The following is a 114,127-nucleotide window of genomic DNA, read 5'->3' as shown; positions in this document are numbered from 1 at the left end:
CCCCGCAGACGCATTTCCCGAGGCCTTCCTAAAATGAACTCCCGCAAGCTGCAGCCCCCTAACCAGAAACACCTACAATAACCACCTGAAATCCAACGCTGGTCGCGCTTGTACCCGCAAGCCCCGGCGATGAGAGGTATGCAATGGCTCACGCTTTCCTGAAAGGCCTGGTCGCGATTCTGCTGGCGGGAGCCACGAGCCTGGCGGCTGCGGATGAGCCCGCGATCCGGGTGGTCACCGAAGAGCTTCCCCCGTACAACATGTCCGAGAACGGAGGCGTGACGGGGCTGAGCACGGAGATCGTGCGGACAGTCATGAAAGGCGTGGGGGCCTCTGCGAACATCGAGGTCCTGCCTTGGGCACGGGCCTATGACCTGGCGCTGCACACCGAAAACGTGCTGATCTACTCCATCGCCAGGACGGCCGAGCGCGAGCCTCTGTTCAAATGGGTCGGCGCCATCGCACCGACGCGATGGTACCTCTTCAGCCTGTCGGATCGCCCGATTCAGTTGACGTCCCTGGACGATGCCCGCCGCTATCACATCGCAACCGTCAACCAGGACGTCGGCGAGCAATACCTGATCGCCCATGGATTCGAGGTGGGCAAGGAGTTGCAGTCCAGCAGCATGTACGAGAACAACTACCGCAAGCTTAAAGTGGATCACGTCGAGCTGTGGATTTCCAACGAGTTGAACGCCATCAACCTGATGCGCAAGAACGGTGACGATCCCGACACCACCATGGTGCGCTCATTGCCCCTGCCTGAACTGTCGAGTGAGAACGGGCTGTACATGGCGTTCAGCCCGGGCACGCCGGACGAAACGGTGAACCGCTTCAAGGCCGAGCTTGAAAGGATCCGGCGCGACGGTACCTATGCAGCCATCCTCGACAAATGGCTCAAGGGTGCCGGGCCTGCGCATTGACTCGGCCCCTGTCGCGCAGCCAGGCCACCGAGTCCTCGGGCGACATCGGTTTGGCGATCAGATAGCCCTGCACCAGCACGCAGCCCAACCTTCTCAAGACTTCAAGTTCTTGCGCGGTTTCCACGCCTTCGCTCACACACTCCAGGCCCATGTCGGCGCTCAGCGCCAGCAGCGACTTGACGATCTTGTAGCTGGCCGGATTGCTCTGAATGTTGGTAATGAATGAGCGGTCGATCTTGAGCTTGGTCAGCGCCAGCCCGTGCAACTGACTGAGGCTGGAATAGCCGGTGCCGAAGTCATCCAGCGAGATGCCGCAGCCCAGGGTGCGAAAGGTCTGGACAGCCCACTGGGCCTGCTCGATGTCCTGAATCACGGCTGTCTCGGTGATCTCGAAATCAATGCGAGCCGGATCGATTCCGCTTTCCTCGATCAGCCTGACGAGGGTGCGCACCGCTTCCCTGGAGCCGCAATCATGGGCCGACAGGTTGAACGCCAGGCGCACATCGTGCGGCCATGCCATCGCCCCGGCCAGGGCCTTCCTGAGCAAGGGCACGGTCAAGCGGTTGATCAGCCCCAGACGTTCAGCGACGGGTATGAATTGACCGGGGGCCACCGGGCCGAGCTGAGGGCTCGTCCAGCGAGCCAAGGCTTCGAACGCCACCGTGTTGCCCGAGCGGATGTCGAGAATCGGCTGGTAGACGACACTGAATTCCTGCGCCACATCGGCCTTGCGCAACCCCTGCTCCGTGCGGATATCGCGGTTCAGGTCCAGGTAGTGGGCCGCCGAAAACTGGCAGATGCTGCCCGGCCCTTCGCGCTTGCTCTGGTACAGCGCGTAGTCGGCGAACTCGTAGGCCTGGGTGGCATCGCTGGCCATGTCCGGGTAGATCACAAAGCCCAACGAGGCACTGATGGACACCTGAATGTCACCGATGCTGAAGGGCTCTTGGAGTAACGTCTGGATGTCATTCCCCAGCGCGGCCAACACGTCCTGTGACGCATCTTTTTTCAGCAGGCCGAACTCGTCGCCGCCCAGACGCGCCATGTGCAGGCCGTCGCTTTCGTAGCCCATCAGGCGCTGCCCCACCTGAAACAGCAGCTTGTCACCGACGCTGTGGCCATAGAGATCGTTGACCGGCTTGAAGCCGTCGAGATCGATGAGGCCTACGGCAAAACGTGACTGCTCCTCGGAGGCACTGGCCAGATGATCGTCCAGCAAAGCGAAAAACTGCCGACGGTTCGGCAGTCCGGTGAGGCTGTCCTGATTGGCCAGCCGTTCATTGTCGGCGCTGAGTTTCTCGGTATGGGCCTGGATGTTCACCAGCCGGGTGAAATCCTTGTAATGGTCTTGAAGCACCCAGATCATTGCGGCAGACACCAGCAGTACGTTGACTGCCATCGCCATGTAAACGTAAGTGCCGGTGGACACGAAAAAGCCGATGAAGGCGATGTTGACCACGGCCGTGGTGATCAGGGCGGCGGAACGCAGGTGCATCATGCAGAAGATGCAGGCGATCACGGTGATCGCCATGTAGAACGCAATGTGCGAACGGGAGTAGGCATCGCCGTAGGGATACAGCGCCAACGCCCAGGCCGTGAAGCCAAACGCCAGGAACACCGCCAGCCGATTGGTGCGGGTGAGGGTCTGCAGGATGGCGTCAGGGTGGGCCGGCACACCGCGCTTGCGCCACCACAGCATGGCCCGCAGGCTACCGACCCCGGTCAGAAGCGCAGGCAGGTACACCGCGAGCCAGCGCGGGGCCAGATGCACGTGGGTGAAGGCCAAGGCGATGGTGTTCACCAGCAGGATGACGTACATCACCGGCAGTTGCCGGGACAGTGCAACGTACTGCGCATTCAGCAGTTTTGCGTTGTCACGGTCCACGGAAAACAGTGCCCTGAACCGCGAGAAAAGGTTGTCTCTCATTGATCGGGAAGTCCCGCAGCGTTCACAACCGTTACCATTTCAACTTTCCACCGGTTCTATCGACGTTGTTCAGGATCATTCCTGTGTACTCGGCTTGCCTGCCCATTTCTGAAGACCGTTCGTAAGTAAGGCGCAGACATGATGTTCAACACGTTTTTCAAGGCCGCTGGATGAATGGAAAGATTCGAAGTTCGCACTCGAGCGGATTGATTTTTATCCGTTCTTGGCGCGTTACCGGAAGTCTGTAGGAGCGCGCTTGCCCGCGATGGCGGTGGGTCATTCGACATCGAGGCGTCTGGCCTGGCGCGTTCGCGGGCAAGCGCGCTCCTACGGGGATCGGTGGTCACGCCACCTGAGAACAACCCACACCCCGTAGCAGTCCGGCTTGCCGGCGACAGCGATCTTGAAAACGCCGACGCCGGCAAGCCGTGCTGCTACGGATGATCTGCACCGATCTTGTAGGAGCGCGCTTGCCCGCGATGGCGGTGGGTCATTCGACATCGAGGCGTGGGGTCACGCCTCGGAACGTCCGGAATTCAAGGCAGCCTGGATGCACGCGACAAGGGGTTGTTCGTCGAACGGCTTGGTCAGATACCCCGCAGCCCCGAGGCGTTGCGCCGCGAGCCTGGGCGCGGGCTCGGCGGAGGCTGTCATGAAGATCACCGGTATCTGGACGCCCTGCGCGATGAGGTGCTCGCACATGTTCAGGCCACTCATGCCCGGCATCTGTATGTCAGATATCAGGCAATCGGTGACTCCCATGAGTTCAGAGCAGAGGAAGTGTTCGGCGCTGTCGAACAACTGAATGGTGTACCCATACGAACGCAGCAGACTGCCGAGAGAGAGCCGAACATCATCATCATCGTCGACAATCGATATAATCGCAGGAGTGGGCAATTTACGTACCTTGCGTTGATAAGGTACAAGTCAAATGACTTCGCCTGCTCGCACAATACGCCTTCACATTTCCCGCTTAATCATACTTGCGTATAAATCAACGCTTGATGGCCAGGTTCAATGTCTCAGCCATGCGCACCAGTTCGGCGAAGGTCTTGGCTTGCATCTTTCGCATGACACTGGCCCGATGGATTTTCACGGTGATTTCACTCAGGCACACCTCACCTGCGATCTGCTTGTTCATCAATCCCGACGCTGCCAGCGCCATGATGCCCTGCTCCCGCACAGTCAGGCTCTGGTAGCGGCTGCGCAGGCCGGCCAGCCCTTTGTTGACCTCGCGCTGTTCCAGATCCTTGCTCAATGCCAAAGCGACGGCATCCAGCAGGTCCTGCTCGCGAAACGGCTTGGCCAGAAAATCGATCGCGCCGGCTTTCATCGCACGTACCGTCATGGCGATGTCGCCATGCCCGGTCATGAAGACGATTGGCACGGTTTCCTCTTTCCTGACCAGTTCATTCTGGAAATCCAGCCCGCTGACACCTTGAAGCCTCACGTCCAGAACCAGGCAACACGGCGCATCCGGCCGCTTGAAATCAAGAAAATCCGCCACTGACGCGAAGATTTCCACGCGCAGGCCGATTGAACGAAGCAAGCTGCTCAAGGACTCGCGCAGCAGTTGATCGTCATCGACAATGTAGACGATGGAGGCTGGGGTAGTCATTTCGCCAACGGCCTGAAGTGTGCCCACGGTTATCATTCCTTGTTCGTAAAGAGCCTGACGCCCGGAACGCGCAACGCCTCTGGGTGGTGCACCGCGGGTGCAGACCAGTTGTGCAGACATCACCCCTTACCCCCACTCACGCACTGTCTTCTGTCGCCGCGCCAGGCGAATGTACAGGCGACCTACTGTAAAAAGTTACTGCGCAGGTCGATAGGACATAAACCCCTGTATTTCAGCCATTTGTTCAGACACATACATTCGTGATCGCCGTCCGCAGCGTTGAACGAGAGGCCTACCCAAGGCCGGTTTTCACTGTAAAGTGAGCGTGCTGAATATCCTGTGCAAGCGCACTGTGACTGGCCGTCGTATCTGGAAAACCTATGGCAGAACAAATACCGTTGATTCCATTCAAATCGGTTGGGTGCGCTGAGTGTCGGAACCTCGATAACCTGGGTTTCAGCTTCACCATGGCGTTCCAGCCAATCTTCAATGTCAGGACAGGCTTGCCGTACGCCTACGAAGCCCTTGTTCGTGGGCTCAATGGCGAATCCGCTGCCAGCATCCTGGGACTGGTGAATGATCAAAACCGATACCGCTTTGATCAGGCGTGCCGGGTGCGAGCCATTGAGCTCGCGGCGGAACTGGGCCTCCCCGCGATCCCGGACTGCAAGCTCAGCATCAACTTCCTTCCCAATGCCGTGTACAGGGCCGAAACCTGCATTCGTGCAACACTGGAAGCTGCCCGCACGTTTGACTTCCCGGTTGAGCGCCTGATGTTCGAGGTCACCGAAGGGGAGCGAGTCGACGACCCTGATCACCTGAAATCCATCTTTCAGGAGTACGAGCGCCAGGGTTTCACGACCGCAATCGACGATTTTGGGTCAGGGTATTCCGGACTCAACTTCCTCGCGATGTTTCAGCCCAACGTTCTCAAGATCGACATGGCGCTGACACGCGGTATTGACCGGGATGGAGTACGGCGCGCCATTGTTGAAGGCATCGTACTGGTATCTGAGCGGCTGGGTATTACGGTCGTGGCCGAAGGCATCGAAACGCTTGAAGAACGAGACACGCTGCTGGCGTTGGGCGTCGATCTCATGCAGGGCTTTCTTTTTGCCAAACCCACAGTGGGCAAACTGTAGACAATGCCGCAGGCGTTGATCCCTGCATCTCGCCGCACCTGATCCAGGCCTCTGCACGCCCCGGTTCCGCCCTGCCCGTTGGCAAGCCGGCGGGCGCCCCTTTCGCACTCGTCGGCGCGGCCTGTAACCCGGTTGGCGAGTCGATGTCGATGTCAGACGCTCGGTCCGGTGATCTTTTTATTCTGAACCATACAGGGCTGAAGGACTCAGCTTAATGGACGGATGCGACATCAGAATCTCCCATGTTCGCCTGGATACTCCGGGTTCTGATCTCTCCCGCTGGGCGATGGTCCTGGAAGCTGATGACTCGACATCCTCAAATTTCCCCACCAAAGGAATGATCCATGACGTCCAAACTCTCAATCGCTGCTTTATCCATCACTCTATTCTGCGCGGTTTCAAGCGTTTCCTACGCGGCTGATGAACCTGGCGTGACGCTCAATCGCCCTGGAACCGGGGACAGGGAATACAAAGTGGGCGATCCCGTGCCCGACGAATATCAACGTGAAAGCATGGAAGTCAAAGACTGGAAAAGTCGGCACTTGAAGGCGCCCGCCGAGCACGAGCAATGGGTGCAAATCAACGGCAAATATGCCTTGATCAGTGTGCCGACGGGCACCATCAAGGAAATGGTCAACAAGTGATCGGGAGGCGTTCAGCCATATCGCCACCAAGCTTGGCAGTCGGCGCCGCATTCACGAAAAGCCCGTGCAGGGCACGGGCAACTTCCTGGCTCAAGCGCCACAGGATGCGGTCCTGCCTGCCTTGAATCAAAAGAACGCGTAGGTGTAGTTGAAGATCAGTCGGGTCTGGTTGGTGTCGACAATCGGACTGCCGCCGCCACGGTAGATGCCGTGGCGCAGGGTGGTCCCAAAGCCCTTCAACGGCCCGGATGGCACCACGTAATCGACGCGCATGTCAGTTTCCCACTCGTGGGTGTCAGGGCCGGTGCCATTGGCGGCCCTGGCGTCTTCACCACGCAGGTAGGCCACCGAGGTCTTCAGGCCCGGCACCCCGACGCTGGAGAAATCATAGGCGTACTGGGCCATGGTGGTGTTCTCGCCAGCGCGGGAGAAGTTGCCCACCACCGCGTCCGACCAGGAGTAGAACGACGCCCCGCCCTCCCCGTCGTTGCGCCCGCGACCATCGACCACGTTGGCCTGGTTAGCCCAGACGAAGCCGCCATCACTGGACACATGCTGGTAGCCCAGACTCAGGCTATGGCCATACAGGGTGTAGGTGAATGTGGCAATGCCGGTGTCGTTGTCCACCTCGCCCGGATTCTTCGCGTAGCCACCGTTGTTGTTGAAGCGGAAGCCGACATCGCCGTTGGCCCCGTCCGAGCGGCTTCTGAAATAGCGCAGGTCAGTCTTGAAGCTCTGGCTCTCGCTGATCGGCAGGACATGCTGCAGGCCGAAGAAATGCTGGGTGTAGAAGTCTTCAAGGTTGGCGTAGTAGTACTGCAGCGTGAGGTTTTTCGTAGCCTTCCAGTCACCACCAGCGAAGCGGAATTTGTTGCTGTCACGTGTAGCACCGGCTACCGACAGGCCCGAACTGTTAGTTGAGGCTCGGCCCCGAGCGCTCTCGATCTGCCCACCCGTGAGGGTGAGGTTGTCGATTTCCCTTGAGCTGAACATGAACCCACCGAACGTCTGCGGCAGCAGGCGGCTCTCGTTGGCGATCAGGATTGGCAGGTTCGGCGACAACGTGTTGCCGTAGCGCAGCTCGGTTTTCGAGAAACGCAGCTTGGCTGTGGCCCCCCCGGCACTCCACTCATGGGGCGCCGAACCATCGCTGTCGCTGGGGGTGAAGGTGTTGCTGTCCGGGTGGTGGCCCTTGCCGCCATCCAGGTGGATGCCGACCAGGCCCTGCAGGTCTAGACCGAAGCCTACGGTGCCCTCGGTGAAACCGGACAGGTAATCAACCTTGAACGCCTGCGCCCACTCGCGCTGGTCTTTGCCGCCTTCGTGGTTGTCGACGTTGTAATAATAGTTGCGCGCGTTGACCGTCAACTTGCTGTCTTCGATGAACCCTGCGTGAACCACCTGTGCAACCCCAAGGGCTGCGGTGGTCATCATCAGGCGCGCGGGGAATCTGTTTTTTCTGCTCATTGTCCTGCTCACTCTTGTTGTGTTGCGTGCAGCCGATACCGCCGGAATTATTGTTCGGGTTCTGCGCGATGGGCGCAGTGCCCAACCGGTCAGAGGCTGTGGCGGAGCAAGGCTAGAGCAGGCAGCGACCGGCAAATAGCGGGGCTGCGGACAAACAGTTTTTACATGCTGGGGGGTAATCGGCAGCGTAGACAGCAACAAGGCGGACAGCCGATCCCCATTGTTCAGCCTGCGGAAAACTCATTTCGGCGCCGGGGCGTATAAGCAAACGGTCGGTCTGGATAGAGTCCTGCCATCTCGATTTCCCCTATCTCCCGTCATTCGGGACCCCAGGAGTTTCCAATGGCAGACACCGCGCAAGACAATCAGCCCGCCGGCTATATGCCTGACAAGATATGGCAACCGAAGACCGAGTACGGCGGCCAATTCGCAAGCATCAACCGCCCTGACTCGGGCGCGCGATTCGACCAGCCGCTGCCAGTCGGCAAGCACCCGCTTCAGCTGTATTCCCAAGGCACCCCCAACGGGCAGAAGGTGACGATTCTGCTGGAGGAATTGCTGGCGCTGGGGCACACGGGCGCCGAGTACGATGCCTGGCTGATCGACATCTTCAAGGGCGATCAGTTTGGCAGCGGGTTCGTCGGCATCAACCCGAACTCGAAGATCCCGGCGCTGGTGGACCGTTCGATGAACCCTGCCCTGCCCGTCTTTGAAAGCGGCTCCATCCTCGTCTACCTGGCGGAGCGCTTCGGCGAGTTCCTGCCGACAGAGCCACGAGCACGGGCGCAGACCTTCAACTGGCTGATGTGGCAGATGGGCACCGCGCCTTTCGTGGGCGGCGGGCTGGGCCACTTCTACGCTTACGCGCCGATCAAGATCGAATACGCCATCGACCGCTACGCCATGGAAACCAAGCGCCAGTTGCACGTGCTGGACACCCATCTGGCAACGCGGGAATACCTGGCGGGCGATCAATACACCATCGCCGACATGGCGGTGTGGCCGTGGCATCCGGGCAGCCTGTTTGGCGTCTACAACACTCACCAGTACCTCGACGTCGAGCAGTACAGCCACCTGCTGCGCTGGTATCACGCCATTGCCGCACGCCCCGCCGTGGCCCGGGGCCGCATCGTTAATCGCACGTCCGATGCACCGGGAACCTTTCTGCGCGAGCGTCACGACGCGGCTGATTTCGTGCCGTTTTTCAAGTAGTCACTCCGGTGTGGCCGTGGTCAGTGCAGGGTGCTGGTGTTCGCGCACAGCTCGGCGATCCAGTCGACGAACACCCGCACCTTGGTCGAGAGGTGACGGTTTTCCGGGTACACGGCGTACAGCGGCAGCGGCTCGTTGGCCCAGTCGTCGAGCACGGTAACCAGACGGCCCTCCCGCACCCAGGGCGCCAGCAGGAAATCCGCCATCTGGATAATACCCAGTCCCGACAGGCCTGCTGCGGTGTAGGCATAGCTGTCGCTCAAGGCGACAGGGCTGGACAGGGCCAACTGCACACGCTCCTCATCCCGGGTGAAATACCAGTCGAACATCTTGCCGGTGCGCGCGGAGAAGTAATTCACGCAACGGTGCTGCGTCAGATCGTTGGGGTGCAGCGGGCGGCCATGGCGTTCCAGGTAGGCCGGCGAGGCACAGGTGGCGTAGTGCATCGTCCCGACAGGCCGGGCGATCAGGCGCGAATCGGCAAGCTGTCGGCCGCCGCGTATGGCGCAGTCCACGCCCTCTTCGACCAGGTCCACCGGGCGGTCGCTGCACCCCAGTTCCAGTTGAATGTCCGGATAGCGCTCGAAGAAATCCGGCAGCGCCGGGACAATCACTTCGCTGGCAAGGCCGGTCGGCACATCGACCCTCAAGCGCCCTGAAGGGCTCAGACGGCTTTGCGAGACGGCCTCTTCGGCGTCACGCACCTCGCGCAATATGCGCAGGCAGCGCTCGTGGAACGATGCGCCGTCGGCGGTGACGCTGACGTGGCGTGTCGTACGGTTCAGCAGCTTGACCGACAGTGACGCTTCCAGCGACTGAATGAGGGTGGTGACAGTCGCTTTCGGCAACTTCATGTTTTCCGCCGCGCGGGTGAACCCTCCCGTGTCCACGACCTGGACGAAGACTTCCATTGCCAGCAATTTGTTGATCAAGGTCCTGGCCCCTGGCCGTGGGTGAAAGCCCATCATAAAGGGCGACAGCGCAAAGGGGGTCGATTTTCAGGAGGCTGACCGCGACCCCGTAGCAGCCGGGCTTGCCCGCGGGTGGGCCTCAAGGTCGCCCCGCCGGCAAGCCGTGCTGCTACGGGACGGTGTAATCTGCCAGCATGCAGGCAATGAAAACGGGGAACCTCTCTCACTGGACGTTTTCAGAGCTTTGTTGCGAAGCGAGCGCACGGACCACCACGGCCACTGGAGCAACCCGATGTTTCACCTGATGTTCACCACCCCTTGCCTGTATGTGATCGTGCGGTTCATCTGGCCGATGCCCTGGCCGCTGGCAGCCCGGCTGGCCGGTGCGCTGTTGCTGCTGCTCGCCTCGCAATATCACCTGTATTCCCGGCTCTCGTCCGGCAGCGTGTTCGACCCGGAATTTCCCCGTGCGGTAGTGATCCTCTTCAACTGGGCGTTTGGCGCGATATTGCTCATCGCGGTGCTGCAGATCGTGCTGGACCTGGGCACGCTGTTGACGATGCTGGTTCGCCAGCGCTGGCTGACCATCCCTGCCACCCTGCGTTATGCCGCAGGCAGCGCCGCGCTGGTGCTGGCGGCCATAGGCGTGCATCAGGCGATGCGCGTGCCGCCGGTGAAGGACATCGAGGTCGCCATCAAGAACCTGCCCCCGCAGTTCGAGGGCTACAAGATGTTGCAACTCACCGACATGCACATCAGCCGGCTGTTCGACGAGCCGTGGGCGCGCGCGGTGGTCAAGCGCTCCAACGCGCTGGGGGTGGACCTGATCGTGGTCACCGGTGACCTGATTGACGGCCCGATCAGCGCCCGTACCCGCGACGTGGCGCCGCTGCACGACCTGTACGCCACCGACGGGGTGTTCGTGATCCCGGGCAACCATGAATACTTCTTCGATAACGAAGCCTGGATGCAGTACTTCGTGTCACTGGGCATGACGCGCCTGAACAACAGCCATGCGCTGATCGAACGGGGCGGCGCGCAGCTGATACTGGCCGGCGTGACGGACCTCAGTGCGCCACGGGCGGGGCTGCCCGGGCCGGACCTCAAACAAGCGCTGACCGGCGCCCCCGCCAACACGCCGATCATCCTGCTCGACCACCAGCCTCGCAACGCCCGGCAATCCGCTCGGCACGGCGTGGCGTTGCAGCTGTCGGGCCACACCCACGGCGGCATGATCCGCCCCCTCGCCCCGTTCATCGCCCGGGCCAACGAAGGCTTCGTGTCCGGGTTTTATGACGTCGACGGCATGCAGCTCTACGTCAACAACGGCACCGCCCTCTGGCCCGGATTCGCCTTGCGCCTGGGCGTCCCTTCGGAGTTGACGCGGATCACCCTCAAACGAGCCGTGGGCCCAGGCTGAAAAGTCGCAGCCTTCTCACTGCCAAAGATTGACAGCCGCAGGGAACGCTGGCTATAAATAGGGTGTTGTACGACGACAGACGATAAATCGTCCGTTCACCTCTAAAAATAAAAAATGAGTGTCGGTCACCACCATGAATTCGACTTCCTTGCTCATCTCCCCGAATGCCCTGCCCTGGGCCACTCATTTGCTACGTCAGCGTTATGCCATATCGGGTCCTCCCGAGAATCTGGTTGCCACCCCGCCGCACCGCACTTGTTAGACGTCTGACTCCAGAGCCTCGCGCTCCGGAGACGTACACGTGCACTCTCGTAAAACAGGCGAGAGACCATCACCCCTCCAAGAATAAAAGTGATGCCATGAACCCGAACGAATCCACCCATCCGCAAAGCCTCACCCGGGCGGCAACCCGGTCTGTCGGTAAATACCGCTGGACCATCTGCGCGCTGCTGTTTTTCGCCACCACGGTCAACTACCTGGATCGCCAGGTGCTCAGCCTGCTGGCGCCGGACCTGTCCACGGAGTTTGGCTGGAGCAACACCGACTACGCCAACATTGCCTCGGTGTTCCAGTTCGTCTATGCCATCGCGATGATCTTCGCCGGGCGCGTGGTCGACAAGATCGGCACCAAGACCGCGTACGTAGTGGCCATCGGCGTCTGGTCCACCGGCGCGGTCATGCATGCGTTCGCGGTGCCGTTGGGCCAGGGGATCGGCGCGATCACCACCGCCTTGGGCTTCGCGGCGATTCCGGTGTCCATTGCAGGTTTCATGCTGTCACGGGCAGTGCTGGCCATCGGTGAGGCGGGGAACTTCCCGATCGCGATCAAGGCCACGGCCGAGTACTTCCCGAAGAAAGAGCGCTCGTTCGCCACCGGGATCTTCAACTCCGGCGCCAACGTCGGCGCGATCGCAGCGCCCATCTGCGTGCCGCTGATCGCAGCGATGTGGGGTTGGGAATCGGCGTTCATCGTGATCGGCCTGCTGGGCTTCGTATGGCTCGGCTTCTGGGTGGCGATGTACGACAAACCGGATCAGCAGAAGCGTCTGACTGAAGATGAACTGGCCTACATCCGCAGCGACGAGGCCGAGCAGGTCAAGGCCGCTCCGGTGCCGGGCGCGCCTGCCAAGAAAGTCTCGTGGTTCAAGCTCCTGACCTACCGCCAGACCTGGGCCTTTGCCTTCGGCAAGTTCATGACCGACGGCGTGTGGTGGTTCTTCCTGTTCTGGCTGCCAACATACCTGTCTGCGCAATACGGCATGAAAGGCGCGGCCATCGTGATGCCCCTGTTCGTGCTGTACAGCATGACCATGGTCGGCAGCATCGGCGGCGGCTGGTTCCCGAGCTACTTCATGGCCCGCGGCGACAAGCCCTACGACGGCCGCATGAAAGCCATGTTCGTGATCGCCCTGTTCCCGCTGCTGGTGCTGCTGGCGCAACCTCTGGGCTACATCAGCTTCTGGGTGCCGGTGCTGCTGATCGGCATCGGCGCATCGGCACACCAGGCGTGGTCCTGCAACATCTTCACCACGGTTTCCGACATGTTCCCGCAGAAGACCGTGGCTTCCGTGGTCGGCATCGGTGGCATGGCGGGCGGCCTGGGCGGCGTGGTCATGACCAAGATCGGCGGCTGGGTGTTCGACTACTACAAGTCGATCAACGACATCCACACCGGCTACATGATCATGTTCGCGATCTGCGCCCTGGCGTACCTCGTCGCCTGGAGTGTGATGAAGGCCCTGGTGCCACGCCACAAGGAAATCACCGATCTCTGATCGGCCCTCTACAACCGGATTCTCACGGTCGCCCGTGGATACAGGCGGGGCGCATATCGCCCCGATTACAACAAAAAGGAAATATCGATGACCAGGTCCAGACTGCTGTTGGGTTTTGTATGTTTGTTTTCGGGCTATGTCGCCGCAGCACCGTCTGCGGACGAACAGGATGTCGCCAAGGCTGTCGATAAAATGACCCAGGCGATGCTGCACAAGGACACCAAGGCCCTGGCCGCCCTGACCTCGGACAAGGTCACCTATGGCCATTCCAGCGGCAAGATCCAGAACAAGGATGAGTTCATCGCCGACATCGAAACCGGCCGCAGCGGCTTCAAGACGCTGCAGATGCTCAACCAGAAAATCACCATGGACGGCGACGTCGCCCTGGTGCGCAACCACTTCTCCGCCCAGGCGGTGAACAGTGGCGTGGAAGTCCCGACCGAGATCGAGAACTTCCAGATCTGGCAGAAACAGAAAGGCCAGTGGCTGCTGATCGGCCGTCAGGCTTTCAAGTTCTGATCCAGTTGCAGCGGCCTGTCGGCGCGGGTGATCGTTGATCGCCACGCCGGCGGGCCAGGTGCTGGCGATCGATCCAGCTTTCATCAGTTCACCCCTGCCCGCCCGATCCCAAGGGCGCGACTCGAACCCCGATAAATCGCATTGAACCCGACAGATCCCGAGCGTTGTACTAGCCTCAAGATCCTCATGAAGGGAGTCACGCGATGAAAACATCTGTGTTCAACACGCTGCTGTGCTGCACCCTGCTGGTACTGGTCGGTTGCGCCAGTTCCCGGGTCGATCCGAGCCAGTACTCAGGTTTTCTAAAGGACTACAGCCGCCTCAAGCCGGCTGAAAGCGCCACTGGGGCGCCGGTAATGCGCTGGATCGATCCGGACATCAGGCCGGGACAATACAGCCGGGTGTACATCGAGCCGAGCCAGTTCTATCCCAAGCCCCAGCCCACGGCGGTGATCTCCGCGCAGACGCTGCAATCGATCACCCGCTACTTTGATGCCGCGCTCAAGCGCGAACTGGGCAAGGATCTGGCACTGGCGCAGGGTCCGGGGCCCGGCACCATCATCGTACGCCCGGCGATCACCGCAGTATCGACCCACAACGAAGGCCTGAAACCCTATGAGGTCGTCCCCATCGCGCTGGTGGCGGCGGCTGTGAACACGGCGTCCGGCGGGCGCGACCAGAGCGTCGACATCGCCACCGAAGCGGCGTTTCTGGATGCCGACAGCAACAGAGTGCTGGCCCAGGTGGTGCGCAAGGGTGCGGGCAAGCCGCTGGAAAACGACAAGACCCAACTGACCCTGGACGACGTCAAACCGGTGCTCGACGCCTGGGCCACCGACATGCGCCTGAGCTTCGAAAGACTCAAGGCCGGCAAATAGCGTCGCGGGATCTGTCGCATACACCGCCCCGCCGGCAAGCCGTGCTGCTACGAATGATCTCCACCGGCCCTGTAGGAGCGCGCTTGCCCGCGATGGCATCCGCAAGATCGCCTACGCCGGCAAGCCGTGCTGCTACGAATGATCTCCGCCGGCCCTGTAGGAGCGCGCTTGCCCGCGATGGCATCCGCAAGATCGCCTACGCCGGCAAGCCGGACTGCTACGAATGATCTCCACCGGCCCCGTAGGAGCGCGCTTGCCCGCGATGGCGTCCGCAAGATCGCCAACGCCGGCAAGCCGGACTGCTACGGGGTTACAGGCCAGTCGCAAACCCCGCGGACGTTTCACCCCGAACCCGCTATTTCAACCAGTTCTTCACCCGCGCCGAGTCTTCACGGCATCCGTGGGCAAACGCGGAGGTCAGCCATTCCCGGCGGCGTTCGTTGGGTTCGGACGACGACATCGCCAACCCGTAGTAGCTCTCGGCGCGGAACTCTTCAAGGCTCAGGTTCAAAGGGCGTGCGTTGTCCTGAACCCAGGCGATCGGGTCCTCGCCCGGCTGCAGGGCCGGCTTGTGCTTGGGATAGCAATAGGGGAACGTGGTTGGCAGCGGATAGTCCGCCTTATAGGGGTCGTCGCCCTGCACAACCGTCTCGAGAAGGGCCAGACGCTTGTTCAACTCATCGGTTGGCGGGTAGCTGAGGGCGCATTTGGCGTACTCCAGCGCGCCGGCTGTCAAACCCAGCGCCGCCGCCTGACCATACAGTGCGCACACCGCGTCCTTGCTGCCCAACGGTTTTTCGGCAAACAGCAACCTGGCCTTCAGATGAAAGGCAACCGCGTACCCCGCCGCAGCGGCGTTGTCCAGATGAGCCTTGAGTTGCTGGTGGCTTTCGGTCATCCGCGTGATGATCGCTTCGGCCTGCTGCTTGTCGGCGCCTTCCTGTTGCGAAAGCGCCATCAGCGCGTCTTTCTCGTCAACCAGATCGTCAAGGGCCTTCAACGCTGCGTGGTATTCACCGGTGGCTTGCGCACTCGGCGCGGCGGGCGCCGCGAAAGCCGACGTGGCGGCAAGGGACACCGCTAACACGGCGAGAGATCGGGGGATCATGCAAAGCTTCCTGTCATGCTGAACCTCAAGGATAGGTGCGGCTGCGCAGGACCGATGCCTGGCCAGGCCACCAGACGGTATCGTCCGCAACCGCAAAATCCTTAGGCCCTCACTGCCCTCAGCGCAGAAATTCCTCCGTGGAAACCACCTTCGCATAGCCAAACCGCAGCGCCGCCATGAACGCCGCATGGACCTGGACCGACGGCACGCTGACGCCGTTGAACTCCAGATCATGGGTCGCGCAGGCATCGTGGATGACGGTGGTCTTGAAGCCGAAATCGTCAGAGGCGCGGGTCACGGCGTCGATGCACATGTGGCTCATGTTGCCGATGACGGTCACGTTCTCGATCTCGCGAGCCTGCAGGATCGCCAACAGCCGGGTCTTGCGGTACGGATTCATGAAGTGCTTGAGAATCACCGTTTCGTCAGGCAGCGCCGCAGCCTTGGGATGCAGTTGCGCGCCTTCGCTGCCGGGTACGAAGAACGGCGCATCCGGGGACGGCGTTTCGTGACGGATATGGATGACCAGATCACCCTGCGCTCGCGCGGCGGCGATGATGCGCGCGGCGTTATCGGCCGCCGCCTGGACGTTTGCCAGCTGCCATTTGCCGCCGGGGAAGTAGTCATTCTGGATGTCGACGACGATCAGTGCAGTGTTGCTCATGGGAAACTCCGGGGAGAAAAGGTGGCTGCAGCTTCAATAGTCCGCAGAAGTAGCGGACCGAGGCGGTATCCGCCGTTGAATCCAGTATCGATCCCGCCAGAAATGTTGAGAATTCCCGGCTTGGGCAATTGACTGTTTCACCCGGAGAAATCAATCGTCGTTTTCTCAACACACTCTTACGGCACTGCGAATGATTCGGGCCACGAGCGCTTTCGTCTGGCAGTCGCTAGACTTCACCTTCGGTTTCAACCCAGGGTAAAAGGATCAGGCCATGCTGACCGAACTCAGTAGCTACCTCGACGCGTTCATTGCCACCGCCGACGAGGGCAGTTTTTCGGCGGCTGCCCGGCGGATGGGGCTGACGCCGGCGGCAGTCAGCAAGAGTGTCGGGCAACTGGAGGCGCGGGTCGGCGTGCGGCTGTTCCAGCGCAGCACCCGCAGCCTGGCGCTGACGTCCGATGGCGAACGCCTCTATGCCCAGGTGCGCCTGCCGTGGGGCGAGATCGGCGATGCCCTGACCGACCTGCGCCAGGGCGCGGGCAAGCCGGCGGGCACGCTGAAGGTGTCGTTGGCCTACACGGTCGGGCGCGAGTACTTCGTGCCGATGATGGATGAATTCGTGCGTCGCTACCCGGACGTGGTGCCCGATCTGCATTTCGATAACCGCCAGGTCGACCTGATCAACGAAGGTTTCGACGTGGCCATCGGTGGCGGCATCGAGTTGACCGACGCCCTGATCGCACGGGAACTGGCGCGGCTGCGCATCGTGCTGGTGGCCTCCCCGGCCTATCTGAAGGAGCATCCGGCGCCGGACCACCCACAGGAACTGACGCGCCATCGCGGGCTGTTGCGCCGGGTGCTGAGTTCCGGCCGACTGGCACCGTGGAAGCTGAAGAATCATGCCGGCGAGGAAGTGGTGGCCAGCGTGCGTCCGGTGATGATACTGGACGACCCTGAAGCCATGGCTCGCGCAGCCGCTACCGGCATGGGCATCGCCATGCTGCCGATTCCCCATGTATTGCCGTTGCTTGAGCGCGGCGACCTGGTGCGGATACTGCCCGACTGGTACGCCGACTCACTGCCGCTGTCGATCTACTACACCAGCCGCAAACTGGTACCCGCCAAGGTCCGGGTGTTCGTGGATTTCATCGTCGAAGGGTTTCGCGCCAGCGGTCACGTGGCCCGCTTCAACAAGTGGTGAATTTACAACCGTTGGTTGATGCTGAACCTGCCATCTGGCGACTACAGGTTTGGCCAGCAGCGGGTTAGCCTGTTGCCCAAATCCAGTCTTACCGGAAGCATCCCATGAAAAAGATCGGCTTTCTCAACTTCGGGCACTGGTCGACGTCCGCCCATTCCCAGGCCCGCTCCGCCGCTGATGTGCTGCTGCAATCGATCGACATGGCCGTCGCGGCTGAAGAACTGGGCGCGGACGGCGCGTTCTTTCGCGTCCACCACTTCGCCCGGCAACTGGCCTCACCCTTCCCGCTGCTGGCGGCGGTAGGCGCGAAAACCCGGCGCATCGAGATCGGCACCGGTGTGATCGACATGCGTTACGAGAACCCGCATTACATGGTCGAAGATGCAAGCGCTGCCGATCTGATCGCAGGCGGTCGCTTGCAACTGGGCATCAGTCGCGGCTCGGGGGAACAGGTCATCGAAGGCTGGCGGCATTTCGGGTATGCGCCCAATGAAGGCGAGACTCACGCCGACATGGCGCGCAGGCATACGGAAGTCTTTTATGAGTTGCTGCGCGGCAAGGGCTTTGCCCAGCCCAACCCACGGCCCATGTTCGCCAACCCACCAGGGCTGCTGCGCCTGGAGCCGCATTCCGAAGGCCTGCGGGACAGGATCTGGTGGGGCTCGGCATCCGACGCAACCGCCGTGTGGGCAGCGCAAATGGGCATGAACCTGCAGACATCCACTCTGAAGGTCGACGAAAGCGGCGAGCCCCTGCACATCCAGCAGGCCGAGCAGATCCGCCTGTATCGACAGGCCTGGAAAGAAGCCGGGCATACCCGCGAGCCGCGCGTGTCGGTGAGCCGCAGCATCTTTGCGATCACCAATGACATGGACCGCATGTACTTTGGCTCAAGCGACGAAAGCCAGGACACCATCGGCCTGCTGGACGGCCATATCCAGACCGTTTTCGGGCGTAATTACGCGGCCGAGCCGGATGTGCTGATCGAGGCGCTGGCCAGGGATGAGGCCATCGCGGCCGCCGACACCCTGCTGCTGACCGTGCCTAACCAGTTGGGGGTGGAATACTGCGCCCACGTGATCGAGTCGATCCTCAAGCATGTCGCGCCTGGGTTGGGATGGCGATAGCGGCCACAGGATCGCCGGTCACAAACCTCGCGTTCCATCCGCGCCATTGTAGGAGCGCGCTTGCCCGCGACGACGTCGGTAGATCCCACACACCTCCGACGCCCGACAGATCCCGTCGCGGGCAAGCGCGCTCCTACAGGTGGGAATCTGAACACCGCCCCCGTAGCAGTCCGGCTTGCCGGCGGGGGCGTGCGCAAGATCGCTGACGCCGGCAAGCCGGACTGCTACGCGGGATGCCCGCGGGATCTGAACTCGACCCGTGGGGCGCTAACTCTTGCTCTTGTTTTTCTTCTTGTTAAACGCCTTCAACCGCGCACTCGCGTTCTGCACCGCGGCCATTTTTTCCGGGCGTTTCATGCCGCGCCATTTGCGGATTTCCTCGCGGCTGCGTCCGCAACTCACGCACATCTCGCTGTTGAGCTGACACAGCGACACGCAGGGGTTTTCAATGTCCTTTGCCATGCCTGCCTCCCGCGCGCTGCCGTGAGTTCAGCCGAGCCACCCAGTCCCCACCGTGCTGGGCATTGCAGCGCTCTTCGGAATCGAATTCGACGTGGACAGCGATGGTCGAAACACTGATTCCGACATCATCGAACGCCGCTTGAGTCAGGGCCTGCATCCGTTGTTTGTCCTGGCTGGCGAGCGCGGCATTCATGCTCGCATCACTGTCGAACACCCAGGTCACCACCAGGCTGTCCGCCAGGCGCTCGTAATCCACGCGATGGGTGAGCCATTCAAAGCCCGCAATCTCGCTTTTTGCCGTTTCGCAGGCCCAGGTCAGTGCCCTCACCAGTTCGCGCTCGATACCGGCATGTTTTCGTTTCGATGAAGGCATCAGGCGACCCTGTATTCAACGGTAAGGTGAGTCACTTCATGCACTGGCTTGAGCGCGACACGCACGTCTTCGGCCGATTGCAGCGACGAACCCTGGACACTGACGATGGCGGCGCGAGCCGAAGGTCCTACTCGCCAGACATGCAAGTCAGTGATCCGCAGCGCCGGGTTGTGCTCCAGCAACTCGCGAATCTCCTCGGCCACGTGCTCATCGGTGCGGTCCAGCAAGACAGAAGCCGTGTCGCGCATCAAGGTCCACGCCCAGCGCGCGATGACCACCGCACCGACGATGCCCATGACTGGATCAAGCCAGACCCAGCCCAGGAACTTGCCCGCCAGCAACGCGACGATGGCCAGCACCGAGGTCACGGCGTCGGCCAGCACGTGCACGTACGCCGACCGGAAATTGTTGTCCTGCTCGTGGCTGTGCTCGTGATGATGTTCATGGGCGTGATCGTGCCCATGCTCGTGACTGTGTCCATGGCTGTGGCCGTGGCCCAAGAGCAAGGCGCTGACGACGTTCACAGCCAGGCCGACAACGGCAATCAGGGTGGCCGTCCCGAACTGCACCTGGGTGGGCTCGAACAGTCGCAGCACCGATTCGACACCAATCCCCAGGGAAATCAGACCCAGGATCAGCGCCGAGGCAAATCCGCCAAGATCCCCCACCTTGCCGGTGCCGAAGCTGTAGGCATTATCGGTCGAATGCCTGCGGGCGAAGGCATAGGCAGCGGCGGCAATTCCCAACGCTCCGGCATGGGTCGCCATGTGGAACCCGTCGGCCAGCAGCGCCATGGAGCCGGTGATGTATCCGGCCGCGATCTCACCCACCATCATGACCACTGTGAGAACCACCACCCACAGGGTGCGGCGGGCGTTTTCATCGTGCCCGGCCCCGAGAAAGTCGTGGCTATGGCTGTAATCGGCTGTGCTCATAGACACCTCACTTGGAGTAACGGCGAATGGCTTCAAGCAGCTCTTCGACGCCCTGAGCCCGCTCTTCATCGCTCAGGCCAGGTTTGGCGACGTGTTCGCGTGCGTGGTCTTCGATGATCTCGTCGAGCAACCCGTTGATGGCGCCACGGGTGGCCGCGACCAGATGCAGCGTCTTGGCGCAGTCGGCCCCACCCTCCAGCGCGCGCTCGATGGCCTGGACTTGCCCCGAGATGCGCCGAACGCGCTTGAGCAGATCGTCTCTTCCTGCCTTGGTGTGCGACATAGCATACCCCCCTACCCTATATAGGGCGGCATGATGCACTCAAGAATGGGTTGGCACAAGTGCCACCGAAACACTCCCGTAGCAGCACGGCTTGCCGGCGGGGGCGTTCTCAAGATCGCTCCCGCCGGCAAGCCGTGCTGCTACGGGTCAGTGGCCGGAGCCCTGGTGGCGTCAAGTCACCAGCCGATAATCCGCCGGCAACGGCCCGAATGCGTCGGTGTAGACCTCGCACAGCCAGTCGATGAACACCCGCACCCGTGGCGACAGATGCCGGTGGTGGGGATACATTGCCGACAGCGTCAGGCCCGGGCTCTGCCAGTCGCTGAGCACCTCCACCAGACGCCCCGCCTGCAGGTCCGCCTCCAGGTGGAAACGCGGCACCTGGATCAGGCCGCAACCCTGTAGCGCGCACACCACGTAGCTTTCGGCATCATTGACGGCCATCCAGCCGCCGAGGTGGAACTCGCGGATCTGGCCATCGATCAGCAATTCGAGTGGGTAATCCACCGCGCCGTTGCTGGCGAAGAATCTCACCGCCTGATGCCTAGCCAGATCCTCGGGTGTGCGTGGGGTGCCGGCACGCGCCAGGTATTCGGGGCTGGCGCAGATCACTTGGGGCATGACCGCCAGAGGCCGGGCGACCAGTGCCGAATCCTTGGGGGCGCCGGCGCGAATCACGCAATCCACGCCCTCGCGCACCAGATCCACCAGGCGGTCGCCGCCACTGACCGTCAGGTCTATACCCGGATAACGGCCGCGAAACTCATTGATCCTCGGCAGCACCACCCGGGTGGCGTGGGTGCCATGCATGTCCACCCGCAACACGCCCTGCGGACTGGCCGCCACATGGCGCAAGGAAGATTCAGCGTCGTCCAGTTCGCTGAGCACGAACACGCATCGCTCATAGAACGCCTGGCCATCGACCGTGGGCCTGACGTGGCGTGTGGTGCGTTCGAGCAGGCGGATCCCTAGCCTGGCCTCAAGCTCCTTAATCGCGTGGGTCGCCGTTGCCCGTGGGATGCCCAGCACCGCCGCCGCGCGGCTGAATGAGCTGAGTTCGACGATCCGGGTGAAGAGCTGCAGAGATTCGAAGCGGTCCATCGATTGTTGTCCGCAGTTGAATTGTGTTGGCAATTTAGCGGGATTTATCCGGCAGGCGCAAACAAGCAGAATCTTTTCCAAGGCAAACGCACCCATTTCAAACCGGAGAACCTCATGAACGATCAAACGCGCAAGACGGCCATTGTCACCGGTGGCTCCCGTGGCATCGGCAAGGCCATCGCCCTGCGTCTGGCCGCTGACGGCTTTGCGGTGGTCATCAGCTACAGCAGCAACGAAAGCAAGGCCCGGGGCACCCTTAGCGCCATTGAAGCTGCCGGCGGCAAGGCCATCGCGATCAAGGGCGATGTCGGCAATGTCCAGGACGTCGCCGCGCTGTTCGAGGGTGCCAAAAGCGCATTTGGCAGGATCGATGTGGTGGTCAACAGTGCTGGCATCATGAGCATGGCGCCAATCAGCGAAGCCAGCCTCGACGACTTCGACCGGATGATCGCCACCAACCTGCGCGGCGCCTTCCTGGTGCTGGGCCGGGCGGCGGCCGATGTGGAAAGCGGTGGTCGCATTATCGCCCTGACCACCAGCGTGATCGCCAAGTCATTCCCGTCCTACGGTCCTTACATCGCCTCCAAGGCGGGCGTCGAAGGCCTGGTGCACGTATTGGCCAACGAACTGCGCGGTCGGCAGATCACGGTCAACGCCGTGGCACCGGGACCGGTGGGCACCGAGCTGTTTCTGGAAGGCAAGAGCCAGGAGCAGGTCAACCACATCGCCAGCCTCGCGCCGCTGGAACGCCTGGGCACACCCGAAGACATCGCCGCGGCGGTGGCCTTCCTGGCCGGCCCGGACGGCGGCTGGATCAACTCGCAGGTATTGCGCGCCAATGGTGGGTTTGCCTGAACCGGCGCGGCTCAGGCCGTGACATCGTCAGCCAGCAAGGAAAGCACGAACCGGCGCTCGTTTGCCGTACTGTGATCGGCGTCGTCCGGAGCAGGCAGAAACCCGCAGCGGGCCAGGACCTTTTGCGAGCCCAGGTTCTGCTCATAGACGAAGGCCACCAGTTGCCCGAGCTGCCACCGGTTGCGCGCCTCGTGGATCAGGCGTTTCAAGGCAAAGGTGGCGAGCCCCTGCCCGGCCGCTTGCTGATCGATGCGATAACCCACTTCGGCGCAGCCAGCGGCCGTGTCGATGCTTTTGAGATTGGCCCGGCCGATGATGCGCTGATCGTTATCGAGGATCACCATAGGGTGCCAGTTTCCTGAGGCAAGGCCGCCGAGGCAGGACGCGATGTGTTCGGCAACGCCCTGCAACGAGTAGAACTCAGGCGCCCGTGGTTCGATGTGCGATTCGAACCATTGCCGGTTGCGCACTTCGAATTCGAGCAATGCCTGGGCATCGGTGTCTTGCAGTTCTCTGACCTTGAATGAATCCATTCACCTGTGTTCCTGATATGAACTGCCGTCATCCGGCACGAATCGCAAGACGCCGACCGTCTCGCTGCGTTTTTCGGAAGTCTGCTCATCGGACGGATGCTGAACGCCGTCACACACCACGACCTCGGCGAAGTCAAACGGGCTGACGCCTTCCAGGCACGCCGCATTGATGCCGAACTGTTCGGGGTTGGAGCGACGCTGGTGGTGGGTGTAGATGCCGCACTTCGAGCAGAAGTAGTGCTTCGCCGTCTTGGTGTGGAACTGGTAGAGCGTCAGTGCCTCGGCGCCTGCGGTGATCTGCAGATCCTGCAACCGCGCACTCACCACCACTGCCCCGCGCATCCGGCACAACGAGCAATCACAGCGGCGGGCGCTGTTCAGGCCGTCGCTGAGGCGCACATGGAAACGCACCGTACCGCAATGGCAACGGCCATCGAATTCGTTTTGATCAGCGTTCATGAATCGGGCCTCGTGAAAGGATGCATCGGCCGATCATAGCGGGATTTATGTCGTCCACGCGATCCGTAGCAGCACGGCTTGCCCGCGGGGGCGATCTTGCGGACGCCGTCGCGGGCAAGCGCGCTCCTACAGGGATCTTTTGTCGTTTGCACGATCCGTAGCAGTCCGGCTTGCCGGCGATAGCGATTTTGCGGGCGCCGTCGCGGGCAAGCGCGCTCCTACAGGGTTGCGGACACACATTCTGTGGGAGTGGGCTTGCCCACGAATGGGCCCGACTGCTGCGGTGTAGATTGATTACACCATGTATCAACTCAAGTGCCCCGGCTGCGGTTTATCGGGGTGGTCTTCCTGCCTACCATCGCTCCACCGTTTTTGACAGGAAGTACTTCAATGAAAATCCAATGGTTACGCAGCAGATCGGTACGCGGCGCACTGGCCCTGGCGGCTTGCGCACTGCTGGCAGGCCCCGCGCTGTCTGCAGGGTTGCCCACGGGCACATATGACTCGATTCGCAGTGAAGATGTGCAGTGGCAGAGCTTTCCCGCGTTTCCGGCGGCGGCGAAGCTTGCGGTGATCGTCGGCAATCCGACGCAGCCTGGGCCGTATGTGGTGAGGGTGAAGGTGCCCAACGGGGTGAAGCTGATGCCCCACACCCATCCCGAAGACCGGATCTACACGGTTATCTCCGGGGTGTTCTACATCGGCCAGGGCACGACGTTCGACCCTGAAAAACTGGTGGCGTACGGGCCTGGCAGCGTGGTGGTGCTGCCCGCCAATACTCCGCATTTTCATTGGGCAAGATCCGGTGAATACGTGACGCAGGTGTACGGCATCGGGCCATTGGGGATCGAGTATTTGAACCCAAAGGATGATCCTCGCCACAACCAGTAGCACGCCGACCGCAGCAGCACGGCTTGAGGGCGGGGGCTATCTTGCGGGCGCCGTCGCGGGCAAGCGCGCTCCTACAGGGATTGTCGTCTACACGATCCGTAGCAGCACGGCTTGCCGGCGGGGCGATCTACAGAACGCCCCCGGCCGGTCACCCCACCACCAACTGCTCCAACACCACTTCCAGCGGATGGCGCAGCTGTTTGTCGGCCATGCGTTTGACCTGGCTGCGGCAGGAATAACCGGTCGCCAAGGCCTCGTGCTCCTTGTCGATCTTGCCAGCCCAGGATTGCTCGAAGATGGTCTTCGACGTCTCCTGATTACGCGCCTCGTGGCCGTAGGTGCCGGACATCCCGCAGCAACCAGTGGCCTCGGTGGAAAGCTTGAGCCCCACCTTCGCGAACACCTTTTCCCACTGCGAGGTGCTGGCCGGAACGTTGGTTTTCTCGGTGCAGTGGGCCAGCAGGCGGAAGCTGCGAGGCGCAGCGTTGGCTTTGTCGGGCAGTGCATCGATCAGCCACTCCTGAGGCAGCAGCACGTTCGGGCTGCCCTCAAGGCCTGGCACTTTCTGGTATTCCTGGCGATAGACCAGGGTCATGGCCGGGTCCAGCCCCACCAGCGGCACGTCGCAATCGGCCAGGGCCTTGAGCTGCGTGGCGTTGCGGATCGCAGCCTTGGCGAACGCTCCCAGAAACCCTTGAACATGCAGCGGCTTGCCGTTGGCACTGTAGGGCGCCATGAACACGCGGTAGCCCAGTTGATGCGCCAGCTGAATGAAGGACGCCAACAGCGGCGTCTCGAAATACCGGGTGAAGGCGTCCTGCACCAGTACGATACTGCGCCCACGCTGCTCGGCAGTCAGCTCGCGCAGCGCCGGAACGCTGGCCACACCGACGTTGCAGCGGGTCAACGTCGATTGCAGGTTGTAGCGATGGATCAACGGGCTGTCGAGCATGCCGACATGGCGCTCCAGCAAGCCGCTGACCCACTTTGAACCCATCACCGCGTTGTACAGACCGGGCGCGTAGGCCATGTACGGGATGGTGAATTCCAGCGAGCCGATCAGGTAGTCCCGCAGCGGACGCTGATAGCGGCCGTGATAAAGCTCAAGGAACCGCGAACGGAATTCGGGCACGTTGACTTTGATCGGGCACTGCCCCGCGCAGGACTTGCACGCCAGGCAACCGGCCATGGCGTCGTAGACTTCATGGGAGAAATCGGCCTGGCCGCTGGCACGGGCCTGGTTGTTTCGCAGTCGCGCCGGCAGGCCCTTGAGCCATGACACCTTGCCCCGCGCCGCTTGCAGCACATCGATGTTCGCCGCGCCTTGCAGACGCAGCCACTCGCGGATCAGCGACGCGCGGCCCTTGGGCGAATGCTGGCGCTCGCGGGTCGCCTTCCACGACGGGCACATCGCATCGTTGGGGTCGAAGTTGTAGCAGGCGCCGTTGCCGTTGCAGTGCACGGCGCTGCCGAAACTCTGCCAGACGCGCTCGTCGATCTGCCGGTCAAGATCGCCACGCAGGGTGACTTCGTTGACCTTGAGCAAGCCCTGCTCGGCATCCGGCGGGGTGCAGATCTTGCCGGGGTTGAGCTGGTTGTGCGGGTCGAACGCGCCCTTGAGCGATTGCAGCGCAGGGTACAGTTCACCGAAGAACGCCGGCACGTATTCCGAGCGCAGGCCCTTGCCGTGCTCACCCCACAACAAGCCGCCGTAGCGCTGGGTCAGTTCGGCGACGGCATCGGAAATCGGCTTGACCAGCGCGGCCTGGGCCGGGTCTTTCATGTCCAGCGCGGGACGCACGTGCAGCACGCCGGCATCGACGTGGCCGAACATGCCGTAGGTCAGGCCGTAGCCGTCCAGCAGCGCGCGGAACTCGGCAATGTAGTCGGCCAGTTGCTCGGGCGGCACGGCGGTGTCTTCCACGAACGGCTGCGGACGGATCTCGCCTTCGACGTTGCCCAGCAGGCCCACCGACCGCTTGCGCATGGTGTAGACCTTGTTCACCGCCGCCGCACCTTCGGCCAGGGTGTGGCCCAGACGCTCGACGCCGGTGTCGCTGCGCAGATGCTCGATGAAGGCCGCAACCTTCGCGTTCACTTCTTCGACGTCATCGCCACTGAATTCCACCAGGTTGATGCCCAGGGTCGGACGCTCGGCATCGGCGGGGAAGTATTCGGCGACGCTGTGCCAGACGATGTCTTTCATCGCCAGCATCAGCACCCGCGAATCGACGGTTTCGATCGACAGCGGCTTGTGCGCCATCAGCGCGTTGGCGTCGCGCAGCGCATCCATGAAGCTTGAGTAGCGCACGTTGACCAGCACCGAATAGGTCGGAATCGGCAACACGTTGAGCTTGGCCTCGACCACGTAACCCAGCGAGCCTTCGGCACCGCACAGCACGCTGTTGAGGTTGAAGCGGCCCTGTTCGTCGCGCAGGTGCGCCAGGTCATAGCCGGTCAGGCAGCGGTTGAGCCTGGGGAAGATCTTCTCGATCAATTCACCCTGGGTTTCCTGAATGCCGCGGGCGGTACGATACACCTCGCCGACACGGCCAGGCTGCGCGCACGCTGCTTCAAGCTCGGCATCGGAAATCGGCTGGCTGTGCAGCCGTTCGCCGCCCAGCAGCACACTGTGCAGTTCGAGCACGTGGTCGCGGGTCTTGCCGTAGGTGCAACTGCCCTGCCCGCTGGCGTCGGTGTTGATCATGCCGCCGACGGTGGCGCGGTTGGAGGTCGAAAGCTCCGGCGCGAAGAACAGCCCGTGAGGCTTGAGCGCGGCGTTGAGCTGGTCCTTGACCACACCGGCCTGGACCCGCACCCAGCGTTCCTCGACGTTGATTTCGAGGATGGCGTTCATGTGCCGCGACAGATCGACCACGACGCCGTCAGTCAGGGACTGGCCGTTGGTGCCGGTGCCGCCGCCGCGCGGGGTCAGCTTGATCTGGCGAAAACGCGGCTCGGCCATCAGCGTGGCGATGCGCGCCACATCCTCGGCATCGACGGGAAACACGGCCGCCTGGGGCAGGCGCTGGTAGATCGAATTGTCGGTCGCCAGCACCGTGCGGGTGGCGTAGTCGGCGCTCAGCTGGCCGCGAAAACCGTTGGCGCGCAATGCGTCGAGAAAGTCCGGGTATTGCGCCGCAGGAACGGCGGTAGGCAGTTGGGCGATCATCGTGGGATGGCCTCTTGTCGGTCTGATCACGGAAAAAAGCAAAATACTTGTCGCCGGGGCATTAATCGGTCAGCCTCGGATCGTTATGATGCCAATGATCCTGCAGGCCCGCGCTCGGGACAAACGGATATTCCTGCCGCTATCGATGACTTTTCTGAATGAATTACCGCCATCTCACGCCGTCCATGTCTCTGTTGCTGGCTTTCGAGGCCGCTGCACGCCATGAAAGCTACACCCGCGCCGCTGTCGAGTTGTCCCTGACCCAGAGCGCGGTCAGCCGCCAGGTGCAGGCGCTGGAGCAGCAATTGGGCCTGACCCTGTTTCGCCGCGAAGGCCGCCAGGTGCAGCTCACAGATGTCGGCCGGCTGTATCAAAGAGAGATGAGCGACGCCCTTGGCCGCATTCGCAGCGCCACGCTGCAGGCCATGGCCTATCAGTCCGGCGGCGGTTCCCTGCGTCTGGCCACGCTGCCGACCTTCGGTTCCAAATGGCTGATGCCGCGCCTGCATGATTTCTACAAACGCCACCCCGGTATGCTGGTGCACATCAACTCGCGGATCGACGCCATCGACTTCGACACCAGTGGCATCGATGCGGCCATCGTGGTGGGCAACGCCGACCTGCCGGGGCTGGTCAGTCACCGACTGCACGCTGAAGAACTGGTGGTGGTCATCTCCCCACAGGCCGCCCTAGCCTATCGACACTGGGCGCCAGAGCAGATCGCCGAACAGATGCTGCTCAACGTCGCCAATAATCCCAACGTCTGGGCCGACTGGTTCAGCCACCATCGCCTGCCCCATCGGCTCATGCGTCTGGGGCCGAGTTTCGAGCTGACGTCACACTTGATCCAGGCGGTCAAAGCCGACATCGGCATCGGCCTGGTGCCGCGCATCCTTGTCACCGATGAATTGGCCAAGGGCGAGCTGATCAGTCTGGACCTGCCCTTCGCCAGCCAGCGCAGCTATTACCTGGCCTATCCACCCCGCAACGAAGGGCTGCCATCGCTGCAGGCATTTCGTGCCTGGCTGCTGGAACAGATCTGAGCACCCGACGGCGTTCTTCAAGGACAATCCGCTGTCCGCCAAAGCCATCTAACGACAGATACCGAAGCAAATGCTGTCGCGTTTTTTAGTTGCAACATAAACAAGTAACCGGGCGCGCGGACCCATTCAATTGAATGCGGCCACGCTAAAGCCCTCAACCTGCGACCTGCCGTCCGTCGGCAAGAAAAACTTTGAAACACCCTGCGAATGCAGGGCCTTTTCGTAGCCCTCATCACAAAACATTCATACTTTACGACTACCCCAGAGGCAGGACCGCTCAAACTCAAGGGCTGCAAACTTATTGAAATCGATAAACTTTTTTATAGCTCAGAAAGTTGCTTGCCAGCTTTCTGACGCCAAGAAATAACTAAATTAAAGTTTAAAATACTAGTGGCCTTTTCAAATTGTTTGTAACTACACTGTGTCAACTCTTGAACACACCCGGTATGTCCACCGATGAAACACACCACTTTACGGATGATGATGGTGCTTCCCCTGTGTCTGGCTGCCACGGCTTTTGCCGATACCGGCGTCAACACCTCCAAGTCCCTTTCCACCCACCGGACCCTGGGTCCGGTCGAAGTTGGCGGGCTTGTAGTCGGGCAGACGGTGACGCAAAACGGGCGTGCCTTTTATGACAGTTTTGCCGCGGCGTGGAATGAAAAGGACGAATCCGGACGCTTCAGTATCTCGGTCGTCGAACGCCCCACCGCACGTCTGGGCAGCCAGATCTTCATCAACTACGGCAACCGCCGGATGACCCAGTTGCAACTGCCGCCTAACCGCAGCCTGATCCCCGCACTGGGCGCAGACGTTGCCGCACAAGTGTTTCAAGCCATTCTGGATTATCAACTGGCGCAATTTTTCGGCGACCGGGACCTGGCCCGCGACGAGCTATGAAGGGAATTATCATGAACCGTCTATCTGTAGTACTCACGAGTCTGATGGCGTTTTCGGCAGTCTCGGTGCAGGCCAGCGAACTGGTCTACGTGCCGGTCAACCCATCGTTTGGCGGCAACCCGTTGAACGGTCCTGTGCTGCTCAACCAGGCGAACGCGCAGAACAGTTTCAAGGAACACTCGTCTTCCTCGGCGTCCTCGGCGAACAGCACGCTGAACCAATTCAACAGCATGTTGCAAAGTGCAATTCTGAGTCGTGTGTCGTCGGCGGTCACCTCAAGCATTGTTGGCACCGACGGAAAACTGACGCCAGGAGTTGTGGAAACTACGGACTTCACGATTTCCATCGTCAACTTGTCGCCGGGGCTTTTGCAAATTACAACAACCGACAAAACCACCGGCCAGACCACGTCGTTTCAGATCAACCAGTAAGTTCGCTCCAACTTAATAACGCTTTCGTTGTAATGCTCACTGTAAGACTTGTTGTGCCAAGTGCAATCAACTCGCAGGGCTCGTTCGCCTGCAACAAACCTAGCTGCCTAAAAACATCGTAAAAAGGAATTAACCATGCAAGCACGTAAATCCCTCCTCGCTCTCGCTGTATTGGCTTCGGTATCGGGCGCTGCCTTCGCTGGCAACGGCACTACCACCACCTACCAGAACGGTTCCGACAACGGCATCGTCGCGGAGCAAAGTGGCGCGATCAACTCCAACCTGAACGTGACCCAGAACGGCAGCAACAACAACGCAGGCACCCCCGCCACCAGCGGCGGTTGGTTCGGTTGGGGCAGCCAGCCTGCCAAACCGATCTACCAGGGTTCGAGCAACAGCAACCTGACCGTGCTGCAAACCAACTCCTACAACACCGCCGCTGCCCGTCAGACTGGCGGCGAGCAAAACCAGGGCACCATTAACCAGACTGGCGCAGCTGGCAACAGCAGCGCCAACCAGCAGTCGGCCACCCTGAACCAGGCTGGCAGCTACAACAACGGCACCATCACCCAGAACGCCAACAAAGGTCGCGATACCGCAGCCACCCTGAAACAGGACGGCACCGGCAACTCCGCCTGGGTGACTCAGGAAAACAACACCAAGTCCACCGCGACCGTCAGCCAGTTCAACAATAACAACCAGGCCTGGGTCACCCAGAAGAACAACGACCAAGCCACTGCCTCTCTGACTCAGCGCGGCAACAACAACGAAGGCACCATCAATCAGAACGACTCGTACAAAGTGACTGCGACCGTTACTCAGGATGGCGGCTACAACAAAGCCTGGGCCACCCAGCAGAGCAACACTCGTGACTCCAGCGCCACCATCAGCCAGAACGGCCAAGGCAACATCGGTAGCGTCACTCAAACCTGGGCCTGGAACTCGAACGCCGAGCTGACTCAGAAAGGTGGCAACAACAACACCGGCACCATCAACCAGAACGATGCCGACTACTCCAGGGCCTACCTGACCCAGACCGGCTCCAACAACGTTGGCACCCTCAACCAGGATCAGGCTGACCACAGCACCATCACCGCCACTCAGAGCGGCAACTACAACAGCATCGTTGCCAACCAGAACGGCCCACACGGCGGCAACCCTGGTGACAGCAACCTGAAAGCGACCATCATCCAGGACGGCACCAGCAACAAGGTCACCAGCAACCAGTCTGGCAAAGACAACGACGCTTACCTGACTCAGAACTCCGGCGGCTACAACGTCATCGACCTGAATCAGACCACTACCGCTTACAACAGCAAGGCCACTGTGGCCCAGTCCGGCAGCTACCTGACTGCCAACGTCACTCAGACCGGCGGCAGCAACAACACCGTTTCGATCACCCAGCACTAATCCAGGTCGTACCCGCCGGTTCGCCGGCGGGTTTTTTCGGAGCTATACCATGCGCGCCCGCACGCTTTCATTGATGATTATCGCTGCCGCAGTATTGAGTGGCTGTGCCACCTCTCGCCCGGCGGGCACCATTTCTCCGGCGACCATTTCGCCTCCAACGCAATCGACCCGCGACCTGGCCAACCTGCCCCCACCGGCAGGCGTGATCCCCGTGGCGGTGTACGGCATGCGTGACCAGACCGGCCAGTACAAACCTTCGCCGGACAGTTCTTTCTCCACGTCGGTGACTCAGGGCGCAGCGTCGCTTCTGGTCAGCGCGTTGCGCGATTCGCGCTGGTTCAAACCGGTCGAACGCGAAAACCTGCAGGACCTGCTGACCGAGCGCAAGATCGTCCGCGCCCTGGAGCAGCCGCAGGATCAGGCCCAGGGGCAACTGCCACCGCTGCGCCCGGCCAACATGATTGTCGAAGGCGCCATCGTCGCCTACGAAAGCAACGTGCGCACCGGCGGTTTCGGTGTGCGCTACCTGGGTATCGGCCCGTCGGATCTGTATCGCCAGGACCAGGTGACCATCAACCTGCGTGCAGTGGACATCCGCACCGGCGACATCATCCAGAGCGTCACCACCACCAAGACCGTGTTCTCGATCCAGCTCGATTTCGGCGTGTTCAAGTTCGTTTCCCTGCGTCACCTGCTGGAGGTCGAGACCGGCCTCTCGCGCAACGAACCGGTGCAGCAGTGCGTGCGTGAAGCCATCGAGGCCGGCCTGATCCACCTGATCGCCCAGGGCGCGCGGGATGGCAGCTGGAACCTGAAGAACCCGGAAGACCTGAAAAAACCACTGCTGGCCGGCTACCTGAAAGCGTATGACGAGCAAACCATGAGTACGCCCATGACCGCCGCCGAACAAAGCAAACTATCGGGGGAGACCCATGCACAGTAATAAAAGAACTGCGCTGATCGCTCTGACCACGGCGCTGCTGCTGGGCAGCGCCATCAGCCCCGCCGCCGACCTGATGCCCGAGGCCCGCTATTCAGGCATTGGCGTGAGCGGCAGCCGTGTGGACGTGAGTCAGATCGGCTCCAACAACCGCTCGCGTATCGACCAGGCCGGCCCCGGCCAGCGCCTGGTGCAGATCCAGAACGGCAATGCGAACACTGCCACGATCAACCAGAGTGGCGCCTACAATGCCGCAGCCGCCCAGCAGACGGGTTACAACAACTCGATCAGCCTGGATCAGGCCGGGCGCTTCAACCAGGCAGCCATTACCCAGGCCGGGACCAACAACCAGGCCAACGTCGTGCAGAGCGGTGCCTATAATCAGGCGTACATCGGCCAGTACGGCCAGGGCAACCAGGCCAACGTCAGCCAGAACGGCTTCGGCGGCACGGTCAATGTCCAGCAGTACGGCAACAACATGAATGCCACCGTGACTCAGAAGTGAAACCCATGATCGATTTGTCGCAACTGGTCGTAGCCATCGACACCCAGCGCCAGGGTGCCGCGGTGCTGATTCGCCCGCACATCGAAAACCCGACGCCGTTGACCTTGCGCTACCGCATGGCGGTCAGCCAGCGCAGTACGGCCGGGACATCGAGCATCAGCCAGTCGGGCGACATCCAGACCGGCGCCACCGCCTCTCTGGTACAACTGAGCATTCCTCCTGAAGCGGCCTGCCACATCCGCCTGGAGCTGTTCCAGGGCAGCGAGCTGGTCAAGACAGTCGAGAAAGACTGCGACAACCCGGCTAACTGATATCCCGCTGCCTGACCAGCCCTTCAAGCGTGAAGCGCGCCTGGGTCAGCACCACATCCCTGACCTGCTCCATTTCCTGCGGGCCGACTTCGGCCCACTTCAGCGCTTCGAGCAACTTGGGCTTCTGCACCCGGAAGGCCAGTCCCTGGGAGAACAGCGCCATGGAGTGGATCACCGTGCGCTCGTCTTCCACTGCGTAGCCGGAAAGCCCGGCGATCAGCAACCGAACCACCACACCAATACGCTTCTTGAAGCGGTCTTCGAAGGCCATCGACGCACTTTCCGGGCACAGGCCGGTTTGATGACGGTCCAGAAACGCCCGCCATGCAGTCGTCTGCGGGCTGTCCTGGATGGTCGACACCACGGCGCCGAGAATGCCTAGGGAGGCGTCGATCAGCGCCTGGTCCTTGAGTGGCGTCTGCGCCAGGGCCGCCTCCGCCGCTTCGACGCTGTCGCCCATCTTGCGCCACAGCAGCCTGATCAGGTGCTCGACGCACTCCAGGTACACGCCCTCCTTGCCGTCGAAGTAATACTGGATCGCCGGTGCATTGACCCCGGCCGCAGTGGCGATGTCGCGAGTCGAGGCGCCCTCGTAGCCACGCTCGCCAAAGACCGCCACGGCCGCTTCGACGATGCGCGCGCGGGTCTCTTCGCCGCGTTGATAACCACCCTCGGCGGCAGGTTTGTGTCGTGCCATGTCCAGCTCCCGTTCGGTACCCCGGCAAAATATACCAGTTGACAAAATTTGGCGAAAAAACGAATTTATACCGACTGATATAAATTCGGAGCATCCCGATGTCCGCCGCAACGCCTCCCCCTCCAGCCGTGCCACAGGCTGCGCCTGATGAAACCGTCAACGGCCAGCGCGGCAAAGCGCGGCGCATCCTGCTGGCGCTGGTCACGGTGGCGCTGGCCATCGCGCTGGCGTGGGCGGCCTGGTGGTGGTTGGCCGGACGCTTCATCGAAACCACTGACGACGCCTATCTGCAAGCGGACAGCATCAGCGTCGCGCCGAAGATCAGCGGTTACGTCGGCGAAGTGCTGGTGGCGGACAACCAGACGGTCAAACGCGGCGACGTCCTGGTGCGCCTCGACGCACGCAAATATCAGGCAGTCAGCGATGAAGCCTCGGCCACCATCGCGGCCCGCACCGCGGACCTGGCCAAGGCCCAGGCCGACCTGGTGCAACAGGACTCGGCCATCGCCGAAGCGCGCGCGCAATTGCAAGGTGCCGAGGCCGACGCCCGACATGCCCAGACCGAGGTCGCGCGCTATGCACCGCTGGCCCGCTCCGGCGCCGAGCCTGAAGAGCGTCTGGCGCAACTGAACAACCAGCTTGCCCAGGCCCGCAGCACGGTAGCCGCCAAACAAGCGGCGCTGCGCTCCAGCGAAACCCGCAACGGCACCCTGCAGGCCCAGCTCAAACAGGCCCAGGCGCAACTCGGGGTGGCCAAGGCCAGCGAGGCGCAGAGCCAGCTCGATGTCGATGACGCGGTGATTCGCAGCCCGCTGGATGGCCGCATCGCCGACCGTGGCGTGCGCGTCGGCCAGTACGTGCAGCCCGGCACCCGGCTGCTGACGGTAGTGCCGGTGGACGCCATCTACCTGACCGCCAATTACAAGGAAACCCAGATCGGCGACATGCGCTCCGGCCAGTCGGTCAGCGTGCAGGTCGATGCGCTGCCGGGCCGCGAGCTGCACGGTCACGTCGACAGTCTGGCCCCCGGTACCGGCGCGCAGTTCGCCCTGCTGCCGCCGTCCAATGCCACCGGCAACTTCACCAAGATCGTCCAGCGGGTGCCGGTGCGCATCGCTCTGGATGTGACCAACGACCTGCGTCCGGCGCTGGTTCCGGGGCTGTCGGCCACGGTCAAGGTGGACATCCGCTCGAACAAGGCAGACGCCGATCATGGCTGAGGCCCTGGCCGCCGGCAGCGAAGCCGGAGCACAGGCCAGCCAGCCGCGTAACGCCTCGCTGACCGATTGGATCGCCGTCGCCGCAGGTTCGCTCGGCGCATTGCTGGCGACCCTGGACATCTCGATCACCAACTCGGCGCTGCCGCAGATTCAGGGCCAGATCGGCGCCACCGGCACCGAGGGTACCTGGATCGCCACCGGCTACCTGATGTCGGAAATCGTCATGATCCCTCTCGCCGCCTGGCTGACGCGGGTCTTCGGCCTGCGCCGGTTCCTGGTGGGCACGGCGCTGATGTTCACCTTCTTCTCGATGTTCTGCGGATTGTCGTCGAGCCTCGGGGCGATGATCGCCGGGCGCATCGGCCAGGGCTTCGCTGGCGGTGCGATGATCCCGACCGCGCAGACCATCGTGCGCACGCGCCTGCCTGCCCATCAGTTGCCCATCGGCACCACGCTGTTCGGCATGACCGCGATTCTCGGGCCGCTGCTGGGGCCGGTGGTCGGTGGCTGGCTGACGGAAAACATCGACTGGCGCTGGTGCTTCTTCCTCAACCTGCCGATCAGCATCGCCCTCATCACCTTGCTGCTCACCGGGTTGCCCTCGGAGAAGATGAACCTGGAACGCTTCATCAAGGCCGACTGGGCGGGCATCGTCGGCCTGGCACTGGGGCTCAGTTCGCTGACCGTGGTACTGGAGGAAGGCCAGCGCGAGCACTGGTTCGATTCGCTGCTGATCATCTGGCTGAGCATCGCGACGCTGGTCGGTTTTTTCCTCATCGCTTTGGGCCAACTGCGCTCGGCCACGCCCATCGTGCGCCTGCAACTGGTGCTCAACCGCAGTTTTGGCAGCGTGCTGCTGATCGCCACGGCGGTGGGCGCGGGGCTCTATGGCACGGCGTATCTGGTGCCGCAGTTCCTCGGGATTCTCTCGGGGTACAACGCCGAACAGGCCGGTTCGATCATGCTGCTGTCGGGCATCCCGGCATTCGCGCTGATGCCGATCCTGCCCAAGATGCTGGGCCGCTACGACCTGCGCTACATGGTCGGCCTGGGTCTGTTGCTGTATTGGGCGAGCTGTTTCGTCGACACCGAACTGACCTCGCAGAGTGTCGGCCATGACTTCGTCCTGTCGCAGATCCTGCGAGGCTTCGGCCAGATTCTGGTGATGATGCCCCTCAGCCAGTTGTCCATGCGCTCGGTGGACGCCCGCGATGCCGGCGACGCCGCCGGGCTCTACAACATGTCGCGCAACCTGGGCGGCACCCTCGGGCTGGCCTTGCTCGGGGTGCTGATGGACCGGCGCAGCCACTTCCATGACGACGTGCTGCGCGAAGGCATCCTTGCCAACAGCCAGCTGGCACAGGACCAGATCGCCAGCCAGAGCGCCAGCTTCCTTGCGCAAACCGGCGATCCGTCCACCGCGCAGATGCAGGCTTTCGCGCAACTGGCCAGCGACATCGCGCAGCAGGCTTCGGTGCTGGCCTACAACGACGCCTTTTATGTGCTGGGGCTGGCGATGCTGGCGTGCCTGCCCCTGATCTTCATCCTGAAAACGCGCCCGGCGCAGGCAGGCCCACGACAATGATTTCCCGTTCGATTCCGCTGTTTCTGGCCGTTGGTCTGTTGTCCGCCTGCACCGTGGGGCCGGACTACCAGGGCGCGCCCGATGTGGCGCCCAAGACCTTGGCGGCCGGGCGCCTGCCACACGCCGATGATCCTGCCGTGCGCGAGCCCGGGGTCGCCCAGTGGTGGCAGTCATTGGGTGATCCGCTGCTTGATCAACTGGTCACGCAAGCCCTGCACAACAGCCCGGACATCGCCAGTGCCCAGGCCCGCTTGCGCCAGTCCCGCGCCAGCCTCAGCGGCTCGCGCGCCGCCGCGATGCCCAAAGTCACGGCCGATGCGGCGATGCTGAAACTGCGCTCTCCCGACACCTCCTTTCTGGGTGACAGTGGCGGTGGCGGCGGTCGCGGGCCCTTGACGCTGTACCTGGCCGGGTTTGACGCCAGTTGGGAGGCCGACCTGTTCGGCGGCACGCGCCGGGCGGTCGAGGCGGCGCAGGCGCAGTCCGAATCGACCGCGGCAAAACTGGCGGACACCCAGGTGCAACTGGCCGCCGAAGTGGTGCAGACCTACGTCGACCTGCGTGATCAGCAAACTCGCCTGGCGCTGGTGGACGCCAGTGTCGACATCGAACAGCAGGCGGTGGACCTGACCCAACAGCGTCGCAGCCGTGGCGTGGCTTCGCAGTTGCAACTGGAACAGGTGCTGACCCAGGCTGAAAACACTCGCGCCCAGCGTCTTCCGCTGCAGGCGTCGATCGTGCAGGCCGTCGATCAGTTGGGCCTGCTCTGCGGGCTGGAACCGGGTGAACTGGACGCTCGTCTGTCGTCTACCCAACCCCTGCCCGCCATGCCGCAGAAGGTGCCGTTTGCCGATCCGGCGGCGATCCTCAAGGCTCGCCCCGACATCCGCGCCGCCGAGCGTACACTTGCGTCGAGCAATGCACAGATCGGCGAGAAACAGGCGGACTGGTTTCCCAAACTGAGCCTTACCGGGGACTTGTCATTCTCGGCGGGCGATCCCGGCCATCTGGCGCGCAAGGACAACGGCACCTGGCTGTTGCTGCCGCGCCTGAGCTGGAACATTCTGGATTTTGGCCGAGTGGCGGCAAGTGTCGAAGGTGCGAAGGCCGGTCGCGATGAAGCGCTGGCCCAGTACAAGAGCGTGGTGCTCAGCGCCCTGCGCGACGCCGATGTGGCCTTGGTGCGCTACGGCCACCAGCGGGAAAACGTGGTGCTGCTGCGCAATGTCGAAGCCTCCGCCATCCGCGCCGCCGACCTGACCCGCCAACGCTACCGCGCCGGCACCGCCAGCACCCTGGACTGGCTCGACGCCGAACGCACCCGCTACCAGGCCCAGGAAAGCCGCATCTCAGGCGATGCAGAACTGCTCAAGGATTTCGCCTCCTTGCACAAATCCCTGGGCCTGGGCTGGACGTTATAGAAGCGCTTGCTCGCGATTCGCCGTTTCAGGCGATGGAGATGCATTGGATGTACCACCGCCTTCGCGGGCAAGCGCGCTCCTACGGTTTCGGTCAGAGACACGTTTGCTGCTTCACCTCGACCCCGTAGCAGCACGGCTTGCCGGCGTCGGCGGCACACCACATACACTGCAGGAGCGCGCTTGCCCGCGACTGGGCGTTTCAGCTGACAGAGATGTGTTGAATGTACCGTCCTCATCGCGAGCAAGCTCACTCCTACAGGTTCGTGGTGACCACCGAAGCTCGCCTGACACAGGTCCTGTAGGAGTGAGCTTGCTCGCGATTCGCCGTTTCAGGCAATGGAGATGCATTGGATGTACCACCGCCTTCGCGGGCAAGCGCGCTCCTACGGCTTCGGTCAGAGACACGCTTGGTGCTTCACCTCAACCCCGTAGCAGCACGGCTTGCCGGCGTCGGCGGCACACCACATACACTGCAGGAGCGCGCTTGCCCGCGACCGGGCGTGTCTGGCGATGAAGATGCCCGGCCGAAGTCAGCCCGCCAAGCCCGCTGCCTTCGCCCGCGCGGTGTGGAGTTTCTTGTAGCTGTCGACCAGCCGCTGATGCCGATCGAGCCCTTCAAGCTTCATGCTGGTCGGTGTCAGCCCATAGAAACGCACACTGCCATCCACCGAACCAATCGCCGCATCCATGCGTTCGTCACCAAACATGCGGCGGAAGTTGACCTCGTAGTCGGCCAGTTCCAGGTCGTCGTCCAGTTGCATTTCCAGCACCACGTTCACCGCCTGGTAAAACAGCCCGCGCTCGACGGTGTTGTCGTTGTACTGCAGGAACGCTTCCACCAGGTCCTTGGCCTTTTCATACTTCTGCAAGGCAAGGTAGATCAGCAGACGCAATTCCAGAATCGTCAACTGCCCCCACGGGGTGTTGTCGTCGAACTCGATGCCGATCAGCGTGGTGATGTCGGTGTAATCATCCAGCTCGCTGTCTTCCAGACCCTTGGCCAGCGTGCGCAGGCCGACCTTGCTCAGGTTGTGCAGGTTGAGGATATCGGCGCGGAAGGCCAGGGCCTTGTTAGTGTTGTCCCAGATCAGGTCCTCGACCGGGTAGATCTCCGAATAGTCCGGCACCAGGATCCGGCACGCCGTGGCGCCCAGGTCCTCGTACACGGCCATGTAGACCTCCTTGCCCAGGTCTTCGAGGATGCCGAACAGCGTCGCGGCTTCCTCGGCATTGGCCTCTTCGCCTTCGCTGGAGAAGTCCCACTCGACGAAATCGTAATCGGCCTTGGCGCTGAAGAACCGCCACGACACCACACCGCTGGAGTCGATGAAGTGTTCGACGAAGTTGTTCGGCTCGATCACCGCCTGACCTTCGAAGGTCGGCGCCGGCAGATCATTCAACCCCTCGAAACTGCGCCCTTGCAGCAACTCGGTCAGGCTGCGTTCAAGCGCCACTTCAAAACTTGGGTGGGCACCAAACGAGGCAAACACGCCGCCGGTGCGCGGGTTCATCAGGGTGACGCACATGACCGGGAACTCGCCGCCCAGCGACGCATCCTTGACCAGCACCGGGAAGCCCTGCTCTTCCAGACCCTTGATCCCGGCGAGGATGCCCGGGTACTTGGCGATCACCTCTTGGGGCACATCCGGCAGCGCGAGTTCGCCTTCGAGAATCTCGCGTTTGACCGCCCGCTCGAAAATCTCCGACAGGCATTGCACCTGCGCCTCGGCCAGGGTGTTGCCGGCGCTCATGCCGTTGCTCAGGAACAGGTTCTCGATCAGGTTGGACGGGAAGTACACCACTTCGCCATCGGACTGGCGCACGAACGGCAGCGACACGATGCCCCGCGAGGTATTGCCCGAGTTGGTGTCGTACAGGTGCGAGCCGCGCAGTTCACCGTCGCGGTTGTAGATGGCCAGGCAGTGCGGGTCGAGAATCTCTTCGGGCAGCGCATCGCCAGGGCCCGGCTTGAACCAGCGCTCGTTCGGGTAATGCACGAACTCGGCGTTGGCGATGTCCTCTCCCCAGAACTGGTCGTTGTAGAAGAAGTTGCAGTTGATGCGCTCGATGAACTCGCCCAGCGCCGAGGCCAGCGCGCTCTCCTTGGTCGAGCCCTTGCCGTTGGTGAAGCACATCGGCGAATGCGCGTCGCGGATATGCAGCGACCAGACATTGGGCACGATGTTGCGCCACGAGGCGATTTCGATCTTCATCCCAAGCTCGGCCAGGATGCCCGACATGTTGGCGATGGTCTGCTCCAGCGGCAGGTCCTTGCCCAGGATGTAAGTGCCTTCGGTCGCGGCCGACGCCGGCATCAGCAACGCCTGGGCGTCGGCGTCCAGATTCTCGACTTCCTCGATCACGAACTCGGGACCGGCCTGCACCACTTTCTTCACGGTGCAGCGGTCGATGGAGCGCAGGATGCCCTGACGGTCCTTTTCCGAGATGTCGGCAGGCAGTTCCACCTGAATCTTGAAGATCTGGCTGTAGCGGTTTTCCGGGTCGACAATGTTGTTCTGCGACAGGCGGATATTGTCCGTCGGGATATTGCGGGTGCTGCAGTACAACTTCACGAAATACGCGGCGCACAAGGCCGACGACGCCAGGAAGTAGTCGAACGGCCCCGGCGCCGAGCCGTCGCCCTTGTAGCGAATGGGCTGGTCGGCGATCACCGTGAAGTCGTCGAACTTGGCCTCAAGCCTTAAGTTGTCGAGAAAGTTGACCTTGATTTCCATGGGCAGCACCACAATAGCGAAAGCGAAATGGCCGCCATTATCCGGGTTTTGCGCGGGAAGTCTCGTGCTTTGAGGCCGGGGTGCCGATCGGTCGCCGGGCCGGGGGGAGAGTCATCTGCAACGGCTTTGAAAACGTGAAGAAACAAAAACCGGGCTTCAAGGTGAATTATTTTGCGTCTTTTTGTATCTGAACGGGAATAGCGTGCCACCAAAACAATGGCATCGACAGTTCTGAAACAGAGTGACCGGTATGAAATCAAAGAAAAAAGTCAGCCCCATCGGGTTGCAGGACATCACCATCGTCGACGACGCGAAGATGCGCAAGGCGATCACCGCAGCGGCCCTGGGCAACGCCATGGAGTGGTTCGACTTCGGCGTCTACGGCTTCGTCGCGTATGTACTGGGCAAGGTGTTCTTTCCCGGCGCCGACCCAAGCGTGCAGATGGTGGCGGCACTGGCGACCTTCTCGGTGCCGTTCCTGATCAGGCCGCTGGGCGGGCTGTTCTTCGGTGCCCTGGGCGACAAGTACGGGCGCCAGAAAGTGCTGGCGGCGACCATTATCATCATGTCCCTGAGCACCTTCGCCATCGGCCTGATTCCCTCATACGCCTCGATTGGCATCTGGGCGCCCATCCTGTTGCTGCTGGCCAAGATGGCCCAGGGCTTCTCGGTGGGCGGCGAGTACACCGGCGCGTCGATCTTCGTCGCCGAGTATGCACCCGACCGCAAGCGCGGCTTTCTCGGGAGTTGGCTGGATTTCGGCTCGATTGCCGGTTTCGTCCTCGGCGCGGGCCTGGTGGTGATGATTTCCACCTTCCTGGGTCAGGAGAAGTTCGAGGAATGGGGCTGGCGCCTGCCGTTCTTCCTCGCCCTGCCCCTGGGGATGCTCGGGCTGTACCTGCGTAACGCACTGGAAGAAACCCCGGCCTTTCAGCAGCACGTGGACAAGCTCGAACAGGGCGACCGCGAAGGCCTGTCCCATGGTCCGAAGGTCTCGTTCAAGGAAGTCGCGACCAAGCATTGGCGCAGCCTGATGACCTGTATCGGCATCGTGGTCGCGACCAACGTGACGTATTACATGCTGCTGACGTACATGCCCAGCTACCTGTCGCACAACCTGCATTACAGCGAAGACCGCGGGGTGCTGATCATCATCGCGATCATGGTCGGCATGCTGTTCGTGCAGCCTTTGATCGGTTTCATCAGCGACAAGATCGGCCGCAAGCCCTTCATCATTGTCGGCAGCGTTGCGCTGTTCATCCTGGCCATTCCGGCGTTCATGCTGATCAACAGCGGCAAGATCGGGGTGATCTTCGCAGGATTGCTGATTCTGGCAGTGGTGCTGAACTTCTTCATCGGCGTGATGGCGTCCACCCTGCCCGCGATGTTCCCCACGCACATCCGCTACAGCGCCCTGGCCAGCGCGTTCAACGTCTCGGTGCTGATTGCCGGCCTGACGCCCACCCTCGCCGCCTGGCTGGTGGAAAGCACCAACAACCTCTACATGCCGGCGTACTACCTGATGGTGGTCGCGGTGATTGGCCTGGTCACTGGGGTGACCATGAAGGAAACCGCCAACAAGCCGTTGCGCGGTGCAGCGCCTGCAGCCTCGGACCTCGAGGAAGCCAAGGAACTACTGCAAGAACACCACGACAATATCGAACAGAAGATCGAAGACATCGATACCCAGATCGCCGAGCTTGAGGCCAAGCGCAAGGAGCTGGTGCAGCAACACCCTCGCATCGATTGATGCTGAACCGCTGCCGCGCACAGAGGCGCGGCAGCGGGCACATCAGCCTGCCGCCACCACCGTGATTTCCACCAGCAGATCAGGCGCCGCCAGTCGCGATTCAACCGTGGCGCGGGCAGGTGCGTGGCCTTCCGGTGCCCAGGCGTCCCACACCTCGTTCATGCCGGCAAAGTTGGCGGCGATGTCCGACAGCCATACCTGAGCACTGAGAATGCGGGTCTTGTCCAGGCCGGCCTTGGCCAGATAGTTGTCGATTTTTTCCAGCACCTGCGCGGTCTGGCCTTTGATGTCCAGGCTGCGGTCGGTTGCCGTCTGCCCGCCCAGGAACGTGAAGCCGTTGCATTGCACGACGCGGCTCATGCGTTGGTTGGTTTCGATACGGGTGATTTCCAGCATGTGAACTCCTCAATGGTTGGTAATGGGTGCAGCGTGTTGATGGGTGGCCAGGGCGTCGGCACTGGTTGTCCTGGTGAAGCGGTCGATGGCGAAGGCCGCAAGCGAGAGGTCTGAATGCTCGCCGAGAATCTGTTGGGCCAGGCGCCTGCCGGTGCCGGGGCCCATCTGGAATCCGCTGCCGCAGAAGCCGAACGAGTAGCTCAATTTGCTCGCCTTGCGGCTGGCGCCGATCACCGGAAGATCGTCGGCGGTGAAGGCCTCGACCCCGGCCCACACACGGTTGACGCCCAGGTGCTTCAGGTGCGGGAACAGGTCGGTCACGGTGCGCGCGCTGGTGCTCAGACGGGTCATGTCGACCTCGCCATGGCGGGCCGGAAAATCCAGCGCGCCGATCAGCTTGCCGCCGATGACCACGGTGCCGTTGGCGAACTGCTTGAACGACAGCGCACGCCCGGTGGCTCCCAGGGTTGGCGCACAAAAGGGCGCGACCCGATGGGTGACCATCAGCATCAGCCCCTCGGGATGCGCAGGCACCGGCTCGCCCACTTGCGCCGCCAGCTCCTGCGCCCAGGCCCCGGCGGTAATCACCAAGTGCTCGGCGCTGAACACCGCGGCAGGCGTCACGACTTTCCACTGACTGCCGCTCTGTTCGATGTACTGCGCCCTGGTGCCTTCCAGCACCTGCACGCCGAGCTTTTCAGCGGCCAGACGAAACGCCGTCACGGTTCTGAACGGCAGTGCATAGCCGTCGTCCTTGACCCAGATGCCGCCCACCACATGACGAGCCACAGTGGGAATGATCTCGAACACCTGCTGCTGGTCGATCAGCACTTCATGATCGAAACCCAAAGCCTGAAGCTGCTGCACCCGGCGTCTGCACTCCTCCAGTTCGGCTGGGTTTTCGGCGAGTTTCAGTTGGCCGCTGGCGACGAAACCGCCGTCGTCGCCCAGCACGCTTCCAAGTTCGTGCCACAGCTCGCGGGACGACAGCGCCAGCGGGATTTCCGCCGTGTGCCGGCCCAGCGTGCGCACCCCTCCGGCGTTGACACCCGAGGCATGACGGGCGCAGTAATCGGCTTCCAGCACCGTCACCTTGACCCCGCGCAGCGCCAGGTGAAACGCGGTACTGAGGCCATGAATGCCGCCGCCGATCACCAGCACATCGCTTTGCCGAGGGCTCTGACTATTCACCGGCAAGCTCTCCCAGCGTGATCGGCTTGATCGGCGGGCGAATCCGGTAATAGCCGACTTCCGAGGCCGATACGCCGCGCGCCTTGGCAATGACTTCAGTGACCGTCAGGCCACACATGCGCCCCTGGCACGGCCCCATGCCGCAACGTCCGAAAGACTTGGCCTGGTTCGGCCCTGTGCAGCCCAGCGCCACGAACTGGCGCAGTTCGCCGGCCGTGACTTCTTCGCAGCGGCACACCATGACCTCGTCGGCGGGGATGCGATTGGCCTCCTTGGGCTGGTACAGCGCATCGAGAAACGGCCGGATGCGCAGGTTCGACTCAAGCCTTGCGCGAAGCGGCTCGGCGCGATAATCGCGCTGGGCGTCGCTGAGGGTGCCCAGTTGCCGGGCGATGCCCAATGCGGCCAGCTCGCCTTGCACCGCAGCCGCCTGGGCGCCGCCGATACCGGCGCCATCGCCTGCCACATAGATGCCGGGCACATCCAGCGCGCCCCAGGGGTCGACCTTGGGACTGAAGCACAATTGATCGGCGTCCCAGTGATGACTTGCGCGCAACGACTGGCTGAACTGGATGTTCGGCACCACACCCTGGTGCAGCAACACGCAACGAGTCGCCACCCGCTGAGCCTTGCCGCCGACGGTGAAGACCAGCGCGCGAGCGGCCTCCTCGCCTTCAATGGCCAGTTGCTCGGCGCCGGTGTAATGAGCGATGCCGGCGCTGCGCAGGCTGCGCATCAGGTCCAGCCCTTTGCGCAGGTAAGGCCAGGCGCGCAATGCGGCAAACAGGTGCCGCCGCGCACGCCAGTAGTCTTCGGGGCGGGTGGTGTCGACCAGTGCCTTGATCGGCACACCCGCGCGCAGGTATTGCCAGCCCAGCAGGTACAGCAACGGCCCGCAGCCGGTCAGCACCACCGGCTCGCTCGGCGCAAGGCCTGAGCTTTTCAGGAGGATCTGCGCCGCGCCCGCGGTCATCACACCTGGCAAGGTCCAGCCCGGAATCGGAAAGGGGCGCTCCATGGCGCCGGTGGCCAGCAGCACCGCCCTGGCCTGCAAGGTATGCAGGCGCCCGTCGCGCAGGTAGCTGACCTGATGATCGCGGGTCACTTGCCACACCGCCGCGCCCTTCTCGTACTGGACGCTGGACGCGGCCAGCGCTTGCGCCAACTCGTTGCCATGGGCGTAATCGGGACCGAGCATGTCGCGACGGCCCAGCGGCGCCAGGGTGATGCCCCGGTAAATCTGCCCGCCCGGGCTGCCCTGCTCGTCCAGCAACACCACTTGCAACCCGGAGCGGGCCAGCGCCACGGCGCCCGACATACCGGCGGCACCGGCCCCTACGACCACCGCATCGACATTGACCGGATTCATGGCTGCACCTCGAACGTCTCGACATCCACGGGCGCGAACATCAGGTCGCGAGCACCTTCCTGGGAGCGGATGCGCATGCCGTCGCTGACCTCGATCAGGCAACTCTGGCGATTGGGCACGCCATCGATCTCCACCAGGCATTCAAAGCACACGCCCATCATGCAATAGGGTGCGCGCGGGGACTCGCTGACCGGCGTGGCGCGAAACCGGCCGATCCCGGACATCAGCAATGCTGCTGCGACACTGGTGCCCGCCGGAACATTCAGGGGTTGTTCGTTGAAAGTCAGGCTCACGGTGCGTGTCGACCTGACCTCACTCATGACCGGTTGAAACAGCGGTTCAGTGCGCATGGGAAAACACCTTGTCAGTCAGGAAACGGTCGCCGGTAAACACCCCCAGCTCCTCGGGTTGCTCGCCGCCCATGATCCACGGCGCGATGCGCAGGGCGTGGGCGGCAGCCAGGGTCACGCCGCTGTGGCAGGTGACCACGAACGCCCCCGGATGCCGCGGCGACTGCTGGTAGATCGGAAAACCATCGGGGCTCATGACCCGCAGCGCGCCCCAGGCCCGCACCAGCCGCACCTGACTCAGCAGCGGGAAGGTCGAGACGCCGCGCCGGGCGATTTTCGCCAACACCTCGGTGGTGGTGCGGTCGTCGAACCCCACCTCCTCCATCGAGTCACCCAGTTGCACGGTGCCCTCGTCGGTCTGGCGCACATTGATGGTCGGGTAGTCGAGAAACGGCCGGACCCGCTCGCTGACCAGCACCTGCCCGCGGTTGGGCGCGACCGGCGCATGCAGTCCCACCTGTCGGGCCAGGCCCGGATTGCCAAGCCCCGCCGCCAGCACGATGCGTGGCGCGATGAAACGGCGCTGGCCAGCCGTGACGCAGAACTCGCCCGCCGCGCAATCGATACGATCCACCTGCACCCCACCGATCAGCCGCCCACCACGGGCCTGGGTCGATGCGTGCAACGCCCGCAGCAGTTTCAGCGGATTGACGTGGCCGTCCTGGGGCGTGTAGCTGGCGCCCACCACCGCCGGGCCGATCAGCGGCAGGCGGGCCTTGAGGTCTGCGGCGCCGAGCATCTGGAACGGGTAGTCGCCCAGCGCATCCTGCAGGGTTTGCAGGCGCGTCTGGCGCTCAAGCATTTCGTCATCGCTGAAGCACATGTGAAAGCCGCCCTGCTGCCTGAGCTGCACATCGACTCCGCCATCGGCCAGCAGCATCTGGGCAAACCCCGCCCAGCGCGCCGCAGACGACCGCGTCCAACGCGAATAGTCCGGCAGGTCGTGGCCTTTGCCCTGCACCCACACCAGCCCGAAATTGCCCCGCGAGGCACGGAAGGCATCGTCGCCCTGATCCAGGACCAGGGTGTCCGCCCCGCTGCGCGCCAGGCCATAGGCGACCGCCGTGCCGACCAGGCCGCCACCAATCACGATCACGTCCGCCTGGGTGACGCCGTTTGCATCCTGGCTCATTTGCCTTCTCCGATCAGTACCCGATCCAGCCCGACCAGTCGGTCCAATACCAGCATCAACAGCAGCGTGCCGAGGATCAGCACCGTGGACACTGCGGTGATCAAGGGGTCGATGGTCTGGGAAATCTGGTTGTACATCGCCACTGGCAACGTGGTGGTGCCCGGCGTGGCGACGAAAACGGTCATGGTCAGCTCATCGAAACTCTGGATGAACGCCAGCATCCAGCCACCGATCACACCGGTGCGGATGCGCGGCAACACCACCCGGTAAAAGGCTTTCCAGCGAGTGGCACCCAGCGACAGCGCGGCGTGCTCGATGTCGCGCTCAAGGCCGATGGTCGACGCCAGCGTCAGGCGCAGTGCATAGGGCAGCACCACGATCACATGGGTCAGGGTCAGGGCCCAGAGCGAGCCGCCGATGTGCGCCAGGGAGAAGAAGCGCAGGAAGGCGATGCCCAGCACCACCGACGGAATCATCAGCGGCGACAGCAGAAAGCCGGTCAGCGCGCCCCGCCCGGGAAAGTCGTAGCGACTGATCGCCAGCGCCGCAGGAATCGCCAGCAACGCGGCAATGGTGGCCGACGCCAGGCCCAGCTTGATCGACAGCATGAAGGCGTCGAGCATTTCCTGGTTTTCCAGCAACGCCCGGAACCAGCGCAGCGACAGGCCGTCGGTGGGCAACGAGAGATAGCCCTTGCTGGTGAACGCCATGACCATCACCACCACCAGCGGCGCAACGATGAAGGTGACGAAAGCAGCATGAAACAGCAGCGAGAAAAATCCGTTCTTGTGCATGGTCGTCTACTCGAAGACTTGCTTGAAGCGGCGCTCGGCCAGCTTGCTGCAACCCAGGATGATGACAAGGTTGGCCACCAGCAGAAGCATCGCGATGGCTGCGCCCAGGGGCCAGTTGAGGGTGCCGAGGAACTCGTCATAGGCTGCGGTGGCCACCACTTTCAGGCGCCGTCCGCCGATGATCGCCGGGGTGGCGAAGGCCGAGGCTGCGAGGGCGAACACGATGATCGACCCGGAGAGCACCCCCGGCATGATCTGCGGCAGGATGATCCGGCGAAACACCGTCAGCCTGGAGGCGCCCAGCGACAACCCGGCCCACTCGACCTGCAGGTCCAGGCGCTGCAAGGTCGCCCACACCGCAATCACCATGAACGGCACCAGCACGTGGGTCAGGGCGATGATCACGCCAACCTGGGTGAACAGCATCTTCACCGGTTGCTCGGTGATGCCCAGTGCCTGCAAGGCGTCGTTGATCAGGCCGTTATTGCCCAGCAGAATCGCCCAGCCAAGGGTGCGTACCACCACCGAAATCAGCAGCGGACCCAGCACCACCAGCAGGAACAACGAGCGCCAGCGCGGCGCCATTCGCGCGATGATGATGGTCTCGGGAATGCCCAGCAGCACGCACAGCACGGTGACCGCCAGCGCCATGCCGCCGGTGCGCAGGAAGATGTCGTGGAAGTAGCTGTCCTTGAACACCTCCAGGTAATTGCCCAGGCTGTAGGCCGGGATCACCCCTTCGGTGTCACTGAACAGGTTCAGTGACAGCACGGCGGTGAGCATCAGGGGCGCCAGCAGCAGCGCGATGAACACCAGCAGCGCCGGGCCGCTGAGAATCCAGGGCGCGGCGCCGACGTGTTCGGCGTCATACCTGGCCATGGGCGACCTCCCGATCCAGCAGCCGCAGGTCGTCATCGGACCAGTCCAGCCCGACCTCGCTGCCCTCCTCCGGTGGCGGCGTGCCGAGGTTGGGCTGGGTCATGTGCACCAGGCCCAGATGACTTTCCACGGCGATCAGCCACAGATTGCCGAGGAACACCCGCAGGCGGATGCGCCCGCTGACACGGCCACTGCCCGAGGCCGTCAGGCGGATCTTTTCCGGGCGGATGTAGACGTTGACGTCATTGCCCAGCGAGCGGTCCTCGTGGGGTACGTGCAGCAGGGTGTCGTGGACCTGCACATGGCAGCAGCGGGCATTGCGCAGTTGCACGGCGCCGGCAAAGGCGTTGGTCTTGCCCAGGAACGCCGAGGCGAACGGCGAATGGGGCCGTTCGTAGGCCTCGAACGGCGTGTCGATCTGCACGATGCGCCCCTTGTGCATCACGGCGATGCGGTCGCTCATGGTCATGGCCTCGACCTGATCGTGGGTCACCAGGATCGTGGTGATGCCCAGCTCGCGCTGGATCGAGCGCAGTTCGATGTGCATCTCTTCGCGCAGCTTGGCGTCCAGGTTGGACATGGGCTCATCGAGCAGCAACAGGTTGGGCCGGATCGCCAGTGCCCGGGCAATCGCCACCCGCTGACGCTGCCCGCCCGAGAGCGCCTTGGGGTAACGCTCCCCCAGCCCGCCCAGGCGCACCAGATCCAGTGCTTCATCGATGCGTTTCTTGCGTTCGGCCTTGGGCACGCCGCGCATTTCCAGGCCAAAACTGATGTTCTGCGCCACGGTCATGTGCGGAAACAGCGCATAGCTCTGAAAGACGATGCCCAGCCCGCGCTGCTCGGGACGTACGTGGGTGATGTCGCGCCCGTCGAGCACGATCCGCCCTTCGGTGGGCTGCACGAAACCGGCGATCGATTGCAGGGTGGTGGTCTTGCCGCAGCCGGAAGGCCCGAGCAGCGCGATGAACTCGCCGTGCCGGACTTCCAGGTTCAAACCGTCAATGGCCTTGAAACTGCCGTAGCTCTTGACGATGCCTTCGAGTGTGAGAAATGCCATTGGCGTGCCACGCAGGCCAGGCCTGCGTCTCCAGGATGGTTTTCGGAAGGATCGGGGATGCCGCTGTCTGCGTGACCTGAGATCAGCGCTCGACAGTACGATTCCAGCGGGTGGTCCACTCGCCACGCTGCTGGTTGATCGCGTCCCAGTCGACCTTGATCAGCGCATTGACCTTCTCGGGGCCGTAAGGCATGCGCGAGGCCACATCGGGCGGCAGCTTCACGGTCTGGTTGACCGGCGCGAAGCCGTTGGCCCGGGCCTGGATTTCCTGGACTTCAGGCGAAAGCACATACTGGATGAACGCCTGGGACAGCTCGGGCAGGGCATTGGGCGTGACGCCGCACGCCGCGATCTGCAAGGCGATGCCGCCTTCCTTGGGGTAGATGAATTTCAGCGGAAAGCCGGTGCCTTGCAGTGCCACGGCGCGGCCGCTGCCGTACACCGCCATGACCACATCGCCGTTCTGCATCATGCCGTCCATTTCCCCGGGCGCGGCCACCCAGGCCAGCACGTTGGGGCCGATTTCATCCTTGAGCGCCTTGAAGCCGGGGTCGATGTTCTTCTCGTCGCCGCCGCGCAGGCGGGCCATCTCGACCAGGGTGTGCAGGCCGTAGGTGTTGGTCACCGGGGGCATGCCCAGCAGCTGTTTGTAGCGCGGGTCGGTGAGGTTCTCCCAGGAGTCCGGGGCTGCCCAGCCGCGCTTCTTGAACGCCTCCTCGTTGTAGCCGATGCCAGTGGCGACCACGCCAATGCCGGTCGCCTCGGGGCTCAACCGCGCCAGGGGATAGAGGTCCTTGTACACCGGCGCATCGCTGAGCTTCTCGCACAGGCCAAGCTGCAGCGCCTGGTACATCGGGCCGTCATCCATCATCGCCACGTTGATCTGCTGGCGGCCTTTCTGGGCCTGTAACTTGGCCAGGGTTTCGGTCGAGTTGCCCGCCACGTACACCACTTTGACGTTGTGCTGCTTCTCGAAGGCGGGAATGACCTGGGTCTTGTACATCTGCTCGGTGGAACCACCGACACCGGCGACGTACAAGGTGGGTTCGGCCAGCGCCTGCTGGCTCGCAAGGCCCGCGAAGGTCACGGCAAGGGCGAGCGCGGCGCGCTGGAACGGACGAAACGGCGGTGTTGCTGGGGACGAGTTAAGGCTATTCACAGACTATCTCCGAAGTGCATGGGGCAGATCGAACAATGCGTCAGTTGCTTCAACCGAGGCTGAAGCCATGCATGCACGGTGCATGCATATCCGGGGGAATCCATCGCCCGGTGGCGCATCTTCATGTGCGCTATGGGGTGCAATTCGAGTATTGCGACAGGCGTCCCATATGGTCAAATACGGATATCCGGGTTAGTTATTCATATTTGATATGGAAGGCCAGATGAACCTCAGGCAGATCGAAGCGTTTCGAAGCGTCATGCGGTTGGGCTCGATGACCGCCGCAGCCGAGGCGTTGTACACCTCGCAGCCCAACGTCAGCCGCCTGATCGCACAACTGGAACTGAGCACCGGGCTTAGCCTGTTCAAACGCGCCGGGGTGCGGCTGATTCCGACCCAGGAAGGCCAGGCGTTCTTTCAGGAAGTGGAGCGTGCGTACGTCGGCATGGATTCGCTGAGGCTTTCGGCGAAGAACATTCGCAACCTGGGCACCGGCCGCCTGCGGGTCGCGGCAGTGCCTTCCACCGGCCTGAGCATGATTCCCCGGGCGCTGAAGGCCTTTACCGACTCACGCCCGGAACTGACGGTTTCACTGCACGTGAACTCCTCGCAGACTGTGGAGCAATGGGTCAAATCGCAATTCTGCGACATTGGCCTGGTGGTTCACCCAGGTGACGTCAGCAGTGATCAGAGCGAGTTGCTGGCGATGGTGCCTGCGGTCTGCGTACTCCCCGCCTCCCATCCTCTGGCCGGGCGCGAGCACATCACCTTCACTGATCTCGAAGGCGAAACCTTCGTTTCCCTGTGTCACGGCGACGGCACCCGCGCACTGGTGGACGGCCTGTTCGAACAGGCCGGCGTGGAACGGGTCATGGCCGTGGAGGCGCAATACAGTGCGATCAACTGCGAGATGGTGGCACTGGGCATGGGCATCACCCTGGCCCACCCACTGGTGGCCCGCGATTACCAGCATCGGGACATCGTGATACGGCCATTCAAGCCGGACATCCTGTTCCCCACCTACGTCATCTGGCCGGCCGCCCATGCACGGACCCGGCTGGCTGAAGAGTTTGTCGAGACGCTCAAGGACTTTTACGAAAATGTATTAGGTGTTTCTCGAGAACGTTAATAATCAACTGGGTAAAAGCCATACAAACAAAAACGCTGCGATCAACGCAGCGTTTTCATTTAACCGTTCGGACATCAATCAAACCGGACTTCATTATCCGTTCTGACGGCCATAACCCATGGTGGTGTATTCAAGGGTGTGAGTGGCGCCCTGGCTGTCAACGTAGACCATGCTCGACTTGACCAGACCATCGACTTTCTCTGGATCCTGCGCGGTGGTTACGCTGGAGACCTTGGCTACGTCCAGGCCTTTGTGGCGGTTGTACTGCTCGACCTGGGTCAGCGGGCGTGCGCTGTTCGAGGCGGCGGCGTTGTCAGCCAGTTCGTTGGCCGATGCGAAAACACTGAAAAACGAGAGGGCTGCGAAGGCGACATATTTCATTTTGGATCTCCAGTATCTGAGTAGTCTGCAAGTTGAGCAAAGCGTCTATTCGTTTGCTTCTGGCAGCGATTGTTGCGCGTTATCGTCGCGGCGATAAATATTTGCGGTCGATATGAAACATTGCCCATATCGATATAAGCGCGATTATTTCATTCCTGGAAATACAGTATTACTTTAACTAGCGATACAAAAGTTAAACTAACGTTATAGAAATTTCATATCACCCGTAGCAGCACGGCTTGCCGGCGGGAGCGGTGTATCAGTCAATTATAGGTGTCTGACACACCGCTCCCGCCGGCAAGCCGTGCTGCTACGGGGCGGAGTGCGCATGTGACAGGCCGGCTGCAGGCCCCGCCGCTTTCACCGCCGGATCGAATCGGGATGCTCGCCCTCGGCTCGCACCATCAACATGATTGCGTCGCGCTTTTCCAACAGATGGTGCCGCAGGATGTCGCTCAACCGCTTGCCGTCGCGAGCCTGCAAGGCGGTGATCATCTCTTCATGATCGTGCAACGCCCGCTCCCACTTCGGCGCCTGCTGGTTGGACAGGTATCGCAGCGCCTGAATGCGTCGGTTCAGCGACAGGTAGACCTGACGCAACGCGGTATTGCGCGCAGCCAGGTTGATCATGTCGTGGATGGCGCGGTTGCGCTGGTAGTAGCCGGGCAAGTCGTTCTGGTTCTTGCTCACCACCATGGCGTAATGCAGCGCCTTGATGTCTTCCAGTTCCTGGGGGGTGATGCGCTCGCAGGCCAGCTCCCCGGCGAATGCTTCGATACCGCTCATCAGTTCGAAGGTCTCGCGAATTTCCATCTCCGACATGCGCGAAACGCTCGCGCCACGGTTGGGGTTGATGTCGATCAGGCCTTCTACTGCCAGCACTTTCAGCGCTTCACGCAACGGCGTGCGGGAAATCCCAAGGGTTTCGCACAGCTCGCGCTCATTGAGCTTGGTCCCGGGCGGCAGCACGCCTTCGGTGATGAAGCTGCGCAGGTGCTCGACCACAATGTCATGAAGGCGCTGACGCTCGACCTTGAGCGACAGGCGCGGGTCGGGGGTGGCGCCCGACGGCTCGAAATTTTGCATGCAAGATTCCTCTACTGCATCACGAAAAGCTGGCTTCAGGGCGTTTCTTATACTTAAAGCGGGCCATTTGCAGCTGATATTAGCTCAAAGTCGTCCATTGACGTAGCTCAGCGAGGTGCTAGCGTATTTTGAATTCAAAATACAAAAACAAGAGGAGACACCCATGCTGAAACTCGACTTCCACCCTGCCGGCCGCCACTTCCTGCAAATTCCAGGGCCCAGCCCGGTGCCGGATCGCATCCTGCGCGCCATGAGCTACCCTACCATCGATCACCGCGGCCCCGAGTTCGGCGAGCTGGGCCTGAAGGTTCTCGATGGCATCAAGAAGATCTTCAAGACCCAACACCCGGTTGTCATCTACCCCGCCTCCGGCACCGGCGCCTGGGAAGCGGCGCTGTGCAACACCATGAGCGCGGGCGATGAAGTGCTGATGTTCGAAACCGGCCACTTCGCCACGCTGTGGCAGAAAATGGCGCTGAGCCTTGGCCTCAAGCCGCAGTTCATTGGCAAGCCGGGCATCGAAGGCTGGCGCGGCGGGGTCGATGCGGGGATGGTCGAAGCGCACCTGCGCGCCGACAGCGGCCACCGCATCAAGGCAGTGTGCGTGGTGCACAACGAAACCAGCACCGGCGTGACCTCCGACATCGCCTCGGTGCGCCGGGCCATCGATGCCGCCGGGCACCCGGCGCTGCTGTTGGTGGACACCATCTCGGGCCTCGCCTCGGCGGACTATCGCCATGACGAATGGGGCGTCGATGTCACGGTTTCAGGCTCGCAGAAAGGCCTGATGCTGCCGCCGGGCATCAGCTTCAACGCCCTCTCTCCCAAGGCCCTTCAAGCCAGCAAGAGCGCCGATCTGCCCCGCAGTTTCTGGGCCTGGGAAGAAATCGTCGAGATGAACAAGACCGGTTACTGGCCTTACACCCCCAACACCAACCTGTTGTATGGCCTGTCCGAGGCGCTGGACATGATCCTGGGCGAAGGCCTGGACAACGTGTTCGCCCGCCATAACCGCCTGGCCCACGCCTGCCGCTCGGCGGTCAATGCGTGGGGGCTTGAGATCCAGTGCGCAGACCCTGCCGTGTACAGCCCGGTGCTGACCGGCGTGATGACGCCCGAAGGCATCGATGCCGACCAGGTGCGCAAGCTGATCTACGAGCGCTTCGACATGTCCCTGGGCACCGGCCTTGGCAAGCTCAAGGGGCGCATGTTCCGCATCGGTCACCTGGGCGACTGCAACGATCTGACATTGATGGCTACGCTCACCGGTTGCGAGATGGGCCTGCAGATGGCCGGGGTGAAACTGCAATCGAGCGGCGTGCTGGCCGCCATGGACTACCTGGGAGGCCAATCGGTGCCGTTGCGCCGCGACTGATCGCCCTGACGGGCGCTTGCGAGCTTTTCCGCAGCGCCCCCGCAGCACTTTCTCACTATCCCGAATCAACGCGCCGCCATGGCGCGAACAACAAGAAACTGGAGATAGAACATGAAGTCTTTACGTCTGCGCCCCACCACGGTGGTGCTCATCATGCTGTGCGCCATGTACTTCATCACCTACCTGGACCGCGTCAACGTCAGTACCGCCGCGGTCGGATTCGGTAAGGAATTCAACCTGACCAAGACCGAAATCGGCCTGGTCTTCTCTGCTTTTGCCTATCCCTACCTGGTCTTCCAGATCATCGGCGGCTGGGTCAGCGACCGCTTCGGCGCCAAGCGCACGCTGGTGGTATGCGGGATCATCTGGGCCGGCGCGACGGTGCTGACCGGCCTGGTCGGCGGTTTTGTCTCGCTGATCATCGCCCGTCTGCTGCTGGGCCTGGGTGAAGGCGCAACCTTCCCGGCGGCAACCGCGGCGATGTCGCGCTGGGTGCCCAAGGATCAACGCGGTTTCGCCCAGGGCATCACCCACGCCTTTGCTCGCCTGGGGAACGCGCTGGCGCCGGCAGCGATGGTCGCGGTGATGGCAGCCTACGGCTGGCGAGAGTCTTTCTACGTGTGCGCGGGGATCAGTTTTGTCTGGGTGATGCTGTGGATGCTGGTGTTCACCGAACAGCCCAAGGACCACCCGCGCATCTCTCGCCAGGAACTGGACGTGCTGCCGCCGCCCAAGCCCAAGAGCAATATCGCGCTGCCGTGGGGCCGGCTGTTCAAGCGCATGGCACCGGTGACCATCGTGTACTTCTGCTATGGCTGGACCCTCTGGCTGTTGTTGAGCTGGGTGCCGATGTATTTCATGAACATGGGGCTGGACCTGAAGAACACGGCGATCTTCTCCTCGCTGGTGTTTTTTGGCGGGGTGGTGGGCGACACCCTGGGCGGGATCGTCAGCGACCGCATCTACAAGCGCACCGGCGATCTGAACCGCGCCCGCAGCCGCATGGTCGCGATCTGCCTGACCTGCACCCTGGCGGCGCTGGTGCCGCTGATGTTTACCCATGACATGTATGTGTCGCTGGGCTGCCTGGCGGTGGCGTTCTTCTTTTCTGAAATGACGATTGGTCCGATGTGGGCGATCCCGATGGACATCGCCCCTGATCATTGCGGCACGGCCAGCGGCATGATGAACACCGGTTCAGCCATGGCGGCGATCATCAGCCCTGTGGCGGCGGGTTTGCTGATCGACAAGTTCGCGAACTGGCAGTTGCCGTTCATGGTGAGCATTGGCTTGCTGGCGATCGGCGTGGTGCTGTCGTTCTGGATGAAACCGCAGAAGCGCTTCGAGTACGGCCAGCCTGCGGCTGCGGCGGTTGAGGCGACAGGGTCTGCGGTGGTCAGCAAGTAGCGGCACAATTTGCCCGCGTCGGCGTCCTCAAGATCGCTCCCGCGGGCAAGCCCGGCTGCTACGGGACAGGGGGGCTCGCTGGATTTGGTTTCACATCAAACCCGTAGCAGCACGGCTTGCCGGCGGGGGCGTCTTCATGATCGCCATCGCCGGCAAGCCGGACTGCTACGGGGCCAGGGTGATCGCAAATTCCGGGGTGCAGCCCAAAACCTGTGGGAGCCAGGCGCCGATCACAGGCTCACGTGGTCATTGACCTTCCTTGACCCCATATTCGCGATACACCGGCTTCCAGAAATTCGCCTCGACTGCCTCGCGCAACGCCTCGTCGGACATCTCCTGGGCCACCCCGCCTGCCTGGGCGGCCTTGCCTACGGCAAACGCGATCTTCTTGCTCACCGCCTGCACATCACGCAACGGCGGCAGCATCTGCCCTGCCGCTGCACTCTCGGCCAGCGCCTGGGCCGAAGCCATCAACATGCCTTCGGTCACCCGTGTCGCCTTGCTCGCGATGGCGCCCAGGCCGATGCCGGGGAAGATGTAGGAGTTGTTGCACTGGGCAATCGGGAATTTCTTGTCAAACAGCTCGACCGGCAGGAACGGGCTGCCCGTCGCCACCAGCGCCTTGCCCTCGGTCCATTGCAGGATGTCCTTGGGGTGCGCCTCGATCTGCGAGGTCGGGTTGGACAGCGGCATGATGATGGGCTGCGCACAGTGCGCGTACATGGTCTCCACGATCTCCTGGGTGAACAGCCCCGACTTGCCCGACACCCCGATCAGCACCGTTGGCTTGAGGTTACTGACCACCTCCTGCAACACCGGCCAGTCCCCGCTGAACTGCCAATGCGCCAGCGACTCGGTCGGGTGCGACAGACGTTCCTGGAAGTCATAGAGCCCGGTCTGCTTGTCCGTCAGCAGCCCCTTGCTGTTGAGCAGATACACTTGCCGACGCGCCTGCGCCTCGCTCACGCCCTCCAGCTGCATGGCCGAGATGATCTGCTCGGCAATGCCGCACCCGGCAGAACCTGCGCCGACGAAGGCGATGGTCTGCTCCGACAGGCGCTGCCCTTTCATCTTGCACGCGGCCAGCAGGGTGCCCACAGTGACCGCCGCCGTGCCCTGGATGTCGTCGTTGAAGCAGCACAACTGATCACGGTAACGCGCCAGCAACGGCATGGCGTTGCTCAGGGCGAAGTCTTCGAATTGCAGGATCACCCCCGGCCAGCGCCGCTTGACCCCATCGACGAACGCCTGGAGGAAACTCTCGTATTCCGCGCCGCGCACTCGCTCCTGGCGACGACCGAAATACACAGGGTCCGCCAGCAACGCCGGATTGTTGGTGCCCACATCCAGCACCACCGGCAGCGTATAGGCCGGGCTGATGCCGCCACAGGCGGTGTAGAGCGACAGCTTGCCGATGGGAATGCCCATGCCGCCAACGCCCTGATCGCCCAGGCCCAGGATGCGCTCGCAGTCACTGACCACGATGACCTTGACGTTGTTCTTGGTGACGTTGCCGAGGATTTCGTCGATACGCGCCTGGTCGCCGATGCCGATGAACAGGCCGCGATGGCTGCGGTAGATCCGGGCGAATTCCTGGCAGGCCTTGCCGACGGTGGGGGTGTAGATGATTGGCAGCATCTCGTCGACATGATCGTCGACGACGCGATAGAACAGGGTTTCGTTGAAGTCCTGCACCGAGCGCAGGAACACATGCTTCTCAAGGTCGGTGCCACAGGCCTTGAACTGCTGGTAGGTGCGCTCGGCCTGTTGTTCGATGGTTTCAACCTGATCGGGCAGCAAGCCGGTCAGGTGCAGGATTTCACGTTCACGGAGGCTGAAGGCCGTGCCCTTGTTGAGCAGCGGCGTGCCCAGCAGAGTCGGGCCCTTGAATCGGGGGTACAGGGGACGATCGGACGAAGCAGACATCATTACCTCCAGTGCATGTTTTTGTATTTTGAATTCAATATACACCGATGAATCGCAATGCCAAGCTCGGGGCATAAAGCTTCTGGAGATGGGAGTTTAGACACGGACGGCCGTTCGTGGCTGAGCGTTTGCTCGATGGCTGGGCCGGACTAGACTGGCAGTTTCGAGAAACAGGAGACAGCCATGGAAACCGTGAAGGGCGGATGCCTGTGTGGCGATGTGCGGATCACGGCCGTCGGCCGCCCCTGGCGTGTGGGGTTGTGTCACTGCCTGGACTGTAGAAAGCACACCGGCTCGCTGTTCGAGATTTCGGCGATATTCCCGCAAGACGCAGTGACCATCGAAGGCCAGACACGGGACTACGCCGGCCGCTACTTTTGCCCGCGCTGCGGCTCGCCGGTGTTCGGCCGCAACGGCGATGAAGTGGAATTGAACCTGGGAGCGCTGGACGCTCCCGATCAATTCATCCCCACTTACGAACTCTGGACCGAACGACGCGAAGCCTGGCTGCCGCCCTTTGCCCTGGCCAGACACTATCGTCACAACCGGGAAGGCAAGGGCCGCACAGAACCGTGAGACATCAGCGGATAGTGGGCACCACACAACCCCGTAGCAGTCCGGCTTGCCGGCGTCGGCGATCCCACATTCCGGGTGTAACGAAAACCTGTGGGAGCGGGCTTGCCCGCGAATGCGTCAGGCCTGACGTCACGAGGGTGCTTGACCCACCGCCTTCGTCCGAATGCGGCCCAGACCAAGCCCGCTCCCACAGATCCAGACCAGACGAGGGTCACAGGTTCGCCGGCAAGCCGGACTGCTACGGGGATGTGAAGCACCTACTTGACCAGGCGCTTTTCCTTGGACGGCCGGTAGCCGAAATAGGAGCTGTAGCATTTGCTGAAATGGCTGGGCGAGACGAATCCGCAGGCCACCAGCACCTCGACCTGTGACAGTTCGGTGTGCTGCAGCAGGCGCCGGGCCTCGGTGATGCGCAACTCCAGGTAATAGCGTTGCGGCGTGGTGCCCAGTTGCTCTTTGAACAGGCGCTCGATCTGCCGTCGCGAGCGCCCGGCGTAGACCGCCAACTGGTCCATCTCCAGCGGCTCTTCGAGGTTGGCGTCCATCAGCTTGACCACTTCCTTGAGCGGCGCGCTGACCGAGATATGCCGGCTCGGCTTGATCCGCCGATAGCGCGATTCCTCGAACGACAGGATGTCTTCGATGCCCTCGACCAGCGCCTTGTCGTGCAGCTCCTTGATCCATTCCAGCGCCATGTGGAAAGCACCGGCGGGGCTGGACGCCGTGAGCCGGTCGCGGTCCACCACGAAGGCCTCGCTGGTGACGTGGGTGACCTTGGAGATTTCCGCCAGCGCCGGGCGATGCTCGGGGTGAATCGCGCAGCGGTAGCCTTCGAGCAACCCCGCCTCCCCCAGAAACCAGGCGCCGTTCCACAGGCCTGCCAGGGTGATGCCCAGTTCCGCTGCGGTCACCAGCAGGTTGCTCAACTCGGCATTGGCTTTGAGTTCAGTGCGATAGCCGCCGCAGATCACCAGAAGGTCCAGGTCCTTGAGCGCGGGGGCATCAAGGCGCGCGTCCGGGCGAATGACCAGCCCCAGGTCGCTGACGACTTCGCCTTCCTGCAAGCCGAAGGTCTTCGAGGAAAACAGCCTGGGCCGCAGCAGGTTGGCCGTGACAATGGTGTCCAGCGCCTGGGTGAAGGCTGGCAATGAAAAGTGTTCCAGCAACAGAAACCCTGCCCGGGTGTGGGAGCAAGGCTCTTTGCGGCTGTCGTCCAGGTAGCGGAGGTTCTTGCCTTTCATGCCCCCGCTGAACTCTCGTCTTTCGCTCAACGTCTGCCCCGCCCCGTGTTGCCAAACTGCTGTCTGATGCTCTTCACTTATTATTCTCGTACAACCTGCACTGAAAGATCGCCTGCCCGGATTCGCGACCTTTCCTGCCTACGCCAGCTGAAAGCCATGGGCAAGCGGGTCCCGGTCATCGACGAACAGGGTGTTGTGGCCTGTTACATGGGCCCAGCCGGTGATGCCGGGCTTCATGCCGTCAAAAATACCGACTTTGGCCGCAGACTCAACTTTTCCTTCGTAGACCGTGCCAATCAGGCTCTCGTGGCGGTAAGTATCACCCACCTTCAGGCGCCCCTTGCTGAACAACTGGGCCATGCGCGCCGAGGTTCCGGTGCCGCCGGGCGAGCGGTCGATGGCCTTGTCGCCGTAGAACACCGCGCAGCGGCCATCGGCCTGTTCGCTGCGGGGTTTGTCGCACCAGATGACATGGTGCACTCCGCTGATGGCCGGGTTCTCCGGGTGCACGGGGTGGCTGACATCGGCCAGCGCTGCGCGCAACTTCACGCTCATTGCGACGATGTCGGCGCTGGTCTGCCCCTCGAACCCCGGCCAGTTCGCTTGCGGCTCGACCACGGCGTAAAAGTTGCCGCCATAGGCGATGTCCACCGTCAGCGCGCCCACACCGGGCACCTGGACGAGCACATCGGCGCTGTGCAGATAGCTGGCCACATTGAGCAGCTTGACCGACTCGACCTTGTCGCCATTCATGCGGTACTCGACATCGACCCTGCCCGCCGGTGCTTCGATGGCCAGGCGGCCTGGCACCCTGGGTGTTATCAGGCCTTCCTGGATCACCACCGTGGACAGGCCAATGGTGCCCGCGCCGCACATCGGCAGGCATCCGCTGACCTCGATGAACAGCGCGCCGAAGTCGCAATCCTCGCGCACCGACGGGTAGATGATGACGCCGGACATGATGTCGTGGCCCCGAGGCTCGAACATCAGCGCCTTGCGCACCCAGTCATGGTCGCGCACGAAGATATCGCGTCGCTCGGCCATGGACACCGAAGGCAACAGCGGCCCGCCACCTGCAACCACCCGCACCGGGTTGCCGCAGGCATGGGAATCGATACAGAAAAAACTGCGTCTCATAATGTCGTCCTTACACCATCTTGTTTGGAGCGTGACGCTGCAATGCGCCCCGTGACAGCCGGTCCAGCAACAGGGCGATGGCGACAATCGCCAGCCCCGCGCGCAGGCCCAGGCCCATTTCCATACGTGACAGCCCCCGGGTGACTTCAGCCCCAAGGCCGCCCGCCCCCACAAGTCCCGCCAGTACCACCATGGCCAGCGACATCAGGATGCATTGGTTCAGGCCCACCAGCAGCGTCGGTGCGGCGGTCGGCAGTTCGATCTTGAACAGAATGTCCCGGGGCGAGGCACCGGACGCCTGCCCCAGTTCCAGCAAATCCTTGGGCAACTGTTTGAAGGCCAGGGTGGTCAGGCGCAGCATCGGCGGGATGCCGTAGACGATGGTGGCGATGATCGCCGGGACCCGGCCCAGGCTGAACAGGATCACAGCCGGAATCAGGTACACCCACGGCGGCACGGTCTGCATGATGTTGAGGATCGGCGCGAACGCCTCGTCGACGCGCTTGATTCGCGCCGCCAGCACACCCAGCGGAAAGGCGATCATCACCGAAATCAGCACCGCCACCGACACCAGCGCGATGGTCTGCATGGACGCGGTCCACAGCCCCGAGAACAGGCAGAACGCCAACATCAGGGCCGCAAACACCGCCACCCGCTTGGTCGCGAAGAAGAAGGCGGCGACGAAGACGATGGCGATCAGCACATAGGGATGGGGCGCCAGCAGTGCGCGCTCCACCACGCCCAACACAGCTTCGACCACCTGGCTGATGAGCACGAACAGCCCGTGAAGGTTGGCGTTGAGCCAGTCCACGGCGGGGGCGAGGATTTCGCCCGGGGAAAAACGGAAATCCGCGACACTCATTGGCTTTCTCCCATACGCGACCGGGCGGCACTCTGGGCCAGGCGGTCGAGGATCATGGTCAGGATGACGATGGCGATGGCGGCGTTGATCGACTTGGCGATATCCAGCGTGCGCACGGCGCCGTAGATCGATTCACCCAGCCCGCCGGAGCCGACGATGCCGGCAATCACCACCATGCCAAAGGCCATCATCAGGCTCTGGTTGACCCCGGCCATGATGCTGGGCATGGCGAACGGCAGGCGGATCTTGAAGAACATCTGCAAGGGCGTCACACCGCTGGCTTCGCCCAGCTCGATGAAGTGCCGGGGCGTCATGCGAATGCCCAGCGACGTCAGGCGCAGCGCCGGGGGCAGCGCGACGATGAAGGTCGCCAGCAATGCGGTGGCCGGACCGTAGCCGAGCAACGCGATGGCGGGCAGCAGGTAGATGTAGGGCGGCATGGTCTGCACCAGGTCCAGGCACGGGTCGACGATCCGGTCGAACGCCGGCGCCAGCCCCGCCACCACGCCCAGGGGAATCGCGACCACCAGCGCCAACAGCGTTGCGGTGAGCACCAGCGCCAGGGTGCTGACCGTCTCGGGCCACAGGCCGATCAGCGCGCAGAACACCAGCGCAAGGCCTGCGATGATCGCGAACCGGGCGCCGATGGCGCGCCAGCCGATCAGCGCGATGATGAGCGCCAGTATGTAGTACGGCGGCAGCGCGAGGCACCACAAGACACCCTTGTAGACCCCGGAAAGCACCGCGTTGGCGGCATCGAACAGCACCTCGCCGTGATCCGAAAGCCACGACAGCCCCGAGTCGATGGCCTCATCGAACTGGCTGGAAAAGTCGGGAGTGTTCATGCCGAAGTCTCCAGTACGGTGGGCGCACCAGCCGCCGCGAATTCGTTGGGAATGCCCTGCACGCCGCGCAGCAGGTCACGCGGGGTGATGATTCCGACCACATTGCCGTTGTCGATCACCGCCAGGGCATCGCGCTCGGACTTCATGGTCAGGCCGATCAGCTCGTTGATGTCGGCGCCGGGTGTGGTCTTGATCAGCCGCGAGATGTCGCAGGTCGGGTTGGCGGCCCTGAACGGCTCGACCGGGATCATCACCGAATGCGCCTTGACCAGGTGCAGCCGGGAGATGCCCGCCACGAACTCGGCGACGTAATCGTCCGCCGGATTGAGCACGATGTCCTCGGCGGTGCCGACCTGGATGATCGCGCCGTCCTTCATGATCGCAATGCGATCACCGATGCGAATCGCTTCATCCAGGTCGTGGGTGATGAAGACAGCTGACTTGCCAAGCTCTTTGGTCAGCTGACGGAATTCGTCTTGCAGTTGCCGGCGGATCAGCGGGTCGAGCGCGCTGAACGGCTCGTCCATCAGGATCACTTCCGGGTCTGCGGTAATCGCACGGGCCAGGCCGACACGCTGTTGCATGCCGCCGGACAGTTCACTCGGGTAGCGCTGGGTCCACTCGCTCAAGCCCACCTTGGCCAGTGCGCGCTCGGCCACCTGGTAGCGCTCGGCCTTGCCCACGCCCTGCACTTCCAGGCCGAACGCGGTGTTTTCCAGCACCGTGCGGTTGGGCAGCAAGGCCACGCTCTGGAACACCATGCCGATGTGCCGGGCGCGGACTTCACGCAACTGCGCAGGGTTGAGCGAGGACAAATCCTTGCCCTTGACCATGACCTTGCCGGAACTGGGCGTGATGAGCTTGTTGAGCAGGCGGATCAGCGTGGATTTGCCACTGCCGGAAAGCCCCATGATGCAAAAGATCTCTCCACGGCGAACCTGGAGACTGACGTCCGAGACCCCGACCACGCAGCTGTAGTCCTGCAGAATCTGGCTCTTGGTCAAGCCCTGCTGGACGACAGCGTTCATCGCGGCAGGTGCGCTTTTTCCGAAGATTTTCCAGACGTTCTGGCAATCCACCAGCACTTCGTTTGTGTCTATTTTAGCCGTAGTCATGTTCGTAACCCGTCGAGCCCGTTGTGGCGGGCCTTTCTCATTGATCAAAAGGCGGCAGTGGCAAAGAAACAGCGCGTGCTCAGTTCTTGATGTTTTCCCAACGTTTGAGCAGGTCGGCGTGGCTGTCGGTCCAGTCCTTGACGGCCTGATCCATGGTCTTGCCGTCCTTGACCTGGGTGTTGATCGCGGTGATGTCCGGCAGCGGCACGTAGACGCTCGCCATCAGCTCACGGGCGTGGGGGAAATCAGAGGAAAAGCCCTTGTGACCGATCCAGTAGTAACCCTGAGGTGGCGGAAAAATGCCTTTGGGGTCCTTGAGGAATTTCACGTCGTATTTCTGCACCATCCACGACGGTTCCCAGATGGTCACCGCGATCGGCTCCTTGCGATCGACCGCTGACTTGAGCGCTGCGGTCATGGCCGCGGTACTGCCTTCGACCAGTTGCAGTTTCAGGTCATAGCCCTTGACCGCGTTGGTGGCGTCTTTCATCAGGCCCGAACCTGGCTCGATGCCGATGATCTTGCCGCCGAACTTGTCGGCGTTGGCGTTGAGCTGATCGACCGAATCGATGTCCACGTATTTAGGCACCGCGATGCCCTGATACAGGCCGTGGGAAACCGGAGACAGCTTCTCCAGTTTGTTCTTGTTCTTGTTCCAGTAGTCGGAGGCGGCGTAGTCGGTCTGCGAAGCCAGGACCTGCACGTCACCCTTGCTCAACGCGGCGTAGGCAATGCCCCACTCGGAAAACTCCACCACCTTGACGGTGTAGCCGGAGTCTTCGAGGACCTTTTTGGTGATGCCGGTGATGGGCGTCAGGTCTTCCCAGTTCATGGTGCCGACGGTGATGGTCTTCTCTTCGGCGTGAACCGGCATCGTCATCATGCCCGCGACAGCCACCGCGCAAACGGCTTTCCAGATTTTCTTCATGGCATTCCCCGATCTACGTTGATGAAACTTGAGTGTTGGTTGTTCTGTTCAAACGCGGTGCAGCCTTTACCCTTCCCGCCCTGCGCGCAGTTCCTGCCAGCGGATGACCGAGTTGACCCCAAGCCGTGTCAGCAGGCTGGGCGGCAATTTGCTCGGGCCCGAGCCCTGGCTGAAACGCTGCAGGAACACCGAATCGGTACCGGTTGCCAGCTCGGCGGCCATGACCCCGGCCAGGGTGCTCTTGACCGTGCCCAGGCCGTTTTCACAGCAGGCGGCGTAGAGGTTTTCTTCCACTTCGCCGAAGGCTGGCGCACTGTTGCGGCTCAGGCACAGGCGCCCCGCCCAACTGAATTCCATGGGCGTGCCCTGCAATTCCGGGAAGCGTGCATGCAGCGACTGCAGCTGTTCGGCCGCCACGCCAGCCACCCGCCTGGGCGTGACCGTGATGCTCGGGTCGTAGGTGAACCGGGTGCGGATGACGATGCGCGCCTGACCGTTGGCGGTGATCTTGCGCACCGTGGCGCCCATCGGATCGGCCGGCAGCAAGGCCCAGCGGTCGTGGCCGGTCACGGGGCGCTTGAACTGGTCGTGGCTGAAACCTGCGGTCATCGAGGCGTAGGTAAACACGTGCAACAGCCGCCCCTGAAAGTGGCCGAAGTCCTCGATGTGGCCGTTGACCGCGAGAATCACCTTGGGCGCCGACACCTGGCCCTTGTGCGACCTGGCGACCCAGCCGCTGCCCGCTTTCGCAAGTTCGACGATGGGCGAGCGCTCGTAGAGGCTGATCCTGCCGTCCAGCCCCGCCGCCAGGTCACGGATGTACTGCGCCGGCTGGATCATCACCGCGCCGGGCGTGTACAGCCCGCCGTGGTAATAGTCGGAGCCAGTGATTTCACGCATCTGCGCGGCATCGAACAGCTCGTGTCTTTCGCCAATACCGGCCAGTGACCGGGCGTACTTGAGGTTGAGCTTCAGCCCGCGCTCGGTGGCGGCGGCGTTGATCTTCCCGGACGGATCGAAGGTCTGCGCCGACATCCCGTATTCGGCGGCCGCCTGGGCCGCGAAATCGATGGCGAAACGGTTCTGCTCGATCTCCAGCGCCGTGGCCGACTCCCCGCCCACCGAATACTCGCCGCTGGACAGGCTGTGGGGCACATCGATCATGAACCCTGAGTTGCGCCCCGCAGGCCCCTTGGCGATTTCATGGGCGTCGACCACCACGATGCGGTCCTGTGGACGCAGTTGGGACAGCCTGCGGGCGGCCGACAGACCGGCAAAACCCGCGCCGATGATCAGCCAGTCCGCCGACACGCTCCCATCAAGCATGCGCACCGGGACAGAACGCGTGGAGATCGCCTCCCAGCCTGATACGCCGGTGTCTACCGGAAGGCGCTTGATGGAATGGCCGCTCATTTTACGGTCTCGTCTACAGAGCGATCGGAGACATCGATCCAGATGGTCTTGATCTCGGTGTACTGGTCGTGGGCGAACACCGACTTGTCACGGCCGCCGAAGCCCGACTCCTTGTAGCCGCCAAACGGGGTGGAAGCGTCGCCTTCGCCGAAGCAGTTGACGGTGACGATCCCGGCCCGGATTTCCCGGGACAGCTTGATCGCACGGCGCAGGTTGCCGGTGTACACCGACGCGGCCAGCCCGTAGGCGGTATCGTTGGCCAGGGCGATGGCTTCGTTGATGGAGTTGAAGGTGGTGACCGACAGCACCGGGCCGAAGATTTCTTCCTGGAACAGGCGGCTGTCGCGGTCCACGCCGTCGATGACGGTGGGCTGGATGAACACGCCATCCTGGGTGTCGCCGCCATACACGGCTTCAAGATTGCCGGCGCTGGCGTAGTCCAGGTACGACTTCACTTTCTGGAAATGATCGCTGCTGACCAGCGCGCCGACGCGGTTTTGCGGGTCCAGCGGATCGCCCATCTTCCATTCGCGGATGTAGGCGCCCATGCGTTTGAGCAATTCGTCCTTTACCGACGCATGCACCAGCAGACGCGAAGTGGCAGAGCAGTTTTCGCCCATGTTCCAGAACGCGCCGTTGACCACTTGCTCGGCGACCAGGTCCAGGTCCTCGGCGTCGTCCATCACCACGGCCGGGTTCTTGCCGCCGCACTCGAGCACCACGCGCTTGAGGTTCGAATCGGCCGAGTAATGCAGGAAGCGACGGCCAGTGGCGGTGGAGCCAGTGAAGCTCACCATGTCCACGTCCTTGTGCAGGCCGATGGGCTCACCCACGTCCTTGCCGGTGCCGGTGACGATGTTCAGCACCCCTGCCGGTACACCGGCTTCAAAGGCCAGTTCCGCAACCCGCAGCGTGGTCAGGGTGGTTTGCTCGGCAGGCTTGACGATGACCGAGCAGCCAGCGGCCAGGGCCGGGCCGATCTTCCAGGCCAGCATCAGCAGCGGGAAGTTCCACGGCAGCACGCATCCCACAACACCGATGGGCTCGCGCACCACCATGGTCAGCGCGCCGTTACCCACCGGGGCGGTGTGGTCGTACAGCTTGTCGATGACCTCGGCGTGCCAGCGCAGGGTGTGAATGGTGTCCGGCACGTCGACCAGTTGGCATTCACTGACCGGTTTGCCGCTGTCCAGGCTTTCCAGCACGGCCAGCTCGTGGCGATTGCGCTCCAGCAGTTTGGCGAACTTGAGCAACACCGCCTTGCGCTCACCCGGTGGCAGCAGGCGCCAGCGACCGTCGTCGAACGCCGCCTTGGCCTTGCTGACGGCATAGTCCACGTCCTCGCTGTTGCAGGCCGCGATGTCTGTCAGGTGCTCGCCCGTGGCCGGGTTGCTGGTAGCGAAGGTATTGCCGGACATTGCTGGCTTGAATGCGCCGTTGATAAACGCATTGGTCGGATACGAGATGGAAGCGGCGATGGCGGCGTATTCGGCCTTGGTCAGAAGATCACGCATGGCTGGCTCCGGAAGTGATGTGGGCGACGGTGCGTTTCACGTTGGTGATGACGGTCTGCAGGCTGAGTTTGTCGTCGCTGTTGAGCGGGCGAAGTGGCGAGCGCACATCACCGACTTTCAAACCATTGAGTTCGCAACCGAACTTGATGCATTGCACGAACTTGCCACCGTCCAGGGCGTTCATCAGCGGCATCATGGCCGACATGATCTGGCGGCCCTTATCGAAGTTCTTTTCCAGCACACAGGCTTCATATAAGGCCACGTGCTCTTTAGGCAGGAAATTCGAACCGGCACAGACCCAACTTCTGGCCCCCCAGGCAAAGAACTCGAGTGCCTGATCATCCCAACCGCAAGACAACGCAATGTGTGGAAACTCACGGGCCAGTAGATGCACGCGGCCCATATCGCCGGAACTTTCCTTGATGGCTTTGACGTTCTTGGACTTGCCGACACGCGCCAGGTATTCCTCGTTCATCTGTACGCACATCCGGCCTGGATAGTTGTACAACATGATCGGCAAGTTGGCGGCGCGGTCGATGGTCAATGCATGAATGGCGTTTTCCTGGTCGGTGGGCAGCGCGTATGGTGGGGTCGTGACCAGAATGGCGTCGGCCTTGAGCGCCTTGGCGTCTTCGGCGAACAGCACGGCGTCTTCGGTGCGGATCGCGCCGGTGCCGATAATCAATTGAACCTGCGTGCCAATGATGTCCTTGGCCCGAGCGGCAAGTTGCAGGCGCTCTTGCGCGGTCTGGGCGTAATACTCGCCGGTGGAGCCGCCAATAATGATGCCGTGCACTTTGGCCTCGATCAGAGACTCCAGCACTTGCGAAAATACATCCCAGTCAATTTCACCCTCAGGTGTATGGGGCGTTACTGCCGGTGTATATATGCCTTCGAATTTCAAGACGCTTCTCCGATTATCAATGGCTGTAACTTTCTGTCAGCATCACGCGCACGGCCGGGCCCTGGCGCAGCAATAAAGTGGCTCTAGCTGCACGGAAAACATGTCCGTCAAATAACAAATCGGGCAATACGCAGGTGCGACGGCGCACCGGACGCAACCTCAAGTTGCATCAATCGTTCACTCGGTCAGCGGTGCGTATTACATCGTTCTTCCAGACGAATCCTGGTATCAGGCACGTGCTGGAAAAACCCGGATCTTCAGAATAAACAGCATCGGCGCGACGCCTGAATGAAGCTCAGGGACGAATCGATACAGGGCAGAGGTGTAGCAGCAGTTTTTTGCATAGTCAGACCGTATCTATCCCAATTGGCAGTGACGACGGTTTCTTGTTTTAAAGTCATCCGGGGAGGCCCCGCCGACTTTTTTACCGCTTCTCAAGCCCCGGTATGTGCCGGGGTTCATGTGCGGCTTGTGTGAAGATTACGTGTCGTTGGAACCTTGGGACAATCAACTTTTACGCTGGGCAATGCATAAAAAAATGTTATCGATGCAGCTGCGTCGCGGCAGGGAACGGGTAGCCGTCGAACTGACCCAGCAGCCAGTCACGCACCCGACAACAAGCCTCGTCGGCCTCGCGATCCTCGCGGATGGTCAGGTAATGCAGGCTTTCGGTGAGGACCATCTCTTCCGCCATCGGGCGCACCAGCCGCCCCTGCTCGATCAGCGCGGTCACCAGATGATTCCAGCCCAGGGCCACGCCCTGATCGTTAAGCGCCATGCTGACCACCAGGTTGTAGTCGTTGGCGTTGAGCACATGGGGACTGTCGTGGGCGCGCTCGCCGATATCAATATTGTGATACGCCAGCCACACGCCCCAGTCCACGTGTTCGGCGACCTGGGAGCGGCCATAGGGGCTCAGGTTCAACAGCCCGCCGTCACGCAACCCCTTGAGGGTCGCAAGCTCTGGGTGAGCCTCTTGGTAGGCCGGCGTGCACACCGGGTAGATCACGTCGTGAAACAGCGGGTAGCTGCGATAGCCATCCTGAATCTTCGCCATCTTGGTGATGTAGATGTCCGGGCGCACGCCAGGCTCCATCGACAGGAAGTTCTGGGTGGTGATCAGGTTCAGGTCGATGTCGGGGTTCTGGCTGAACAGCGCCGGCAAGCGGGCTGACAGCCACAGCGCGGAAAACGCATGGGAGCAGCACAGCGTCAGCATGCGCTTGCCGGCGTTGCGACTGCGGATTCGCTCGGCGGCCTGGGAGATATTGACGAAGGACATCTGCGCGGCGTCGAAGAAAATCGCCCCGGCCTCGGTCAGCTCTACCGCGCGCCCTACCCGCTTGAACAGCGCGACACCGAGGTAGGTCTCCAGCTCGCGAATCTGTCGGCTGATGGCCGCCTGGGTGACGCACAACGCCTCCGCGGCGCGGGTGAAACTCTGATACTTGGCCGCTGCCACGAATGACTTCACCGCTTTGAGCGAAGGCATTTTCAGCAAGGTCATGTCCGGATCGGTGTGCTTGACCATCGTAGGGTTCTGATTTCCGTTTCCAAGCCTGTTGCAGGGGAGCGGGAAAGCTGGCTGCACAGCCCCTTCCCGGCGCACGCCGCAGAGTATCCGAAACTTGCCAGCGGCGACAGCGACCGGCTCAGCCCTTGACGGCGGCCTCGATGGCGGCGATGTCGATTTTGGTCATGCCCATCATCGCGGCGAACGCGCGCTTGGCCACGGCCTTGTCCGGGTGGGCGACTGCCGAGGTGAGCGCCCGGGGCGAAATCTGCCAGTTCAGCCCCCATTTGTCCTTGCACCAGCCACAGGCACTTTCCTGACCACCGTTGCCGACGATGGCGTTCCACAGCCGGTCGGTTTCTTCCTGGTCGTCGGTTGCGACCTGAAACGAGAACGCCTCGGTGTGGGGGAAGATCGGCCCGCCGTTCAGGCCGATGCAGGGAATGCCCATGACCGTGAATTCGACCGTCAGCACATCGTCTTCCTTGCCCATGGGGTAATCGCTAGGGGCGCGGTGAATGGCGGTTACCTTGCTGTCGGGAAAGGTCGCAGCATAGAACTCGGCGGCTTGCTGCGCGGCGCCGTCGAACCAGAGGCAAACAGTGTTTTTCGCGAGCATGGCGGCTCTCCTCGGTTGGGGGAATGGAAAGGAGAGTCTAGTCGCCGCGAGGCTCGGGGGCGTTTGCGCCCTCGAAATCGCCCCCGCGGGCAAGCCCGGCTGCTACGGTTCGGGGTTGAACAGGATGTCGCGTACACCCGCAACCCCGTAGCAGCACGGCTTGCCGGCGGGGGCGGCCTTGAGATCGCTGACGCCGGCAAGCCGGACTGCTACGGGGCGGGGTTGAATTGGAATCATCGCGTACACCCGCAACCCCGTAGCAACACGGCTTGGGGGCGTTTGCGCCCTCGAAATCGCCCCCGCGGGCAAGCCCGGCTGCTACGGTTCGGGGTTGAACAGAATTATCTCGTACACCCACAACCCCGTAGCAGCACGGCTTGCCGGCGGGGACGGCCTTGAGATCGCTGACGCCGGCAAGCCGGACTGCTACGAGGGGAAGGTCACGACGATTCATCGGCCACTTCCACCCGATCCCGCCCCGTGCGTTTGGCGTGGTACAAGGCGGTGTCGGCCAGGCCGTAGGCGGTGTCGAAGCGGGTGCCTACGGGGTTGGCGCTGACACCGAAGCTCGCGGTGATGCTGCGGTTCACCGGATGAGGGAACACATGCCCGGCAATCGCCTGGCGCATGGCTTCGGCCATCTGCACGCCCTCCTCCAGTTGCCCGCCCGGAATCAGCACCGTGAACTCTTCCCCGCCCACCCGGCCGACCGCCGCCTTGTCGCCAACTATCTTGCGCAGGCAGCCGACGATCCCCTGAATCACCGCATCGCCCGCCGGGTGGCCGAACTCATCGTTCACCTGCTTGAAGTGGTCGATGTCGAGCACGATCATCACCGCCCCCGTGCTCAACAGCGCCTGGGTGGTCATCTCGATGATCGCCCCCCGGTTCAACACACCGGTCAGCGCGTCATGGGTGGCGCGGTACTCAAGTTGGCGGGCCAGGGTCTGCAACTGCATGTTGAGGGCGTTCATTTCGCGCTCGGCCCGGTCGCTGCGACCGATCAGCCGACGAGTCTCGCGCATCAAACGCTCATAATGCGTTGCCAGCTCCGACAGCGACTGCCGGTAGGTCGCGGCATCGGCGTCAGGCTGCGCCAGAACCGAGCGCACATGCTCAAGGGCCTGGGCTTCGCTGGTGAACAGGTCCGGTGCCGGTTCGCTGGATACACCGCGCGATGCGACTGAAGCGGCCATGTGTCTCTCCCTGCTCAAGTGGCGATAGGGCAATCGTTGAAGACAATGGAGGTGAAGTCGGCCTTGAGCTCTTCACCGAATTCGAAAATCGTCTCGTCTTCTTCTTCGTGGTACCAGTTCACCTCGATGGTGTTGCCGGCTTCGGCGGCCTGGTCCAGCGCATCGAAAATGCTGAACAGCATCTTGGTGCTGGAGCTGTTGAAGTACGCCAGTGCGATGTTCGCCGTGATGGTCTGCCCGTCGCGGGTACCCAGGTAATCACGCAACTGCTGCACGACCGGTGAATAGAAAGCCGCGGCATTCTCAGGGTACGACTCGCCTTTCATCGACAGCAGATTCTGGTCGAAACGGAAGTCGATTTCCGGAGAGGTGGCCGTTGCTTCGATGTAGAAGTTGTCCATGGCTAAGCGTCGCTCGTTTCAAATAGTGGCTTTAAGGCAAAAAAGAGTGGTTTCGGGATCGTCTGCGCGGGGGTGGAAATCGAATTCCAGCGGCGCCGAGGCGTCCCGTGCCATCGTCAGGAAACCAAGGCCGGCGCCCTTGCTGTCTTCCGGGGTTTCGGCGCGCAGGCTGGTCTTGTAGGCCTGCTTGATCTCTTCGATCGACATGTTGCGCAGCGGCTCAAGCTTGGCGCGCAGGCGTTCGGTGTCGGCGGTGGCGATCGGGTTGGCACACAGCATCAGGTGGCGTTCGCCATCGGTGCTGATGCACACAGCGCCCTGGCGCAGGCCGGATTCCTCGGTAACCGATGCACTGAGGGCGTCGGACGAGTAATGGATGATGTTCTGCGACAGCTCCACGAACGACGAAAACAGCTTGCGTCGCGTCGGGCCGCTGACCCCGGAAATCTCCAGTTGCAGCTTCACCACCTCAGCCATCGCCGAGATGATGTGATGGGAGAAATAGCCCATGTGATAGAAAATCACGTTGCGCTGTTGGGCCAGATCGAAAAAGGTGCAGTCCTGCTGAGCAGCCGGTGAGTTGAACATCATCATTCCTGAATACGGGCACAGAATAGGGTCAAATCGTCACGGCGGCTCTGTTCGGCCTGCCAGTCTGCCAGCGCGCGTTGCAAGGCCTCGCAGATCGCGGCGGATGGCTGGTGACGGTGTTGCAACAGGGTGTCGAACGCCTTGCGCTTGCCAAAGGCGATACGTTTCGGGCCGCCGATCTGGTCGGTCAGGCCGTCGGTGGTGATGAACATCAGGCTGCCATGTTGCATCGGCACCGGGGTCACACCCCATTGATAATCGAATTCGCTGGCCACGTAGCCCACGCCCATGCGCTGGCCGGCGATGGTCAGCAACTGATCGGCGTCAGGGTGCAGCACATGCAGGGCCATGCGCGCGCCGGCGAAATGCAGAATGCGGGTCGAGTTGTCGAACCAGAAGAACGATGCGTCCAGCCCGTCGTCGGACTCCGGCGTGCCGTCCAGGCCGTTGACCTGCCCCAACTGTTCCTTGACGCTGCGGTTGACTGCCGACAGCAACTGGCCGGGGTCACGGGGCCCCAGTTGAGCCAGCGCCTGGGTCAGGGACGACGATGCGATCAGGGTCATGAAGGCGCCCGGCACACCATGGCCGGTGCAGTCTGCGATGGCGCCAAACCAGCCATCGGGGTAGGCGCAGAAGTGATAGAAGTCGCCACCCACTACATCACGGGGCTCCCACAACAGCGAGGCGTCGCCCAGGGTCGAGCTCAAGGCATCGCGGGACGCACGCAGCATGGCGCGCTGGATGACGCTGGCGTACTCAATGCTCTGCATCATCTGGCGATTTTTCTCGGCCTGCATCGCCGCCACCACCGCCATCAGCTCAAGCCCACTGCCAAGCCCGGCAAAGCGCCCGTTGCGGGTGACGATGAAACCGTCTGCCAGGGCCTTCTCGCCGGACTCGACGGTCTTGAACGTCAGCTCCTCGATGCTCATCTGCGCATCGACGACCAAAGGTTCCTTGTCCATGAAGGCGATGCAGCTTTTCTTGTCGTACAGTTCGCGATGAAACGGCTTACTCATCTGCGACAGGAAAATGTTGCGATTGATCAGGCCGATGGGGCGGTCGCCCTCGATTACCGCAAGGCATGCCATGTCACGCTGGGCGCTGAAGATTTCCATGACCCGGGTGTTGGTGCTGTCGGAGTCGATAGCCGGCACCTCGTTGCACAAATCGCCGGCACAACGATGATCCCTCGGCAACTTGGGCCGCATGAATGTGAAATGTTCTGCCTGCATGCTCGTACTACCGCGCCAGACGAAAGCGAGCACGTTAACAGGGTGATATTAAAGTGATGTTACAGAACAAAGCTGATAAACCCGATAAAAATCGAACTTCTAGCCCCCGCTCGACACTTGGTGTTAAATACGGCATCCGGGTCGACGACGCTGACCCTTCACACATTCGCGACATCCTCAAGACCAGCAAATGGCGGTGGCCCCATGATTGAAGTGACCGAAGTTTCCATAGCCCGACTGCGCGAAGCGCTGGAGTCCGGCCAGACCACGGCGGTTGAACTGGTGCAGGCCTACCTCGCCCGGATCGACGCCTACGACGGCCCCCAGACCGCCACTGCCCTCAACGCCGTGGTGGTGCGCAACCCAGAGGCGCTCGAGGAAGCCCGGGCCTCGGACGCACGCCGCGCCAGGGGCCAGTTGCTCAGCCCGCTCGACGGCATTCCCTACACCGCCAAGGACAGCTATCTGGTCAAGGGCCTGACCGCCGCTTCCGGCAGCCCGGCCTTCGCCGATCTGGTTGCCCACCGCGACGCCTTCACCATCGAGCGCCTGCGCGCCGCCGGGGCGATCTGCCTGGGCAAGACCAACATGCCGCCCATGGCTAACGGCGGCATGCAGCGCGGTGTCTATGGCCGGGCGGAAAGCCCTTACAACGGCGAGTTTCTCACCGCACCCTTTGCCTCCGGCTCCTCCAATGGCGCTGGCACGGCAACGGCTGCAAGCTTTGCCGCGTTCGGCCTGGCCGAGGAAACCTGGTCGAGCGGCCGTGGCCCGGCGTCCAACAACGGGCTGTGCGCCTATACCCCGTCGCGCGGCGTGATCTCCGTGCGCGGCAACTGGCCGCTGACGCCGACCATGGACGTGGTCGTGCCGTTCGCGCGGACCATGGCCGACCTGCTGGAAGTGCTCGACGTGATCGTCGCCGAAGACCCGGACACCCGCGGCGACCTGTGGCGCCTGCAACCCTGGGTGCCGATTCCACCGGTTTCACAGGTGCGCCCCGCTTCCTACGCCGAACTCGCTGCGCAACCTGGCGCCCTCACAGGCAAACGCCTGGGCGTGCCGCGCATGTACATCAATGCCGACCTTGAAGCGGGCACCAGCGAGGCACCGGGCATTGGCGGCCCGACCGGGCAACGCATCAACACCCGCCCGAGCGTGATCAGCTTGTGGGAACAGGCCCGCAAGGCTCTGGAAGCCTCTGGCGCAGAAGTGGTCGAGGTGGATTTCCCGCTGGTGTCCAATTGCGAAGGCGACCGCCCCGGCGCCCCGACCGTGTTCAACCGCGGCATCGTCTCCAAGGAATTCCTGCACCATGAACTGTGGGACCTGACCGCCTGGGCGTTCGACGATTTCCTGCAGGCCAACGGCGACCCGAAACTCTACCGCCTGGTGGACGTCGACGGCCCGAAAATCTTCCCCCACGACCCCGGTACCCTGCCCAATCGCGAGGGCGACCTGGCCGCCGGCATGGACGAATACGTGCGCATGGCCGAACGCGGCATCACGCCCTGGAACGAGATCGATACCCTGGCCGACGGCCTGCGCGGCCTTGAAAAAACCCGGCGCATGGACCTGGAAGAATGGATGGACCGGCTGGGACTCGACGCCGTGCTGTTCCCCACCGTGGCTGACGTAGCCCCCGCCAATGCCGATATTGATCCGCAATCCGCCGATATCGCCTGGAGCAACGGTGTTTGGGTGGCCAACGGCAACCTCGCCATTCGTCACCTGGGTGTGCCCACGGTCACCGTGCCGATGGGCGTGATGCCTGACATCGGCATGCCAGTGGGCCTGACGTTCGCTGGCCGCGCCTATGACGACTCCAGCCTGCTGCGCCTGGCGTCGGCATTCGAAGCCACCGGCAGCAAGCGCCAGGTGCCGCCGCGCACTCCGCCGCTGTCCGCAAAGTAACTGTCCAATCTGAAAGCGGGCATGCACCTAGGTGCTATTGCCCGCTGCCTCTGCGCATGTGACATTCCCCGCACTTCCCCACCGTCATCAAGAACGGACCTGCCTGAAAGAGGACCTGCATATGCTTCTGCACCTGTCGACCTGGCGCGAGATCGAACAATACCTGACCCGCAGCCGCACCATCGTCGTGCCCATCGGCTCGAACGAGCAACACGGCCCCACCGGCCTGCTCGGCACCGACTGGATGTGCCCGCAGATCATCGCTGAAGAAGCAGCAAAAAATGCCGACATCCTGGTCGCGCCGACCTTCAACATCGGCATGGCCCAGCACCACCTGGGGTTCCCCGGCACCATTTCCCTGCGCCCCTCGACCTTCATCGCTGCCATCGGTGACTGGGTGCGTTCCCTGGCCGGGCACGGCTTCGAAAAGATCCTGTTCCTCAACGGCCACGGCGGCAACATTGCCTCGATTGAAGCGGCATTCTCGGAACTGTACGCCGAAGCCAGCTTCGCCCGTCGTCCCGCAGGTTTCGCCCTGAAGCTCTGCAACTGGTGGGACCTGGAAGGCGTGACCCGCCTGGCCAACGAGCAATTCCCCACCGGCCACGGCAGTCACGCCACGCCATCGGAAATCGCCGTGACCCAGTGGGCGTATCCGGAGTCGGTCAAGTCGGCGCCCTACTCCCCACAAATCGCCCCCACAGGCCCGATCCGCGAAGCGAAGGATTTCCGCGCACGCTTCCCTGACGGCCGCATGGGCTCGGACCCTGCTCTGGCGACCCCGGAAAAAGGTGGTGAACTGGTAAGCCTTGCCGCCCAAGGTCTGGTCAAGGCGCTGGATGCGTTCAGCCGGGAAGAAATGCCGGGCTAGTGTGCGTGTCTGCCACTGACGGCCGGGAACGTCCGACCGTCAGGGGTTGAGGCGCTTGAGTGCGTCACGCAGTTCCGAATCGTTGCCACCCAGCGCGCTGGTGGCAATGGCCGCGTTGCGCAGCAGGATCGAGGCGGCGTGTTCGATATGCTCTTTGAGCAATCGATCGGATGGCCCGGACAAGGTCAACGCCCCTTTCAATTCAAAGCCCATCGCGAATACCGGCACAGACACCGCACTGGTTTCCGGATCGCGCTCGCCGAATGAGCTGGCCCAGAAACGCTCGCGGACTTCGGCCAGGGCCGGGTCGGCGTTGCGCGAGAACGCCCGAAGAATCTTGCCCGATGCTCCGGCCTGCAGCGGAAAACGTGCGCCTTCAAGCACCGACACCCGCACCGCACGTTTGGGCTCGACGCGAAACAGCACCACGCGGCTGCCATTTTCCTGCACATAGAACGAAGAGGTTTCGCCGCTTTCCTCGGCGATGGATTCCAGCAACGGATGAATCACGTCACGCAAGCGAAATGACGTCTGGTACAGCTGGGACAGGCGCAACGGCTCGGGCCCCACCGAATAGCGACCGTCGCTGAGTCGGCGAACGAAACCGGCCTTCTCCAGTGAAGCGATGAGCCTGAGGATGGTGCTTTTATACAGCCCGGTGCGCCTGGAAATTTCCGCCAGGGTCAGGCAATCCTGCTCGATGTTGAAGGCCGCCAGGATGGCGAATGCACGGTCGACGGCCGCCACACCGCCCTCTGCTTGAGCGGCCTGCTCGGAAGGGTTTTTCTCGGATTCGGTATTCATAGACACTCATTGTCGATTCATCGCTTGCCGGCGACAGCTGCCCGGGGGCCGTGTTGTCGCCTGCAAGACAATATCAGAGGCGCAGGATACCTTCCGCAAAAAGTACAGGTGCAAAAAACGCGACCTGCCCCTCACGCCTCTTTCAGGAAGAACCGCAGCGAGAGCACCATCGCCGCCGCCACGAACATGATGCAACCCATTGCCATCAGGCCCGCGGTGAAAGAGCCGGTGTAGTCCTTGAGGAAGCCCATCAGGTACGGCCCGACAAATCCGCCAAAGGCGCCAATCGAGTTGATCAGCGCGATCCCGCCTGCGGCGGCCTGGCCACGCAGGAATTTGCCCGGCAATGTGTAGAAAATGGTTTTACCGGCAATGGTGCCGACCAGCGCCATCGTGATACCGGCCAGCGCCGGAACCAGCGCGTTCATCTGCAGCGCCAGAATCAACGCCACGCCTGCCAGCAGCATGGCCAGGGTCAGGTTCAAAATGCCTTTGCCGGTACGGTCCACATGTTTGGCCCAGACCAGCAACGCCACCGTGGCGAAGAAATAAGGAATCGCCGCCACCCAGCCGATCATGCTGACTTCGACGCCATGGGCCTTGAGCATCTGCGGCAACCAGATGCCGATGCCGTAGGAGCCCAAGGTAAAGCTGAAGGTGATCGAACTGAGAATCCACACCCGTGGATCTTTCAAGGCCGCCTTGAAGCCATGACTGTGCTGCCCTTTGCTCTGTTCATCGGCCAGCATGCCGGTCAACACCTGACGTTCGTCGGCGGTGAGCCACTTGGCCTCTGCCGGATGGTTGGTCAGCACCTTCAGGGTAATCAACCCGAGAATACAGGCTGGCACACCCTCGATCAGAAACATCCATTGCCAGCCGGCCAGGCCCAGCATGCCGTGCATCTGCAGCAGCCAGATGGACAGCGGCCCGCCTACCAGAAACGAAATGGGCGTCGCCACGGTGAACCAGGCCAGTACTCGGGTACGGTACTGCGCCGGAAACCACAGGGTCAGGAAGAAGATCACCCCGGGGAAAAAGCCGGCCTCGGCGATGCCCAGAATCAACCTCACTGCATAAAAGCTGTAAGGCCCGACGATCATCGCCGTCGCCGCTGCAGCCAGGCCCCAGGTAATCATGATCCGCGCCATCCACAGCCGCGCGCCGAAGCGATACATCGCAAGGTTGCTCGGCACCTCGCACAGGCAATAGCCGAAGAACATGATGCCCGCACCAAGGCCGAACTGGGTGGCGGTCAAACCAAGCTGCTCGGTCATCTGCAGGGCGGCGTAGCCAACGCTGGTACGGTCCAGATAGTTGAAAAAGTAAGCCAGTGCCAACAACGGAATCAGTCGCCAGGCAGCCTTGTGCAGTACGCGGGTCTGCTCGCTGTCGAGTGGTCGCACAGCGCTGGCGTCGTTGCTGTGCGGGGTAGTCGTGACAATCGCCATGACCGCTTTCCTCTGTATTTATTGTTGTAGGACTGACGGCACATGGCCGTCAGCGAATGGAATCTGGCGTCCGTTCCGGGGTGGCTCAGCGAACGATGCCTCGCTCGCGCAACGCGTCGATATCCCCCGACGCATAGCCCATCTGTTCAAGCAACTCGGCAGAGTGGCTGCCCAGCTGTGGCACATTCAGGCGCGTGTCGAACCTGCGGCCATTCATTTCGAACGGCAACATGGGCACCTTGACCGCTTCGCCGTTTTCCAGCGTCAGATGCGCCAGCCCACCGGACTCATTCAGGTGTCGGTCATCGAACAGATCCTGGGGGCGCTGGATCGGAGAAAACGGCAGCCCGGCCTGTTCACACATCGCCATGACTTCCTGTTTACCCAAGGTTGCAAGGCGCGCCCGGACCTGCGGCAGAATCTTGCTTCGGGCCTGCACCCGCTGGGTGTTCTTGGCCAATTGCGGATCGCTCCCCAACTCCTGGAAGCCGAAGCTCTGGCAGAAATTCAACCATTGGCTGTCGCTGACCACCCCCATGAACACCTGCTCGTCGCCCAGGGTGTCGAACACGTCATAGATGGCCCATGCCGACAAGCGACTGGGCATCGGCGCTGCGGGTTTGCCGGTGGTGGCCATCTGCATCATGTGCTGGCCGACCAGGAACGCGGAGTTCTCGAACAATCCGGTCTGCACAAACTGTCCTTGCGCGGTGTCCTTGCGTTGCAGCAGCGCGGCCAGGATGGAGATGGCACTGAACATCCCGCCCATCACATCGTTGACCGAGGCGCCGGCCCGCAGCGGACGCCCTTCGGGACCGGTCATGTAGGCCAGGCCAGTCATCATCTGCACCACTTCGTCCAGTGCCGTGCGTTGCTCGTAGGGCCCCGGCAGGAAGCCCTTCATCGAGCTGTAGATGATGTCGGGCTTGATGGCCTTGACCTGCTCGTAACCCAGGCCGAGTTTCTCCATGGCACCCGGACGGAAGTTCTCGGTCACCACGTCGGCGCTTTCGATGAGTTTGCGCACCGCCGCCATGCCTTCTTCGGTCTTGATGTCGACGGCGAAGCTTTTCTTGTTGCGGTTATAAGTCATCCAGTAGCCCGCTCCGGAACCGGTCAGGCGTCGGGTGTTGTCGCCCTCGGGCACCGGCTCGACCTTGATCACTTCCGCGCCCAGGTCCGCGAGAACCAGGCCACAGGTGGGGCCCATGACCATGTGCACGAACTCCACGACACGCACGCCGGCCAGCGGCAGTGCCTGGAGCTGTTCATTGAGCAGGGTCATTGCGCACCTCCTGCGTAGTGAAAGTTCTTGCCCACCCCGGCGTCGGGAATGAAGCCGTACAACGGCTCGCCAGGCAGCCCCTCGATCAGCCACTGGCGGGCGGCGACCAGCCGGTCGATATCAACGCCCGTGCGCAGGCCCATGGATTCGAGCAGGTACACCAGATCCTCGGTCACGATATTGCCCGAAGCCCCCGGCGCGTAAGGACAACCCCCGATTCCCCCTTGGGAGGCATCGATGGTGGTGACGCCGACATCCAGCGCCGCCACCACGTTCGCCAGGCCCTGCCCGCGAGTGTTGTGAAAATGCGCACTGCCGGCCTTGGCGCCGATTTCGTTGCGCAGCCGGGTGAACACGCGGCGCACCTGAGCCGGATTGGCGTAGCCGACAGTGTCCGCCAGCCCCACCTCATCGACCCCCAACTCGACCATGGTCAGGGCCATGCGCAGCACATCATCTTCCGGCACTTCGCCCTGGATGGTGCAGCCGAACACTGTGGACAGGCCGGACTCGACTTCAACGTGGGGAAAACGCTCGTTGCGCAGCGCCAGCACTGCGCGCACTTCGTCATACACCTGTTGGTGAGTCTTGCGAATGTTCGCCAGCGAATGCGGCTCACTGACGGAAATGGGCATGGTGATCTTCTGCACGCCCGCATTGAAGGCGGTTTCAGCGCCCTTCAGGTTCGGCACCAGGGCCGTGACGAATACGTCAGGCCGCTGGCGGAGGTGGGCGACCAGCTCGGCGGCATCGGCCATTTGCGGCAGCAGCTTGGGCGATACGAAGGAACCGACCTCGATTTCCCGCAGGCCGGCATCTGCCAGCGCGGTCAGCCACTTGAGCTTGAGGGCCGTGGGCATCGTTGCACTGACGCTCTGCAATCCGTCTCGGGGACCCACCTCGCTGATGAGGATGTCCAGGTTGTTTTTATGGTTCATCGCCGGTCTCCGGGTGTAGAAATACAGTCGTTCTATCTGACAGAACATCGTTCTAAATAAAGAATGGACCGGTCTTTTGCTGATGTCAACGACACTGATCGGAAGCCCGCAGGTTAGCGCGGGGCGTGCCCTTATGAATTCTCTCCGGGGAATATTACTCAGACGCGGACGGGTTGACAGGCCGAGAAAATCAGTCGACATTTGTTCTATCAGTAAACATAACGTTCTATTAGACAGAACAATAACAATATAGCGAAAAGGCTTCTTGCGCTCCAAGATGGGGAGATTGCCTGTTCGTCCTGTAGGAGCTGATCCTGTGAGTTTGTATGCCCCGCCTCGTGATTTGCCGACGCGCGTGTTCACCACGCTCCCGGACCATCTTTGCAAAGACGGCGACTCGGACTGGGTTCGAGCCAACAAGCCCGGGCAAAAGGTCAAAAGCTTTCTGGAGGGCCCGTCCTTCGATCGGCAGGGCAATCTCTACGTCACCGACATTCCCTACGGCCGCATCCTGCGTATCGATCCCCAGGGCAACTGGACGCTGGTGGCGCAGTACGATGGCTGGCCCAATGGCCTGAAAATCCATCGCGACGGTCGCATCTTCATCGCCGACTACAAGCTGGGCATCCTCATCCTGGACCCTGACACAGGCCAGGTTTCGCCGTTTCTGACCCATAGCCGCAGCGAAGGCTTCAAAGGCGTCAACGATCTGTTCTTCAACGCCGCAGGCAAGCTCTACTTCACCGACCAGGGCCAGACCGGCCAGCAGGATCCGACTGGCCGGGTGTACGCCTATGACCTTGAAAGGCAAATCCTCACCCGCCTTATCGACAACGGTCCAAGCCCCAACGGCCTGGTCATGGACCTGGCGCAGAATGCGCTGTTCGTGGCGATGACCCGCGGCAATGCAGTCTGGCGCCTGCCGATTCAGTCCGACGGCGGCACCAGCAAGGCAGGCATTTTTACCGCCATGGCCGGTGGTGTCAGCGGTGCCGACGGCATGGCCCTGGACTCTCAGGGCAACCTCTATGTCTGCGATGCCGGCAACGGCTGCGTGTGGGTGTTTGACCCACATGCCGTGCCGCTTTATCGCATTCGCTCCTGCACCCAGGGCCGCACCCTGACCAACCTGGCCTTCGGTGGCGAGGGCAATCGACAGTTGTTCATCACCGACTCCTCGACCGGCTCGATCCTGGTCGCCGACCTTGAACACAGCGGCCAGCCGATGTTCTCCCACAGCTAGCGACCTGACCTGCCGAACCCTGTGTGCGCCGCGCACGGGCTTCGCTCGCCTTTGACAAAGCGGGCCACCAGCGCCCGCCCCTTACAAAATCAATAAAAGGGACACCCATGTTGATCTTTCTGAGCTACGCCATGATCGCCTGCTTCATGTACCTGATCATGAGCAAACGCCTTTCGCCGCTGGTCGCGCTGCTCCTGGTGCCCATCGTCTTCGGTTGTCTCGGCGGTTTCGCCACGCAACTGGGCGCGATGATGTACGACGGCGTGAAGATGCTGGCTCCCACGGGCATCATGCTGACGTTCGCGATCCTGTACTTCTGCATGATGACCGACGCGGGCCTGTTCAACCCGTTGATCAAAGTGCTGCTGCGGCTGGTCAAGGGCGATCCACGCAAGATTGTCACGGGCACCGCCGTGCTCGGCCTGTGCGTAGGCCTGGACGGTGACGGCGCGACCACCTACATCATCGCCACCGCAGCTTTCCTGCCCCTCTACCGCCTGACAGGCATCCGGTTGCAGGTCATGGCTACAGTGTTGCTGCTGTCGATCGGGGTGATGAATATCCTGCCCTGGGCCGGACCGTTTTCCCGGGCCGCCAGCGCCATGCACGTCGACATCACCGAGCTGTTTCTGCAGATGGTCCCTATCATGATCGCCGGTGGCGTCTGGGTGATTTTTGCCGCGTGGTGGCTGGGTCGCATGGAATATCGACGCCTGGGCATCGTCAGCGTCAGCGAGCAACAGCTGCTGGAAGGGTATGCACACATTCGCCTGAGCGACCCGAAATTCCTGTTCAACGTCGTGCTGACCCTCGCGCTCATCACCAGCATGATGCTCAACCTGATGCCGCTGCCGATTCTGTTCATGGTCGCATTCGGCCTGGCGTGCCTGATCAATTACCCGACGCTCAAACAACAGAAGGAAGTCATCGGTCGCCATGCCGACAACGTCATGGCCGTGACGTTACTGATCTTCGCCGCAGGCATTTTCGTCGGCATCATGGGCGGCACCGGGATGACCAAGGCGATCTCCGACAACCTCATCACCCTGCTGCCGCAGCAGGCAGGGCACTGCATGTCGGTGATTACCGCATTGCTGAGCATGCCCTTCACCTACGTGCTGACCAACGATGCCTTCTACTTCGGCGTGCTGCCGATCCTGGCGCAGACCGCCGCGCATTACGGCATCGGCCCCAATGAAATGGCCATCGCCTCGCTGATCGGCCAGCCGGTGCACCTGCTCAGCCCACTGGTGGCCTCGACTTATCTTCTGTGTGGCCTGCTGGACATCGACTACGGCGACAACCAGCGGGTGTCACTGAAATGGACCTTCGGCACGGTGCTGGTGATGCTGGCTGCAGCGATCGGCGTCGGCGCAATTACCGTGTTCAATTGAATCGGGGCCGGGGCTATGACAGCGGTCCCGTCACCCGGCCACGCCGTCCAGCTCCGCCAGCAGCCCGGGCGGAATCTCCAACCCGGCAGCGCTTGAGTTTTCACGCAGGTGCGCCACCGATGACGTGCCCGGAATCAGCAGGATGTTGGGTGAGCGTTGCAGCAGCCAGGCCAGTGCCACGCACAGCTGCGACGCGCCCATGCGGCTTGCGACGCTGGCCAGCACCTGGGATTGCAGCGGGGTGAAGCCACCCAGCGGAAAGAACGGCACGTAGGCGATGCCCTGCCTGGCCAGTTCGGCAATCAATGACTCGTCGTCGCGATGGGACAGGTTGTAGTGGTTCTGCACGCAGACGACCCTGGCGATACCCTGAGCTTCTTTCAACTGCGCCGATGTCACGTTGCTCAACCCCAGATGGCGGATCAGCCCCTGATGTTGCAACTCCGCCAGCGCAGTGAACGACTCCTCGATGGACTCCTCTCCCGGCGAATGCATGTTGCCCCATGCCCGCAGATTGACCACGTCCAGTACATCCAGCCCCAGGTTGCGCAGGTTGTCATGCACCGCTTGCGTCAATTCGGCCGGGCTGTGGGCCGGATTCCATGAAGCGTCGTCGCCGCGCCGGGCGCCGACCTTGGTGACCAGGGTCAGGTCGTCGGCATAGGGGTGCAGGGCCTGGCGAATCAGGCGATTGGTGACGTGGGGGCCATAGAAATCCGAGGTGTCGATGTGGTTCACGCCCAGGGCCACGGCTTCACGCAGCACCGCGACCGCGGCATCGGGGTCCTTGGGCGGGCCGAACACGCCGGGGCCAGCCAGTTGCATCGCGCCGTAACCCAGACGATTGACGATCCGGTCGCCAATGGAAAACGTACCTGCCTTGCTGGCTTCGCTCATGTCGGTTGCCTCCTGAAAGTGAGTTCGATCACTTTAGACGTTGACCACTGCATTGATAATCAGGTGCAATCGGCACAGGCTGTACGAAAATTCGAACAATGGCATCGGACAATGGCAGCAGACATTCAGGATTTGTTGGCCTTCGTGGCCGTGGTCAAAGCGGGCGGCTTTCGCGAAGGTGCCCGCGCCAGCGGCAAATCGGCTTCCAGCCTGAGTGACGCGCTGCGCCGGCTGGAAGCGAGCCTGGGCGTGCGCCTGCTCAACCGCACCACCCGCAGCGTGGTGCCGACCGAAGCGGGCACGCGCTTGATGGAGCGTATCGTTCCGGCGCTGGGCGAAGTGGAGTCGGCGCTGGACGTGGTCAACGACTTTCGCGACCGCCCCTCCGGCACACTCAAACTCAACGTTCCGGCCAGCGCGGCGCGGCTGGTATTGCCGGGCATCATCACGCCCTTCCTCAAGGCTCATCCCGATATCCGTCTGGAAATCACCGTCGAGGAAAGCTTCGTCGATATGCTCGCCGCAGGCTGCGACGCGGGCATCCGCTACGACGAGCGCCTGGAACAGGACATGATCGCCGTGCCCATCGGGCCGCGGTGGCAGCGCTTCGCCACCGCGGCCGCCCCGGGCTACCTTGACGCCCGGGGCCGGCCCGCCCATCCGGTCGAGCTGCTCGAACACGCGTGCCTGCGTGGCAAGTTCGCCAGCGGCAACATGCCGGTCTGGGAATACGAGCGTGACGGCCAGGTGATCCGCGTCGATCCTGCCGGGCCGCTGCTGGTCAACATCGCAGGCGGCGTCGATCTGGCGGTGCAGGCGGCGGTGGACGGACTGGGCGTGGTCCATCTGTTCGAAGACTGGCTGCGCCCGCATCTGGAGAGCGGCGCGCTGGAGCCGATCCTGGAGCCCTGGTGGCAGAATTTCAGCGGGCCGTTTCTGTATTACCCGGGGCGGCGCTATCTGCCATCGCCGCTGCGGGCGTTCGTGGAGTTCATCAAGGCGACAAGCCACCCGTAGGTTCGGCTCGCGTGTGCAGCAGCTCTGCCGAAACATGGGGCTTGTGGTGAACCGACATCCGCTGGGCAATAATGCAGGGCGTTTTCGCCTGTTCGTCCATAAGGAATCACCGTGTCGTCGAGTGCCTCCCCCACTCCCCCGTCCACCGGGCCTTTGCTGGAAACCCGGCGCCTGGGCCGCCTTGATCCGGGCGGCGTGGTCGAACTGCTCAAGCCCACGGACTTTGTCCTGACGCCCGGCGCACAAATCGCGATCACCGGCGCATCCGGCTCGGGCAAGAGCGTTTTCCTGCGGGCCCTGGCACTGCTCGACGCACCCGCCACCGGCCAGATGCTGTGGCACGGCAAGCCGATTCCCAGTGAGATGATTCCCCATTACCGCACCTGCGTGTCTTACCTCGCGCAACGCCCGGCGCTGGTCGAGGGATCGGTACTGGACAACCTGCAATTTCCCTACACCCTCAAGAGCCTGCGCCAGCGCCGCTTCAATCTGCCGAAAGCCACTGAACTGCTGGCCCAGGCGGGCAAGGAACCTGCGTTTCTGCAAAAGAGCGCGCAGGACCTGTCAGGCGGCGAGTCGCAGATCGTCGCGCTGGTCCGCACCCTGCAACTGGAACCGCAGGTGATGCTGTTCGATGAACCGACCTCGGCGCTGGACCCGCAATCGGCATCCGCCGTCGAGCATCTGGTGCGTCACTGGTTCGATGCGGACACATCACGGGCCTATATCTGGGTGTCTCACGACCCCGCGCAGGCGCGGCGCATGAGCACCCGCCACCTGACGATGGACAAGGGTGTGCTGCAACTGGAGCCGCAGCGATGAACTACCAGAACCTCTCCGCTTTCGATCTGTGCATCGCCGCCTCGCTGATCCTGATCAACGGCGCGCTGTCAGTGCTGCTCAAGCTCGATCTGGAACGCAAGCTGCTCTGGGCTTCGGTGCGCACGGTGGTGCAACTGCTGGCCGTCGGTTACCTGCTGGGCTGGGTGTTCGCCAATGCCCACTGGTACGTGGTGCTGCCACTGATGTGCCTGATGACACTGATCGCCGGGGTCTCGGCCGCAGGCCGGGGCAAGCGCACCTACGCCGGGCAGTTGGTCGACAGCGTGATGGCGGTGTGGAGCAGTTCGTGGCTGGTGAGCGCCATCGGGCTGTTCGTGATTATCCGCATCCGCCCCTGGTACGAACCGCAATACGCGATTCCGATCCTGGGGATGATCCTGGGCAACACCCTGACGGCGGTGTCGCTGGGCATCGAGCGCATGACCTCGGAACTCACCTCGGGGCGCAACACCATCGAGATGATCCTGGCCCTGGGCGGCACCCGTTGGGAGGCGGCGCAGTCGGCGGCCCGGCAAGCGGTCCGGGCCGGGATGATGCCGACGCTGAACCAGATGACCGTGGTCGGCATCGTCAGCCTGCCGGGCATGATGACCGGTCAGGTGCTGGCCGGGGAAAACCCGGTGGACGCCGTGCGCTACCAGATCGTGATCATGTTCCTGATTGCCGCAGGCTCGGCGCTGGGGACCGTGGGCGCGGTCATGCTGACGTTCCGCCGGCTGTTCTCGGCCGATCACCGTTTCATGATCCACAAGTTGGTGGCGCGATGAGTATCAACTTCGACCTCAATGACTTGCAGGCCTTTCGCGCAGTGGTCGAAAACGGCAGTTTCCGCAAGGCAGCTGACGCGATCCGCATCACCCAGCCAGCGCTCAGCCGCCGTATCGAAAAACTCGAATCGGCGCTCAACGTGAAGCTGTTCGAGCGCACCACGCGCAAGGTCAGCCTGACCAGCGTGGGCCTTGCATTTCTGCCTCAGGTCGAACGCATGCTCGACGATCTGGACATTGCCCTGATGAGCATCAGCGAAGTGGCGTCCACCCGCATGGGCAGCGTGACCATCGCCTGCGTGCCGTCGGCGGCTTACTACTTCATGCCCCAGGTCATCAGCGCCTTTCACCGGCTGTATCCCAAGATCAGGGTCAGGGTGCTCGACGCCAGCGCCAACGAGGTCAACAGCGCCGTGGCCTCGGGCGATGCGGATTTTGGCGTGAGTTTCAGTGGCACCCTGGCCGCCGAAGTGGATTTCGAACTGTTGCTGCAGGAACGCTACGTCGTCGCCTGTCGCCGTGACCATCCACTGGCGAGCCGCGAACAGGTCAGTTGGGAGGAGATGTATGAGCACGACTACATCAGCCTCGACAAAACCTCGGGCAACCGCCTGGTGCTGGATCAGGCCTTGATGCGCCTGCATCCGAAGAGGCCGAGCATCTGCGAGACGCGTCATGTCACGACAATGATCGGCCTGGTGGAAGCGGGTCTGGGGGTGGCGGCGGTGCCGTCGATAGCGATGCCGGCGGCGCCTCACCCGATCCTGGTGAGCGTGCCGCTGATCGAACCCGAAGTGCTGCGCAACGTCGGGCTGATCAAGCGCCGCGGACGTACTCTGACGCCCGCGGCCATCGAGCTGGAAAAACTGGTCAGGGACATGCCGATCCGTTCAGCGGGGCACTGAGTCCAGCCCCGTGGCCTGGACCACCGGCTGCGCCTTGGGTGATGCCAGGTATTCGAGCAACGCCCTGGCCTGCTGCGGGTGCTCGGCATTGCTCGGAATGCCGGCGGCGAAGCGGGTCACGGACTGGACGTTTTCCGGAAGCTTGCCGACGTAGGTCACGCCCGGCACCGGCAGCAATTCGGAAACCTGCTGCAAGCCCACTTCGTATTCGCCATTGGCAACGACCGAGGCCACCGGAATGCGCTCGATCATCTTGCCCTTGGGTCCGGCCTGATCCTGGATGCCCAGTTTCCTGAACAGTTCTTTTTCGACGTACACCCCACTGGCGCTGTCGGAATAGGCGACGGACCGGGCCTTGAGCAGCACCTCCTTGAGCTGGGCATCGGTGCCAATGGCAGGCTTGGCCGCGCCCTGCCTGACCACCAGGCCGATCCGCGAGTCGGCCAGCTCCACCCGGGAGGCCGGATCGACCTTGCCTTGCTTGATCAATTCATCCAGCGCATAACCGACCATGATCACCACATCGGCGTGCTCGCCCCGGGCCAGTCGGTTGGGAATCGCTTCAGGGGCCTTGCCCATCGACGGGCCGAGGATGGTTTGCAAGGTGTCGCCGCTTTCGGCCGCGTATTGCGGGCCGAGTTGTTTATAGGCAGCGGTGAAGCCGCCAGAGGTCATCACCTTGAGTTCCTCGGCCTGAGCCAACGAGCTCAACGCCAGGCAGCCCAGACTCCACGCAGCCAGGTGTTTGAACAGTGCATTCATGACAAATCCTTATTGTTGTGGGTGTTGCGGATCAGACCGCCAATTGCGCGCGGGCCGAAAGATTGCGGTACAGCACCAGGGTTGCGCACAGCGCACAGATGGCAGCGAAGGTCATCCAGTAGGCAGGCGCGGCCTTGTCGCCGGTCAGGTGGATCAGCCAGGTCGAGACTGCCGGGGTGAAGCCGCCGAACACTGCAGTTGCCAGGCTATAGGCCAGGGAAAAACCGGCGACACGCACCTCGACCGGCATGATCTCGGTCAGCGCCGGAATCATCGCGCCGTTGTACAGGCCATAGAGGCACGAGAACCACAGCAGCACTTCGAGCATGTGGCTGAAGCTCGGCGCCTGGGCGAGGAACGACAGCGCCGGATAAGCCGTGAAGATCGTCAATACAGTCATCGCCACCAGCAGCGGCTTGCGGCCAAAGCGGTCACTCAAGGCGCCGCCAATCGGCAGCCAGATGAAGTTGGACACCCCCACCAGCAGCGTCACCAGCAGGGCATCGGCGGTGCTCAGGTTGAGCACGGTCTTGCCGAAGGTCGGTGCGTACACCGTAATCAGGTAGAACGCAGTGGTGGTCATCGCCACCATGAGCATCCCGGCGAGCACCACACCCCAGTTCTGCAGCAAGGTGGTGAAGACCTGCTTCATGGTCGGACGATGGGCGCGGGCGGCAAATTCTTCAGTCTCCTGTAGGTTGCGGCGCAGCACGAAGATAAAGGGCACGATCAGGCACCCGACAGCGAACGGAATACGCCATCCCCAGTCGGCTACGGCGGCAGGCGCCATCCACTGGTTGAGCGCGTAGCCCAGGGCCGCAGCGACCACGATTGCTACCTGCTGGCTGCCCGATTGCCAACTGGTGTAGAAGCCCTTGCGCCCCGGCGTGGCCATTTCCGCCAGATACACCGACACACCGCCCAGCTCGGCGCCCGCCGAGAAGCCCTGCAGCAGGCGCCCCAGCAACACCAGTGCAGGTGCCCACAGGCCGATGCTGGCGTAACCGGGCACCAGCACGATCAACAAGGTGCCGCTGGCCATGATCGACAGGGTCACGATCAAGCCCTTGCGCCGCCCCACGTCGTCGATGTACGCCCCCAGGATCACTGCGCCCAGCGGACGCATCAGAAAGCCTGCGCCGAACACGGCGAAAGTCATCATCAGCGAGGCAAATTCGCTCGATGCAGGAAAGAAGACGGCTGCGATCTGGGTGGCGTAGAAGCCAAAGAGGAAGAAATCGAATTGTTCGAGGAAGTTGCCCGACGTGACGCGAAAAACGGCACCGGCTTTGGATGAGGCGGACGAAGGCCGCGAATGGGGTAAACCATGCATGAGTGTTCTCCAGCGATCTTGTTGACGTGCCTTGCGGCGCTTTTTATGGGCTGGAGTTTGCTGGACACAATTTGAAACGATAAGTGCTATGTTTTCATCGATTGATGCATAACGCTTATCAATGCACGTAGGAGCGCGCTTGCCCGCGATTGCGATCTGCCTGTGATGAATCTGGTTGTTGACACACCGCGGTCGCGGGCAAGCGCGCTCCTACAAACAGTGGTGATGCGGGCGAGACATCCACCGGTCATGAATCAGTCACAAAGCAGTATTATTCTGCCATCACTTTGCGGCAGGAAATTCCAGCAGTGATCCGCCGATCTTTCTCCTCCTTAAGCTTTCTTCAAGTGTTGCTCATGACGCTCTGCGCCGCGACGCTGGTGTTTCTCTGGGCGCTGTATTTCCAGCAGAAAGCCACCTCGCGCCATGAAGCGCTGGCCGCCAAGGCCGCCGAGCACCTGAATCTTGCGACCATCGCCGCAGAAAACCTGCGTCAACTGGTGGACCGTGCCCAGGCCATCGGCCGGGTCACGCGCGGTGACATGGAGGACCTGGGCCAGCGCCATCGCGGGCTGGTGCGCATGCTCGCCGAGGATCCGGTGTTCAAACGCATGAGCCTGTACGAGAACGACGGCAGCCTAGTGTCCGCCAGCCATCTGGATGAGCCCCATCAACTGCCGGCGCAGTGGCTCGATCAGTTGCAGGCCCACGAGCAGCGCTACGGTTTCAAGGCGCTGCTGCCGGGCCTGTCGCCTGGGCAAAACAACACGCTGATGCCTAACTGGCGGCTGCCGTTTCTGCTGCCGCTGGTGGATTCCGCCACCGGCAGTCGCAACAGTGTGCTGGTGGTGCAACTGGACGTGGGTTACATCGCAGCCTTGTTCGAGCACATCGACCTGGGCCAGAGCGGCATGATGCGCCTGCTCGACGGCGAGGGGCATGAACGCCTGCGCATCAACAACAGCGGCGTGGTGGTGTCTGGCACCCCGCTTGCGCCGGAGCTTGCAAGCGATGGTGAAAACAACGGCGCGCTCACCCAGCAGGCTGGCGATGCCCTGTTCCAGAGCATGTACCTGCGCGTGCCGCAGCGTGGCTTCAGTGTGGTGGTGAGCCAGTCCTTGGATGAAATCCTCGCCTCCTCGCGCCTGACCTATCAGCGCCAGCTGTGGCTGAACCTGTGCATGACGCTGCTGATTCTCGGCAGCCTGGTCTGGACCCTGCGCGTGTTGCGCAAGCGTCAGGAAGCCTTCAACGCATTGGAGCAGGCCCAGCAACTCAACCAAGGGCTGATCGGCCGGCTGGAAGAAGAGCACCGCCGCAGCAGTCACGCCGCCGCCACCGATCATCTGAGCGGCCTGCACAATCGTCGGCAGTTTCTGGAAGTCGCCGCACGCACCCTGTCGTCCCAGCGCGGCAAACGCCGGCTGATGGCGATTCTGTTCATCGACATGGACCGTTTCAAATCGATCAACGATTCCCTCGGCCACAAGGTCGGCGACATGCTCCTGCAAGCGGTCGCGGGACGGATCAAACGGATGCTGGAGCCGGACGACGAGGCCGCACGCTTTGGCGGTGACGAATTCGTGGTGCTGCTGGCCGGTGAACGTACCGAGGAGCAGATCGATGCCTGGGTCCGCGCGCTGGTGCAGAAACTCTCGGCGATCTACTCGCTCAACGAGCACGAGCTGACCACCAGCCCCAGCGTGGGCGTGAGCATCTGCCCGCGGGACGGCCAGGATGTCGAAGACCTGATCCGCAGCGCCGACGCCGCCATGTATTCGGCCAAGCGCGCAGGCCGTGGGCAGTATCGTTTCTTCGACCCGTCGCTGAACGTTGCCGACGTCGAGGAATTCATTCTTGAACAGGCCTTCGGCAGCGCGTTGAGGGAGCGTCAGTTCGTCCTGCATTACCAGCCGCAGGTCCGCCTGGACACCATGCTGGTGGACGGTTACGAGGCGCTGGTGCGCTGGGAGCACCCCGAATTCGGCCTGCTGTACCCGGACCGTTTCATCTCCCTGGCCGAGCGCAGCGGCTTCATCATCGCCCTGGGCTGGGAAGTGCTGCGCCTGGCCTGTGAAACCCTGGCTTTGTGGCGTTCCGAAGGGCGGACGCTGCGTCTGGCGGTGAACGTCTCGGCGCTGCAACTGCACCAGGCTGATTTCAGCGACCGGGTGCTGGCCAAGCTGACGCACCATGGCCTGGCCCCCCATGACATGGAACTTGAAATCACCGAGACCACCCTCCTGGACCAGGAAGGCCGGGCAATCGAGCACCTGCGTCGGCTGCGCGAGGCCGGCATGAACATCAGCCTGGACGACTTCGGCAAGGGTTACGCCGGCTTCGCCCACCTGCAATCGCTGCCGCTGACCAAGCTGAAAATCGACCGCACGCTGATCGCGCCGCTGTCCAACAGCCCGGATGACAGCCCCATCGTCTCCTCCACCATCATCCTGGCCAAGCGCCTGGGGCTGGAAGTGGTGGCCGAGGGCGTGGAAACCCGCGAGCAGGTGGTGTGCCTGAAGCTGGCCGGTTGCGATGTTGCGCAGGGGTATCACTTCAGCCGGCCGCTGTCGGCGGCGCAACTGACCGAATATCCGCCCTTCGCCAACGCGGCGGCGTCCCCTACGACCTACACGGATGTGGCCCAGAAAGTATGCGTGCCGTAAAACGTTTATTCCTGCTGCTGGCAGTCTTGATGTTCAACGCGGTGGTGGCGGCAGAAGGCGTTGACGCCGCCTGCACCCAGCACAGTCTGCGCATCGCCGTGATCCCGAAAAAGAGCATGGAAGAACTGCTCAAGGAGCATCGGTCGCTGACCGAACGGCTGACCCGCGCGACTGGGATTCCAGTGGAAATCGTGCCCTCCTCGTCCTATGAAAGCGTGGTCGATGCCATCGTTTCCGGCGGCGTGGATATCGCCTGGCTGGGGCCTGCGTCCTACGTCATCGCCCACCAGCGTGACCCGCGCATCGAACCCTTCGCCAGCCTGACCATCAGCCACGGCTTCTTCACCCCCGCCGGGCATCACTATCAGGCGCTGTTACTGGTGCGCAGCGAAACCGCCAAGGCCATCCCCGACCTGCGCGGCAAGCGCGTGGCCCTGACCGATCCGGCGAGCACTTCCGGCAGCGTGGTGCCCAACGCCGAGTTCTCGGCACTGCTGGGCGAGCCGCTGGGGCAGTTTTTCGGCTCGATCGTCTATGCGGGCTCACATGACAAATCCCTGGACGCGCTGCTGGCGCGCAAGGTGGACGCCGCCTTCGTGTCCAGCGTCAGGGCCGACGAGTACCTGACCAACGGCCTGATCTCGCGCGACACCTTCAAGGTGCTGTGGCGCTCGGAGCCGATCTACTACGACCCGTTCGTGTTCAGCGGCACCCTGTGCCCGGCGATCAAGGAACAGGTGCGCAACGCCATGCTCAACGATCAGGCGGGCCTGGCGCAGTTCCTCAAGTCACAGGAAGCCTCCGGGATCGTGCCGGTGGATCACGCCGCCTACGCACCGCTGCTGGGCAAGATGCAGGCAGCGCCTGCGGCTCAGTAAGCGGCGTCACCTTCACCGAGGGTCGCCAGGTACAACTGGCGATACGCACTGACCAGTTGCTCTTGGGAAAACGCCAGGTTGCGCCCACTCGGGTTGGGCAGGATCCACACCTGACGACGGCCGAAAGTCGCCGCCTGACGCCCCCAGGCCAGGTCCTTGCGAGCGGACAATCCGGCGTACGCCGCCTTGCCCAGAAACGCCACGAAGCGCGGGGCATAGCGCTCTATCTTGCGCTCGAATCCAGCAGCCGCCAGTTTGAATTCCTGCTGCGACAGTTGGTCGGCACGCGCGGTCGGGCGATCCACTACGGCGGTCAAGCCACAGCGATATTGCAGGATCGTGTGATCGTCCTCCGGGCGCAGCTCATCGGGGGTGAATCCGGCAAGGTGCAGGGTGCGCCAGAAGCGGTTGCCCCGGCCCGCAAAATGGTGCCCTTGCGCCGCCGCTGTCATGCCGGGATTGATACCGCAGAACAGCACATCGAGCTGCCCGGCGATGATGTCTTGCAGACCTTCAGCCACAGATGACATTGACCGCACTGCGCGCAAGTTCGGTCAGCTCCTCACGGGGCTTGCCAGCCCGGGCGCGGATGGAAATGCTGTGCAGCATGGCCGAAGCCAGCACCGCCAGCGCCGCAGGATCGGCGTCTGCGTTCAGTTCACCAGCCTGGACCGCCGTGCGCAGGCGTGCTTCCAGATCCCGATCGAGCCTGCTCAACCGGTCCGCCAGCAACTCGCGAATCTCGGCATGCTCCACCGCCTCGGCCGTCGCGGTGCCGATGGCGAAGCAACCCCGCGGCTGGCCTTCGCCGGAATAGTAGATCGACAATTGTCCCTCGTAGAACCGCATCAGCGCCTGTTGCAAGGTGAGGTCAGGGCTGGTCAGAGCCAGGTGCATGTCGGCGGCTGCCTGATCCCAGTACTGCTCCAGTGCCTTGAGGTACAGCGCGTGCTTGTCGCCGAACGCCGCGTACAGGCTCGGGCGATTCATCCCCGCCGCCGCTGCGATGCTGTCCAGTGACGAGCCCGAGAACCCGGTGCTCCAGAACACCCCGAGGGCCTGGTTCAGCGCGGTTTCAGGGTCGTAGGCGCGAGGTCGGCCGCGGCCTTTTGCACCCTCGATCTTTTTTTGTGCCATGTCGTATAAAAACCCTTGCAGCGGAATGGAAGTGGTCATATTCTTACACCATCGCACAAAAATCAGAAACCAGAAATTTCTGAGTCTGCAAAAGAAGTCGCCGGGCTCGATCCGAGTGTCACGGCAGCGAAACAGGTGCGCTGGAGCCACCCTCCACGCCCAGGTCTGTTTTCAGTGAGAGAGGCTTGACTGGCCGCAGAACCTGGCCAGTCAGACCCGGCTCAAGTCCTCACAACCCTCAATGACATCAGGGCCTCCAGCCTCGGCTGGAACGTACCCGGCTACCCGGCTAACAGGTGAATTGGATCATGACCAGACAGTTCGACACGACAGCAACCCCCGCCACCGCGCAACCGGGCGCTGCCTCGCCGGCGACCACCCCCGCTGCCCCGGCGCAGAAACCGTTGAAGGCAAGACTGCGCCCCTGGCTGATGATCGGCGTGCCGCTGATCGCGGCGGTCGTCGGTATTGCCCACTACAGTGCCACGGCGACCATCGTTTCTACCGACAACGCCTACGCCCGGATCGCCAAGACCGCGATCAACGCCCGGGTGTCCGGCCAGGTGGTGGAGATCTCGGTTGAAGACAATCAGTGGGTGCGCAAGGGCCAGATGCTGTACCGCATCAATCCCGAGCCGTTCCAGATCGCGGTGAACCGCGCCGACGCCCAGTTGAGCGTGGCGCGCCTGCGCATCGACAGCCTCAAGGCCAGCTATCGCCAGCAGCAGGCCGAATTGCAGTCGGCGCGGGAACAGGCGGATTTCGACCAGAAAGAGTTCAGCCGCAAGAAAGCTCTGGTCGCTACCGACTTCGTGTCCCGGGCGGTCTTCGAGCGCGCCGAAACTGACCTCAAGGTGTCCCGCCAGCGCGTCGTCTCCATCGAGCAACAGATCGCCAACACCGTCGTGGCCCTGAACGGCGACGCCAACGTCGAGGTCGACAGCCACCCCAGTGTTCGCGAAGCCCGCGCCCAACTCGATGAAGCGAAGCTGTGGCTGTCCTACGCCACGGTCTATGCTCCAGAAGACGGCATCGTGGCCAAGGTCGACGACCTGCAGGTCGGCAACTTCGTCAACAACGGTGCGCCGACCTTCGCCCTGCTGTCGGACAGGCACATCTGGGTGGAAGCCAACTTCCGCGAAACCGAAGTCACCCACATGCGCGTCGGCCAGTCCGCCAACATCAGCATCGATACCTACCCAGGGCAGGTGTTCAAGGCGCATGTGGTCAGCATGAGCCCTGGCGCCGGCTCGGACTTCTCCCTGCTGCCGCCGGAAAACGCCACCGGCAACTGGGTCAAGGTGGTGCAGCGTGTACCGGTGCGGCTGGAGCTGGATGCGACTGACGCCGAACACCCGCTGTACTCGGGCATCAGCGCCACGGTCAGGGTCGATACCGGGGTCAGCACCGCCTGGTGGACGCCGTTCAAGACCTTCATGAGTGCCAGTCGATGAACGCCGCCACTGCGGCCTGGCCGGCGCTGTCCGGGGCGCGCCCGTTGCGCTACGCGGCGCTGCTCGCCACCTACATCCAGTCGATGAACGTCTCGCTGCCCAACGCCGCGCTGCGTTTCATTCAGGCCGGCACCTCGATGACCGACGACCAGGCAGGCTGGATCTTCACCTCCTATCTGGCCGCCACGGCCATCAGCATGCCGGTTGCCGGCTGGCTGGCGGCACGCTTTGGCTTGAAGACTGTTTATCAGGCCTCTCTGGTGCTGTTCGTCTTCGGCCTGTGGCTGGCGACCTGCGCCATCACCCCCGAGCAGTACATGGGCGCGCGTATCGTGCAGGGCATCGCCGCCGGGATCATTGCCCCGCTGTCGATGGGCATTGCCCTGGAAACCTTGCCTGCGGCGGTCCGGCCCAAGTTCGGCGTGACCTACGGCGCCATGGTCTTGCTGGGGATCGTGACCGGCCCCGCCATTGGCGGGCTGGTGGTCGAGTATCACGGCTGGCATGCGCTGTCGTACCTGAGCATGCCGCTGGCCGCACTGATCGGCCTGGTGGTTGCCTGCTGCCTTGAGAACAAACCGGCAGGCGCGACGCCCGCGTTCGACTTCTTCGGCTACGCGACCTTCACCACCGCAGTGATCGCCCTGCAAATCCTGCTCGACCGGGGTGAGCGCATGGAGTGGTTCGAATCGAGGGAAATCTGCATCGAAGCGCTGGTGTCGGCATTGGCCTTCTACCTGTTCCTGACCCACATCTTTACGGCCAGGACGCACTTTCTCGGCAAGCATCTGTTTCGCGATCGCAACTACGTGCTCTCGACCATCATGTTCTTCGCCTTCGGTTTCGTGTTGTTGCCGACCCTGGCGCTGACCTCGCCGATGCTCGACGAGATCCTCGGTTACCCGCCGATCCTGACCGGCTACATGACCATTCCTCGCGGGGTGGGCCTGGTCGGTGCGTTCCTCTTGGCCAGCCGGCTTCCGGCGTCCATCGACAACCGGCTGGTGATCGTGGTCGGCATGCTGGTCGTGATCTACGCCAATAGCTCGATGCTCGGCTATTCGCCGCTCATGGACTGGACGCCCGTGGCCCTGGCCGGGTTCATCCAGGGCGTGGGCATGGGCATCCTGATGCCGGCCATCAGCAAGATGGCATTCAGCACCCTTGACCCGAAATTTCGCCCGGAAGGCACAGGGTTTTTCAACCTGTCGCGGGTGTACGGCAGCACGCTGGGCATCGCCATCGTGCAGACGTATTTCTACAACAACACCCAAGCGATGCATGTGGCGCTGGCCAGTCATCTGCGGCCGTCCAACGCCACCCTGCATTCGCTGACAGCATCGACGCCGCTGCAAGGCATCGCGCACCTCAATGAAATGCTCACCGGCCAGGCGGCCTTCATCGCCGTGGTTGACCAGTTCAAGATCCTGATGCTGGCCATGGTGGTGGTACTTCCGCTGGTTGTCTTTCTTCGCAAACCCGGTTCGGCCAATTGATTCGCCTGGAGTGTGCCCCATGAATTTCACTACCTTTTTCGCCAACAGACCACCCTTCCACACCCGCTTCGGCACCCTGTCGCTGTTCATGCTGCTCTCGGCCTGCACCGTCGGCCCCGACTTCGTGCAGCCTGAGCCGAGCACCTCGCAGCACTACGACCAACAGGCCGAAAACAGCCTTGCGAACAATGCCACCCAGCGCATCGAACCAGGCAAGGCCGTGACCGGCGACTGGTGGTCGAGCTTCAAGTCGGCAAAACTCGACCAGGTGGTGCGCCGCGCCATCGACGGCAACCTTGAACTGGTGGCCGCCGATGCAACGATTCGCCAGGCTGCCTCGTCGGTGGCCGCCGCAGAAGGCGTGTTGTATCCACAAGTGGATGTTGCCGCCCAGGGTGGCAGGCAGAAGACCCACAACGGGCCGCAGACCTCGGTCGATAATTTCTATGCCATCGGGCCGCGGGTGAGCTTCGATCTGGACGTGTTTGGCGGCAACAAGCGTCAGGTGGAAAAACAGGCTGCGTTCGCCGAATTGCAGAAGCATCGCTTCGAGGCCGCCTACCTGACCTTGACCGGCAATGTCGCCAGCCAGGCGATCCTGATCGCGTCCGCCAACGCGCAGATGGCCGCTGTCAACGATCTGCTGGCCAACGACGAGAAAAACCTCAAGCTGGTACGCATGGCCCAGGCCAGTGGCACCACCACGCAAATCGACGTGTCGCTGGCCGAAACCCGCCTGGCCCAGGACCGTACCCTGCTGCCGCCGCTGGCCCAACAGCGTGATGCGGCGCGCCATGCCATGGCGATTCTGACCGGCAAAGGCCCGGGCGACTGGAGCGCGCCGGAGTTCGCGTTCAGCGAGCTGACCCTGCCGGACAGCGTGCCTGTCAGCCTGCCGTCGGAAACCGCACACAACCGCCCGGACATCCGTCAGGCCGAAGCGCAACTGCACATGGCCAGCGCCGACATCGGTATGGCGACTGCCAACCTGTATCCGCACGTCGAGCTATCGGCGGCGCTGCTGCAGTCGGCCTCAGGCAACGGCGGTGCCGCGCTGTGGGGGTTGGCCGCCGGGCTGACCGCGCCGATCTTCAGCGGCGGCACCCTTGAGGCAGAGCGTCAGGCAGCGGTGGACGGCTACAAGGCGACACTCGCCGGGTACCAGCAGACGGTCATTACCTCGTTCGGCCAGGTCGCCGACACGCTGCAGGCCATCAACCATGACGCCGAGCAGTTCCAGGCTCAGGACGACGCCTTGCGCTCGGCCCAGACCAGCCTGCGTCTGAATCAACAGGCCTACGCCCAGGGCGAGAGCAGCGTGTTGCAAGTGCTGGAAGCCGAACGCGCCTATGAACAGGCGTTGCTGGGGCAGATCCGCGTGAAAACCTCCCAGTATTTGGACACCGTACGCCTGTTCGTGGCGCTGGGCGGCAACTCGGTCGGCGTGTTCGACAAGCGCAACGCCAGCCGTTGAGTCAATCCCAATAACGCCACGCCGGCAGGCGCACCATCAATCCCGTAGCAGCACGGCTTGCCGGCGGGGGCGGCCTTGAGATCGCCCCCGCCGGCAAGCCGTGCTGCTACGGGTTCGGGGCAGGCTAAGATTTACCGGCATCCCAGACTTCCACGTATCGCCCCTCACCTTCCAAGGCCAGAACGATGGACACCTTCCAGACCATGCGTTGCTTCATCGCCGTCGCCCAGAGCGGCAGCTTCACTGCGGCAGCGGCGCTGCTCGACACCACCACGACCAACGTTTCCAAAGCCGTCTCAAGCCTTGAAGCGCGTCTGCAAACCCGCCTGATCAACCGCACCACCCGCCGCCTGGCCCTCACTGAAGCAGGCATCCGCTACCTGCAACGCTGCGAGCAGATCATCGATCAGTTGCGCGAAGCCGATGAAGAAGCCGGCACCGCCCACGTCAAACCCTCGGGGCGGCTGAAGATCCACAGCATGTCAGCCATCGGCAACCATTACGTGATCAACGCGATTGCCGCCTACCGGGAAATCCACCCGACGGTGATGTTCGACCTGACGCTGACCAACCGCGTCCCCGACTTGCTCGAAGAAGGCTACGACATGTCCATCGTACTGGCCCGGGACCTGCCCGACTCAGGCTTCGTGGCCCAACGCCTGGGCATCACCTACAGCATCCTGTGTGCCTCGCCGGCTTACCTGAGCAAGCGCGGCGTGCCGGGTACGCCTGATGAACTGGGCACCCATGACTGCCTGCGCATCGTCAACACGGTGATGCCGGCTGAATGCTGGTCATTCGATGGGCCGCAGGGCGTGCAGAACGTCAACGTGCCGGTGTCGCCACTGCACCTGAATACCGCAGACGGCATGACCATCGCGATAAAGAACGGAATGGGAATAGGCGTACAACCGATTGCATCGGCCGTGGAGGGATTGAAGGCGGGGACTTTGCTCAGGGTATTGCCGGATTACCATCTGGAAGAGTTGAATCTTTATGCGATCTACCCGTCGAGAAAGTTCGTCGATGCCAAGATAAAGACCTGGGTCGAGTTTCTGAAAAGTTCGATTCCCGATCGGCTGGCAGCCGATGAAAAAGTGGCGGGGTCTGGCAGAAAGCGTTGAGTGAACTGTTTAGTGAGTCGTGGCGGGTATGGAGTGTCGACCCTCCATCGTGCCCACCTGGATCAACCGTTCGAGCAACCGGTACCCATGACCTGATATTCAACGGTGTGACGCTGTCCCTGGGAGTCCTCGTAGGTCATCCGCACCGGCAGCGGGCCGCCGCAGGCATCGGAGATATCGGTCATCTCGATGACTTTCTTGATGTCCAGTCTGGTCTGGTACGTGTAGGTTTCAGCCGCAGGTTTTTCGGCAGTTTCAGCGGTGTGCGCGGCGTCGGCAAATGCCGGTGCGAACATGCCGCCCATGACCATGAACAGGGCAATTTTCGAGAAGCTCATTTCATTCACCTTATCGCTGGAAAGTTGAGACTGAAGTGTCGGTACTTGCGGGAGCGCTACTTCTGACTTGATCTGTTTGCAGCTCCGTTGAGAGCGATACTAGGCAGTTGCGCTGGCCTCAAACAGCAGGCAACTCGACAAAGACTGTTGACGAATTCGCGATCAATCCCACGCGCGGTCGGGTGCTCGATTCGGGGGAATCTGGCGCATAATCCCCTGGCCATTTTTTCCGCACGGAGGATCGCCGACGATGACGCTCGTTCACAAAGCCGCTCAAGTGGGGTTTTCGACTCAGGCCGGGACTTACAGCCAGGGCCGCCCGGACTATCCGCAGGAAATCAGCAACTGGCTGACCGACACCCTGGGCATCGACGGGCAATCGGTGGTGGCCGATCTGGGAGCGGGCACCGGCAAGTTCAGCCGCCTGCTGGTGCCACTGGCCCAGGAAGTGATCGGCATCGAGCCTGTGGAGGCGATGCGCCTGGAATTTGCCCAGGCGCTGCCCGGCGTCAAGGTTCTGGAAGGCACCGCACAGGACATTCCCCTGGCCGATGGCACGGTGGACGCGGTGCTCTGCGCCCAGGCCTTTCACTGGTTCGCCAACAGCGCAGCCCTGGCGCAGATTCATCGAGTACTCAAACCCGGTGGGCGGCTGGGGCTGGTGTGGAACGTGCGCGATGAATCGGTGGACTGGGTCGCCGAAATCACGCGCATCATCACCCCGTATGAAGGCGATACCCCGCGCTTTCACACTGGCGAGTGGCGACGTCCGTTCGATGGAAAACTGTTCTCGCAGCCACAGGTGACCTGCCTGCCGTACAGCCATACGGGGCCTGCCGAGACGGTCATCATGAACCGCTTCCTGTCAGTGAGTTTCATCGCCGCCTTGCCGGACGCCGACAAAGCACTGGTGACCGAGCAACTGCGCGAACTGATCCACACCCACCCGGCCCTGCGAGGCCGCGACAGCATCGACTTCCCGTACCAGACCCAGGCGTATGTGTGCCGAAGAGCGGGTTAACCGATACCTGTGGGAGCGGGCTTGCCCGCGAAGGCAGTGGGTCAGAGATCATCAATGTCAGGACCGACGCCTTCGCGGGCTAGCCCGCTCCCACAGGGATATGGGGCTGCCGATAGCAGCCGCTAAGCCCAGGCCTGAGACCTGACCGGCGCAAAACGCATTGCGTACTCCCGAGGTGTCACGCCCAGCCGGCGGACGAACACCTTGCGCAACACATCGACGCTGCCATAGCCACAGCGCCGTGCCACCTCCTCCACCGAGCGCTCACCCAGCTCGAACGCGCGGCGCGCCGCCTCCAGTCGAACGTCCTCGACGTACTTGGCCGGCGTGGTATTCAGGTCCCGCTGGAACATGCGGATCAAGGTCCTGACACTGGTGGACATGCGGTCGGCCAAAAGCTCGACGGTGATATCCGTCTGCAGATGCTCACCAATCCACAAGCACAATGCCTGGAGCGCCGAATCGGTGGCGTGCTGGGATTGCAGGGTCGCGCTGAACTGCGCCTGGCCGCCCGGACGACGCAGGAACAGCACCAGGTGCCTGGCGATTTGCAGCGCGATGCGGTCGCCCAGGTCCTCGCTCACCAGTGCCAGCGCCAGATCGACACCCGCCGAGATCCCCGCCGAGGTATAGACGTTGCCATCCTTGATCCAGATCGGATCGGCATCCACCAGCACCTTGGGGAAGCGCTCAGCCAGCGCCTGCGCAACGCCCCAGTGGGTGGTTGCGCGGCGCCCGTCCAGCAACCCTGCCCCGGCCAGCGCGAAGGCCGCCACGCAGATCGAACACACACGGCGGATCTGGCCTGCGCGCTGCCCGATCCAGGCCAGCACCTCGGGGTCCAGCACCCTGTCAGGGTCCCAGCCGGTGGCGACGATCAGGGTATCGATGGGCAGGTCATCCAGCCGCTCCTGGGCGAGGGTCTTGTGGGCCATCAGCGCAATGCCGGTGGCGCTTTGCAACTGGACTTCGGCCGAGGCAGAGATGAGCTCAAGGCGATAGGGCTCAGCACCGTCACTTGACCGGTTGGCGACGGCGAACACCTCTGCCGGGCCGATCACATCCAGTGCGTCCACCGGCGGCAGGCCCAGGATCACCACCCTTCTTTGCGGATGGCTCGCGCGGCGCGTGCGGGTTGGCGTGTTCATGGTCGGCTCCGGGGAGGATGGAAAACGCATCTTGTCACTAATCGACTGAAAATAGTCAATTATGACAACGGCAAGTCCTTAGATTGGAGACATCTCCTCTCACCGGAATCTTGCCATGAGCACTCTCATCACCCTCGGCGGCCTCAAGGCCCCGGATTCGGAACTGACCCGCAAGGCTGCGTCACTGGTCCAGCGCGTTCACTCACCTGCGTTGCTCAATCACGTGCATCGCACCTGGTGGTTCGCTGATTTTCTCGGCCAGAAACGCGGGTTCAGATATGACCGCGAAGTGGTCTACCTTGCCGCGCTGATGCACGACCTGGGGCTGACCGAGGCGTTTGCCGCCGACCAGCGCTTCGAAGTCGATGGCGCCGACGCCGCCAGCCGCTTCCTGCTCGACAACGGCTATGCCGACGCCAAGGCGCAACTGGTCTGGGACGCCATCGCCCTGCACTCCAGTGCCGGCATTGCCGATCGCAAGCAGGCGGAAATCGCCCTGATTTTCATGGGTGCCCACGTGGACGTCATGGGCCTGTTCATCGACGAAATCACCCCCTCGCTGATCGACGACACCCTGGCCCTGTACCCACGCCTGGGCATGAAGGCAGCGTTCACCCAGGCCGTGGCCGAGGTGGCGCGCAAGAAGCCGCACACGGCCATCGGTACCGGCCTTGGCGACGTCGCTCGCCGGCACATCCACGGCTTCGACTGCCCCAATGTCTGCGACCTGATCGACAACGCCCCCTTCGACAGCTGACCGATGACTCACGCCTCTTCTCGCCCGCTTACTGGAGATTCACTCATGCAGCGCAAATACCTCATTACCGCCGCCACCGGCAAAACCGGTGTCCACACCGTTCGCCACCTGCTCGACGCCGGGCATGCCGTGCGCGCCTTCGTCCACAAGGAAGACGCGCGCAGCGCGGCACTGCGCGAACTGGGTGCGGAAATCTTCGTCGGTGACCTGCTCCAACACGACGATGTCATCCAGGCTATGCAGGGCGTAAACGGCGCCTACCTGTGTTTCCCGGTGAGCCCCGGCTACATCCAGGCCACCGCCTATTTTGCCGACGCTGCACGCCGCGCCGGTGTGGAAGTGGTGATCGAAATGTCGCAAATCTCCGCCCGCGAAGACTCGAAAAGCCATGCCGCCCGCGACCACTGGATCGCCGAGCGGGTGCTGGACTGGTCCGGCGTGCCGACCGTGCACATTCGCCCGACCTTCTTCAGCGAGTGGCTGACCTTCCCGTGGGTGAGCGATCACATCGTCAAGGACAACCGCATCACCCTGCCCTACGGCGCCGGTCGCCACGCGCCGATTGCCGCTGAAGACCAGGCCCGGCTGATTGCCGCCGTGCTGAGCGATCCGCAACCGCACATCGGCAAGACTTACCCGCTGTTCGGGCCGGTGGAAATGGATTACAAGCAGATCGCCGAGGAACTCAGCGCAGTGCTGGGCCGCACCATCACCTATACCCCGTCGACACTTGAGCAGTATCGCGAAAACCTTGAGTCCTATGGCCTGCCGGCGTTCCTGATCCAGCATTTTCTGGAGGTGGCGGTGGATTACCAGAACGGTATCTTTGCCGGGGCCGATGGTGAAGAAAGCCCCATCGAGCGCGTCACAGGCAAGGCGCCGCAAACGGTACGAGCATTCGTCGAGGCTAACCGCGAAGTATTCGGGTAACACAGCAAGACACCTGCAGGCCGACGGCCTGCAGGTGATGGGGCGGGATCAGAAATCGATGGTGCCGGAGAACTTCACCAGGCGCGGGTCGCCCTGGCTCAGGTAGCCGCCATTGGCCGATGCCCAGTAGTTCTTGTCGGTAATGTTTTCCACGTTCACGCGCAGGGTCAGGTCCTTCTGGTCGACCTTGAACTTGTACCGGGCACCTGCATCGAAGCGGTTCCACGTCGGCAGGCTGAGGTTGTTGGCCTGATCGGCGTACTGGCCGCCAGTGCGCAGCATGCGTGCGCTGAGTGCTGCGCCTTCAAGCCCCGGAATGTCCCAGTCGACACTGGCGTTGAGCTGGAAGTTTGGTACGCCGATGGCATGGTTGCCGTCGTTGGTGCCGCCCGCGGTCTTTTTCAGTTCCGACGTCATGCGGGTGCCGCCCGCCATCAGGCGCAGGCCTTCGACCGGCTCGCCGAACACGCTCAGCTCGATGCCTTTGTTGACCTGCTCGCCGTCCCGTACGTACAGGGCGCGGGTGGCGTCGACGTAACCATCGGTAGGTTTTTCGATGCGGAACACGCCCAGGTTGGCACCGAAGGTCTGCATGTCCAGCTTGATGCCGGCTTCCAGCTGTTTGGTGCGGCCCGGCGGGAAGGCTTCGCCCAGGTTGGTGATGTTGGTACCGGACGCCACCGGCCCCTGGGCCAGGCCCTCGATGCGGTTGGCGTAGAGCGAGACAGTGTCGGTCGGTTTGTAGACGATGCCGTACACCGGCGTGGTGATGGATTCGTCGTATAGCGATTTCCGGCTACCGTCGTTCGCCGGGTTGGCTGTGCCGTTGAAGGTGCTGCCATCGTACAGATAGTTCTCCACGCGCAACTGCTGGCGGCGAACGCCGTAGGTCAGCAGCAGGGTGTCGTCGAACAAGCCGAACGTGTCGGACACCGCCAGGCTGCGGTTGCGGGTTTTGCCGGTGACACCTGGATCACCCATGTCGCCGCCAGTCAGGTAGGCATCAGTAGGTTTGGGCAGCGACGGTGTGTGGTAGATATTTGTATTGCCAGTGGTTGGCCTGTAAAAAGTGTATGCGTTTTCCTGCTGGGTCCAGATAGTCGACGCACCGATCGCGATCTGGTGGCTGACCGGGCCAGTCTCAAAACGCCCGTTCAATCCTGCGGCAAAGGTAGTGTTGTCTTCATTGTGAGGAATCTCCGAGCCGCTGACAGTCGCCAGGCCGCTATTGCCCACCAGCGTCGGCGTGCCGTAGACGCCGGTTTCCCGAGTGTGCTTGGCGCCACCGGCGAGGTAGGCCGTCCAGCTGTCGGAGAGGTCCCAGTCACCGCGCATCATGCCGAAGGTGTCTTCGGTCTCGGTGTAGGTCCAGTCCTGGCCGTAGTTGTGGCCGGCATGGGGCGCGGTCGGGATCTCTGTAGCCGTGCCCAGTTGCACGGTGTTGCGCAGGCCGTTGATGCGCTGCTTCTGGTAGCCGAAGTCGGTGGACACGCGGAAGTTGTCGCCACGGTAATCCAGACCCGCGACGAACAGCTTGGTGCGCTGGTCTTCGTCATGGATGGCCGTCTCGCCTTCGCGCTGGCTGAGGTTGAGCCGCGCGCCGAAGCGATTGTCTTCACCGAAGCGCTGCCCCAGGTCCAGGTGCTCGCCGATGCGGCCATCGGTGGTGATGTCCTGGGTGTACCGCCGAATCGGCGTATCGCCCGCGCGCTTGGGCTGCAGGTTCACGCCGCCGCCAAGACCGCTGCCGGTGGGGCTGACGCCGTTGATGAAAGCGTTCGGTCCCTTGAACACTTCCACGCGCTCCACGGCATCGGTGGAGAGGATCTGGCGCGGCAACACGCCGTACAGGCCGTTGTAGGAAATGTCGTCGCCGCTGAGCGGCAGGCCGCGAATCACGAATACCTGGGACTGGTTGCCGAAGCCGTAGGACTGGCGCACCGATGGGTCGTTGAGCAGTACGTCGCCCACGTCTTCGGCCTGCTGGTCCTCGATCAGCTTGGAGGTGTAGCTGGTCATGGTGAACGGTACGTTCATGTTGTCCTGGTTGCCCAGCACGCCCATCTGCCCGCCACGGGCCACCTGACCGCCGGCGAAGGCTTCGGGCAGCGTGTTGGAGTTGGTCTTGATGGCGTCTGCGTTGACGTCGGTGGCGCCGAGTTCGAGGGTATCGGCGGCGTGAGCGGCAACGCTCAGGGAACAGCATATTGCGAGCAACGTAGGACGTGACGGGAACATCATGGAGCGAATCACCTGCGCGAACTTAAGGAGGATGATGGCTGCCTCCCTGGCAATGCGACTCATTAGCAGGCGCGGACATTACCAGATGTAATTGCAAATTGTTATCACCTGTTTACAATTTTTTCACATTTTCCGACGTTCGCGAGGGATGCTTGTAAAGCCTGATCCAGAGGCTTAGGACGGCTCACGAAGGCTTGGTGATGACTGACTCGTGGCGTTCCATCAACTCCACCACCCAGTCGATGAACACCCGCAACTTGAGGCTGATGTGGCGGTTGGGCGGGTACGCCAGGAACATCGGCATCACGTCCAGTTGCCAGTCCTCGAAGAGCCGCACCAGTTCGCCGCGCTCAAGGGCCTCGGTCGCCATGTACCTGGGCAGCCAGAGCACGCCCATGCCGGCTATGCCCGCAGTGATGTAGGCGTTGCCGTCGTCGACCGTCAGCACCGGGCGGCCCTGCACCTGCAGGGTTTCGTCGTCGCGCTGCATGGCCATCGGGAACAGCTTGCCGGTGCGTGCCCAGCGGTAGCCGACGATGCGGTGATGGGAGTTTTCCAGAGCACGGGGATGCGCCGGCGTTCCAGCCCTTTGCAGGTAATCCGGCGAGGCGTAGACACCCAGTTGCAGGTCGCCGATGCGGCGGGCCATCAGCGATTGATCGGTCAGTTCGCCGCCGCGCACCACGCAATCGACGTTCTCCCCGATCAGGTCGACCCGGCGATCGCTCACGCCCAGATCGATCTGGATATCGGGGTAGCGGGCGTGAAAATCCGGGAGGCCAGGGATCAGTATGGTTCGCGCAAACGGACTGGGCACGTCCACCCGCAGGCGCCCACGCGGCACGACGGAGGCGCTGGAGAGGCTGGTTTCGGCGTCGTCCATATCTGCCAGCACCCGCACTGCGCGCTCGTAATAGGCCGCGCCGTCGGCGGTAACGTTGACCTTGCGCGTGGTGCGGTTGAGCAGTCTGACCCGCAGGCGCGCTTCCAGTTGCTGGATCAACTGGGTGACGCTGGTCTTGCTCATGTGCAGCGTGGTCGCGGCCTTGGTGAAGCTGCCGGTTTCAACCACCCGGACGAAGGCCTGCATCGCGTCGAAACGGTCCATGACGACTCCGAAATTGAAGGGGATTGTTTGCCAATGATTGTTTGGAAAACGCAAACAGTGCTGAACAAGGTTGCTCGTTTATCCGTCCGGCGCAAGGCCTTTAGAGTGGCTCCATCGTTTTTATTCGATCCCTTGATGGAGGCTTCACATGACTGTTCGCGACGTTGTTTTCCCGCCTGGCCGCCAGGCGCTTTACGAACGCAATCGCTATTCGCCGGCGATCAGATCCAATGGGCTGTTGTTCGTTTCCGGGCAGGTCGGCAGCCGTGAAGATGGCTCGCCGGAGCCCGAACTCAAGGCTCAGGTGCGCCGGGCGTTCGACAATCTGAATGCGATTCTGCACGAGGCGGGTTGTACCTTTGATGATGTTATCGATGTGACGGTGTTCATGGTCGATCCACAGGTGCGCTTCGAGGAGATCTGGGGGGTGGTTCAGGAGTTCTGGGGCCAGGCGCCTTATCCGACGGTGACGGCTGTGGGGGTGACCTGGTTGTATGGGTATGATTTCGAGATCAAGGTGATTGCGAAATTGCCGGAAAGAGCCGCAGCCTGACCGCGACGTGCGGGAGGTAAGAAGACACAAACCCCGTAGCAGCACGGCTTGCCGGCGGGAGCGTCCTTGAGATCGCCGACGCCGGCAAGCCGGACTGCTACGGGTGGGGGGTGCATCTGTAGGAGCGCGCTTGCCCGCGACCGCGGTGTGTCAGACACAAATAGTGGGCAGACACACCGCAGTCGCGGGCAAGCGCGCTCCTACGGTTGTGTGAACGCCGAAAACCATGGAACCCCGCATGCCTATGGTCGTGCGCGATACACCAGGCTGGCCGCCTGCCCCGGTACGTCGTCCAGGGTGTCGATGCGTTGCATGCCGACTTTCTCCAGCACGCGGATCGAGGCTTCGTGGGCGGGTCGGACCACGGCATAGATCTCGGGCACTTGAAGTTCGATGAAGCCGTAATCAAGCGCCGCCTGGCTCAGTTCGGTTGCAAAGCCCTGCCCCCAGGCCTGCACCGCGAAGCGGTAACCTAGGTTCAGCCGCTCGACCTCCAGGTATTTGCGCGCGTCGATGCCGCCAAAGCCGATCACCTCAAGGGGCGACTCGCGGGTGGAGATTGCCCATTGCCCGTACCCCTTGGCCTGCCAGTGCGCCAACCAGCCATCGAGCAGCGACTGCGCCTGTTCGATGCGCGTGAGCGGTCCTGACGGGTTGAAGCGGTTGGTCGCCGGATCGCCGTAGATCGCGAACAGGCTGGCCACATCGTCCTGGGTCGGCGCTCGCAGGAACAATCGATCGGTGGTTCTGGGCATTGCTGTACCCCTAAGGTTTGCATGCCTTGCACTGTATAGCGGGTACGGTCGGGTCGTCAGCATTTGCCGTGACGAAAGCAACTCGCATATGATATCGAATCTCATTTACCGTCATTTGTGTACCCGCCTCCATGGCCTCGCCCAATTCCGCACAACTCACCGCCCTCTACGAGCAGCAGCATCGCTGGCTGCGCAGTTGGCTGTTCCGTCAGTTGGACTGCTCGCAGCGCGCTGCCGACCTGATGCAGGACACGTTCATGCGCCTGCTGCTGACAGAGGACGTGCTGGAAGTCCGCGAGCCTCGGCCGTTCCTGGCCAAGGTCGCGCGCAGCGTGCTGTCCAATCACTACCGTCGGGCCCGGCTGGAGAAGGCGTATCTGCAAACCCTGCAAGACGACCCGCAAGCGCTGGTGCCGGACCTGGCCACGCAACTGATCCTGTTCGAAACCCTGGTGCAACTGGACGAAGCCCTGTCGCAGCTGGACGTTCCAGTTCGCCAGGCGTTTCTCTGGTCGCAACTGGACGGCCTGAGCCACGGTGAAATCGCCGAGCGTCTGGACATCTCGATTGCCACGGTCAAGCGGCACATCGTGAAGGCCGGGGCGCGTTGCCTGATGATTGCCTCGCCTGCATCGGCCTGCTCAGAGCCAGCCTGGTCATGACCCAGGAAACGCTGCCCCTGGAGGTGTGCGAAAAAGCCATGGAGTGGTGGCTGGAAATCAACTCACTGGACGTCGATCCACGAACAGTGGCGGCGTTCCACCGTTGGCGCAATGAAACCCGTCTTCACGACATCGCCTGGCAGCGGGCTGAGGCCTTGGCCGGGCAGATGCAGGCGTTCCGTCAGGCGGGTGACTCAGGGCTGGCCAAGCGCGCCTTGCTCTCGCCGGAGCGCTCAGGCATCAGCCGACGCCGAGCGATCAAGGGTCTGGGACTGTTGCTGGCCGCCGGGGCCACGGCCTGGACGGCGCGGGACACGAGCCTGGCCCAGCGCTTCACGGCGGACTACAGCACCGGTGTCGGCGAACAGCGCAAAGTGTCGTTGAGCAGTGAAATCGAGCTTGCCCTCAACACCCGCACCGCCATCGACGTGCAGCAGCGCAACAACCAGTGGCAGATAGACCTGCTGCGCGGGGAAGTGCTGATCGAAACCCGTGCCACCGCCGGGCTGCTGATGCGCATGGCCGGCATCGAGGCGAAGGCGACGACCGCTCAGTTCAGCACCCGGCTGTTCGACAACGGCAGCACATTGCTGTCGGTCTACAAAGGGTCGCTGCAGGTCAGCACCGGCCAGGGCCGGGACACCACCCTGCTCGATCAGGGCCAGCAGGCACGCTTCTCACCCCATGCACTGCTTGAGCGCCACCCGCTTGAACAACGCTCGGCGCCATGGGCCGAGGGCATGATCGTCGCCCACGGCCAGCCGCTGGAAGCGTTTCTGCAAGACCTGGGGCGGTATCGCTACGGCCACCTGAGTTGCGACCCGGCCCTGGCCCGATTGCGCGTCTGGGGCACCTATCCTCTGGCCGACAGCGATCAGGTCATCGACGCGGTGGCCGACACCCTCAAGCTTGAGGTACAGCGTTTTACCCGGCTGTGGGTGAAGCTGCGCCGGCCCGAACGCACCGCCTAGAAAATAAAGTGCGCCCGCGATGAGCCGTTTCGAAATCTGGCGAGACTCATAGGCCAGACATCAGCATTCGAAAGGAAACGGCAACCCATGCACTCGCGCCACACTTCATCGCTTCTGGCTCCCTCCTCCCTCTCGGCAATCAGCGGCATCGCTCAGGTCTGTGCGGCGATGGCCACCATTACCCTGCCGGGCTGGGCGCTGGCCGAAGACAGCAGCATCAGCCACTACGACATTCCGGCAGCGCCGCTGGCCAGCGCGCTCAATCAGTTCGGCCAGCAGGCGCGGCTGTTGCTGTCGTTTCCGGAGGACGTGGTCGCAGGCCGCATGAGCCACCCGGTCAAGGGTGACTACAGCGCCGAAAGCGCCCTGCAGTTGCTGCTGCAAGGCAGCCAGATCGTCGCCGTGCGTTTGCCCGATGGACGCTACAGCTTCCAGCGGGCTGCCGATTCGTCGGCCATGCAACTGCAAGCCACCTCCATCTCCGGCATGGCGCTGGGGCTGACCACCGAAGGCACGGGCTCCTACACCACCGGCGCGACGACCACCGCCATCAAACTGCCGTTGACCCTGCGCGAAACGCCGCAATCGGTGACCGTCGTGACTCGCCAGCAAATCGATGACCACGGCGCCCAGGACATCGGCGACGTGTTGCGCAACACCCCCGGTATCTCTCGCCAGGCCTATGACAGCGAGCGCATGGAATATTCGGCGCGGGGGTTTGCCATCACCAACTACCAGTACGACGGCGTCAACACCATCTATGACGGGGTGTACGACGAAGGCACCACCCACGTGGACATGGCGACCATCGACCGCGTGGAGGTCATCAAGGGTGCCACAGGGTTGATGACCGGTTCGGGCGATCCCTCGGCAACGGTCAACCTGGTGCGCAAGAAACCCACCCGCGACTTCAAGGCCTCGGTCAGCGGCAGCGTCGGTTCCTGGGATGCCTACCGCACCGAGGCCGATGTATCCGGATCGCTCAACGACAGCGGCAGCGTGCGCGGCCGAGTCGTGGGTGCCTACCAGGACCGCCACTCCTACCAGGACCACTACTCGCAGAAGAAAGACCTGTTCTACGGCGTACTCGAAGCCGACCTGACGCCCGACACCACCCTCACCTTTGGCATCGATCAACAAAGCGTGACGCCGCGTGGCTCGACCTGGACCGGCAACCCGGTGTACTACGCCGACGGCACACGAACAAATTTCTCCCGCAGCTTCAACCCCGGCGCCGACTGGAGCCGTCGCGACTTCGACTCGCTGGCCTACTTCGCCAACCTTGAACAGACGCTGGCCAACGACTGGAAACTCAAGCTCAGCCTGGACCAGAAAACCACCGACCACGACACCCGCCTGGCATCGGCCAGCGGCGGCAACCCGGACCCGCTCACCGGCGAAGGGATGTTTCTGTACTGGGGTCGCTGGGAAGGTCATCGGGTGCAGAACACCGCCGACATCAACGTCTCGGGCCCCTTCACCCTGGGCGGTCGCGAGCATGAACTGGTTGCCGGGGTCATGGCCTCGCACTCTCGCCAGACCGGCGCCACTTTCGACACCTCGGCCTTCAGCGAAGTCCCAGGCAGCATCTTCAACTGGGACGGCCACCTGGCCGAACAGGACTTCCCCAAGAACGGCAAGTACGAACGCACCCAGAGCCAGAACGGTGTGTACCTGGCCACGCGCCTGCGCCCGACCGACGATCTGTCGCTGATCCTGGGCGGACGCCTGAGCACCTTCAAATACAACGAGGACTACCGCTACAACCCCGGCAGCGGCATCGATGACACCCATGCCAGCTACAAGGAACACGGGGTGTTCACGCCCTACGCCGGGGTGGTGTATGACCTGGACGACACCTACTCGCTGTACGCCAGCTACACCTCGATCTACCAGCCGCAGGTCTACAAGGATGCCAACGGCTCGACCCTGGCGCCGATGGAAGGCAACGCCTATGAAACCGGGATCAAGGCGGCGTACCTGGATGGCCGGGTCAACGCCAGCCTTGCGCTGTTCCGCATCGAACAGGACAACGTCGCCGAATCCATCGGCACCAACCCCGTGACCAACGAAGGCATCTACAAGGCCATCGACGGCGCGACCACCAAGGGCGTGGAACTGGAGCTGGCCGGGGAAATCCTCGAGGGCTGGAATATGTCGGCGGGCTACACCTACGCCCGCACCCGCGACGCCGACGATCAGCGCATCTTCGGCTACCCGCTGACTACCACCAAGCCGGAACACGTGGCACGGGTCTTCACCAGCTATCGCCTGCCCGGCGCGCTGGACAAGGTCACGGTCGGCGGCGGGATCAGCTGGCAGAGCGGCTTCTACGGTCAGATCTACAGCAACGCCGCAGGCGACTACACCCGCATCAGGCAAGGCGGCTACAGCCTGGTCGACCTGATGAGCCGCTACCAGTACAACGAGCACCTGAGCTTCACGGTCAACGCCAACAACGTGCTGGACAAGCGCTACCTCAGCGGCCTGGGGAATTTCGACACCAGCTACTACGGCGAGCCGCGCAACCTGATGCTTACCAGCCGCTGGGATTTCTGATCCGGCAACAATTCACTCTGTAGCAGTCCGGCCGGGGGGGGGGGGGGGGGGGGGGGGCGGGGGGGGGGGGGGGGGGCGGGCGGCCCCCCCCCCCCCCCCCCGGGGGGGGGGGGGGGGGGGGGGGGGGGCACCCCCCCCCCCCCCCCCCACACCCGG

At 62.5% G+C, this 114,127-nt stretch carries 106 protein-coding genes; 48 read left to right on the top strand and 58 right to left on the bottom strand.

All coding sequences use genetic code 11. The annotated features are described in order from the left end of the window. Positions 1-143 precede the first annotated feature (143 nt). Positions 144-923 (top strand): substrate-binding periplasmic protein, encoded by a 780-nt coding sequence (locus ACIPO9_RS08390; protein ID WP_400780008.1) that lies wholly within the window; start codon positions 144-146, stop codon positions 921-923. Here ACIPO9_RS08390 and ACIPO9_RS08385 read toward each other — a convergent pair. From ACIPO9_RS08385 to ACIPO9_RS08375, 3 genes are all read right to left on the bottom strand, one after another. Beyond that, on the bottom strand, positions 898-2,850 hold the full coding sequence (locus ACIPO9_RS08385) for a putative bifunctional diguanylate cyclase/phosphodiesterase (RefSeq protein ID WP_400780006.1): 1,953 nt from the start codon (positions 2,848-2,850) through the stop codon (positions 898-900). The genes ACIPO9_RS08390 and ACIPO9_RS08385 overlap by 26 nt on opposite strands. 513 nt (positions 2,851-3,363) lie before the next feature. Continuing rightward, positions 3,364-3,747, bottom strand: a complete 384-nt coding sequence (locus tag ACIPO9_RS08380; protein ID WP_400780004.1) for a response regulator transcription factor — start codon at positions 3,745-3,747, stop codon at positions 3,364-3,366. Positions 3,748-3,844: 97 nt separating this feature from the next. Next, positions 3,845-4,468, bottom strand: a complete 624-nt coding sequence (locus ACIPO9_RS08375) for a response regulator transcription factor (protein WP_274131420.1) — start codon at positions 4,466-4,468, stop codon at positions 3,845-3,847. A gap of 380 nt (positions 4,469-4,848) precedes the next feature. On the opposite strand from ACIPO9_RS08375, the gene ACIPO9_RS08370 reads away from it, so the two are divergent. Both ACIPO9_RS08370 and ACIPO9_RS08365 read left to right on the top strand, forming a co-directional pair. Then, positions 4,849-5,610, top strand: coding sequence for an EAL domain-containing protein (locus ACIPO9_RS08370; protein WP_400780002.1), 762 nt, complete (start codon positions 4,849-4,851; stop codon positions 5,608-5,610). 344 nt (positions 5,611-5,954) lie between these two features. After that, positions 5,955-6,254 (top strand): RcnB family protein, encoded by a 300-nt coding sequence (locus ACIPO9_RS08365; protein WP_274131219.1) that lies wholly within the window; start codon positions 5,955-5,957, stop codon positions 6,252-6,254. A gap of 126 nt (positions 6,255-6,380) precedes the next feature. Here ACIPO9_RS08365 and ACIPO9_RS08360 read toward each other — a convergent pair whose 3' ends face one another. Then, complete coding sequence (locus tag ACIPO9_RS08360) at positions 6,381-7,691, bottom strand: OprD family outer membrane porin (protein WP_400780513.1); 1,311 nt, start codon at positions 7,689-7,691, stop codon at positions 6,381-6,383. A gap of 372 nt (positions 7,692-8,063) precedes the next feature. Here ACIPO9_RS08360 and yghU point away from each other — a divergent pair, with 372 nt between their 5' ends. Continuing rightward, the gene (gene yghU, locus ACIPO9_RS08355) at positions 8,064-8,933 is read left to right on the top strand and encodes a glutathione-dependent disulfide-bond oxidoreductase (RefSeq protein ID WP_400780000.1); all 870 of its coding nucleotides are present in this window, start codon (positions 8,064-8,066) and stop codon (positions 8,931-8,933) included. A 20-nt stretch (positions 8,934-8,953) separates the two neighbouring features. On the opposite strand, the gene ACIPO9_RS08350 is transcribed toward yghU, so the two are convergent. After that, positions 8,954-9,865 carry a LysR family transcriptional regulator gene (locus ACIPO9_RS08350; RefSeq protein ID WP_400779998.1) on the bottom strand — a complete coding sequence of 304 codons (912 nt, stop codon included), beginning with the start codon at positions 9,863-9,865 and terminating at the stop codon, positions 8,954-8,956. 271 nt (positions 9,866-10,136) lie between these two features. Here ACIPO9_RS08350 and ACIPO9_RS08345 point away from each other — a divergent pair, with 271 nt between their 5' ends. The 4 genes from ACIPO9_RS08345 to ACIPO9_RS08330 all read left to right on the top strand — a co-directional run bounded on the left by ACIPO9_RS08345 (position 10,137) and on the right by ACIPO9_RS08330 (position 14,436). Beyond that, complete coding sequence (locus ACIPO9_RS08345) at positions 10,137-11,264, top strand: metallophosphoesterase (RefSeq protein WP_400779996.1); 1,128 nt, start codon at positions 10,137-10,139, stop codon at positions 11,262-11,264. A 359-nt stretch (positions 11,265-11,623) separates the two neighbouring features. Then, positions 11,624-13,039, top strand: coding sequence for an MFS transporter (locus ACIPO9_RS08340; protein WP_274131222.1), 1,416 nt, complete (start codon positions 11,624-11,626; stop codon positions 13,037-13,039). 87 nt (positions 13,040-13,126) lie between these two features. Then, a complete protein-coding gene (locus ACIPO9_RS08335) occupies positions 13,127-13,558 on the top strand; it encodes a nuclear transport factor 2 family protein (RefSeq protein ID WP_400608397.1) in 432 nt (143 codons plus the stop codon). A 203-nt stretch (positions 13,559-13,761) separates the two neighbouring features. Beyond that, the gene (locus tag ACIPO9_RS08330) at positions 13,762-14,436 is read left to right on the top strand and encodes a DUF3313 domain-containing protein (RefSeq protein WP_400779994.1); all 675 of its coding nucleotides are present in this window, start codon (positions 13,762-13,764) and stop codon (positions 14,434-14,436) included. A 355-nt stretch (positions 14,437-14,791) separates the two neighbouring features. Here the strand turns inward: ACIPO9_RS08330 and ACIPO9_RS08325 are convergent, their stop codons facing one another. Next, positions 14,792-15,544: a hypothetical protein gene (locus ACIPO9_RS08325; protein ID WP_400779992.1), complete on the bottom strand. Its 753-nt coding sequence runs from the start codon at positions 15,542-15,544 to the stop codon at positions 14,792-14,794. A 118-nt stretch (positions 15,545-15,662) separates the two neighbouring features. Continuing rightward, a complete protein-coding gene (locus tag ACIPO9_RS08320; RefSeq protein ID WP_400779990.1) occupies positions 15,663-16,208 on the bottom strand; it encodes a cysteine hydrolase family protein in 546 nt (181 codons plus the stop codon). 271 nt (positions 16,209-16,479) lie between these two features. On the opposite strand from ACIPO9_RS08320, the gene ACIPO9_RS08315 reads away from it, so the two are divergent. After that, positions 16,480-17,409, top strand: coding sequence for a LysR family transcriptional regulator (locus tag ACIPO9_RS08315; RefSeq protein WP_400779988.1), 930 nt, complete (start codon positions 16,480-16,482; stop codon positions 17,407-17,409). A 104-nt stretch (positions 17,410-17,513) separates the two neighbouring features. After that, positions 17,514-18,536, top strand: coding sequence for an LLM class flavin-dependent oxidoreductase (locus tag ACIPO9_RS08310; RefSeq protein WP_274131228.1), 1,023 nt, complete (start codon positions 17,514-17,516; stop codon positions 18,534-18,536). A 267-nt stretch (positions 18,537-18,803) separates the two neighbouring features. Here the strand turns inward: ACIPO9_RS08310 and ACIPO9_RS08305 are convergent, their stop codons facing one another. From ACIPO9_RS08305 to ACIPO9_RS08285, 5 genes are all read right to left on the bottom strand, one after another. Next, on the bottom strand, positions 18,804-18,998 hold the full coding sequence (locus tag ACIPO9_RS08305; protein ID WP_274131229.1) for a DUF1289 domain-containing protein: 195 nt from the start codon (positions 18,996-18,998) through the stop codon (positions 18,804-18,806). Further along, positions 18,982-19,371 (bottom strand): hypothetical protein, encoded by a 390-nt coding sequence (locus ACIPO9_RS08300; protein ID WP_400779986.1) that lies wholly within the window; start codon positions 19,369-19,371, stop codon positions 18,982-18,984. Before ACIPO9_RS08300 ends, ACIPO9_RS08305 begins: the two co-directional genes overlap by 17 nt. Next, the gene (gene dmeF, locus ACIPO9_RS08295) at positions 19,371-20,306 is read right to left on the bottom strand and encodes a CDF family Co(II)/Ni(II) efflux transporter DmeF (RefSeq protein ID WP_400779985.1); all 936 of its coding nucleotides are present in this window, start codon (positions 20,304-20,306) and stop codon (positions 19,371-19,373) included. The genes ACIPO9_RS08300 and dmeF overlap by 1 nt, the downstream gene beginning before the upstream one ends. A 7-nt stretch (positions 20,307-20,313) precedes the next feature. Next, positions 20,314-20,589 carry a metal/formaldehyde-sensitive transcriptional repressor gene (locus ACIPO9_RS08290; protein ID WP_400779983.1) on the bottom strand — a complete coding sequence of 92 codons (276 nt, stop codon included), beginning with the start codon at positions 20,587-20,589 and terminating at the stop codon, positions 20,314-20,316. 171 nt (positions 20,590-20,760) lie between these two features. Next, positions 20,761-21,690, bottom strand: a complete 930-nt coding sequence (locus ACIPO9_RS08285) for a LysR family transcriptional regulator (protein ID WP_400779981.1) — start codon at positions 21,688-21,690, stop codon at positions 20,761-20,763. 114 nt (positions 21,691-21,804) lie between these two features. Here ACIPO9_RS08285 and ACIPO9_RS08280 point away from each other — a divergent pair, with 114 nt between their 5' ends. Next, entirely contained in the window at positions 21,805-22,545 is a 741-nt protein-coding gene (locus ACIPO9_RS08280; RefSeq protein WP_400779979.1) for an SDR family oxidoreductase, read from the top strand. Positions 22,546-22,556: 11 nt separating this feature from the next. On the opposite strand, the gene ACIPO9_RS08275 is transcribed toward ACIPO9_RS08280, so the two are convergent. Together ACIPO9_RS08275 and ACIPO9_RS08270 are read right to left on the bottom strand one after the other, a co-directional pair. Next, on the bottom strand, positions 22,557-23,078 hold the full coding sequence (locus tag ACIPO9_RS08275) for a GNAT family N-acetyltransferase (protein WP_400779977.1): 522 nt from the start codon (positions 23,076-23,078) through the stop codon (positions 22,557-22,559). Further along, on the bottom strand, positions 23,079-23,537 hold the full coding sequence (locus ACIPO9_RS08270) for a GFA family protein (protein WP_274131240.1): 459 nt from the start codon (positions 23,535-23,537) through the stop codon (positions 23,079-23,081). It lies immediately after the preceding gene. A gap of 390 nt (positions 23,538-23,927) precedes the next feature. On the opposite strand from ACIPO9_RS08270, the gene ACIPO9_RS08265 reads away from it, so the two are divergent. Beyond that, positions 23,928-24,428 (top strand): cupin domain-containing protein, encoded by a 501-nt coding sequence (locus tag ACIPO9_RS08265; protein WP_400779975.1) that lies wholly within the window; start codon positions 23,928-23,930, stop codon positions 24,426-24,428. Between the two features lie 148 nt (positions 24,429-24,576). On the opposite strand, the gene ACIPO9_RS08260 is transcribed toward ACIPO9_RS08265, so the two are convergent. Continuing rightward, positions 24,577-27,600, bottom strand: a complete 3,024-nt coding sequence (locus tag ACIPO9_RS08260; protein WP_400779973.1) for an FAD-binding and (Fe-S)-binding domain-containing protein — start codon at positions 27,598-27,600, stop codon at positions 24,577-24,579. Positions 27,601-27,758: 158 nt separating this feature from the next. Between ACIPO9_RS08260 and ACIPO9_RS08255 the strand changes: the two genes are divergently transcribed. From ACIPO9_RS08255 to csgH, 7 genes are all read left to right on the top strand, one after another. Then, entirely contained in the window at positions 27,759-28,643 is an 885-nt protein-coding gene (locus ACIPO9_RS08255; RefSeq protein WP_400779971.1) for a LysR substrate-binding domain-containing protein, read from the top strand. Between the two features lie 456 nt (positions 28,644-29,099). Then, complete coding sequence (locus ACIPO9_RS08250; RefSeq protein WP_274131249.1) at positions 29,100-29,543, top strand: CsgE family curli-type amyloid fiber assembly protein; 444 nt, start codon at positions 29,100-29,102, stop codon at positions 29,541-29,543. 11 nt (positions 29,544-29,554) lie between these two features. Then, complete coding sequence (locus ACIPO9_RS08245; protein WP_274131252.1) at positions 29,555-29,974, top strand: curli assembly protein CsgF; 420 nt, start codon at positions 29,555-29,557, stop codon at positions 29,972-29,974. Positions 29,975-30,109: 135 nt separating this feature from the next. Further along, the gene (locus ACIPO9_RS08240) at positions 30,110-31,384 is read left to right on the top strand and encodes a hypothetical protein (protein WP_274131254.1); all 1,275 of its coding nucleotides are present in this window, start codon (positions 30,110-30,112) and stop codon (positions 31,382-31,384) included. A 49-nt stretch (positions 31,385-31,433) separates the two neighbouring features. Then, positions 31,434-32,327, top strand: a complete 894-nt coding sequence (locus ACIPO9_RS08235) for a CsgG/HfaB family protein (RefSeq protein WP_274131256.1) — start codon at positions 31,434-31,436, stop codon at positions 32,325-32,327. After that, positions 32,317-32,829, top strand: a complete 513-nt coding sequence (locus ACIPO9_RS08230; protein WP_400779970.1) for a curlin-associated protein — start codon at positions 32,317-32,319, stop codon at positions 32,827-32,829. The genes ACIPO9_RS08235 and ACIPO9_RS08230 overlap by 11 nt, the downstream gene beginning before the upstream one ends. Before the next feature lie 5 nt (positions 32,830-32,834). Next, entirely contained in the window at positions 32,835-33,140 is a 306-nt protein-coding gene (gene csgH, locus ACIPO9_RS08225) for a curli-like amyloid fiber formation chaperone CsgH (RefSeq protein ID WP_274131260.1), read from the top strand. On the opposite strand, the gene ACIPO9_RS08220 is transcribed toward csgH, so the two are convergent. Further along, complete coding sequence (locus ACIPO9_RS08220; protein ID WP_400779969.1) at positions 33,133-33,837, bottom strand: CerR family C-terminal domain-containing protein; 705 nt, start codon at positions 33,835-33,837, stop codon at positions 33,133-33,135. The genes csgH and ACIPO9_RS08220 overlap by 8 nt on opposite strands. Positions 33,838-33,935: 98 nt before the next feature. On the opposite strand from ACIPO9_RS08220, the gene ACIPO9_RS08215 reads away from it, so the two are divergent. Genes ACIPO9_RS08215 through ACIPO9_RS08205 form a run of 3 tightly spaced genes read left to right on the top strand, consistent with a single transcriptional unit; the run spans position 33,936 to position 38,063 of the window. Then, complete coding sequence (locus ACIPO9_RS08215) at positions 33,936-35,057, top strand: HlyD family secretion protein (RefSeq protein ID WP_400779967.1); 1,122 nt, start codon at positions 33,936-33,938, stop codon at positions 35,055-35,057. Then, on the top strand, positions 35,050-36,642 hold the full coding sequence (locus tag ACIPO9_RS08210; RefSeq protein ID WP_400779965.1) for a DHA2 family efflux MFS transporter permease subunit: 1,593 nt from the start codon (positions 35,050-35,052) through the stop codon (positions 36,640-36,642). Before ACIPO9_RS08215 ends, ACIPO9_RS08210 begins: the two co-directional genes overlap by 8 nt. Next, complete coding sequence (locus ACIPO9_RS08205) at positions 36,639-38,063, top strand: efflux transporter outer membrane subunit (protein WP_400779964.1); 1,425 nt, start codon at positions 36,639-36,641, stop codon at positions 38,061-38,063. The genes ACIPO9_RS08210 and ACIPO9_RS08205 overlap by 4 nt, the downstream gene beginning before the upstream one ends. 530 nt (positions 38,064-38,593) lie before the next feature. On the opposite strand, the gene ACIPO9_RS08200 is transcribed toward ACIPO9_RS08205, so the two are convergent. After that, positions 38,594-40,798: an OsmC domain/YcaO domain-containing protein gene (locus ACIPO9_RS08200; RefSeq protein ID WP_400779962.1), complete on the bottom strand. Its 2,205-nt coding sequence runs from the start codon at positions 40,796-40,798 to the stop codon at positions 38,594-38,596. Positions 40,799-41,048: 250 nt separating this feature from the next. On the opposite strand from ACIPO9_RS08200, the gene proP reads away from it, so the two are divergent. After that, positions 41,049-42,548 carry a glycine betaine/L-proline transporter ProP gene (gene proP, locus ACIPO9_RS08195; protein WP_400779960.1) on the top strand — a complete coding sequence of 500 codons (1,500 nt, stop codon included), beginning with the start codon at positions 41,049-41,051 and terminating at the stop codon, positions 42,546-42,548. Positions 42,549-42,590: 42 nt separating this feature from the next. On the opposite strand, the gene ACIPO9_RS08190 is transcribed toward proP, so the two are convergent. From ACIPO9_RS08190 to ACIPO9_RS08150, 9 genes are all read right to left on the bottom strand, one after another. Then, complete coding sequence (locus ACIPO9_RS08190) at positions 42,591-42,941, bottom strand: RidA family protein (RefSeq protein WP_400608582.1); 351 nt, start codon at positions 42,939-42,941, stop codon at positions 42,591-42,593. Between the two features lie 12 nt (positions 42,942-42,953). Next, positions 42,954-44,135 (bottom strand): NAD(P)/FAD-dependent oxidoreductase, encoded by a 1,182-nt coding sequence (locus tag ACIPO9_RS08185; protein ID WP_400779958.1) that lies wholly within the window; start codon positions 44,133-44,135, stop codon positions 42,954-42,956. Next, a complete protein-coding gene (locus tag ACIPO9_RS08180) occupies positions 44,128-45,504 on the bottom strand; it encodes an NAD(P)/FAD-dependent oxidoreductase (protein WP_400779956.1) in 1,377 nt (458 codons plus the stop codon). The genes ACIPO9_RS08185 and ACIPO9_RS08180 overlap by 8 nt, the downstream gene beginning before the upstream one ends. Beyond that, on the bottom strand, positions 45,501-45,854 hold the full coding sequence (locus ACIPO9_RS08175; protein ID WP_400608445.1) for a (2Fe-2S)-binding protein: 354 nt from the start codon (positions 45,852-45,854) through the stop codon (positions 45,501-45,503). The genes ACIPO9_RS08180 and ACIPO9_RS08175 overlap by 4 nt, the downstream gene beginning before the upstream one ends. Next, positions 45,844-46,986: an NAD(P)/FAD-dependent oxidoreductase gene (locus tag ACIPO9_RS08170; protein ID WP_400779954.1), complete on the bottom strand. Its 1,143-nt coding sequence runs from the start codon at positions 46,984-46,986 to the stop codon at positions 45,844-45,846. The genes ACIPO9_RS08175 and ACIPO9_RS08170 overlap by 11 nt, the downstream gene beginning before the upstream one ends. After that, positions 46,983-47,780 (bottom strand): ABC transporter permease, encoded by a 798-nt coding sequence (locus ACIPO9_RS08165; protein WP_274131276.1) that lies wholly within the window; start codon positions 47,778-47,780, stop codon positions 46,983-46,985. Before ACIPO9_RS08165 ends, ACIPO9_RS08170 begins: the two co-directional genes overlap by 4 nt. Before the next feature lie 6 nt (positions 47,781-47,786). Then, positions 47,787-48,659 carry an ABC transporter permease gene (locus tag ACIPO9_RS08160; protein WP_274131278.1) on the bottom strand — a complete coding sequence of 291 codons (873 nt, stop codon included), beginning with the start codon at positions 48,657-48,659 and terminating at the stop codon, positions 47,787-47,789. Continuing rightward, the gene (locus ACIPO9_RS08155; protein ID WP_400608452.1) at positions 48,646-49,719 is read right to left on the bottom strand and encodes an ABC transporter ATP-binding protein; all 1,074 of its coding nucleotides are present in this window, start codon (positions 49,717-49,719) and stop codon (positions 48,646-48,648) included. The genes ACIPO9_RS08160 and ACIPO9_RS08155 overlap by 14 nt, the downstream gene beginning before the upstream one ends. A gap of 82 nt (positions 49,720-49,801) precedes the next feature. Further along, positions 49,802-50,878, bottom strand: a complete 1,077-nt coding sequence (locus ACIPO9_RS08150; RefSeq protein ID WP_400779952.1) for an ABC transporter substrate-binding protein — start codon at positions 50,876-50,878, stop codon at positions 49,802-49,804. Between the two features lie 223 nt (positions 50,879-51,101). On the opposite strand from ACIPO9_RS08150, the gene ACIPO9_RS08145 reads away from it, so the two are divergent. Then, a complete protein-coding gene (locus tag ACIPO9_RS08145; protein WP_274131283.1) occupies positions 51,102-52,007 on the top strand; it encodes a LysR substrate-binding domain-containing protein in 906 nt (301 codons plus the stop codon). Between the two features lie 93 nt (positions 52,008-52,100). Here the strand turns inward: ACIPO9_RS08145 and ACIPO9_RS08140 are convergent, their stop codons facing one another. Next, entirely contained in the window at positions 52,101-52,388 is a 288-nt protein-coding gene (locus ACIPO9_RS08140; protein WP_400608456.1) for a DUF2790 domain-containing protein, read from the bottom strand. Between the two features lie 360 nt (positions 52,389-52,748). After that, a complete protein-coding gene (locus ACIPO9_RS08135) occupies positions 52,749-53,474 on the bottom strand; it encodes a GntR family transcriptional regulator (RefSeq protein ID WP_400779950.1) in 726 nt (241 codons plus the stop codon). Positions 53,475-53,637: 163 nt separating this feature from the next. Here ACIPO9_RS08135 and ACIPO9_RS08130 point away from each other — a divergent pair, with 163 nt between their 5' ends. Together ACIPO9_RS08130 and ACIPO9_RS08125 are read left to right on the top strand one after the other, a co-directional pair. After that, on the top strand, positions 53,638-54,849 hold the full coding sequence (locus ACIPO9_RS08130) for a pyridoxal-phosphate-dependent aminotransferase family protein (protein WP_400779949.1): 1,212 nt from the start codon (positions 53,638-53,640) through the stop codon (positions 54,847-54,849). 111 nt (positions 54,850-54,960) lie between these two features. Beyond that, positions 54,961-56,256 (top strand): MFS transporter, encoded by a 1,296-nt coding sequence (locus tag ACIPO9_RS08125; RefSeq protein ID WP_400779947.1) that lies wholly within the window; start codon positions 54,961-54,963, stop codon positions 56,254-56,256. A gap of 246 nt (positions 56,257-56,502) precedes the next feature. Here the strand turns inward: ACIPO9_RS08125 and ACIPO9_RS08120 are convergent, their stop codons facing one another. Then, positions 56,503-58,182 (bottom strand): NAD-dependent malic enzyme, encoded by a 1,680-nt coding sequence (locus ACIPO9_RS08120; protein ID WP_400779945.1) that lies wholly within the window; start codon positions 58,180-58,182, stop codon positions 56,503-56,505. Positions 58,183-58,365: 183 nt separating this feature from the next. On the opposite strand from ACIPO9_RS08120, the gene ACIPO9_RS08115 reads away from it, so the two are divergent. Then, complete coding sequence (locus tag ACIPO9_RS08115) at positions 58,366-58,758, top strand: GFA family protein (protein WP_400779944.1); 393 nt, start codon at positions 58,366-58,368, stop codon at positions 58,756-58,758. Between the two features lie 257 nt (positions 58,759-59,015). On the opposite strand, the gene ACIPO9_RS08110 is transcribed toward ACIPO9_RS08115, so the two are convergent. From ACIPO9_RS08110 to ACIPO9_RS08040, 15 genes are all read right to left on the bottom strand, one after another. Further along, the gene (locus ACIPO9_RS08110) at positions 59,016-60,029 is read right to left on the bottom strand and encodes a GlxA family transcriptional regulator (RefSeq protein ID WP_400779942.1); all 1,014 of its coding nucleotides are present in this window, start codon (positions 60,027-60,029) and stop codon (positions 59,016-59,018) included. Positions 60,030-60,137: 108 nt separating this feature from the next. After that, positions 60,138-61,136, bottom strand: a complete 999-nt coding sequence (locus ACIPO9_RS08105; protein WP_400779940.1) for a 4-hydroxyproline epimerase — start codon at positions 61,134-61,136, stop codon at positions 60,138-60,140. Between the two features lie 10 nt (positions 61,137-61,146). Continuing rightward, complete coding sequence (locus tag ACIPO9_RS08100; RefSeq protein ID WP_274131296.1) at positions 61,147-61,998, bottom strand: proline/glycine betaine ABC transporter permease; 852 nt, start codon at positions 61,996-61,998, stop codon at positions 61,147-61,149. Continuing rightward, entirely contained in the window at positions 61,995-62,843 is an 849-nt protein-coding gene (locus ACIPO9_RS08095; RefSeq protein ID WP_400779938.1) for an ABC transporter permease, read from the bottom strand. The genes ACIPO9_RS08100 and ACIPO9_RS08095 overlap by 4 nt, the downstream gene beginning before the upstream one ends. Continuing rightward, on the bottom strand, positions 62,840-63,958 hold the full coding sequence (locus ACIPO9_RS08090; RefSeq protein WP_400779936.1) for a glycine betaine/L-proline ABC transporter ATP-binding protein: 1,119 nt from the start codon (positions 63,956-63,958) through the stop codon (positions 62,840-62,842). Before ACIPO9_RS08090 ends, ACIPO9_RS08095 begins: the two co-directional genes overlap by 4 nt. A gap of 79 nt (positions 63,959-64,037) precedes the next feature. Continuing rightward, entirely contained in the window at positions 64,038-64,886 is an 849-nt protein-coding gene (locus ACIPO9_RS08085; RefSeq protein WP_274131299.1) for a glycine betaine ABC transporter substrate-binding protein, read from the bottom strand. A 66-nt stretch (positions 64,887-64,952) separates the two neighbouring features. Next, entirely contained in the window at positions 64,953-66,299 is a 1,347-nt protein-coding gene (locus tag ACIPO9_RS08080) for an NAD(P)/FAD-dependent oxidoreductase (RefSeq protein WP_400779934.1), read from the bottom strand. Further along, positions 66,296-67,813, bottom strand: coding sequence for an aldehyde dehydrogenase (locus ACIPO9_RS08075; protein ID WP_400779932.1), 1,518 nt, complete (start codon positions 67,811-67,813; stop codon positions 66,296-66,298). Before ACIPO9_RS08075 ends, ACIPO9_RS08080 begins: the two co-directional genes overlap by 4 nt. Beyond that, positions 67,806-68,717: a dihydrodipicolinate synthase family protein gene (locus ACIPO9_RS08070; RefSeq protein ID WP_400608479.1), complete on the bottom strand. Its 912-nt coding sequence runs from the start codon at positions 68,715-68,717 to the stop codon at positions 67,806-67,808. Before ACIPO9_RS08070 ends, ACIPO9_RS08075 begins: the two co-directional genes overlap by 8 nt. Positions 68,718-69,258: 541 nt before the next feature. Beyond that, entirely contained in the window at positions 69,259-70,248 is a 990-nt protein-coding gene (locus ACIPO9_RS08065; RefSeq protein WP_400779930.1) for a LysR family transcriptional regulator, read from the bottom strand. Positions 70,249-70,369: 121 nt separating this feature from the next. Further along, positions 70,370-70,849 carry a VOC family protein gene (locus ACIPO9_RS08060; RefSeq protein ID WP_400779928.1) on the bottom strand — a complete coding sequence of 160 codons (480 nt, stop codon included), beginning with the start codon at positions 70,847-70,849 and terminating at the stop codon, positions 70,370-70,372. Between the two features lie 440 nt (positions 70,850-71,289). Beyond that, positions 71,290-72,045 (bottom strand): GGDEF domain-containing protein, encoded by a 756-nt coding sequence (locus ACIPO9_RS08055; RefSeq protein WP_400779926.1) that lies wholly within the window; start codon positions 72,043-72,045, stop codon positions 71,290-71,292. A gap of 14 nt (positions 72,046-72,059) precedes the next feature. After that, entirely contained in the window at positions 72,060-72,446 is a 387-nt protein-coding gene (locus tag ACIPO9_RS08050) for a DUF1987 domain-containing protein (protein ID WP_400779925.1), read from the bottom strand. A gap of 18 nt (positions 72,447-72,464) precedes the next feature. After that, entirely contained in the window at positions 72,465-73,034 is a 570-nt protein-coding gene (locus ACIPO9_RS08045; protein WP_400779923.1) for a SiaB family protein kinase, read from the bottom strand. 2 nt (positions 73,035-73,036) lie between these two features. Next, entirely contained in the window at positions 73,037-74,251 is a 1,215-nt protein-coding gene (locus ACIPO9_RS08040; RefSeq protein ID WP_274131424.1) for a SpoIIE family protein phosphatase, read from the bottom strand. A 228-nt stretch (positions 74,252-74,479) separates the two neighbouring features. Here ACIPO9_RS08040 and ACIPO9_RS08035 point away from each other — a divergent pair, with 228 nt between their 5' ends. Next, a complete protein-coding gene (locus tag ACIPO9_RS08035) occupies positions 74,480-76,189 on the top strand; it encodes an amidase (RefSeq protein ID WP_400779921.1) in 1,710 nt (569 codons plus the stop codon). Positions 76,190-76,310: 121 nt separating this feature from the next. Further along, entirely contained in the window at positions 76,311-77,060 is a 750-nt protein-coding gene (locus ACIPO9_RS08030) for a creatininase family protein (protein ID WP_400779920.1), read from the top strand. Between the two features lie 39 nt (positions 77,061-77,099). Here ACIPO9_RS08030 and ACIPO9_RS08025 read toward each other — a convergent pair whose 3' ends face one another. The 4 genes from ACIPO9_RS08025 to ACIPO9_RS08010 form a co-directional block, all read right to left on the bottom strand. Further along, the gene (locus tag ACIPO9_RS08025) at positions 77,100-77,864 is read right to left on the bottom strand and encodes an IclR family transcriptional regulator (protein WP_400779918.1); all 765 of its coding nucleotides are present in this window, start codon (positions 77,862-77,864) and stop codon (positions 77,100-77,102) included. Positions 77,865-77,995: 131 nt separating this feature from the next. After that, entirely contained in the window at positions 77,996-79,315 is a 1,320-nt protein-coding gene (locus ACIPO9_RS08020; protein ID WP_400779916.1) for an MFS transporter, read from the bottom strand. Between the two features lie 85 nt (positions 79,316-79,400). After that, positions 79,401-80,600, bottom strand: a complete 1,200-nt coding sequence (locus ACIPO9_RS08015; RefSeq protein ID WP_400608488.1) for a CaiB/BaiF CoA transferase family protein — start codon at positions 80,598-80,600, stop codon at positions 79,401-79,403. After that, positions 80,597-81,538 (bottom strand): hydroxymethylglutaryl-CoA lyase, encoded by a 942-nt coding sequence (locus ACIPO9_RS08010; RefSeq protein ID WP_400779914.1) that lies wholly within the window; start codon positions 81,536-81,538, stop codon positions 80,597-80,599. The genes ACIPO9_RS08015 and ACIPO9_RS08010 overlap by 4 nt, the downstream gene beginning before the upstream one ends. A gap of 316 nt (positions 81,539-81,854) precedes the next feature. Here ACIPO9_RS08010 and ACIPO9_RS08005 point away from each other — a divergent pair, with 316 nt between their 5' ends. Together ACIPO9_RS08005 and ACIPO9_RS08000 are read left to right on the top strand one after the other, a co-directional pair. After that, positions 81,855-82,781: an SMP-30/gluconolactonase/LRE family protein gene (locus ACIPO9_RS08005; protein ID WP_400779912.1), complete on the top strand. Its 927-nt coding sequence runs from the start codon at positions 81,855-81,857 to the stop codon at positions 82,779-82,781. A 107-nt stretch (positions 82,782-82,888) separates the two neighbouring features. Next, the gene (locus tag ACIPO9_RS08000) at positions 82,889-84,175 is read left to right on the top strand and encodes a CitMHS family transporter (protein WP_274131316.1); all 1,287 of its coding nucleotides are present in this window, start codon (positions 82,889-82,891) and stop codon (positions 84,173-84,175) included. Between the two features lie 30 nt (positions 84,176-84,205). Here ACIPO9_RS08000 and ACIPO9_RS07995 read toward each other — a convergent pair whose 3' ends face one another. Then, a complete protein-coding gene (locus ACIPO9_RS07995; protein WP_274131317.1) occupies positions 84,206-85,072 on the bottom strand; it encodes an aldo/keto reductase family oxidoreductase in 867 nt (288 codons plus the stop codon). 111 nt (positions 85,073-85,183) lie between these two features. Here ACIPO9_RS07995 and ACIPO9_RS07990 point away from each other — a divergent pair, with 111 nt between their 5' ends. The 4 genes from ACIPO9_RS07990 (at position 85,184) to ACIPO9_RS07975 (ending at position 88,604) form a co-directional block, all read left to right on the top strand. Beyond that, entirely contained in the window at positions 85,184-86,089 is a 906-nt protein-coding gene (locus ACIPO9_RS07990; RefSeq protein ID WP_274131318.1) for a LysR family transcriptional regulator, read from the top strand. A gap of 111 nt (positions 86,090-86,200) precedes the next feature. Beyond that, on the top strand, positions 86,201-86,911 hold the full coding sequence (locus ACIPO9_RS07985) for an ATP-binding cassette domain-containing protein (RefSeq protein ID WP_274131319.1): 711 nt from the start codon (positions 86,201-86,203) through the stop codon (positions 86,909-86,911). Next, a complete protein-coding gene (locus ACIPO9_RS07980) occupies positions 86,908-87,699 on the top strand; it encodes an ABC transporter permease (protein ID WP_400779910.1) in 792 nt (263 codons plus the stop codon). Before ACIPO9_RS07985 ends, ACIPO9_RS07980 begins: the two co-directional genes overlap by 4 nt. Beyond that, positions 87,696-88,604, top strand: coding sequence for a LysR family transcriptional regulator (locus tag ACIPO9_RS07975; RefSeq protein WP_400779908.1), 909 nt, complete (start codon positions 87,696-87,698; stop codon positions 88,602-88,604). Before ACIPO9_RS07980 ends, ACIPO9_RS07975 begins: the two co-directional genes overlap by 4 nt. On the opposite strand, the gene ACIPO9_RS07970 is transcribed toward ACIPO9_RS07975, so the two are convergent. Beyond that, positions 88,590-89,366: a substrate-binding domain-containing protein gene (locus ACIPO9_RS07970; RefSeq protein WP_400779906.1), complete on the bottom strand. Its 777-nt coding sequence runs from the start codon at positions 89,364-89,366 to the stop codon at positions 88,590-88,592. The two genes, ACIPO9_RS07975 and ACIPO9_RS07970, sit on opposite strands and share 15 nt — an antisense overlap. A gap of 31 nt (positions 89,367-89,397) precedes the next feature. Continuing rightward, the gene (locus ACIPO9_RS07965) at positions 89,398-90,699 is read right to left on the bottom strand and encodes an MFS transporter (RefSeq protein WP_400779905.1); all 1,302 of its coding nucleotides are present in this window, start codon (positions 90,697-90,699) and stop codon (positions 89,398-89,400) included. 308 nt (positions 90,700-91,007) lie between these two features. Between ACIPO9_RS07965 and ACIPO9_RS07960 the strand changes: the two genes are divergently transcribed. Both ACIPO9_RS07960 and ACIPO9_RS07955 read left to right on the top strand, forming a co-directional pair. Continuing rightward, the gene (locus tag ACIPO9_RS07960) at positions 91,008-93,365 is read left to right on the top strand and encodes an EAL domain-containing protein (RefSeq protein WP_274131324.1); all 2,358 of its coding nucleotides are present in this window, start codon (positions 91,008-91,010) and stop codon (positions 93,363-93,365) included. Next, the gene (locus ACIPO9_RS07955; protein ID WP_274131325.1) at positions 93,353-94,243 is read left to right on the top strand and encodes a phosphate/phosphite/phosphonate ABC transporter substrate-binding protein; all 891 of its coding nucleotides are present in this window, start codon (positions 93,353-93,355) and stop codon (positions 94,241-94,243) included. The genes ACIPO9_RS07960 and ACIPO9_RS07955 overlap by 13 nt, the downstream gene beginning before the upstream one ends. On the opposite strand, the gene mug is transcribed toward ACIPO9_RS07955, so the two are convergent. Continuing rightward, positions 94,237-94,764, bottom strand: a complete 528-nt coding sequence (mug, locus tag ACIPO9_RS07950) for a G/U mismatch-specific DNA glycosylase (RefSeq protein ID WP_400780511.1) — start codon at positions 94,762-94,764, stop codon at positions 94,237-94,239. The genes ACIPO9_RS07955 and mug overlap by 7 nt on opposite strands. Next, positions 94,757-95,380, bottom strand: a complete 624-nt coding sequence (locus ACIPO9_RS07945; RefSeq protein WP_274131428.1) for a TetR/AcrR family transcriptional regulator — start codon at positions 95,378-95,380, stop codon at positions 94,757-94,759. Before ACIPO9_RS07945 ends, mug begins: the two co-directional genes overlap by 8 nt. A gap of 308 nt (positions 95,381-95,688) precedes the next feature. Between ACIPO9_RS07945 and ACIPO9_RS07940 the strand changes: the two genes are divergently transcribed. The 4 genes from ACIPO9_RS07940 to ACIPO9_RS07925 all read left to right on the top strand — a co-directional run bounded on the left by ACIPO9_RS07940 (position 95,689) and on the right by ACIPO9_RS07925 (position 100,928). After that, positions 95,689-96,834 carry an HlyD family secretion protein gene (locus tag ACIPO9_RS07940; RefSeq protein WP_400779903.1) on the top strand — a complete coding sequence of 382 codons (1,146 nt, stop codon included), beginning with the start codon at positions 95,689-95,691 and terminating at the stop codon, positions 96,832-96,834. Then, the gene (locus ACIPO9_RS07935) at positions 96,831-98,330 is read left to right on the top strand and encodes an MFS transporter (protein WP_400779901.1); all 1,500 of its coding nucleotides are present in this window, start codon (positions 96,831-96,833) and stop codon (positions 98,328-98,330) included. Before ACIPO9_RS07940 ends, ACIPO9_RS07935 begins: the two co-directional genes overlap by 4 nt. A 19-nt stretch (positions 98,331-98,349) precedes the next feature. Next, positions 98,350-99,804 carry an efflux transporter outer membrane subunit gene (locus ACIPO9_RS07930; RefSeq protein ID WP_400779899.1) on the top strand — a complete coding sequence of 485 codons (1,455 nt, stop codon included), beginning with the start codon at positions 98,350-98,352 and terminating at the stop codon, positions 99,802-99,804. Between the two features lie 185 nt (positions 99,805-99,989). After that, positions 99,990-100,928, top strand: coding sequence for a LysR family transcriptional regulator (locus ACIPO9_RS07925; protein ID WP_400608499.1), 939 nt, complete (start codon positions 99,990-99,992; stop codon positions 100,926-100,928). A gap of 62 nt (positions 100,929-100,990) precedes the next feature. Here the strand turns inward: ACIPO9_RS07925 and ACIPO9_RS07920 are convergent, their stop codons facing one another. Continuing rightward, positions 100,991-101,266: a DUF2790 domain-containing protein gene (locus ACIPO9_RS07920; protein WP_400779897.1), complete on the bottom strand. Its 276-nt coding sequence runs from the start codon at positions 101,264-101,266 to the stop codon at positions 100,991-100,993. A gap of 250 nt (positions 101,267-101,516) precedes the next feature. On the opposite strand from ACIPO9_RS07920, the gene ACIPO9_RS07915 reads away from it, so the two are divergent. Continuing rightward, positions 101,517-102,287, top strand: a complete 771-nt coding sequence (locus ACIPO9_RS07915; RefSeq protein ID WP_400779895.1) for a class I SAM-dependent methyltransferase — start codon at positions 101,517-101,519, stop codon at positions 102,285-102,287. Between the two features lie 122 nt (positions 102,288-102,409). On the opposite strand, the gene ACIPO9_RS07910 is transcribed toward ACIPO9_RS07915, so the two are convergent. Then, complete coding sequence (locus tag ACIPO9_RS07910; RefSeq protein ID WP_400608502.1) at positions 102,410-103,435, bottom strand: GlxA family transcriptional regulator; 1,026 nt, start codon at positions 103,433-103,435, stop codon at positions 102,410-102,412. 115 nt (positions 103,436-103,550) lie between these two features. Between ACIPO9_RS07910 and ACIPO9_RS07905 the strand changes: the two genes are divergently transcribed. Then, positions 103,551-104,192 carry an HD domain-containing protein gene (locus ACIPO9_RS07905; RefSeq protein WP_400779893.1) on the top strand — a complete coding sequence of 214 codons (642 nt, stop codon included), beginning with the start codon at positions 103,551-103,553 and terminating at the stop codon, positions 104,190-104,192. Positions 104,193-104,237: 45 nt separating this feature from the next. After that, a complete protein-coding gene (locus ACIPO9_RS07900) occupies positions 104,238-105,122 on the top strand; it encodes an NmrA family NAD(P)-binding protein (RefSeq protein WP_400779891.1) in 885 nt (294 codons plus the stop codon). A 48-nt stretch (positions 105,123-105,170) separates the two neighbouring features. Here the strand turns inward: ACIPO9_RS07900 and ACIPO9_RS07895 are convergent, their stop codons facing one another. Next, positions 105,171-107,363: a TonB-dependent receptor gene (locus ACIPO9_RS07895; RefSeq protein ID WP_400779890.1), complete on the bottom strand. Its 2,193-nt coding sequence runs from the start codon at positions 107,361-107,363 to the stop codon at positions 105,171-105,173. Positions 107,364-107,547: 184 nt separating this feature from the next. Beyond that, the gene (locus ACIPO9_RS07890) at positions 107,548-108,471 is read right to left on the bottom strand and encodes a LysR substrate-binding domain-containing protein (protein WP_400779888.1); all 924 of its coding nucleotides are present in this window, start codon (positions 108,469-108,471) and stop codon (positions 107,548-107,550) included. Positions 108,472-108,619: 148 nt separating this feature from the next. Between ACIPO9_RS07890 and ACIPO9_RS07885 the strand changes: the two genes are divergently transcribed. Further along, complete coding sequence (locus ACIPO9_RS07885; RefSeq protein WP_400779886.1) at positions 108,620-109,024, top strand: RidA family protein; 405 nt, start codon at positions 108,620-108,622, stop codon at positions 109,022-109,024. 242 nt (positions 109,025-109,266) lie between these two features. On the opposite strand, the gene ACIPO9_RS07880 is transcribed toward ACIPO9_RS07885, so the two are convergent. After that, a complete protein-coding gene (locus tag ACIPO9_RS07880; protein WP_400779884.1) occupies positions 109,267-109,779 on the bottom strand; it encodes a GNAT family N-acetyltransferase in 513 nt (170 codons plus the stop codon). A 131-nt stretch (positions 109,780-109,910) separates the two neighbouring features. Between ACIPO9_RS07880 and ACIPO9_RS07875 the strand changes: the two genes are divergently transcribed. The 3 genes from ACIPO9_RS07875 to ACIPO9_RS07865 all read left to right on the top strand — a co-directional run bounded on the left by ACIPO9_RS07875 (position 109,911) and on the right by ACIPO9_RS07865 (position 113,971). Further along, on the top strand, positions 109,911-110,441 hold the full coding sequence (locus ACIPO9_RS07875) for a sigma-70 family RNA polymerase sigma factor (protein WP_400779882.1): 531 nt from the start codon (positions 109,911-109,913) through the stop codon (positions 110,439-110,441). Next, on the top strand, positions 110,438-111,412 hold the full coding sequence (locus tag ACIPO9_RS07870) for a FecR domain-containing protein (protein WP_400779880.1): 975 nt from the start codon (positions 110,438-110,440) through the stop codon (positions 111,410-111,412). Before ACIPO9_RS07875 ends, ACIPO9_RS07870 begins: the two co-directional genes overlap by 4 nt. An 87-nt stretch (positions 111,413-111,499) precedes the next feature. Then, entirely contained in the window at positions 111,500-113,971 is a 2,472-nt protein-coding gene (locus tag ACIPO9_RS07865; protein ID WP_400779878.1) for a TonB-dependent siderophore receptor, read from the top strand. Positions 113,972-114,127: the final 156 nt, after the last annotated feature.

It is taken from the genome of Pseudomonas sp. NPDC090203 (assembly GCF_044746765.1).
In the GTDB taxonomy this organism is placed as follows: Bacteria; Pseudomonadota; Gammaproteobacteria; order Pseudomonadales; family Pseudomonadaceae; genus Aquipseudomonas; species Aquipseudomonas putida_AD.
This window is presented reverse-complemented; position numbering and strand designations above follow the sequence as displayed.

Coding starts and splice junctions, on each gene's coding strand:
- ACIPO9_RS08390 (WP_400780008.1), top strand. CDS start 144: ATGGCTCACGCTTTCCTGAAAGGCCTGGTCGCGATTCTGCTGGCGGGA.
- ACIPO9_RS08385 (WP_400780006.1), bottom strand. CDS start 2,850: ATGAGAGACAACCTTTTCTCGCGGTTCAGGGCACTGTTTTCCGTGGAC.
- ACIPO9_RS08375 (WP_274131420.1), bottom strand. CDS start 4,468: ATGACTACCCCAGCCTCCATCGTCTACATTGTCGATGACGATCAACTG.
- ACIPO9_RS08370 (WP_400780002.1), top strand. CDS start 4,849: ATGGCAGAACAAATACCGTTGATTCCATTCAAATCGGTTGGGTGCGCT.
- ACIPO9_RS08365 (WP_274131219.1), top strand. CDS start 5,955: ATGACGTCCAAACTCTCAATCGCTGCTTTATCCATCACTCTATTCTGC.
- yghU (WP_400780000.1), top strand. CDS start 8,064: ATGGCAGACACCGCGCAAGACAATCAGCCCGCCGGCTATATGCCTGAC.
- ACIPO9_RS08345 (WP_400779996.1), top strand. CDS start 10,137: ATGTTTCACCTGATGTTCACCACCCCTTGCCTGTATGTGATCGTGCGG.
- ACIPO9_RS08340 (WP_274131222.1), top strand. CDS start 11,624: ATGAACCCGAACGAATCCACCCATCCGCAAAGCCTCACCCGGGCGGCA.
- ACIPO9_RS08335 (WP_400608397.1), top strand. CDS start 13,127: ATGACCAGGTCCAGACTGCTGTTGGGTTTTGTATGTTTGTTTTCGGGC.
- ACIPO9_RS08330 (WP_400779994.1), top strand. CDS start 13,762: ATGAAAACATCTGTGTTCAACACGCTGCTGTGCTGCACCCTGCTGGTA.
- ACIPO9_RS08325 (WP_400779992.1), bottom strand. CDS start 15,544: ATGATCCCCCGATCTCTCGCCGTGTTAGCGGTGTCCCTTGCCGCCACG.
- ACIPO9_RS08320 (WP_400779990.1), bottom strand. CDS start 16,208: ATGAGCAACACTGCACTGATCGTCGTCGACATCCAGAATGACTACTTC.
- ACIPO9_RS08315 (WP_400779988.1), top strand. CDS start 16,480: ATGCTGACCGAACTCAGTAGCTACCTCGACGCGTTCATTGCCACCGCC.
- ACIPO9_RS08310 (WP_274131228.1), top strand. CDS start 17,514: ATGAAAAAGATCGGCTTTCTCAACTTCGGGCACTGGTCGACGTCCGCC.
- ACIPO9_RS08305 (WP_274131229.1), bottom strand. CDS start 18,998: ATGGCAAAGGACATTGAAAACCCCTGCGTGTCGCTGTGTCAGCTCAAC.
- ACIPO9_RS08300 (WP_400779986.1), bottom strand. CDS start 19,371: ATGCCTTCATCGAAACGAAAACATGCCGGTATCGAGCGCGAACTGGTG.
- dmeF (WP_400779985.1), bottom strand. CDS start 20,306: ATGAGCACAGCCGATTACAGCCATAGCCACGACTTTCTCGGGGCCGGG.
- ACIPO9_RS08290 (WP_400779983.1), bottom strand. CDS start 20,589: ATGTCGCACACCAAGGCAGGAAGAGACGATCTGCTCAAGCGCGTTCGG.
- ACIPO9_RS08285 (WP_400779981.1), bottom strand. CDS start 21,690: ATGGACCGCTTCGAATCTCTGCAGCTCTTCACCCGGATCGTCGAACTC.
- ACIPO9_RS08280 (WP_400779979.1), top strand. CDS start 21,805: ATGAACGATCAAACGCGCAAGACGGCCATTGTCACCGGTGGCTCCCGT.
- ACIPO9_RS08275 (WP_400779977.1), bottom strand. CDS start 23,078: ATGGATTCATTCAAGGTCAGAGAACTGCAAGACACCGATGCCCAGGCA.
- ACIPO9_RS08270 (WP_274131240.1), bottom strand. CDS start 23,537: ATGAACGCTGATCAAAACGAATTCGATGGCCGTTGCCATTGCGGTACG.
- ACIPO9_RS08265 (WP_400779975.1), top strand. CDS start 23,928: ATGAAAATCCAATGGTTACGCAGCAGATCGGTACGCGGCGCACTGGCC.
- ACIPO9_RS08260 (WP_400779973.1), bottom strand. CDS start 27,600: ATGATCGCCCAACTGCCTACCGCCGTTCCTGCGGCGCAATACCCGGAC.
- ACIPO9_RS08255 (WP_400779971.1), top strand. CDS start 27,759: ATGAATTACCGCCATCTCACGCCGTCCATGTCTCTGTTGCTGGCTTTC.
- ACIPO9_RS08250 (WP_274131249.1), top strand. CDS start 29,100: ATGAAACACACCACTTTACGGATGATGATGGTGCTTCCCCTGTGTCTG.
- ACIPO9_RS08245 (WP_274131252.1), top strand. CDS start 29,555: ATGAACCGTCTATCTGTAGTACTCACGAGTCTGATGGCGTTTTCGGCA.
- ACIPO9_RS08240 (WP_274131254.1), top strand. CDS start 30,110: ATGCAAGCACGTAAATCCCTCCTCGCTCTCGCTGTATTGGCTTCGGTA.
- ACIPO9_RS08235 (WP_274131256.1), top strand. CDS start 31,434: ATGCGCGCCCGCACGCTTTCATTGATGATTATCGCTGCCGCAGTATTG.
- ACIPO9_RS08230 (WP_400779970.1), top strand. CDS start 32,317: ATGCACAGTAATAAAAGAACTGCGCTGATCGCTCTGACCACGGCGCTG.
- csgH (WP_274131260.1), top strand. CDS start 32,835: ATGATCGATTTGTCGCAACTGGTCGTAGCCATCGACACCCAGCGCCAG.
- ACIPO9_RS08220 (WP_400779969.1), bottom strand. CDS start 33,837: ATGGCACGACACAAACCTGCCGCCGAGGGTGGTTATCAACGCGGCGAA.
- ACIPO9_RS08215 (WP_400779967.1), top strand. CDS start 33,936: ATGTCCGCCGCAACGCCTCCCCCTCCAGCCGTGCCACAGGCTGCGCCT.
- ACIPO9_RS08210 (WP_400779965.1), top strand. CDS start 35,050: ATGGCTGAGGCCCTGGCCGCCGGCAGCGAAGCCGGAGCACAGGCCAGC.
- ACIPO9_RS08205 (WP_400779964.1), top strand. CDS start 36,639: ATGATTTCCCGTTCGATTCCGCTGTTTCTGGCCGTTGGTCTGTTGTCC.
- ACIPO9_RS08200 (WP_400779962.1), bottom strand. CDS start 40,798: ATGGAAATCAAGGTCAACTTTCTCGACAACTTAAGGCTTGAGGCCAAG.
- proP (WP_400779960.1), top strand. CDS start 41,049: ATGAAATCAAAGAAAAAAGTCAGCCCCATCGGGTTGCAGGACATCACC.
- ACIPO9_RS08180 (WP_400779956.1), bottom strand. CDS start 45,504: ATGAATCCGGTCAATGTCGATGCGGTGGTCGTAGGGGCCGGTGCCGCC.
- ACIPO9_RS08175 (WP_400608445.1), bottom strand. CDS start 45,854: ATGCGCACTGAACCGCTGTTTCAACCGGTCATGAGTGAGGTCAGGTCG.
- ACIPO9_RS08170 (WP_400779954.1), bottom strand. CDS start 46,986: ATGAGCCAGGATGCAAACGGCGTCACCCAGGCGGACGTGATCGTGATT.
- ACIPO9_RS08165 (WP_274131276.1), bottom strand. CDS start 47,780: ATGCACAAGAACGGATTTTTCTCGCTGCTGTTTCATGCTGCTTTCGTC.
- ACIPO9_RS08160 (WP_274131278.1), bottom strand. CDS start 48,659: ATGGCCAGGTATGACGCCGAACACGTCGGCGCCGCGCCCTGGATTCTC.
- ACIPO9_RS08155 (WP_400608452.1), bottom strand. CDS start 49,719: ATGGCATTTCTCACACTCGAAGGCATCGTCAAGAGCTACGGCAGTTTC.
- ACIPO9_RS08145 (WP_274131283.1), top strand. CDS start 51,102: ATGAACCTCAGGCAGATCGAAGCGTTTCGAAGCGTCATGCGGTTGGGC.
- ACIPO9_RS08140 (WP_400608456.1), bottom strand. CDS start 52,388: ATGAAATATGTCGCCTTCGCAGCCCTCTCGTTTTTCAGTGTTTTCGCA.
- ACIPO9_RS08135 (WP_400779950.1), bottom strand. CDS start 53,474: ATGCAAAATTTCGAGCCGTCGGGCGCCACCCCCGACCCGCGCCTGTCG.
- ACIPO9_RS08130 (WP_400779949.1), top strand. CDS start 53,638: ATGCTGAAACTCGACTTCCACCCTGCCGGCCGCCACTTCCTGCAAATT.
- ACIPO9_RS08125 (WP_400779947.1), top strand. CDS start 54,961: ATGAAGTCTTTACGTCTGCGCCCCACCACGGTGGTGCTCATCATGCTG.
- ACIPO9_RS08120 (WP_400779945.1), bottom strand. CDS start 58,182: ATGTCTGCTTCGTCCGATCGTCCCCTGTACCCCCGATTCAAGGGCCCG.
- ACIPO9_RS08115 (WP_400779944.1), top strand. CDS start 58,366: ATGGAAACCGTGAAGGGCGGATGCCTGTGTGGCGATGTGCGGATCACG.
- ACIPO9_RS08105 (WP_400779940.1), bottom strand. CDS start 61,136: ATGAGACGCAGTTTTTTCTGTATCGATTCCCATGCCTGCGGCAACCCG.
- ACIPO9_RS08100 (WP_274131296.1), bottom strand. CDS start 61,998: ATGAGTGTCGCGGATTTCCGTTTTTCCCCGGGCGAAATCCTCGCCCCC.
- ACIPO9_RS08095 (WP_400779938.1), bottom strand. CDS start 62,843: ATGAACACTCCCGACTTTTCCAGCCAGTTCGATGAGGCCATCGACTCG.
- ACIPO9_RS08090 (WP_400779936.1), bottom strand. CDS start 63,958: ATGACTACGGCTAAAATAGACACAAACGAAGTGCTGGTGGATTGCCAG.
- ACIPO9_RS08085 (WP_274131299.1), bottom strand. CDS start 64,886: ATGAAGAAAATCTGGAAAGCCGTTTGCGCGGTGGCTGTCGCGGGCATG.
- ACIPO9_RS08080 (WP_400779934.1), bottom strand. CDS start 66,299: ATGAGCGGCCATTCCATCAAGCGCCTTCCGGTAGACACCGGCGTATCA.
- ACIPO9_RS08075 (WP_400779932.1), bottom strand. CDS start 67,813: ATGCGTGATCTTCTGACCAAGGCCGAATACGCCGCCATCGCCGCTTCC.
- ACIPO9_RS08065 (WP_400779930.1), bottom strand. CDS start 70,248: ATGGTCAAGCACACCGATCCGGACATGACCTTGCTGAAAATGCCTTCG.
- ACIPO9_RS08060 (WP_400779928.1), bottom strand. CDS start 70,849: ATGCTCGCGAAAAACACTGTTTGCCTCTGGTTCGACGGCGCCGCGCAG.
- ACIPO9_RS08055 (WP_400779926.1), bottom strand. CDS start 72,045: ATGGCCGCTTCAGTCGCATCGCGCGGTGTATCCAGCGAACCGGCACCG.
- ACIPO9_RS08050 (WP_400779925.1), bottom strand. CDS start 72,446: ATGGACAACTTCTACATCGAAGCAACGGCCACCTCTCCGGAAATCGAC.
- ACIPO9_RS08045 (WP_400779923.1), bottom strand. CDS start 73,034: ATGTTCAACTCACCGGCTGCTCAGCAGGACTGCACCTTTTTCGATCTG.
- ACIPO9_RS08040 (WP_274131424.1), bottom strand. CDS start 74,251: ATGCGGCCCAAGTTGCCGAGGGATCATCGTTGTGCCGGCGATTTGTGC.
- ACIPO9_RS08035 (WP_400779921.1), top strand. CDS start 74,480: ATGATTGAAGTGACCGAAGTTTCCATAGCCCGACTGCGCGAAGCGCTG.
- ACIPO9_RS08030 (WP_400779920.1), top strand. CDS start 76,311: ATGCTTCTGCACCTGTCGACCTGGCGCGAGATCGAACAATACCTGACC.
- ACIPO9_RS08025 (WP_400779918.1), bottom strand. CDS start 77,864: ATGAATACCGAATCCGAGAAAAACCCTTCCGAGCAGGCCGCTCAAGCA.
- ACIPO9_RS08020 (WP_400779916.1), bottom strand. CDS start 79,315: ATGGCGATTGTCACGACTACCCCGCACAGCAACGACGCCAGCGCTGTG.
- ACIPO9_RS08015 (WP_400608488.1), bottom strand. CDS start 80,600: ATGACCCTGCTCAATGAACAGCTCCAGGCACTGCCGCTGGCCGGCGTG.
- ACIPO9_RS08010 (WP_400779914.1), bottom strand. CDS start 81,538: ATGAACCATAAAAACAACCTGGACATCCTCATCAGCGAGGTGGGTCCC.
- ACIPO9_RS08000 (WP_274131316.1), top strand. CDS start 82,889: ATGTTGATCTTTCTGAGCTACGCCATGATCGCCTGCTTCATGTACCTG.
- ACIPO9_RS07995 (WP_274131317.1), bottom strand. CDS start 85,072: ATGAGCGAAGCCAGCAAGGCAGGTACGTTTTCCATTGGCGACCGGATC.
- ACIPO9_RS07990 (WP_274131318.1), top strand. CDS start 85,184: ATGGCAGCAGACATTCAGGATTTGTTGGCCTTCGTGGCCGTGGTCAAA.
- ACIPO9_RS07980 (WP_400779910.1), top strand. CDS start 86,908: ATGAACTACCAGAACCTCTCCGCTTTCGATCTGTGCATCGCCGCCTCG.
- ACIPO9_RS07975 (WP_400779908.1), top strand. CDS start 87,696: ATGAGTATCAACTTCGACCTCAATGACTTGCAGGCCTTTCGCGCAGTG.
- ACIPO9_RS07970 (WP_400779906.1), bottom strand. CDS start 89,366: ATGAATGCACTGTTCAAACACCTGGCTGCGTGGAGTCTGGGCTGCCTG.
- ACIPO9_RS07965 (WP_400779905.1), bottom strand. CDS start 90,699: ATGCATGGTTTACCCCATTCGCGGCCTTCGTCCGCCTCATCCAAAGCC.
- ACIPO9_RS07955 (WP_274131325.1), top strand. CDS start 93,353: ATGCGTGCCGTAAAACGTTTATTCCTGCTGCTGGCAGTCTTGATGTTC.
- ACIPO9_RS07945 (WP_274131428.1), bottom strand. CDS start 95,380: ATGGCACAAAAAAAGATCGAGGGTGCAAAAGGCCGCGGCCGACCTCGC.
- ACIPO9_RS07940 (WP_400779903.1), top strand. CDS start 95,689: ATGACCAGACAGTTCGACACGACAGCAACCCCCGCCACCGCGCAACCG.
- ACIPO9_RS07935 (WP_400779901.1), top strand. CDS start 96,831: ATGAACGCCGCCACTGCGGCCTGGCCGGCGCTGTCCGGGGCGCGCCCG.
- ACIPO9_RS07930 (WP_400779899.1), top strand. CDS start 98,350: ATGAATTTCACTACCTTTTTCGCCAACAGACCACCCTTCCACACCCGC.
- ACIPO9_RS07925 (WP_400608499.1), top strand. CDS start 99,990: ATGGACACCTTCCAGACCATGCGTTGCTTCATCGCCGTCGCCCAGAGC.
- ACIPO9_RS07920 (WP_400779897.1), bottom strand. CDS start 101,266: ATGAGCTTCTCGAAAATTGCCCTGTTCATGGTCATGGGCGGCATGTTC.
- ACIPO9_RS07915 (WP_400779895.1), top strand. CDS start 101,517: ATGACGCTCGTTCACAAAGCCGCTCAAGTGGGGTTTTCGACTCAGGCC.
- ACIPO9_RS07910 (WP_400608502.1), bottom strand. CDS start 103,435: ATGAACACGCCAACCCGCACGCGCCGCGCGAGCCATCCGCAAAGAAGG.
- ACIPO9_RS07905 (WP_400779893.1), top strand. CDS start 103,551: ATGAGCACTCTCATCACCCTCGGCGGCCTCAAGGCCCCGGATTCGGAA.
- ACIPO9_RS07900 (WP_400779891.1), top strand. CDS start 104,238: ATGCAGCGCAAATACCTCATTACCGCCGCCACCGGCAAAACCGGTGTC.
- ACIPO9_RS07895 (WP_400779890.1), bottom strand. CDS start 107,363: ATGATGTTCCCGTCACGTCCTACGTTGCTCGCAATATGCTGTTCCCTG.
- ACIPO9_RS07890 (WP_400779888.1), bottom strand. CDS start 108,471: ATGGACCGTTTCGACGCGATGCAGGCCTTCGTCCGGGTGGTTGAAACC.
- ACIPO9_RS07885 (WP_400779886.1), top strand. CDS start 108,620: ATGACTGTTCGCGACGTTGTTTTCCCGCCTGGCCGCCAGGCGCTTTAC.
- ACIPO9_RS07880 (WP_400779884.1), bottom strand. CDS start 109,779: ATGCCCAGAACCACCGATCGATTGTTCCTGCGAGCGCCGACCCAGGAC.
- ACIPO9_RS07875 (WP_400779882.1), top strand. CDS start 109,911: ATGGCCTCGCCCAATTCCGCACAACTCACCGCCCTCTACGAGCAGCAG.
- ACIPO9_RS07870 (WP_400779880.1), top strand. CDS start 110,438: ATGACCCAGGAAACGCTGCCCCTGGAGGTGTGCGAAAAAGCCATGGAG.
- ACIPO9_RS07865 (WP_400779878.1), top strand. CDS start 111,500: ATGCACTCGCGCCACACTTCATCGCTTCTGGCTCCCTCCTCCCTCTCG.